115 protein-coding genes (2 of these 115 running past the window's edge) are annotated in these 113,863 nt (G+C 59.6%); 57 read left to right on the plus strand and 58 right to left on the minus strand.

The genetic code is table 11. The annotated features are described in order from the left end of the window. The 9 genes from ERD78_RS13900 to petA all read right to left on the minus strand — a co-directional run. On the minus strand, nt 1–786 hold the 5' portion of the coding sequence (locus ERD78_RS13900) for an amino acid ABC transporter permease (protein ID WP_129969919.1). Its footprint begins 372 nt before the window's first position; 786 of the gene's 1,158 nt are visible here — the first part of the coding sequence; the start codon lies at nt 784–786; its stop codon lies off the left edge, out of view. A 1-nt stretch (nt 787) separates the two neighbouring features. Continuing rightward, nucleotides 788–1,831 (minus strand): amino acid ABC transporter substrate-binding protein, encoded by a 1,044-nt coding sequence (locus ERD78_RS13905; protein WP_129969920.1) that lies wholly within the window; start codon nt 1,829–1,831, stop codon nt 788–790. Nucleotides 1,832–1,870: 39 nt separating this feature from the next. After that, nucleotides 1,871–3,202, minus strand: coding sequence for a serine hydroxymethyltransferase (locus ERD78_RS13910; RefSeq protein WP_129969921.1), 1,332 nt, complete (start codon nt 3,200–3,202; stop codon nt 1,871–1,873). Nucleotides 3,203–3,309: 107 nt separating this feature from the next. Next, complete coding sequence (locus ERD78_RS13915) at nt 3,310–4,221, minus strand: LysR family transcriptional regulator (protein WP_129969922.1); 912 nt, start codon at nt 4,219–4,221, stop codon at nt 3,310–3,312. Between the two features lie 33 nt (nt 4,222–4,254). Then, the gene (locus ERD78_RS13920; RefSeq protein ID WP_129969923.1) at nt 4,255–4,719 is read right to left on the minus strand and encodes a ClpXP protease specificity-enhancing factor; all 465 of its coding nucleotides are present in this window, start codon (nt 4,717–4,719) and stop codon (nt 4,255–4,257) included. Between the two features lie 6 nt (nt 4,720–4,725). Next, entirely contained in the window at nt 4,726–5,334 is a 609-nt protein-coding gene (locus ERD78_RS13925) for a glutathione S-transferase N-terminal domain-containing protein (protein WP_129969924.1), read from the minus strand. Nucleotides 5,335–5,482: 148 nt separating this feature from the next. Then, complete coding sequence (locus tag ERD78_RS13930) at nt 5,483–6,331, minus strand: cytochrome c1 (protein WP_129969925.1); 849 nt, start codon at nt 6,329–6,331, stop codon at nt 5,483–5,485. 26 nt (nt 6,332–6,357) lie between these two features. After that, the gene (locus ERD78_RS13935; RefSeq protein WP_129969926.1) at nt 6,358–7,746 is read right to left on the minus strand and encodes a cytochrome b; all 1,389 of its coding nucleotides are present in this window, start codon (nt 7,744–7,746) and stop codon (nt 6,358–6,360) included. Nucleotides 7,747–7,823: 77 nt separating this feature from the next. Then, nucleotides 7,824–8,462, minus strand: a complete 639-nt coding sequence (gene petA / locus ERD78_RS13940) for a ubiquinol-cytochrome c reductase iron-sulfur subunit (RefSeq protein ID WP_129969927.1) — start codon at nt 8,460–8,462, stop codon at nt 7,824–7,826. Between the two features lie 135 nt (nt 8,463–8,597). Between petA and mscL the strand changes: the two genes are divergently transcribed. After that, nucleotides 8,598–9,059: a large conductance mechanosensitive channel protein MscL gene (gene mscL, locus ERD78_RS13945; protein WP_129969928.1), complete on the plus strand. Its 462-nt coding sequence runs from the start codon at nt 8,598–8,600 to the stop codon at nt 9,057–9,059. A 39-nt stretch (nt 9,060–9,098) separates the two neighbouring features. On the opposite strand, the gene ERD78_RS13950 is transcribed toward mscL, so the two are convergent. Then, the gene (locus ERD78_RS13950) at nt 9,099–9,875 is read right to left on the minus strand and encodes a Nif3-like dinuclear metal center hexameric protein (protein WP_129969929.1); all 777 of its coding nucleotides are present in this window, start codon (nt 9,873–9,875) and stop codon (nt 9,099–9,101) included. A 16-nt stretch (nt 9,876–9,891) separates the two neighbouring features. On the opposite strand from ERD78_RS13950, the gene ERD78_RS13955 reads away from it, so the two are divergent. Beyond that, nucleotides 9,892–11,055, plus strand: coding sequence for a S1C family serine protease (locus ERD78_RS13955; protein WP_129969930.1), 1,164 nt, complete (start codon nt 9,892–9,894; stop codon nt 11,053–11,055). 127 nt (nt 11,056–11,182) lie between these two features. On the opposite strand, the gene tatC is transcribed toward ERD78_RS13955, so the two are convergent. From tatC to ERD78_RS14060, 21 genes are all read right to left on the minus strand, one after another. Beyond that, nucleotides 11,183–11,965, minus strand: coding sequence for a twin-arginine translocase subunit TatC (gene tatC / locus ERD78_RS13960; RefSeq protein ID WP_371734597.1), 783 nt, complete (start codon nt 11,963–11,965; stop codon nt 11,183–11,185). After that, a complete protein-coding gene (gene tatB, locus ERD78_RS13965; RefSeq protein ID WP_129969932.1) occupies nt 11,962–12,558 on the minus strand; it encodes a Sec-independent protein translocase protein TatB in 597 nt (198 codons plus the stop codon). The genes tatC and tatB overlap by 4 nt, the downstream gene beginning before the upstream one ends. A gap of 50 nt (nt 12,559–12,608) precedes the next feature. Then, nucleotides 12,609–12,848 (minus strand): Sec-independent protein translocase subunit TatA, encoded by a 240-nt coding sequence (tatA, locus tag ERD78_RS13970; RefSeq protein WP_129969933.1) that lies wholly within the window; start codon nt 12,846–12,848, stop codon nt 12,609–12,611. Nucleotides 12,849–12,862: 14 nt separating this feature from the next. Further along, complete coding sequence (locus ERD78_RS13975; RefSeq protein ID WP_129969934.1) at nt 12,863–13,231, minus strand: histidine triad nucleotide-binding protein; 369 nt, start codon at nt 13,229–13,231, stop codon at nt 12,863–12,865. Between the two features lie 9 nt (nt 13,232–13,240). Continuing rightward, on the minus strand, nt 13,241–13,585 hold the full coding sequence (locus tag ERD78_RS13980) for a phosphoribosyl-ATP diphosphatase (protein WP_129969935.1): 345 nt from the start codon (nt 13,583–13,585) through the stop codon (nt 13,241–13,243). After that, nucleotides 13,582–13,986: a phosphoribosyl-AMP cyclohydrolase gene (hisI, locus tag ERD78_RS13985; protein WP_129969936.1), complete on the minus strand. Its 405-nt coding sequence runs from the start codon at nt 13,984–13,986 to the stop codon at nt 13,582–13,584. The genes ERD78_RS13980 and hisI overlap by 4 nt, the downstream gene beginning before the upstream one ends. Further along, a complete protein-coding gene (gene hisF / locus ERD78_RS13990; RefSeq protein WP_129969937.1) occupies nt 13,983–14,792 on the minus strand; it encodes an imidazole glycerol phosphate synthase subunit HisF in 810 nt (269 codons plus the stop codon). The genes hisI and hisF overlap by 4 nt, the downstream gene beginning before the upstream one ends. Continuing rightward, entirely contained in the window at nt 14,789–15,532 is a 744-nt protein-coding gene (gene hisA / locus ERD78_RS13995; protein WP_129969938.1) for a 1-(5-phosphoribosyl)-5-[(5-phosphoribosylamino)methylideneamino]imidazole-4-carboxamide isomerase, read from the minus strand. Before hisA ends, hisF begins: the two co-directional genes overlap by 4 nt. Before the next feature lie 3 nt (nt 15,533–15,535). After that, the gene (gene hisH, locus ERD78_RS14000; RefSeq protein ID WP_129969939.1) at nt 15,536–16,210 is read right to left on the minus strand and encodes an imidazole glycerol phosphate synthase subunit HisH; all 675 of its coding nucleotides are present in this window, start codon (nt 16,208–16,210) and stop codon (nt 15,536–15,538) included. A gap of 48 nt (nt 16,211–16,258) precedes the next feature. After that, nucleotides 16,259–16,846, minus strand: a complete 588-nt coding sequence (gene hisB, locus ERD78_RS14005; RefSeq protein ID WP_129970135.1) for an imidazoleglycerol-phosphate dehydratase HisB — start codon at nt 16,844–16,846, stop codon at nt 16,259–16,261. 6 nt (nt 16,847–16,852) lie between these two features. After that, nucleotides 16,853–18,166: a histidinol dehydrogenase gene (gene hisD / locus ERD78_RS14010; RefSeq protein ID WP_129969940.1), complete on the minus strand. Its 1,314-nt coding sequence runs from the start codon at nt 18,164–18,166 to the stop codon at nt 16,853–16,855. An 88-nt stretch (nt 18,167–18,254) separates the two neighbouring features. Further along, nucleotides 18,255–18,938 carry an ATP phosphoribosyltransferase gene (gene hisG / locus ERD78_RS14015; protein WP_129969941.1) on the minus strand — a complete coding sequence of 228 codons (684 nt, stop codon included), beginning with the start codon at nt 18,936–18,938 and terminating at the stop codon, nt 18,255–18,257. Then, nucleotides 18,935–20,203, minus strand: a complete 1,269-nt coding sequence (gene murA, locus ERD78_RS14020) for a UDP-N-acetylglucosamine 1-carboxyvinyltransferase (protein WP_129969942.1) — start codon at nt 20,201–20,203, stop codon at nt 18,935–18,937. Before murA ends, hisG begins: the two co-directional genes overlap by 4 nt. Continuing rightward, nucleotides 20,196–20,444: a BolA family protein gene (locus tag ERD78_RS14025; protein ID WP_129969943.1), complete on the minus strand. Its 249-nt coding sequence runs from the start codon at nt 20,442–20,444 to the stop codon at nt 20,196–20,198. Before ERD78_RS14025 ends, murA begins: the two co-directional genes overlap by 8 nt. Nucleotides 20,445–20,449: 5 nt before the next feature. Next, nucleotides 20,450–21,244, minus strand: a complete 795-nt coding sequence (locus ERD78_RS14030) for an ABC transporter permease (RefSeq protein WP_129969944.1) — start codon at nt 21,242–21,244, stop codon at nt 20,450–20,452. After that, the gene (locus ERD78_RS14035) at nt 21,241–22,032 is read right to left on the minus strand and encodes an ABC transporter ATP-binding protein (protein ID WP_129969945.1); all 792 of its coding nucleotides are present in this window, start codon (nt 22,030–22,032) and stop codon (nt 21,241–21,243) included. The genes ERD78_RS14030 and ERD78_RS14035 overlap by 4 nt, the downstream gene beginning before the upstream one ends. Before the next feature lie 200 nt (nt 22,033–22,232). Then, complete coding sequence (locus ERD78_RS14040; RefSeq protein WP_129969946.1) at nt 22,233–22,889, minus strand: MlaC/ttg2D family ABC transporter substrate-binding protein; 657 nt, start codon at nt 22,887–22,889, stop codon at nt 22,233–22,235. 15 nt (nt 22,890–22,904) lie between these two features. Beyond that, complete coding sequence (locus ERD78_RS14045) at nt 22,905–23,831, minus strand: MlaA family lipoprotein (RefSeq protein ID WP_129969947.1); 927 nt, start codon at nt 23,829–23,831, stop codon at nt 22,905–22,907. 79 nt (nt 23,832–23,910) lie between these two features. Then, complete coding sequence (gene mlaD / locus ERD78_RS14050) at nt 23,911–24,381, minus strand: outer membrane lipid asymmetry maintenance protein MlaD (RefSeq protein ID WP_129969948.1); 471 nt, start codon at nt 24,379–24,381, stop codon at nt 23,911–23,913. A gap of 59 nt (nt 24,382–24,440) precedes the next feature. Beyond that, a complete protein-coding gene (gene mlaE / locus ERD78_RS14055; protein ID WP_167668939.1) occupies nt 24,441–25,229 on the minus strand; it encodes a lipid asymmetry maintenance ABC transporter permease subunit MlaE in 789 nt (262 codons plus the stop codon). After that, entirely contained in the window at nt 25,226–26,059 is an 834-nt protein-coding gene (locus ERD78_RS14060) for an ABC transporter ATP-binding protein (RefSeq protein WP_129969949.1), read from the minus strand. Before ERD78_RS14060 ends, mlaE begins: the two co-directional genes overlap by 4 nt. Nucleotides 26,060–26,461: 402 nt before the next feature. Between ERD78_RS14060 and ERD78_RS14065 the strand changes: the two genes are divergently transcribed. Both ERD78_RS14065 and ERD78_RS14070 read left to right on the plus strand, forming a co-directional pair. Next, a complete protein-coding gene (locus ERD78_RS14065; RefSeq protein ID WP_129969950.1) occupies nt 26,462–31,237 on the plus strand; it encodes a glutamate synthase-related protein in 4,776 nt (1,591 codons plus the stop codon). Nucleotides 31,238–31,247: 10 nt separating this feature from the next. After that, the gene (locus tag ERD78_RS14070) at nt 31,248–32,711 is read left to right on the plus strand and encodes a glutamate synthase subunit beta (protein ID WP_129969951.1); all 1,464 of its coding nucleotides are present in this window, start codon (nt 31,248–31,250) and stop codon (nt 32,709–32,711) included. Between the two features lie 14 nt (nt 32,712–32,725). Here ERD78_RS14070 and ERD78_RS14075 read toward each other — a convergent pair whose 3' ends face one another. After that, nucleotides 32,726–33,448: a hypothetical protein gene (locus tag ERD78_RS14075; RefSeq protein ID WP_129969952.1), complete on the minus strand. Its 723-nt coding sequence runs from the start codon at nt 33,446–33,448 to the stop codon at nt 32,726–32,728. A 96-nt stretch (nt 33,449–33,544) separates the two neighbouring features. Here ERD78_RS14075 and ERD78_RS14080 point away from each other — a divergent pair, with 96 nt between their 5' ends. Next, entirely contained in the window at nt 33,545–35,986 is a 2,442-nt protein-coding gene (locus tag ERD78_RS14080; RefSeq protein ID WP_129969953.1) for a 3-hydroxyacyl-CoA dehydrogenase/enoyl-CoA hydratase family protein, read from the plus strand. A gap of 26 nt (nt 35,987–36,012) precedes the next feature. Continuing rightward, complete coding sequence (locus tag ERD78_RS14085) at nt 36,013–37,227, plus strand: acetyl-CoA C-acyltransferase (protein ID WP_129969954.1); 1,215 nt, start codon at nt 36,013–36,015, stop codon at nt 37,225–37,227. Between the two features lie 39 nt (nt 37,228–37,266). Here the strand turns inward: ERD78_RS14085 and ERD78_RS14090 are convergent, their stop codons facing one another. From ERD78_RS14090 to infA, 3 genes are all read right to left on the minus strand, one after another. After that, complete coding sequence (locus tag ERD78_RS14090) at nt 37,267–38,397, minus strand: zinc-dependent alcohol dehydrogenase family protein (protein ID WP_129969955.1); 1,131 nt, start codon at nt 38,395–38,397, stop codon at nt 37,267–37,269. A gap of 68 nt (nt 38,398–38,465) precedes the next feature. Beyond that, nucleotides 38,466–40,061 (minus strand): glucose-6-phosphate isomerase, encoded by a 1,596-nt coding sequence (gene pgi / locus ERD78_RS14095; protein ID WP_245152479.1) that lies wholly within the window; start codon nt 40,059–40,061, stop codon nt 38,466–38,468. A gap of 90 nt (nt 40,062–40,151) precedes the next feature. Then, nucleotides 40,152–40,406: a translation initiation factor IF-1 gene (gene infA, locus ERD78_RS14100; RefSeq protein WP_129969956.1), complete on the minus strand. Its 255-nt coding sequence runs from the start codon at nt 40,404–40,406 to the stop codon at nt 40,152–40,154. 433 nt (nt 40,407–40,839) lie between these two features. On the opposite strand from infA, the gene ERD78_RS14105 reads away from it, so the two are divergent. From ERD78_RS14105 to ERD78_RS14225, 25 genes are all read left to right on the plus strand, one after another. Next, nucleotides 40,840–41,283: an acyl-CoA thioesterase gene (locus tag ERD78_RS14105; protein WP_129969957.1), complete on the plus strand. Its 444-nt coding sequence runs from the start codon at nt 40,840–40,842 to the stop codon at nt 41,281–41,283. Between the two features lie 130 nt (nt 41,284–41,413). Further along, complete coding sequence (locus ERD78_RS14110) at nt 41,414–42,709, plus strand: O-antigen ligase family protein (protein ID WP_129969958.1); 1,296 nt, start codon at nt 41,414–41,416, stop codon at nt 42,707–42,709. Nucleotides 42,710–42,723: 14 nt separating this feature from the next. Further along, a complete protein-coding gene (gene galE / locus ERD78_RS14115; protein ID WP_129969959.1) occupies nt 42,724–43,740 on the plus strand; it encodes a UDP-glucose 4-epimerase GalE in 1,017 nt (338 codons plus the stop codon). Between the two features lie 386 nt (nt 43,741–44,126). After that, complete coding sequence (gene pseB, locus ERD78_RS14120; protein WP_129969960.1) at nt 44,127–45,125, plus strand: UDP-N-acetylglucosamine 4,6-dehydratase (inverting); 999 nt, start codon at nt 44,127–44,129, stop codon at nt 45,123–45,125. Between the two features lies 1 nt (nt 45,126). Next, nucleotides 45,127–46,287 (plus strand): UDP-4-amino-4,6-dideoxy-N-acetyl-beta-L-altrosamine transaminase, encoded by a 1,161-nt coding sequence (gene pseC, locus ERD78_RS14125; RefSeq protein WP_129969961.1) that lies wholly within the window; start codon nt 45,127–45,129, stop codon nt 46,285–46,287. Beyond that, a complete protein-coding gene (gene pseF / locus ERD78_RS14130) occupies nt 46,284–46,988 on the plus strand; it encodes a pseudaminic acid cytidylyltransferase (RefSeq protein WP_129969962.1) in 705 nt (234 codons plus the stop codon). Before pseC ends, pseF begins: the two co-directional genes overlap by 4 nt. A 12-nt stretch (nt 46,989–47,000) precedes the next feature. Further along, a complete protein-coding gene (gene pseG / locus ERD78_RS14135) occupies nt 47,001–48,101 on the plus strand; it encodes a UDP-2,4-diacetamido-2,4,6-trideoxy-beta-L-altropyranose hydrolase (RefSeq protein ID WP_129969963.1) in 1,101 nt (366 codons plus the stop codon). 75 nt (nt 48,102–48,176) lie between these two features. Then, nucleotides 48,177–49,223, plus strand: coding sequence for a pseudaminic acid synthase (pseI, locus tag ERD78_RS14140; RefSeq protein ID WP_129969964.1), 1,047 nt, complete (start codon nt 48,177–48,179; stop codon nt 49,221–49,223). Nucleotides 49,224–49,234: 11 nt separating this feature from the next. Further along, entirely contained in the window at nt 49,235–49,846 is a 612-nt protein-coding gene (pseH, locus tag ERD78_RS14145; RefSeq protein WP_129969965.1) for a UDP-4-amino-4,6-dideoxy-N-acetyl-beta-L-altrosamine N-acetyltransferase, read from the plus strand. 689 nt (nt 49,847–50,535) lie between these two features. Then, on the plus strand, nt 50,536–51,777 hold the full coding sequence (locus ERD78_RS14150; RefSeq protein WP_167668940.1) for an exopolysaccharide biosynthesis polyprenyl glycosylphosphotransferase: 1,242 nt from the start codon (nt 50,536–50,538) through the stop codon (nt 51,775–51,777). Nucleotides 51,778–51,802: 25 nt separating this feature from the next. Continuing rightward, nucleotides 51,803–53,218 carry a UDP-glucose dehydrogenase family protein gene (locus ERD78_RS14155; RefSeq protein ID WP_129970138.1) on the plus strand — a complete coding sequence of 472 codons (1,416 nt, stop codon included), beginning with the start codon at nt 51,803–51,805 and terminating at the stop codon, nt 53,216–53,218. Next, entirely contained in the window at nt 53,215–54,153 is a 939-nt protein-coding gene (locus tag ERD78_RS14160) for a UDP-glucuronic acid decarboxylase family protein (protein WP_129969967.1), read from the plus strand. The genes ERD78_RS14155 and ERD78_RS14160 overlap by 4 nt, the downstream gene beginning before the upstream one ends. 27 nt (nt 54,154–54,180) lie before the next feature. Beyond that, a complete protein-coding gene (locus tag ERD78_RS14165; RefSeq protein WP_129969968.1) occupies nt 54,181–55,401 on the plus strand; it encodes a hypothetical protein in 1,221 nt (406 codons plus the stop codon). After that, on the plus strand, nt 55,398–56,957 hold the full coding sequence (locus ERD78_RS14170; RefSeq protein WP_129969969.1) for a capsule biosynthesis protein: 1,560 nt from the start codon (nt 55,398–55,400) through the stop codon (nt 56,955–56,957). Before ERD78_RS14165 ends, ERD78_RS14170 begins: the two co-directional genes overlap by 4 nt. Next, complete coding sequence (locus ERD78_RS14175; protein WP_129969970.1) at nt 56,954–57,748, plus strand: glycosyltransferase family 2 protein; 795 nt, start codon at nt 56,954–56,956, stop codon at nt 57,746–57,748. Before ERD78_RS14170 ends, ERD78_RS14175 begins: the two co-directional genes overlap by 4 nt. 44 nt (nt 57,749–57,792) lie before the next feature. Next, nucleotides 57,793–58,713: a phytanoyl-CoA dioxygenase family protein gene (locus ERD78_RS14180; RefSeq protein WP_129969971.1), complete on the plus strand. Its 921-nt coding sequence runs from the start codon at nt 57,793–57,795 to the stop codon at nt 58,711–58,713. Between the two features lie 37 nt (nt 58,714–58,750). Then, the gene (locus tag ERD78_RS14185) at nt 58,751–60,013 is read left to right on the plus strand and encodes a polysaccharide biosynthesis protein (RefSeq protein ID WP_129969972.1); all 1,263 of its coding nucleotides are present in this window, start codon (nt 58,751–58,753) and stop codon (nt 60,011–60,013) included. 11 nt (nt 60,014–60,024) lie between these two features. Continuing rightward, the gene (locus ERD78_RS20120; protein ID WP_280634118.1) at nt 60,025–60,657 is read left to right on the plus strand and encodes an acyltransferase; all 633 of its coding nucleotides are present in this window, start codon (nt 60,025–60,027) and stop codon (nt 60,655–60,657) included. A 514-nt stretch (nt 60,658–61,171) separates the two neighbouring features. Then, on the plus strand, nt 61,172–62,116 hold the full coding sequence (locus tag ERD78_RS14195) for a Gfo/Idh/MocA family protein (protein WP_129970139.1): 945 nt from the start codon (nt 61,172–61,174) through the stop codon (nt 62,114–62,116). Further along, nucleotides 62,113–62,712, plus strand: a complete 600-nt coding sequence (locus tag ERD78_RS14200) for an acyltransferase (RefSeq protein ID WP_129969974.1) — start codon at nt 62,113–62,115, stop codon at nt 62,710–62,712. The genes ERD78_RS14195 and ERD78_RS14200 overlap by 4 nt, the downstream gene beginning before the upstream one ends. After that, entirely contained in the window at nt 62,696–63,808 is a 1,113-nt protein-coding gene (locus tag ERD78_RS14205; protein ID WP_129969975.1) for a DegT/DnrJ/EryC1/StrS family aminotransferase, read from the plus strand. The genes ERD78_RS14200 and ERD78_RS14205 overlap by 17 nt, the downstream gene beginning before the upstream one ends. Before the next feature lie 72 nt (nt 63,809–63,880). Continuing rightward, nucleotides 63,881–64,477, plus strand: a complete 597-nt coding sequence (locus ERD78_RS14210; RefSeq protein ID WP_129970140.1) for a sugar transferase — start codon at nt 63,881–63,883, stop codon at nt 64,475–64,477. Further along, the gene (locus ERD78_RS14215; RefSeq protein ID WP_129969976.1) at nt 64,474–65,106 is read left to right on the plus strand and encodes an acetyltransferase; all 633 of its coding nucleotides are present in this window, start codon (nt 64,474–64,476) and stop codon (nt 65,104–65,106) included. Before ERD78_RS14210 ends, ERD78_RS14215 begins: the two co-directional genes overlap by 4 nt. Further along, the gene (locus ERD78_RS14220; RefSeq protein WP_129969977.1) at nt 65,099–66,274 is read left to right on the plus strand and encodes a DegT/DnrJ/EryC1/StrS family aminotransferase; all 1,176 of its coding nucleotides are present in this window, start codon (nt 65,099–65,101) and stop codon (nt 66,272–66,274) included. The genes ERD78_RS14215 and ERD78_RS14220 overlap by 8 nt, the downstream gene beginning before the upstream one ends. Nucleotides 66,275–66,343: 69 nt before the next feature. Beyond that, nucleotides 66,344–68,263: a polysaccharide biosynthesis protein gene (locus tag ERD78_RS14225; RefSeq protein WP_129969978.1), complete on the plus strand. Its 1,920-nt coding sequence runs from the start codon at nt 66,344–66,346 to the stop codon at nt 68,261–68,263. 43 nt (nt 68,264–68,306) lie between these two features. On the opposite strand, the gene ERD78_RS14230 is transcribed toward ERD78_RS14225, so the two are convergent. Then, on the minus strand, nt 68,307–69,383 hold the full coding sequence (locus ERD78_RS14230) for a Wzz/FepE/Etk N-terminal domain-containing protein (protein ID WP_129969979.1): 1,077 nt from the start codon (nt 69,381–69,383) through the stop codon (nt 68,307–68,309). 319 nt (nt 69,384–69,702) lie between these two features. On the opposite strand from ERD78_RS14230, the gene ERD78_RS14235 reads away from it, so the two are divergent. The 4 genes from ERD78_RS14235 (at nt 69,703) to ERD78_RS14250 (ending at nt 73,650) form a co-directional block, all read left to right on the plus strand. Continuing rightward, nucleotides 69,703–70,233, plus strand: a complete 531-nt coding sequence (locus ERD78_RS14235) for a gamma carbonic anhydrase family protein (protein ID WP_129969980.1) — start codon at nt 69,703–69,705, stop codon at nt 70,231–70,233. 81 nt (nt 70,234–70,314) lie between these two features. After that, complete coding sequence (locus ERD78_RS14240; RefSeq protein WP_129970141.1) at nt 70,315–71,184, plus strand: DMT family transporter; 870 nt, start codon at nt 70,315–70,317, stop codon at nt 71,182–71,184. 7 nt (nt 71,185–71,191) lie between these two features. Then, nucleotides 71,192–72,190: a lipopolysaccharide heptosyltransferase I gene (waaC, locus tag ERD78_RS14245; RefSeq protein WP_129969981.1), complete on the plus strand. Its 999-nt coding sequence runs from the start codon at nt 71,192–71,194 to the stop codon at nt 72,188–72,190. A gap of 116 nt (nt 72,191–72,306) precedes the next feature. Next, the gene (locus ERD78_RS14250; RefSeq protein WP_129969982.1) at nt 72,307–73,650 is read left to right on the plus strand and encodes a 3-deoxy-D-manno-octulosonic acid transferase; all 1,344 of its coding nucleotides are present in this window, start codon (nt 72,307–72,309) and stop codon (nt 73,648–73,650) included. Between the two features lie 87 nt (nt 73,651–73,737). Here the strand turns inward: ERD78_RS14250 and lipA are convergent, their stop codons facing one another. From lipA to ERD78_RS14285, 7 genes are all read right to left on the minus strand, one after another. Next, nucleotides 73,738–74,736: a lipoyl synthase gene (gene lipA, locus ERD78_RS14255; protein WP_129969983.1), complete on the minus strand. Its 999-nt coding sequence runs from the start codon at nt 74,734–74,736 to the stop codon at nt 73,738–73,740. Between the two features lie 195 nt (nt 74,737–74,931). Beyond that, a complete protein-coding gene (locus tag ERD78_RS14260) occupies nt 74,932–75,741 on the minus strand; it encodes an enoyl-CoA hydratase (protein ID WP_129969984.1) in 810 nt (269 codons plus the stop codon). Continuing rightward, on the minus strand, nt 75,701–76,399 hold the full coding sequence (gene lipB / locus ERD78_RS14265; protein WP_129969985.1) for a lipoyl(octanoyl) transferase LipB: 699 nt from the start codon (nt 76,397–76,399) through the stop codon (nt 75,701–75,703). The genes ERD78_RS14260 and lipB overlap by 41 nt, the downstream gene beginning before the upstream one ends. Nucleotides 76,400–76,451: 52 nt before the next feature. Then, complete coding sequence (locus ERD78_RS14270) at nt 76,452–76,727, minus strand: DUF493 family protein (RefSeq protein WP_129969986.1); 276 nt, start codon at nt 76,725–76,727, stop codon at nt 76,452–76,454. Nucleotides 76,728–76,738: 11 nt separating this feature from the next. Next, complete coding sequence (locus ERD78_RS14275; protein ID WP_129969987.1) at nt 76,739–77,602, minus strand: D-amino acid aminotransferase; 864 nt, start codon at nt 77,600–77,602, stop codon at nt 76,739–76,741. 74 nt (nt 77,603–77,676) lie between these two features. Then, complete coding sequence (locus ERD78_RS14280) at nt 77,677–78,921, minus strand: D-alanyl-D-alanine carboxypeptidase family protein (protein WP_129969988.1); 1,245 nt, start codon at nt 78,919–78,921, stop codon at nt 77,677–77,679. 28 nt (nt 78,922–78,949) lie between these two features. After that, a complete protein-coding gene (locus tag ERD78_RS14285; RefSeq protein WP_129969989.1) occupies nt 78,950–79,594 on the minus strand; it encodes an alpha/beta hydrolase in 645 nt (214 codons plus the stop codon). Nucleotides 79,595–79,668: 74 nt separating this feature from the next. On the opposite strand from ERD78_RS14285, the gene ERD78_RS14290 reads away from it, so the two are divergent. Beyond that, entirely contained in the window at nt 79,669–80,544 is an 876-nt protein-coding gene (locus ERD78_RS14290; RefSeq protein WP_129969990.1) for a biotin--[acetyl-CoA-carboxylase] ligase, read from the plus strand. Further along, the gene (locus tag ERD78_RS14295) at nt 80,544–81,365 is read left to right on the plus strand and encodes a type III pantothenate kinase (RefSeq protein ID WP_129970142.1); all 822 of its coding nucleotides are present in this window, start codon (nt 80,544–80,546) and stop codon (nt 81,363–81,365) included. The genes ERD78_RS14290 and ERD78_RS14295 overlap by 1 nt, the downstream gene beginning before the upstream one ends. 40 nt (nt 81,366–81,405) lie before the next feature. On the opposite strand, the gene ERD78_RS19785 is transcribed toward ERD78_RS14295, so the two are convergent. Continuing rightward, nucleotides 81,406–81,582 carry a hypothetical protein gene (locus tag ERD78_RS19785; RefSeq protein ID WP_167668932.1) on the minus strand — a complete coding sequence of 59 codons (177 nt, stop codon included), beginning with the start codon at nt 81,580–81,582 and terminating at the stop codon, nt 81,406–81,408. Between the two features lie 207 nt (nt 81,583–81,789). Here ERD78_RS19785 and galU point away from each other — a divergent pair, with 207 nt between their 5' ends. Next, nucleotides 81,790–82,626, plus strand: coding sequence for a UTP--glucose-1-phosphate uridylyltransferase GalU (gene galU / locus ERD78_RS14300; RefSeq protein ID WP_129969991.1), 837 nt, complete (start codon nt 81,790–81,792; stop codon nt 82,624–82,626). Between the two features lie 85 nt (nt 82,627–82,711). Here galU and ERD78_RS14305 read toward each other — a convergent pair whose 3' ends face one another. Further along, nucleotides 82,712–83,404: a GntR family transcriptional regulator gene (locus ERD78_RS14305; RefSeq protein ID WP_129969992.1), complete on the minus strand. Its 693-nt coding sequence runs from the start codon at nt 83,402–83,404 to the stop codon at nt 82,712–82,714. 133 nt (nt 83,405–83,537) lie between these two features. Between ERD78_RS14305 and ERD78_RS14310 the strand changes: the two genes are divergently transcribed. From ERD78_RS14310 to ERD78_RS14360, 11 genes are all read left to right on the plus strand, one after another. Beyond that, nucleotides 83,538–84,659 (plus strand): TauD/TfdA family dioxygenase, encoded by a 1,122-nt coding sequence (locus tag ERD78_RS14310; protein WP_129969993.1) that lies wholly within the window; start codon nt 83,538–83,540, stop codon nt 84,657–84,659. Continuing rightward, a complete protein-coding gene (locus ERD78_RS14315; protein WP_129969994.1) occupies nt 84,656–85,645 on the plus strand; it encodes a Bug family tripartite tricarboxylate transporter substrate binding protein in 990 nt (329 codons plus the stop codon). Before ERD78_RS14310 ends, ERD78_RS14315 begins: the two co-directional genes overlap by 4 nt. Before the next feature lie 14 nt (nt 85,646–85,659). Then, nucleotides 85,660–86,544, plus strand: coding sequence for an isocitrate lyase/PEP mutase family protein (locus ERD78_RS14320; RefSeq protein WP_245152480.1), 885 nt, complete (start codon nt 85,660–85,662; stop codon nt 86,542–86,544). Continuing rightward, nucleotides 86,541–87,965: a 3-isopropylmalate dehydratase large subunit gene (leuC, locus tag ERD78_RS14325; RefSeq protein ID WP_129969995.1), complete on the plus strand. Its 1,425-nt coding sequence runs from the start codon at nt 86,541–86,543 to the stop codon at nt 87,963–87,965. Before ERD78_RS14320 ends, leuC begins: the two co-directional genes overlap by 4 nt. Continuing rightward, nucleotides 87,962–88,573, plus strand: a complete 612-nt coding sequence (gene leuD / locus ERD78_RS14330; protein WP_129969996.1) for a 3-isopropylmalate dehydratase small subunit — start codon at nt 87,962–87,964, stop codon at nt 88,571–88,573. Before leuC ends, leuD begins: the two co-directional genes overlap by 4 nt. 241 nt (nt 88,574–88,814) lie before the next feature. Next, nucleotides 88,815–90,347 (plus strand): ABC transporter substrate-binding protein, encoded by a 1,533-nt coding sequence (locus ERD78_RS14335; RefSeq protein WP_245152490.1) that lies wholly within the window; start codon nt 88,815–88,817, stop codon nt 90,345–90,347. A gap of 14 nt (nt 90,348–90,361) precedes the next feature. After that, on the plus strand, nt 90,362–91,333 hold the full coding sequence (locus ERD78_RS14340; protein WP_129969998.1) for an ABC transporter permease: 972 nt from the start codon (nt 90,362–90,364) through the stop codon (nt 91,331–91,333). A gap of 116 nt (nt 91,334–91,449) precedes the next feature. Further along, nucleotides 91,450–92,361, plus strand: a complete 912-nt coding sequence (locus ERD78_RS14345; RefSeq protein ID WP_129970144.1) for an ABC transporter permease — start codon at nt 91,450–91,452, stop codon at nt 92,359–92,361. Nucleotides 92,362–92,368: 7 nt separating this feature from the next. Beyond that, nucleotides 92,369–93,424 carry an ABC transporter ATP-binding protein gene (locus ERD78_RS14350; RefSeq protein WP_129969999.1) on the plus strand — a complete coding sequence of 352 codons (1,056 nt, stop codon included), beginning with the start codon at nt 92,369–92,371 and terminating at the stop codon, nt 93,422–93,424. Then, on the plus strand, nt 93,421–94,458 hold the full coding sequence (locus ERD78_RS14355; protein WP_129970000.1) for an ABC transporter ATP-binding protein: 1,038 nt from the start codon (nt 93,421–93,423) through the stop codon (nt 94,456–94,458). The genes ERD78_RS14350 and ERD78_RS14355 overlap by 4 nt, the downstream gene beginning before the upstream one ends. A gap of 30 nt (nt 94,459–94,488) precedes the next feature. Further along, complete coding sequence (locus ERD78_RS14360; RefSeq protein ID WP_129970001.1) at nt 94,489–95,349, plus strand: N-formylglutamate amidohydrolase; 861 nt, start codon at nt 94,489–94,491, stop codon at nt 95,347–95,349. A 13-nt stretch (nt 95,350–95,362) separates the two neighbouring features. Here ERD78_RS14360 and ERD78_RS14365 read toward each other — a convergent pair whose 3' ends face one another. Both ERD78_RS14365 and ERD78_RS14370 read right to left on the minus strand, forming a co-directional pair. Further along, entirely contained in the window at nt 95,363–96,379 is a 1,017-nt protein-coding gene (locus ERD78_RS14365; RefSeq protein ID WP_245152481.1) for a C45 family autoproteolytic acyltransferase/hydrolase, read from the minus strand. Nucleotides 96,380–96,479: 100 nt separating this feature from the next. After that, the gene (locus tag ERD78_RS14370) at nt 96,480–97,376 is read right to left on the minus strand and encodes a MurR/RpiR family transcriptional regulator (protein WP_129970003.1); all 897 of its coding nucleotides are present in this window, start codon (nt 97,374–97,376) and stop codon (nt 96,480–96,482) included. A gap of 125 nt (nt 97,377–97,501) precedes the next feature. Between ERD78_RS14370 and ERD78_RS14375 the strand changes: the two genes are divergently transcribed. Together ERD78_RS14375 and ERD78_RS14380 are read left to right on the plus strand one after the other, a co-directional pair. After that, nucleotides 97,502–98,830, plus strand: coding sequence for an aspartate aminotransferase family protein (locus ERD78_RS14375; RefSeq protein ID WP_129970004.1), 1,329 nt, complete (start codon nt 97,502–97,504; stop codon nt 98,828–98,830). A 15-nt stretch (nt 98,831–98,845) separates the two neighbouring features. Further along, the gene (locus tag ERD78_RS14380; protein WP_129970005.1) at nt 98,846–99,373 is read left to right on the plus strand and encodes a carboxymuconolactone decarboxylase family protein; all 528 of its coding nucleotides are present in this window, start codon (nt 98,846–98,848) and stop codon (nt 99,371–99,373) included. An 81-nt stretch (nt 99,374–99,454) separates the two neighbouring features. On the opposite strand, the gene ERD78_RS14385 is transcribed toward ERD78_RS14380, so the two are convergent. Further along, nucleotides 99,455–99,994, minus strand: coding sequence for a cob(I)yrinic acid a,c-diamide adenosyltransferase (locus ERD78_RS14385; protein ID WP_129970006.1), 540 nt, complete (start codon nt 99,992–99,994; stop codon nt 99,455–99,457). 211 nt (nt 99,995–100,205) lie between these two features. Here ERD78_RS14385 and ERD78_RS14390 point away from each other — a divergent pair, with 211 nt between their 5' ends. Continuing rightward, nucleotides 100,206–100,508, plus strand: coding sequence for a copper-binding protein (locus tag ERD78_RS14390; RefSeq protein ID WP_129970007.1), 303 nt, complete (start codon nt 100,206–100,208; stop codon nt 100,506–100,508). Between the two features lie 54 nt (nt 100,509–100,562). On the opposite strand, the gene hslU is transcribed toward ERD78_RS14390, so the two are convergent. From hslU to ERD78_RS14415, 5 genes are all read right to left on the minus strand, one after another. Next, on the minus strand, nt 100,563–101,894 hold the full coding sequence (hslU, locus tag ERD78_RS14395; protein WP_129970008.1) for an ATP-dependent protease ATPase subunit HslU: 1,332 nt from the start codon (nt 101,892–101,894) through the stop codon (nt 100,563–100,565). A gap of 60 nt (nt 101,895–101,954) precedes the next feature. Further along, complete coding sequence (gene hslV / locus ERD78_RS14400; protein ID WP_129970009.1) at nt 101,955–102,488, minus strand: ATP-dependent protease subunit HslV; 534 nt, start codon at nt 102,486–102,488, stop codon at nt 101,955–101,957. Nucleotides 102,489–102,600: 112 nt separating this feature from the next. After that, complete coding sequence (gene dksA, locus ERD78_RS14405; protein ID WP_129970010.1) at nt 102,601–103,044, minus strand: RNA polymerase-binding protein DksA; 444 nt, start codon at nt 103,042–103,044, stop codon at nt 102,601–102,603. 80 nt (nt 103,045–103,124) lie between these two features. Further along, nucleotides 103,125–104,231, minus strand: a complete 1,107-nt coding sequence (locus ERD78_RS14410; protein WP_129970011.1) for a CobW family GTP-binding protein — start codon at nt 104,229–104,231, stop codon at nt 103,125–103,127. A 233-nt stretch (nt 104,232–104,464) separates the two neighbouring features. Next, on the minus strand, nt 104,465–104,956 hold the full coding sequence (locus ERD78_RS14415) for a Fur family transcriptional regulator (protein WP_129970145.1): 492 nt from the start codon (nt 104,954–104,956) through the stop codon (nt 104,465–104,467). Between the two features lie 144 nt (nt 104,957–105,100). On the opposite strand from ERD78_RS14415, the gene ERD78_RS19790 reads away from it, so the two are divergent. The 4 genes from ERD78_RS19790 to ERD78_RS14430 are packed head-to-tail and all read left to right on the plus strand — an operon-like array spanning nt 105,101 to nt 107,925. Beyond that, the gene (locus ERD78_RS19790; RefSeq protein WP_167668942.1) at nt 105,101–105,253 is read left to right on the plus strand and encodes a hypothetical protein; all 153 of its coding nucleotides are present in this window, start codon (nt 105,101–105,103) and stop codon (nt 105,251–105,253) included. After that, nucleotides 105,250–105,966: a metal ABC transporter ATP-binding protein gene (locus ERD78_RS14420; protein WP_129970012.1), complete on the plus strand. Its 717-nt coding sequence runs from the start codon at nt 105,250–105,252 to the stop codon at nt 105,964–105,966. Before ERD78_RS19790 ends, ERD78_RS14420 begins: the two co-directional genes overlap by 4 nt. Before the next feature lie 47 nt (nt 105,967–106,013). Continuing rightward, complete coding sequence (locus ERD78_RS14425; RefSeq protein ID WP_129970146.1) at nt 106,014–106,859, plus strand: metal ABC transporter permease; 846 nt, start codon at nt 106,014–106,016, stop codon at nt 106,857–106,859. A gap of 40 nt (nt 106,860–106,899) precedes the next feature. Beyond that, nucleotides 106,900–107,925 (plus strand): metal ABC transporter solute-binding protein, Zn/Mn family, encoded by a 1,026-nt coding sequence (locus ERD78_RS14430; protein WP_371734604.1) that lies wholly within the window; start codon nt 106,900–106,902, stop codon nt 107,923–107,925. A gap of 89 nt (nt 107,926–108,014) precedes the next feature. Here ERD78_RS14430 and xerC read toward each other — a convergent pair whose 3' ends face one another. From xerC to ERD78_RS14455, 5 genes are read right to left on the minus strand one after another with little or no spacing between them, the layout of a single operon-like run. Then, nucleotides 108,015–108,962 carry a tyrosine recombinase XerC gene (gene xerC, locus ERD78_RS14435; RefSeq protein WP_129970013.1) on the minus strand — a complete coding sequence of 316 codons (948 nt, stop codon included), beginning with the start codon at nt 108,960–108,962 and terminating at the stop codon, nt 108,015–108,017. A gap of 17 nt (nt 108,963–108,979) precedes the next feature. Next, entirely contained in the window at nt 108,980–109,654 is a 675-nt protein-coding gene (locus ERD78_RS14440; RefSeq protein ID WP_129970014.1) for a DUF484 family protein, read from the minus strand. Beyond that, entirely contained in the window at nt 109,651–110,562 is a 912-nt protein-coding gene (dapF, locus tag ERD78_RS14445; RefSeq protein ID WP_129970015.1) for a diaminopimelate epimerase, read from the minus strand. Before dapF ends, ERD78_RS14440 begins: the two co-directional genes overlap by 4 nt. Nucleotides 110,563–110,589: 27 nt before the next feature. Further along, nucleotides 110,590–111,480, minus strand: coding sequence for a lysophospholipid acyltransferase family protein (locus tag ERD78_RS14450; protein ID WP_129970016.1), 891 nt, complete (start codon nt 111,478–111,480; stop codon nt 110,590–110,592). Further along, nucleotides 111,477–112,466 carry a lysophospholipid acyltransferase family protein gene (locus ERD78_RS14455; RefSeq protein ID WP_129970017.1) on the minus strand — a complete coding sequence of 330 codons (990 nt, stop codon included), beginning with the start codon at nt 112,464–112,466 and terminating at the stop codon, nt 111,477–111,479. Before ERD78_RS14455 ends, ERD78_RS14450 begins: the two co-directional genes overlap by 4 nt. A 242-nt stretch (nt 112,467–112,708) precedes the next feature. On the opposite strand from ERD78_RS14455, the gene metK reads away from it, so the two are divergent. Beyond that, nucleotides 112,709–113,863: the 5' portion of a methionine adenosyltransferase gene (gene metK / locus ERD78_RS14460; RefSeq protein ID WP_129970018.1), read on the plus strand. Its footprint extends 9 nt past the window's final position; the window shows 1,155 of its 1,164 coding nt (coding positions 1–1,155); the start codon lies at nt 112,709–112,711; its stop codon lies beyond the right edge, outside the window.

Consider the following 113,863-nt stretch of genomic DNA (forward strand, 5'->3'; position numbering starts at 1 on the left):
TACGACGAGCGCCAGCAGGATGGCGGCGAACTCAGGCGTGAAGGCCAGTCCGCCGCTGGCCCGGAAACGCGATGCCACTGGCATGTCCAACTGCAGCGGCGAGCCCTTCCAGGCCATGGTGGCGATCCAGGCCGCGATAAGTGCGCCGAGCAGGATGCCGCGCCGGGCGGGACGGCCTCTTGTGACCAGAACAATAGCGCCGGCCAGGATCAAGCTGGCAAGCACCAGCCATTCGCCGCCGGGCCAGGCGGACTGCGGCGACGGAAAATAAATACCCTGCTGGCTGGCAATGACGCCATACAGATGCGCGGCTTCCCGCATGGGCGGCAGACGCAGCACCACGGCAAAATACCAGAAAAACAACTGTATGAGCAGCGGCGTGTTGCGTATGAGCTCGACGAAAGCCAGCGAGAACCGGCTTACCGCCCAATTGCGCGATACGCGGCCGGCACCCACCACGAGGCCCAGCATCGTGCTGAGGATGATGCCGACGAGGGCGACTTTGAGAGTGTTGTACAGGCCCAGCAATAACGCCTGTAGATTGCTGTCTCCCGACTCGTACGGAACCAGGGCCACACCGTCCGTCCAGTCCAGCGTTAGGCCCTCGGTCAGGTGCAGCCCGGATTTCTGCCACAGGAAATCGAAGCTGACGCCGATGTTGTGCGCCGCCAGGCCGCTGTAGATGCCATAGGCCAGGCCGGCCACGAGCGCGACAGCCCCCAGCACGACCAGCGCCTGCAACAGATGGTCGGCCAGGGAAAGGCGCGAAGTGCCGCCGCGCTGCATCTTAGCGGAACGGTGGCGAATACATCAGGCCGCCGCGCGTCCACAGGTCGTTCTGACTACCGTCGCGGGCAATGCCGTACGGCGTATCGGGCCCGATGTTGCGGTCATAGATTTCACCGTAGTTGCCAACGGCCTTGATGACTGTCTTGGCAAAGTCCGGCGCGAGACCCAGGCTTTTGCCCACGTCGCCGTTCACACCCAGGAATCGTTGGATATCCGGATTCTGGCTTTTCGTCATTTCGTCCGCATTCTTGGCGGTAATCCCGAACTCCTCCGCCTGGACCAGTGCATATGCGATCCAGGTGAGCGCGGTGCGCCATTGATTGTCATCCTGACGCACGAAACCGGCAAGCGGCTCCTTGGAGATGGTTTCGGCCAGGACATCGAAATCGTCGGGATTGGGCGCGTTGCCTTTCCATCCCACCAGCGCGGACTTGTCTGTGGTCATAGCATTACAGCGGCCCGTATTGAGGGCGGCAAACAGCTTGTCCAGATCCTGGTAGGTCAGCACCTGTGTTGCGGGGTCCCATTTGTGACCCTTGATATAGTCGGCCCACACAGCTTCCGTGGTGGAGCCCTGCGTGGTGCAGATGGTGCCGCCATTCAGGTCGTCGATCTTGCCGATTTTGTCCGCCTTCTTCACCAGTACGCCGGTACCGTCATAGAAATTCACCGGCAGGAACGCCGCGCCGACCACGGTAGCACGTGTCGCGGTGATGGTCGTATGGAAAAAAACGACATCTACTTCGCCATTTTGCAAGGCATTGAAGCGGTTCTTGTCGGTGAGCGCCACCATCTTGACCTTGGATGGGTCGCCCAGCACGCCGGCTGCCACGGCATGGCAATAATCCACGTCGAAGCCTTCGAGTTTGCCTGTCTTGGGATTCAGATAGCCGAAGCCGGGTTTAGTGTTGTCGGTGCCGCAGATCAGTTGCCCGCGCTTGACGACCGTGTCCAGTTTCGAGGACTGCGCGTGCGCCGGCATGACGGCCAACCCTCCGACCAGGATGCCTGCAGCGCCCGCCTTGATGATATGGGTATGCATGATGTCTCCTCCTTGGCGGGGCGAGCCCGCGGTTCTGTTTCAACTTCGTATAAAGTGCAGCTCCGTAAAGTTATGGCGCCAGGCGCTGACATCGCGGGCTATGGCGGCCAGCGCACCGTCCCCGTCGGCATTCAGCCCGGCCGCGATATAGCCTGCGAGTCTGGGCATGTCCTCGGGACGCATGCCGAAGCGCACGATCTCGGGCGTGCCCAGCCTCAGCCCGTTGACGTCACCGTCGACGGGGGCAACAGGCAGGCCGATGCCGCAGCTCAGGATATTGGCCTGGCGCAGCTTGCGCGCTGCAGCCTGTCCACCGCCGTATCGGGCCGCTTCGACGGCGAATTGATGGGAGCGGGTAAAACCCTGCTCCGCGGCGAAGACCGGCACGCCACATTCATACAGCGACTCTGCCAGCGCCTTGGCCGTGGCTGCCATCATGGCCGCATACGAGCGTCCATAGACTCTCCAGTCCAGCAGGCCTATTGCCAGCGCCGCAGTCTTGCCCGCATCGAAATTCGCGGTCAGGCCGGGATACGCGACGCTGTCCAGTTGCCGCGCCAGTTCCGGATCGCTGGTGACGATGAGCCCGCCCGCCGGGCCGCCCAGGCTTTTGTAGGTGCTCATGGTCATCAGATGTGCGCCTTCTTCCAGAGGCTGCTGCCAGGCATGTCCGGCAATCATGCCCGACATATGGGCTGCGTCGAACAGGACCCGCGCGCCCACTTCGTCCGCGATCTGACGTATTTCACGTATGGGATGCGGAAAAAGGTTGAGACTGCCGCCTATGGTGATCAGCGCGGGACGCAGGCGCCGCGCATCCTCCCTCAGGCGGTCGATGTCGACGGTATAGTCCTTCGCATTGATGGGTGCCGGCTCGGTGCGTACGCCATACAGCCCTGCGGCCCCCTGCTTGTGGTGAGTAATGTGGCCGCCTATGGCGGCGGGAGGGGCGATGATGATGTCGCCCGGCTTGCAGATCGCCATGAAGGCGTACAGGTTGGCCAGCGCGCCCGAGCCCACCCGTACCTCTGCATAGCGGGCGCCGAAGACCTCACAGGCCAGTTCGGTTGCAATGACCTCAATTTCTTCAATCGCCTCCAGCCCCATTTCGTACTTATCGCCGGGATAGCCCAGGGATGGGCGCGAACCAAGGCCCTGGCTCAGTGCGGCCTCTGCGCGGGGGTTGACGACATTGGTGGCTGGATTCAGGTTAAAGCAGTCGGTTTCGTGTATCTGCCGGTTGCGTGCGATCAGCTCGCCGATGCGGGTATCAATGTCATCAATGGACGACGCGGCTGCCTTGCTGGCCAAGCCCTCGATATAACGCTCGACGGGTTCTGGTACCCAGGATCGTTGCTGTAGTGCGCTCATTGCCGCGGTTCCCATGTGCGTGGCCGTTGCGGCCATGTTGCGACCATGGTAGGCAGGCAGCTGCCCGTGCTGCAAACGATTTATTCTTCGGGCCAGCCGTAGAAAAACTAGGCCTGGGTGGCCGGCTGCCCGGCCAATGCCTGGAGTCGGGACACCAGGGGCCGGAATTGCGCGGAAGACGGCGCACTGTCGGGCAGCAGGATGCTCAGCTCGTCCGGCGCCGGTACGCGCAGTTCGGACACCGGCACCAGCAGGCCATGCTGTAGCGCATCGTCAATCAGGCTCGATCGCCCCATGAGCACCCCCGCACCGTCTATGGCGGCCTGGCGCGCCATGCTGTAGAGGGAAAATTCGGCGCCGGTGGCCGGCTGCACGCCGGGCACGCGCGCCTCGTCGAGCCAAAGCTGCCAGTAGTTGCGCCAGATGGTGTCGTGCAACAGCCGCAAGCTGCTCCAGTGTTGGCCGTTGGACTGGGCCTGGGCCAGCAGGCGCGGCGCGCATACAGGGAAAAGCTCGTCGCGCCCCAAGCCTATACGAACCATGCCCTCGGGCGCGTCCCTTACATAGAATACCGCCAGATCGTAGGGCTCGCGCCGGAAGTTGGGTGGCTGCTCCATGGCCGTGACGGAGAAATAATGTTCGGGAAATGCTGAGGACAGCGCAGGCAGTCGGGGCGAGAGCCAGAGCAGCGCCACCGAGGGCAGCGCGGCAATGGAAATTTCGGTTGGTGTATTGACCTGCCGCAGGTGGCTGACCGCAGCGCTCAGTTGATCAAAGGCTGCGCTGAGCGGCGGTAATGCCTGTTGGGCCTCGGGCGTCAGCTTGATGCCCTGGGCGCTGCGCTGGAACAGTGGGCAGCCCAGCCAGTCTTCCAGCAGCTTGATCTGCTGCGCAATGGCGCCCGCGGTGACATGGAGCTCCTGCGCTGCCTTGGTAAAGCTCTGGTGGCGCGCCGCCGCTTCGAATGCTTTGAGCGCATTGAGCGAAGGAAATTTCGGGCGGGATGTATAGGCCGGCATGTCGTGATTACATGTGCGAGCCGCGGCCCGCCCCTATTTCACGATCGTCAGCCGCGGTGGCTTGGGATCGTCGGGCCCATCGCTCTCGTGCGCCGGCGAGCGGGTGCCATTGTCGGCGACGACTTTGGGTCCGCCGGCATCCTGCTGCGCGGGCTGGGTCTCGCCAAGTCCCGGATGCGGTTGCGACTCCACGACGTCAAAACCCATGCCTGCGCCCGTTTCGCGCGCGTAAATGGCCGACACGGCGGCTACCGGGACGTAGATCTGCTCGGTGACGCCACCGAAACGTGTCTGGAATTCGATGTACTCGTTACCCAGTGTCAGGCGGTTGGTGGCCAGTGTGCCGATGTTCAGCGTGATCTGGCCGTCCCGGATATGCGCCGGCGGCACAACGGTATTGGCGTCCACCGTGACAACGATGTGGGGCGTATAGCCGTTGTCGGTGCACCATTCGTGCAGCGCGCGTATCAGATAGGGTTTGGTCGAGGACTCTTGCATAATGATCTAGCGACGCATGACCTTTTCCGAAGGTGTCAGCGCCTCGATGTAGGCAGGCCGCGAAAAGATGCGTTCGGCATATTTCTGCAGCGGCGCGGCATTCTTGGGCAGCTCGATGCCGTAGTGATCCAGGCGCCACAGCAACGGCGCAATGGCTACGTCCAGCATGGAGAATTCTTCACCGAGCATGTACTTGTTCTTCAGCAGCAGCGGAGCCAGCTGGGCCAGGCGGTCGCGGACGGCATGGCGTGCCTGATCCTGCGCCTTGGCGTCGGTGCAGCTGCGGTCTTCGAGCACGGACACATGCACGAAGAGCTCCTTCTCGAAGTTATACAGGAAAAGCCGTGTGCGCGCACGCATGACCGGATCGGCCGGCATGAGCTGCGGATGGGGGAAGCGCTCGTCGATGTACTCGTTGATGATGTTGGATTCGTACAAGACCAGATCCCGCTCTACCAGAATGGGCACCTGGCCGTACGGGTTCATGACCGAGATATCTTCCGGTTTGTTGTACAGGTCGATGTCACGGATCTCGAAATCCATGCCTTTTTCAAACAACACGAACCGGCAGCGTTGGGAGAAAGGGCAGGTCGTTCCAGAATAGAGCACCATCATGTCGCGAATTCCAATCGTAGAAGTGGGGGGCGGGCATCAAAAACGCCACGCCGAAAAGGGAAATAGGCGTAATCGACTACGCCTATTTCCAGATCAATAGTTTAAACGTTAAGTGAACTATTGATATTAATTACTATTTATACAGTATTTACTTGACGTGCTTCCAGTAGGAAGCGTTCAGGCGCCAGGCAACGACCAGGAACAAAGCCAGGAAGAGCAGAATCCATACGCCCATTTGCTTGCGCTGCTGCTGCATGGGCTCGGACATCCAATCGAGGAAGTTTGCCAGATCGGCCACGTTGTTGTCGAATACTGCCGCCTGCCGGGCATCGGCTGGCGTCAGCACGGACTTGTTTACGGCCTTGCCTTCGTAATCCTTGAGGGCTTCGGTCTTGATGACGGAGAACCCGTCGGCATCGTACTTGGATACAGTACGTTCCCATGCTTCGCTGCCGTCCTGCTGCTCGACCTTATGGATGACCGTCCGGTCCAGTGTAACTGGTCCCTGCAGCTGCCAGAGAATATTGGGCATGGCGATGTTCGGGAACACCAGGTTGTTCCAGCCGCTGGCCTTGGACGTGTCGCGGTAGAACGAGCGCATGAGGGTGTAGACATAATCGGTGCCCGAGGCGCCCAGATTGTGCGATTTGGCGCGTGCAATGACCGACAGGTCGGGCGGCGTGGTGCCGAACCACTTCTTGGCGTCTTCAGGCCGCATGGCGATATGCATGAGCTCGCCCACTTTGTCAGCCGTGAACAATAGGTTTTTTTCTATCATTTCCTCTGTCAGGCCAATATCGGTGAGCTTGTTGTATCTCATCGAATTGGCGCTGTGACAGCCCATGCAATAGTTCACGAACAGCTTGGCGCCGTTCTGCAGTGACGCCATGTCATTCAGGCGGTCGGGCGCGTGATCCAGGGGGTGGCCGCCTTCGGCCGCCATGGCAACCGTGCAGCTCAATGATAAGGCGATGACGCCGAGCAACTTTTTGATCATGATCTTTCCGTAACGTATGGGTTGCCTTAGTGAGCGTGGAACGTGATGCGTTCAGGAACCGGTTTGAATCTGCCCAGGCGGCTCCATACCGGCATCAGCAGGAAGAAACCCAGATAGATCACGGTGCCGATCTGGCTCAGCATATTGAAAGTCGGATTGGGCGGTTGGGTGCCCAGGAAGCCCAACATCAGGAAGTTGACGATGAAGATGGCGTACAGGTATTTGTGCCAGGTTGGACGGTAGCGTATGGACTTGACCGGAGAGTGGTCGAGCCAGGGCAGGAAGAACAGGATGACCACGGCGCCGCCCATGGCCACGACGCCCCAGAACTTGGCGTCGATGACTTGCAGCAGGAATGCAATGACCAGCAGGATGACCGGCACGGCGAGACGCCATATGCCTCTGAGGTTGCCCTTGATGAATAGCGCGATGGCACCGATCACGGCAAACACGGTGAGCACCACAGTGAAATCCGATGTGGTGGCGCGCAGCATCGAGTAGAAGGGTGTGAAATACCAGACGGGCGCGATATGGGGCGGCGTCTTCAGGGGATCGGCCGGTATGAAGTTGTTGTACTCCAGAAAGTAGCCGCCCATTTCAGGCGCAAAGAAGATGATGGCCGCGAAAACAATGAGGAAGCCGGCAACACCCATGATGTCGTGCACGGTGTAGTACGGATGGAAAGGAATGCCGTCTACAGGGCGGCCGTATCTGTCCTTGGGTCCTTGCTTGATTTCGACGCCGTCCGGGTTGTTCGAACCCACTTCGTGCAGCGCAATGATGTGCGCCACGACCAGGCCGATGAGCACCAGTGGGATGGCGATGACATGGAAGGCAAAGAAGCGGTTCAGCGTGGCATCGGACACGACGTAGTCGCCGCGGATCCAGATGGCCAGATCGGGGCCGATGAAGGGAATGGCCGAGAACAGGTTGACGATGACTTGGGCACCCCAGTAAGACATCTGGCCCCAGGGCAGCAGATAGCCGAAGAATGCCTCGGCCATCAGGCAGAGGAAAATGGCAACGCCAAAAATCCATACCAGCTCGCGCGGCTTGCGGTAGGAGCCGTAGAACAGCCCGCGCAGCATGTGCAGGTAGACCACGACAAAGAACATGGAGGCGCCGGTCGAGTGCATATAGCGGATCAGCCACCCCCAGGGCACTTCGCGCATGATGTACTCGACCGATTCGAAGGCCAGCTTCGCGTCGGGCTTGTAGTTCATGACCAGGAATATGCCGGTGACGATCTGGATGGCCAGCACCAGCATCGCCAGGGATCCGAAGAAATACCAGAAGTTGAAATTCTTGGGCGCGTAGTACTCCGACATGTGCTCCTTGACCATGACGGACAGCGGGAAGCGCCTGTCTATCCACCCCAAAAGTCCTGTCGTATCGACGGTTTTCTCGCCAGCCATGAAACGGCTCCTTTATGTTCTATCTAGGCGTAATACGGTTTTGGCTCGTGTGGCGCGCGGCGAATGCCGCATGCCCATCAGGCCTTTTTCTTGTCCTCGACACCGATGGTGACCTTGGTGCCGTCCTCGGAAAACACATAGGGCGGAACTTCCAGGTTGTCGGGTGCGGGCTTGTTCTTGTAGACGCGTCCGGCCAGATCGAACATGGAGCCGTGGCAGGGGCACAGAAAGCCGCCTTTCCAGTCGGCCGGCAGGCCGGGGCCGCCTGTAAACTCGGGCGTGGGAGAACAGCCCAAGTGTGTACAGATGCCTACACAGATGAACAGATCGGGCTTGCGTGACCGGTATTCGTTTTCAGCGAAATCGGGCGTGAAGCCCGGACGCTCTGAGTGAGGGTCTGCGAGTTCGGGATCCAGCGTCTTGAGGTCGCTGATCTGCTGCTTGGTGCGGTGTAGTATCCAGACCGGCTTGCCACGCCACTCGACGGTCATCATCTGACCGGGAGCAAGGCCGGATACATCGACTTCGACAGGTGCGCCAGCGGCCTTGGCCTTTTCGGAGGGCGCAAAGGAGCTGACGAACGGCACGGCCGTGGCAACCCCGGCAACACCACTCACCGCACAGGCGGTGGTCACCCAGAAACGGCGCGACGGATCCGGTGGGAGGTTGGGATCGACCGCTCCGGAATCGTCGAGCTGTGTCGTAGTCTCACTCATTCTAGTATCCTTTCTGAGCCCGGGCCGGGCAAATGGAGTTCACTATTTTTTGCTGTATGCCATCTATTCAACCGCGTATTATAGCGTTAGCCCGGGTATGGGGCATGTGAAGCACATCATAAGGAAGAAACGACCATGAGCAAAGCCAGCGGTTTCCTGAGCGAGTTTCGCGAGTTCGCCGTCAAGGGCAACATGATAGATCTGGCCGTCGGCGTCATCATCGGCGCTGCCTTTGGGAAAATCATCACCTCACTGGTGAACGACATCATCATGCCTCTCATCAATTTCGTGCTTGGTGGCGAGGTCGATTTCTCCAACAAGTTTCTGCTGCTGCGCATGCCGGAAGGGTACGCCGGGCCGCAAACCTATGATGCACTCAACAAGGCGGGCGCTGTCGTCCTGTCATGGGGCAACTTTCTCACCGTGCTCATCAACTTCATTCTCATGGCCTTTGTGGTGTTCTGCCTCGTCAAGGCAGTGAACGCCTCGCGCAAGCGTTTCGAGCGCGAACAGGCTGCCGAGGAGGCGGCGCCCGCAGCGCCTGCCGAGGATGTCGTCGTGCTGCGCGAAATCCGCGATTTGCTTCAGCGCAAATAACCCTTGTCCGAGGCCGAGGCTGCGGCACGGCGGGGCCGATCAAACCGGATTGTCGATATCCACAAATTCCACCTTGATGCCGAACTGCGCGGCGACGGCGTCGCCCAGGGCCTGTATGCCGTAGCGCTCGGTGGCATGATGGCCGGCGCCGATGAAGCCCGTGCCGGTTTCCCGCGCCAGATGCGTGGTGGGTTCGGAGGCTTCGCCGGTGATATAGACATGTGCCCCGGCGTCGACGGCGGCTTCCATCATGCCTTGCGCCGCCCCGGTGCACCATGCCACCCGGCCTGTTTTTTGTTGTGGATCGCCCACAATCAACGGAACACGTTGTAAGGCCTTGTAAATTTTTTCGCGCAGATCCCCCAGCGTGTTCGCCCCGGGACAGCTGCCCAACCATATCAGTCCCTCGGGACCGCAGGTGACGGGATTGCCGTCGGCATCCCGGTCGGGCTCCAGTCCCAGCACTCGGGCCAGTTGGGCATTGTTCCCTAGTGTGGGATGCGCATCCAGGGGGAGGTGATAACCGAATACATTCAAGTCGCTGCCCAGCGCCGTGGCCAGGCGCTGGCGCCTCGGGCCTCGAACCACGGGGCTTTCGCCTTTCCAGAACCAGCCGTGATGCACCAGCACAGCGTCGGCGCCCCGGCTTATGGCGGTCTCGAGCAGCGCCTGCGAGGCCGTGACGCCCGTGATAATGTGGCCTATCGTTGCCTTGCCTTCCACCTGCAAACCGTTGGGGCAATAATCCCGAAAGCGCTCCGCCTGCAGCGTATTGTCCAGCCAGGTGGCCAGTTGTCGTGTAGAAACCTGATCCATGGGATACTCTCGCCTTATGCGTCGATTGTGGTTGCTGTTTGCACAGACCGTTACGGTCTGTCTTGGTATTTTATTCATCGTGGCCACATTGAGGCCCGAATGGCTGCCGGGCCGCCAACCCGGGCCAGTTGCCACGCCGGCCGCTGCCCAGCCTCCGGCGGCTGCCGCGCCCGGGACGGCGCTGGCGCGGCTGTCATTTGCGGATGCGGTGGCGCAGGCCACGCCCTCGGTGGTCAATGTCTACACACGCAAGCATGTCAACGTGCCATTGCTGCCGCTGCCGCCCAACCCCGAACTTGAGCGGCTGTTCAAGGAAATTCCCGGCTTTAGCCGCCGCCGCGAGTTTACCAACCTGGGTTCGGGCGTCATTGTGCGCGATGATGGCTACATTCTGACCAACTTCCATGTCATCGAGGCTGCGGATTCCATAGAAGTGGCACTGAGCGACGGGCGCGAGGCCAAGGCAACGCTGGTTGGCGCGGATCCTGAAAGCGATCTGGCTGTCCTCAAGATCGATCTGCCCGGGCTGAAGGCCATTGCCTTCAATCAAGGCGCCGTGGCGCGCACAGGCGACATCGTGCTGGCCATCGGCAATCCGTTCGGCGTGGGCCAGACCACCACCATGGGCATCGTGTCGGCCGTGGGCCGCAACCGCCTTGGCATCAATATTTACGAAAACTTCATTCAGACGGATGCGGCCATCAATCCAGGCAATTCTGGCGGCGCGCTCATCGACACCTCCGGCAATCTGGTCGGTATCAATACCGCGATCTATTCCGAAACCGGCGGGTCGCTGGGCATAGGGTTCGCCATTCCCGCACGCACTGCCCACACCATTATGGCGCAGATCATCAAGACGGGAACGGTGACGCGCGGGTGGCTGGGTATCGAGCCGCAGGACATGACGCCAGATCTGGCACGCGCCTTTGGTCTCAAGCAGGATCACGGCGTCATCATTGCCAGCATTCTGCGCGATGGGCCGGCCGCGCGCGCAGGCTTGAGAGTGGGCGATATCGTGTTGGCCATCGAAGGAGAACCGGTGCAGGACTCCATCGGCCTGCTCAATCAGATTGCGCCCCTGGGCCCCGGCAAGACGGCGGCGCTTCTCATATTGCGCGACGGCAAGCAGCGCAAGGTTCAGGTAGAGGTGGGAACGCGTCCGCCCATTCGGCGCCGGTAATACGCAAAGGGGTCTTTCGGCGGCTCCGATGAGCCTGCCGCGCAGTGCTGGCGGGCTCATCCATCTGCCGTGCCTGCATGGCCACCCGGCCACGGCTGATGGGCGGGGCCGCCCTTAAGCCGTCTGCTTATTCCGTTTCTTGCGTGCCGGCGTCATCGGCCGTCTGGCTATCATCGGCCGATTTGCGCTCCAGCAATGAAGCCACGAATATGCCCAGTTCAAACAGCAGACACAGGGGAAGCGCCAGCATGAACTGACTGACGACGTCGGGGGGCGTGATGACCGCGGCAATGATGAATGCACTGACAACCACGTATCCGCGCACAGCACGTAGCTTCTTAACCGACACAATACCGGTCTTGACCAGCAGAATGACGGCCACCGGCACCTCGAATGTGATGCCGAAGGCAACGAACATGGTCATGACGAACCCCAGGTAGGCCTCGATGTCCGGTGCGGGCGTGATGGACTCTGGCGCAAAATGCGCGATGAACTGGAATACGGTGCGGAATACGACGAAATAGCAAAAGGCCATGCCAAGCAGGAACAACAGCGTGCTGGAGGCGATCAGCGGCAAGGCCAGGCGCTGCTCGTGCTTGTATAGCCCCGGCGCGATGAATGCCCAGGCTTGATACAGGACAATGGGCAGCGAAACGATGAAAGACGCCAGGAGCGTGACCTTGATGGGCACCATGAACGGCGTTATCACGCCCGTGGCGATCATCCGCGTGCCCTGGGGCAGCGACGCGAGCATGGGCTGAGCCAGAATGTCGTAGATAGCGGATGGACCGGGGTAGAGAAATAGGATTACGAAGACAGCCAGCACCGCCATGGCGGCGCGCAGCAGGCGCGTGCGTAACTCGACCAGGTGGGAGATGAAGGTGTCCTGGGTGTCGTCCGGCTGTGTCACGATTGCTTCTCTGGTGATGGCTTTGCGGCTGTGCCGGTTTCGAATCCGGGCAGGGGCAGCGAGTCCGGATCGGAGTCGGTGGACGGCGCCGGTTCGGAGCCCGAGTCCGGCGCGCCGGCGTCTGCCTGGGGCGCGAATTCGTCCGGCGTCTCGTAAGAATGGGCCGGCGCCAGCGTGCCCAGCGGGTCGGGTGTAACGTCCGCCGGCGCTGTCTTGGCGGCTGCGTGCTCGTCGTGGGCATCAGACGCGGTTTCCGCATCGCTTTCCGCGGCCTTGGTCAGGCTGTCAATGGAGTCCGATGCGTCCGCCAGTGCCTTGCGCGCCTCATCCATGGGTTCGCGCAAGGATTCGGAGGCATCCTGCATGGACGACTTCACCGACTTGGCAGCCTCCTCCATCTGGCCCTTGAGGCTGTTCAGTTCCTCCAGGTCCATCTCCCGCTGGATATCGCTTTTGACATCGCTGACGTAGCGCTGGGCGCGGCCAACCAGATGGCCGATGGTGCGTGCCACTTTGGGCAGGCGTTCGGGCCCGATGACGATCAGCGCAATTACGCCGATCAGCATTAGCTCGCTGAAACTGACATCAAACATGGTGGGACCGTGCGCCTGATCGGTTAAGGGGAAGACTGGATTTGCGCACGTCAGGCGTCGGTTTTTTCCTTGGCCTGGACGTCGATGGTGTCGTCTGTCTGGGTACGCTGCTGCGTGACGGCTTCGGGGGTTTTCTGGTCCGCTTCCTCGTTGGCATCGCGCATGCCTTTCTTGAAGCCCTTGACGGCGCCGCCAAGGTCCTCGCCCATATTGCGCAACTTCTTGGTGCCGAACACCAGTGCGACAATGACCAGGACAATCAGCCAGTGCCAGATACTGAAACTACCCATGATAAGTCTCCGAATTAAGCGGCGGGTGCCGCACGTTTGTCCCAGGGGCGCGGGCCCCCGATAATATGCATGTGCAGGTGGGCGACTTCCTGCCCGCCCTCGACGCCGGTGTTGACCACCAGCCGGAAACCGCCTTCAGGCCCCGGCGTGCAGCCGTTTTCAGCGGCCAGCTTGGGGGCGAGCGTCATCATGCGGCCCAGCCATTGCGCATCCTGCGGTCCGATTTCCTGCATCGACGGTACATGATGCTTGGGAATGACAAGCAAATGCACCGGCGCGGCCGGATTTATATCATGAAAGACGTAGAAGTTTTCGTCTTCGTACACTTTCTTCGACGGGATTTCGCCCGCGGCAATTTTGCAGAATAGACAGTTGTTGTTCATTACGCGATCCTATTGCTTGGTCCTGGCGGCCTTTTCCGCCAGGCCCGAAACCCCTTCACGGCGGGCCAGTTCGGCCATGACCTGCTCTGGCCTCAGGCCGTAGTGAGCCAGGGCAACCATGCAATGAAACCACAAGTCCGCTGTTTCGGCCACGATGCGGTCGGGCTTCCCGTCCTTGGCGGCCATGACCAGTTCGGTGGCCTCCTCGCCGATTTTCTTCAGAAAGGCATCGGGGCCGCGCGCCAACAGCTTGGCCGTATAAGATGCGTCCGGGTTGCCGCCGTTGGCCGGAAGGCGTGTTTCCAGTGTGTCGGCCAGCCGTGCCAGCACGGTGGCGGTGTCCTGCGTCGTCATTTGTATATGAGCTCTGGGTCTTTCAAGACGGGGTCCACAGCCGACCAGGATGCCTGGTTGGCCGTGCCATCCAGACGCCGGAAAAAGCAGCTTTCCCGGCCCGTGTGGCAGGCGATGCCGCCCTCCTGCTTGACCTTGAGCAGGATGACGTCGCCGTCGCAGTCCAGCCGGATTTCATGCACGATCTGCACATGGCCGGATTCCTCGCCCTTGCGCCATAAACGCTGGCGCGAACGCGACCAGTACACCGCGCGGCCCGTGGACACGGTTTCGTCCAGTGCCTCGGCATTCATCCAGGCGACCATGAGCACCAGACCAGTATCCACGTCCTGCGCGATGGCGGGGAGCAGTCCCTGGTCGTCGAATTGAATGGCATCCAGCCAGTTGCTTTCGTCTGTCATACAGGTAATCGTACCCTAATACCTTGCCGGGCCATGAATTGCTTTGCCTCCTGCACGGTGTGCTCGCCGTAGTGGAAGATGCTTGCTGCCAGCACGGCGCTCGCCCGGCCCTCGGTGACGCCGTCGGCCAGATGCTGCAGAGAGCCCACGCCGCCGGACGCGATAACCGGTACAGGCACTGCATCGGATACCTGCCGCGTCAGGGCCAGATCAAAGCCCGACTTGGTGCCGTCGCGGTCCATGCTGGTGAGCAGCAGCTCCCCGGCGCCATTGGCCGCCATTTTTCTTGCCCATTCGACGGCATCCAGGCCGGTAGCCTTGCGCCCGCCGTGGGTGAACACCTCCCACTTGGGCGGCTCGTCGTCGGCCGAGGTGCGCCGGGCATCGATGGCCACCACAATGCACTGGGAGCCATGATAGCCGGCCGCATCGCTCACCAGCTGGGGGTTGGCCACGGCCGCACTGTTGATCGAGACCTTGTCGGCGCCGGCATTGAGCAGGCGTTGTATGTCCGATACCTTGCGCACGCCTCCGCCGACCGTCAGAGGGATGAACACCTGCCTGGCCACGGATTCTATGATGGGCAGTATGAGATCGCGGTCGTCGCTGGTTGCCGTAATATCAAGGAAGGTGAGCTCGTCGGCGCCTTGCTCATCGTAGCGCCGCGCGATCTCGACGGGATCTCCCGCGTCGATCAGGTTGACGAAATTAACGCCCTTGACCACCCGGCCCGCCGTGACGTCGAGGCAGGGGATGATGCGCCGGGTAAGGCCTGTGTCGATGGTGTCGGGCGAGGTATGTGTCATGCTGCGCCGAGCTCGTCGGCTCGATCCTGTGCTGCGGCAAAGTCCAGCGTGCCTTCGTAAAGGCTGCGGCCCAGAATCGCACCCTCCACGCCTTCGTCCTCGACCGCGCACAGCGCCTCGATGTCGCGCAGATCGGTGACGCCGCCCGATGCGAAAATGGGAATGTTGACGCGGCGGGCCAGCTTGACCGTCGCGTCGATATTGACCCCCGACAGCATGCCGTCACGGCCGATGTCGGTATAGATAATGGCCTCGCAGCCGTAGTCTTCGAACTTGGCCGCCATGTCGAGCACGTCGTGGCGCGTCAGCTTGCTCCAGCCGTCGGTGGCCACCTTGCCGTCACGTGCATCCAGGCCGACGATGATATTGCCAGGGAAGGCGCTGCAGGCATCGCGCAGGAAGCCGGGATCCTTCACGGCGGCGGTGCCGATAATGACGTACGACAGGCCCGCATCCAGATACTGTTCGATGGTGTCGAGGTCGCGTATGCCTCCGCCGATCTGGACCGGCATGTCATCGGCCACCGCATCAAGAATGGCGCGAATGGCGCCGCTGTTGCGCGGTTTGCCGGCCACCGCGCCGTTCAGGTCGACCAGGTGCAGGCGGCGCGCGCCGGCATCCAGCCATTGGGTTGCCATGGCGGCCGGGTCGTCGGAAAACACGGTGGCGTCGTCCAGGTCGCCCTGGCGGAGGCGCACACAACGCCCGTCTTTAAGGTCGATGGCAGGGATGAGTAGCATGATCTAAGGATTCCAGTCTACGAAATTCCGGTACAGCCGCAGGCCATGCCCTGCGCTCTTCTCGGGGTGGAACTGTACCGCGAAAATGTTAGCGTCTGCGATGGCACAGGTAAAGCGCAGGCCGTAATGGCTTTCCCCAACGGTAAGGGATGGCTGTTCCGGTTGAGCATAATAGCTGTGCACGAAATAAAAATGGGTTTCATCGGGTATGCCGTCCCATAGCGGATGCGCACGGATCTGCGTCACGCGGTTCCAGCCCATGTGAGGCACTTTCAGCCGCTCCGGCCTGTCGCCGGCCTGTCCGGCATTGCAAGGCGCATCATCCCGGCTTGCAAACTGCGTGCCCGAGAAGCGCCTAACCACGCCCGGAAAGAGATCCAGGCAGGGCACATCGCCCTCCTCGCTGCGTGTGAACAGCATCTGTTCGCCCACGCACACGCCCAGCAGCGGTCTGCTGCGGGCTGCCCGCATTACGGCGTCCCGCAGGCCCGATTGTTCAAGCGTGCGCATGCAATCAGGCATGGCGCCTTGTCCGGGAAACACCACGCGGCTGGCGCGGTCGATTCCGGCGGCCTCGCGGCAGACGCGTATGTCGGCATCGGGCGCGGCGGCATGCAGGGCGCGCGCCACCGAGTGGAAGTTGCCCATGCCATAGTCAACGATGGCGATCGTATTCACGATAGATGGAAAAGTAAGAGTGATTCGGTATGGCTTCCCGAGGGAGTGTCAGAGCACGCCTTTGGTGGACGGTACCACGCCCGCGCTGCGCGGGTCGATCTCCGTTGCCATGCGCAAGGCACGGCCAAAGGCCTTGAAGACTGTCTCGCACTGATGGTGCGAATTCTCGCCGCGCAGATTGTCGATGTGCAGCGTGACCAGTGCATGGTTGACGAAGCCTTGGAAAAACTCGCGCGTCAGGTCGACGTCGAAGCGGCCGATATGCGAGCGCGTAAATGGAATGTGATAGTACAGGCCCGGCCGCCCGGAAAAGTCGACGACCACGCGCGAAAGCGCTTCGTCCAGCGGCACATAGGCGTGGCCATAGCGGCGCAGTCCAGCCTTGTCGCCGACAGCCGCTGCAAACGCTTGTCCGAGCGTGATGCCTACATCCTCCACCGTGTGGTGGTCGTCGATGTGCGTGTCGCCGTCGCATTGGATGTCCAGATCGACCAGCCCATGGCGGGCGATCTGATCCAGCATATGGTCCAGAAAGGGGACGCCTGTGTTGATGGATTGTTTGCCCGTGCCATCGAGGTTGATGGCCACGCGCACTCGGGTTTCGTTGGTGTTCCGGGTAATGTCGGCTGTACGCATGGTCATTCAGGTTTTTTCGGTGGATGGAAGCCGGTATTCGGCGCTGGCGGCATGGGCCTGCAGGCCCTCGCCGTAGGCCAGGCAGGCGGCGATGCGGCCCAATGTCTGGGCGCCATCCCGCGATACCTGGATGAGACTGCTTCGTTTCTGGAAATCGTAGACGCCCAGCGGCGAGGAAAAGCGGGCGGTGCGCGATGTGGGCAATACGTGGTTGGGCCCCGCGCAGTAGTCGCCCAACGCCTCGGAGCTGTAGCGGCCCAGGAATAGGGCGCCGGCATGGCGGATGAGATCCGCCCAGCGTTGAGGCTCGTCGGCGGAGATTTCAAGATGCTCGGGGGCGATATCGTTGGCAATTTCACAGGCTTCTTCCATGTCGCGCACCTGGATCAGCCCGCCGCGGTTGGCCAGGCTTGTGCGGATAATGTCCGCGCGCGGCATGCCTGGCAGCAGGCGGTCCATGGCCTGGGCGACCTGATCCAGGTAGCCCGCGTCGGGGCATAGCAGAATGGCCTGTGCCAGTTCGTCGTGTTCGGCCTGGGAGAACAGATCCATGGCCACCCAGTCTGCCGGCGTGGTGCCGTCCGCAACGATGAGGATTTCGCTGGGGCCCGCGATCATGTCTATGCCGACCACGCCGAATACGCGGCGTTTGGCCGCCGCGACATATGCATTGCCGGGTCCTACGATCTTGTCCACGGGGGCGATGGTGTCGGTGCCGAATGCGAGCGCAGCTACGGCTTGTGCACCGCCGATGGCCCAGGCGCGGTCGACACCCCCGAGCGCGGCGGCCGCGAGTACGATGGGGTTGCGCAAGCCGTCGGGCGTGGGCGTAACCATGACCACCTCGCCAACGCCCGCAACCTTGGCCGGTATGGCGTTCATGAGAACTGACGAAGGGTATGCGGCCTTGCCGCCCGGCACATACAGGCCGACGCGATCCAGCGGCGTGATCTTCTGGCCCAGCATTGTGCCGTCGTCTTCTGTGTAGGTCCAGGTTTCGGCGCGCTGTCTTTCGTGGTAGCGTCGTACGCGGTCTGCGGCGGCTTCCAGTGCCTGACGCTGCGCTGCATCCAGGCTGTCCAGCGCTGCGGCCAGCGCCGCGGGCGTGATTTCCAGCTCGGCCACGGATGCAGCAGTTACGCGGTCGAAACGGCGCGTGTAGTCAAGCAGCGCGGCATCGCCATGCTGCCTTACCCCTTTCAGGATATCGGTTACGGCGTTTTCTATGGAGTCGTCCTGCGTGGCATCGAAAGCCAGCAGGGCACGAAGACTGGCCTTGAACCCGTCGTCCCGGGTGTTGAGGCGTTTGATCGAGAGCATGGTACAAGCCAATGAGTGCGTTCTGTTTGTCCCAGTTTATACCGGAAGTGGTCGCCTTGCCCGCGAAAGGCCGGCTGCGAGTGGCCTCTCAGCGGGCCGTGCCGCCCGCCGAGGCGCGCGCAAAAGCGTCGATCAATGGTTGCAGGCCGCTGCCGCGCATTTTGAGCGAGGCCTTGTTGACGATGAGGCGCGAGGAGATCGCCGTGATTTCCTCGACCTCCATCAGATTGTTGGCCTTAAGCGTGCCGCCCGTAGACACCAGGTCGACGATGGCGTCGGCCAGCCCGACCAGCGGCGCCAGTTCCATGGAACCGTAAAGCTTGATCAGATCGACGTAGACCCCCTTGCGGGCAAAATGCTCTCGCGCGGCGCGTACGTACTTCGTGGCGACGCGAAGCCGTGAGCCTTGACGCACAGCGGCTTCGTAGTCGAAACCCGTGCGTACGGCCACACACAGGCGGCACCGCGCAATGTTCAGGTCTATGGGCTGGTAGAGGGCGCCAGGATGGGCGGCGGCATGCTCGTACAGGACGTCGGCGCCTGCGATGCCGAAATCAGCCGCACCGTACTGCACATAAGTGGGCACGTCCGAGGCGCGCACGATGATCAACTGCAGGCCGGCACTGCTGGTGCGCAGAATCAGCTTGCGCGAGGTTTCGGGATTCTCGGTCACGCTGATGCCCGCGGCGGCCAGCAGCGGCATGGTTTCCTCGAAAATCCGGCCCTTGGATAGAGCAAGGGTCAGGGGCTTGTCCAGGCTTGCGGGGCTCATTGGGGCGTTCCGGTTATGCGCTGGATATCCGCGCCGAGCGCACGCAGTTTTTCTTCCATGCGCTCATAGCCGCGGTCCAGGTGATAGATACGTTCGACGGTGGTCTGGCCGCATGCGGCCAGACCGGCGATGACCAGGCTGGCCGATGCGCGCAGATCGGTGGCCATGACGGTGGCTCCCGACAGCCTTTCGACGCCGGACACGATGGCCGTGTGGCCGTCGATGTCGATGACGGCGCCCATGCGCACCAGTTCCTGCACGTGCATGAAGCGGTTTTCGAAGATGTTCTCAACGATGACTGAGGTGCCGTCGGCAATCGTGTTCAGGGCCATCAACTGTGCCTGCATGTCGGTTGGGAATCCTGGATGCTCGCTGGTTCGAAAGCCCGTGGCTCGGGGGCGCTGTTTCATCGTGGCGCGGATCCAGTCCTCCCCGCACTCGATCTGCATGCCGGCTTCAGTCAGCTTGTCGAGTGTGGCACCCATGGTCCCGGGTGCGGCGTTGCGCAGCGTGATGTCGCCGCCCGTGGCGCCCACCGCGCAAAGAAAGGTGCCCGCCTCGATGCGGTCGGCGATGACGCGATGCTCGGCGCCATGCAGCTTCTCCACGCCGTCGATCACTATGCGGTCTGTGCCGTGGCCTTGAATACGCGCGCCCATTCGGTTGAGCAACTCCGCCAGGTCACCGATTTCCGGTTCGCGGGCCGCATTTTCCAGGGTGGTGCGGCCCTCTGCAAGCGTGGCCGCCATCATCAGGTTCTCGGTGCCCGTTACCGTGACCATGTCCGTGCGGATCGAGGCGCCCTTGAGCCGGCGTGCGCGCGCAACGACATAGCCATGCTCGATGCTGATTTCCGCGCCCATGGCTTCCAGCCCCTTGATGTGCTGATCGACGGGACGTTGGCCAATGGCGCATCCACCCGGGAGACTGACGCGCGCCTCACCGAAGCGAGCCAACAGCGGCCCAAGCACGAGAATGGACGCCCGCATGGTCTTGACGAGATCATAGGGCGCTTCAAGCCGGTCCACGCCAGTCGCATTCAACATCACCGTGCCGGCCTGCCGGTCGCGGTCCGCCTGCACGCCCATTTGCCCCAGCAGGCGCAGTGTGGTGCCGATATCGTTGAGGCCGGGCACATTGCTGAGCGAGAGCGTATCGCCTGTCAGCAGCGAGGCGCATAGAATGGGGAGCGCGGCATTCTTGGCGCCTGACACCGCAACGTCCCCCTGAAGCTGCCGGCCGCCCGTGATGCGAAGCTTATCCATTCGGGTTCGCCTCGTATTCGGCCGGCGTTAATGTGCGCATGGACAGGGCGTGGATCTCGGCTTTCATGCGGTCGCCAAGCGCTGCATAGACCAGTTGGTGGCGCGCGATGAGACGCTTGCCCTCGAAGGCGGGGCTGACGATGACGGCGTCGAAATGCGAGCCGTCGCCTTGCACCTCGATATGCCGGCAGTCCAGGTTGGCGGCAATGTAATCGCGTACTTGTTCGGGAGTCGGCAACATGGTTTTCAATTCCTGAGTTTATAGCCGCTGGCGACCAGGCGCAGGGCGAGAAGACCGAGCATGGCAGCCACCACGGCAACGACGACCAGGCTGTGCCACGGGGAGACGTCAGAAACCCCAAAGAAGCCGTAGCGCATGCCATCTATGGTGTAGAACAGCGGATTCCACCGCGAAACGGCCTGCCAGAAGGGGGGCAGGCTGTGAATGGAGTAGAACACGCCGGACAGAAACGTGGCCGGCATGATGAGAAAATTCTGGAATGCCGCCAATTGGTCGAATTTCTCGGACCACAGGCCCGCGATCAGGCCAAGCGTGCCCATGATGCCACAGGACAGGATCGCAAACACGAGCACCCACAGCAGGTTCGCGGGCGGTAAAGGTACGAAGAACAGCGCGACAAGCCATATACAGGCCCCCACGCACAGGCCCCGGGCAATGGCCGATAGCAGGTATGCGGCAAATATTTCCACATGGGAAAGCGGCGGCAGCAGAATGAATACAAGATTGCCCGTGATACGGCTTTGAATCAGCGATGACGAGGGGTTGGCAAACGCGTTCTGCAGCATGCTCATCATCATGAGGCCGGGGATCAGAAACGCGGTGTAGGGTACCGTGCCATAAACGTGAACCCGGCCTTCCAGCACATGGGCGAAGATCAGCAGGTAGAGCAGGGCTGTGACGACCGGCGCCGCAATGGTCTGGAAAGCCACTTTCCAGAAGCGCATGAGCTCCTTCTTGAGCAGGGTCGGAAAGCCGGATCCCAGCCCGTCACGCGGCTGCAACAAGGGGCGGGTGCTCATGCCGTCACTCCCAGGAATTCGTCGTCGTGCATGATGCGCACGAATGCATCCTCCAGATCGGCGCCGCCCACCCTGGCCATCAGCGCTTGCGTGGTGTCGAGTGCGGCAATGCGCCCCTGCTTGAGCATGGCCACGCGGCGGCAGAGCGCCTCGGCTTCTTCCAGGTAGTGAGTAGTGAGCAGAATGGTATGCCCTTCCTTGTTCAGGCGGGAAATGAAAGCCCAGAGCGTGCGGCGCAGGTCGACGTCCACGCCGGCGGTGGGTTCGTCCAGAATGATAACCGGCGGTCGGTGTACCAGCGCCTGTGCAACCAGAACCCGGCGCTTCATCCCGCCGGAGAGTGCCCGCATATTGGACTCGGCCTTGTCGGACAGGCCGAGATTGAACAGAATTTCGTCTATCCAGTCGTCGTTGTTGCGCAGGCCGAAGTAGCCAGACTGTATGCGCAGGGTTTCCCTGACGGTGAAGAATGGATCATAGACCAGCTCCTGGGGTACGACACCCAGCGCCCTTCGTGACTGCCGGAAATCAGTTTGCACGTCGTAGCCGCATACGCGCGCGCGGCCGGAGGAGGCGCTTGCGAGCCCGGCCAGTATGGATATGAGCGTGGTCTTACCTGCGCCGTTGGGGCCCAGCAGCCCGAAGAACTCGCCATGTTCGACCGTGAAACTGACATTGGACAGCGCCTGATGGCCTGGCTGCGGAGGCTGGCGCCGCAGCCGTGCCCCCAGACTGATGGGCGCAGGCGCGTATATCTTGGAAATATTCTCTAGATTGATGGCGGACATGGACAAAAATAAAAAGCCCGGCTCCGAAGGAGCCAAGCCAAGCATTATAGTCGGTGGTGGCGCGTTGGCGGGTCCGCTCGCCTGCGCCGCCCAGCGGAGCGCTGGAGGGAGGCTTCCTGCGCAGTCCGCCGCGCCGGCCGTGGCCCGCCTGTGCATGCTGCTGCAAAGCGGGCTGTTCGGGCCAGGCGTCCTGCCGGCGTCTATTTTGTGGCGTCGCGTTTCAGTGCGGCGATGAGTCCATCGATCCCGTTCTGCGAGATCTGCTGTGCAAACTGATTGCGGTAGTTCTGGATAAGCCAGATGTTTTCGACATTCAGATCGTAGATTTTCCAGCCCTCGGGGGTTTTCTCGAGGCGGTAGCCTATGGCTACGGCGGGGCCGTTGGTCTGCGTCAGCGTGGAGCGGACCGCCACGTCTTTAGCGTTGGGGTCGCCGCGGAAAGGCTCCATCTTGATGCCGGACACTTTGTCCACATTGGCCAGGGCGCCGCTGTAGGTGCGCACCAGCGTGCCGCGAAAGGCATCGACCAGGTCGTGCTGCTGCTGCGGTGTGGCCTGGCGCCAGTAGCGGCCCGCGGCCAAGCGGGTCGTCTTCTCGAAATCGACATAGGGCAGTATGTACTGGTCGACCAGTTCGTTGATACGGGCGAGATTGCCCGCCTTGGCCTGTTCGTCGCTCTTCACCGCCTCAAGCGCATTGGTGGCGGCCGCAAGCACGAAGTCGTTGGGCGACGCATTGGGATCGACCTTTTCGCCAGCCTTGGCCGCCGTGGCGGACAGCGCAAGCGCGATGCCCAGGCATGCCGCGGCAAAGAGCCGCTGCAGCAGGGATGTGGAACGCAGAAATGCAAGAATCATTGATGCAAGCCTCCTTTATTGGCTAGTCGTCGGCGACGGCGCCGCTGGCTGCACGGTGCTGGCTGCGCCGGAAGACTGCGGCGCCCCAGGGTCGGGTCCGTAGTCGGGCAGATTCTGGTCGGCACCGGGATCTTCGCCGTAGTCGGGCAAGTCCGGATCCTCGTAGGACGGCAGGCGGCTGTCCTGGGTCTGGTCAGGTGCCGCACGGCCCTGGCGGCGGCTTTCCACCAGCGCCTTGCGGCGTTGCAGATAGGCGTCGCGGATGAAGCTGTACCGATCCAGGGCGATGTCATCGACCAGCTTGTCAGCCTCCAGCAGATTGGCCCGAGTATCGACAATATATAGACCCAGGATGCTGTTGCGGACCGGCACATCGTCGATCTGCATGACCGGGGTCATAGGCGAGAAGCCGGTGGCAAGCGTGCCGGCAAGCGCGCTGCTGTCGCGCAGCGTACTGGACCCCAGGAACGGCAGCACCACATAGGGGCCGGCGTCCAGGCCCCACACGCCCAGCGTGACGCCGAAGTCGTTGACGATGCGCTTGGAGCCATTCATGGACGCCACGTCGATACAGCCGCCCAGCCCCATGGTGGAGTTGAACAGTACTCTGCCCAATGTATTGATGAAATCCACGCCCCGGCCCTGCAGAAAGCTATTCACGGCGGACCAGACATCGCCCACGTTGTTGAAGATGTTGTGGATGCACGTTTGCGCCGGATCGGGCATCAGCTTGTCGTAGCCGGTGGCGATGGGCTTGAGCACAGCCTTGTCGACGGTGTCATTGAACGCATACATGCTGCGGTTGTAGCTCTCCCAGGGGTCTTGGGGAGTCGGGTGCGTCACGGTGGCGCATCCTGCGACCAGCGCGGTGGTGCCCAGAAGCGAGGCCAGCGTGAGGGAGCGCAGTGCGCGCTGGGGCGCGGATGTGTCAGGATCTGTCATTATTCAGCTATTGTCAGTTATACCGCAGTTCACGGATTGTAAACTCACATGGGAGGCCAGTGCAGCCCGGCACGGATTCCTATTTGGCACTCCCTCCGTCGTTAGCTGAGTTGTATAGGAACTTGCTGATCAGCTCCTCGAGCACCACGGCGCTCTGCGTGTATTTGATTTCGCCGTCCTGCGCCAGCATTTTATCGCTGCCGCCCGGCGTGATGCCGACATACTGTTCGCCGAGCAGGCCCGAAGTCAGTATGGAGGCCGAGGAATCGTCGGGAAATTGGTATTTTTCCTCGATGTCCAGCGTGGCAACCGCCTGGTAACGCGTGTTATCGAAGCCGATGCTGGCCACGCGGCCCACGACCACGCCGCTGCTTTTGACGGGTGCCCGCGTTTTCAGGCCGCCCAGATTATCGAAACGGGCTGTGACCTGGTACGTGGGGGCAAAGGAAAACGAGCTCATGTTGCCTGCCCTGAGGGCAAGGAATGCCAGCGCGATAATGCCCAGCAGTACGAACAGCCCTACCCAGAAATCGGTTCTTTCGTGCTTCATAGAAAATCCGTTGTCCAAATTGCGTTTGTCTCGCTGGCGCGCCGTGTCGGCCGCGCCCCTCAGGTGCTGAACATCAGTGCGGTCAGGAGGAAATCCAGCCCCAGTACCACGAGGGAGCCTGTTACCACCGTGCGCGTGGTGGCGCGCGACACGCCCTCCGGCGTGGCCTTGGCCGTCCAGCCGGCATGCAGTGCGATCAAGGTGACAGCCGTGCCGAAGACCAGGCTCTTGATGACGCCGTTGAGCACATCGTTGACCACATCCACGCCGCCCTGCATTTGCGACCAAAACGCGCCGGCGTCGATGCCTATGAGCAGCACGCCTACAATCCAGCCGCCTATGATGCCGACCATGGAAAACACGGCGGCCAGGATCGGCATGGCAATGAACCCGCCCCAGAATCGAGGCGTGAGCACGCGCCGGATGGGATCCACCGCCATAACCTCCATAGCGGAAATCTGCTCTCCCGCTTTCATGAGGCCGATTTCCGCTGTCAGCGACGTGCCCGCCCGGCCGGCGAAAAGCAGCGCGGTAACCACCGGGCCCAGCTCGCGCGTAAGAGAGAGCGCCACCAGCAGTCCCAGTGCTTCTTCGGAGCCGTAGCGGTTCAGGGTGTAGTAGCCCTGCAGCCCGAGCACGAAGCCCACGAACAATCCCGAAACGGCAATGATGAGCAGGGAATAATTGCCGATGAAATGTATTTGCTGAATGATCAAGCCGGGGCGGCGCAGGGCCACGGCGCTGCGCGCCAGGATGCCTGCGGAAAGCCGCACAAAGGCGCCCAGGCCGGAGATGTTCCGTCTGACCCGGGCGCCGAGGTGCGCAATACGTTGAACGGGAGAGATCATGGGCGTCCGGATTGCTGTTCGAGCCAGGCCGTGAAGGCGGGCGTTATGGGGTAATGGAAGGCGATCGGGCCATCGGGCTCGCCATTGAGAAACTGCTTTACGTAGGGGTCTTGCGAGCCGCTCAGCGCCTGTGGCGTGCCCGAAGCCAGGAGCTTGCCCTGGCCCACGACGTATACCTGGTCGGCGATTGCGAAAGACTCCGGCACGTCGTGGGTGATGAGTACGGATGCGCAATGCAGACGGTCGGTGAGGTCGCGGATGAGTTGCGCCGTGATGCCCAGCGAGATGGGGTCCAGTCCGGCAAAGGGCTCGTCGTACAGGATGAGTTCAGGCTCCATCACGATGGCGCGGGCCAGCGCCACCCGGCGGGCCATGCCGCCGGATATCTCCGAGATGCCCAGATGCGCTGCAGCGCGCAGACCCACGGCGTCGAGCTTGTCGAGCACACGTTCTGTCAGGGCCTGTTCAGTCATGGTGGTGTGTTCGCGCAAGGGGAAGGCCACGTTCTCGAACACATTGAGGTCGGTGAAAAGCGCGCCTTGCTGAAAAAGCACGCCCATGCGTTGGCGTACCTGGCGTAGCCTCTCGCCTGAAAGCGATGCCAGGTCCTGGCCGAACACCGCGATGGTGCCTCGTTGAGGCCGTATTTGTGCAGTGGTTGCCCGCAGCAATGTCGTCTTGCCGGAGCCCGAGCCGCCCATCATGGCCACCACTTGGCCACGGGCCACCCTCAGGTCGACTTCTTTCAGCACAGTGAAGTCGCCGTATCCCAGGTCGACGGCCGAGAACAGTACAACGGGATCGGTCGCGTCGGAGGTAATCATGGACATAAAGAAAGCCACGCCACGCTGACAATAAGCTTTGCATTGTAGCGTCTCATGGCGCTGGGAACGGCAACGCGGCCAGTCTGCCGACGCCGGTAGCCATTCGTGCACGGATGCGCAGTGTGGGTTGCGGCATACATTTTGCGCGTGATTTTTCAGGAAAATCAGCGGATGAAAACAGGAAACCCAGCCTGAATGCATGCTTTTCCGAAAATTTAAATTAATAAATTTCCTTTATTATCAAATTTGTAGTTTTGTCCCCAATAATAATGTATCCATTTTGGTGCGATATATTATAGGGACGCACCCTATTATTTTATAGTTGTGCGGGGCAGCAAACGGCGGTAAGGTTGCCATTCCCGCAGCTGCGTGTGCATTGCCGCAGCCCCTCCCCCGGAGTTTTCAGTTATGTCACAGTCCGTCTCCTCCGCACCCGCGGCGCAGACCGGCGGCTTGTCCGCCGGGCATTCTGCGCCCGAAGCCGCTACCCGGCGTGTGCCCCGTGTGCGCCCGCGCCATGCCGCGCCCCGTGCGCAGGGCCTGTATAGGCCTGAAAATGAACACGACGCCTGTGGCGTGGGCTTCGTGGCCCACATAAAAGGCCGCAAGAGTCACGCCATCATCCAGCAAGGGCTGAAGATCCTCGAAAACCTGGATCATCGTGGCGCCGTGGGGGCCGACGAGCTCATGGGCGATGGCGCGGGCATTCTTATCCAGATTCCCGATGCCCTATATCGCGCCGAGATGGCCGAGCAGGGTGTCTCGCTGCCGCCCCCCGATGAATATGGCGTGGCCATGGTATTCCTGCCCAAGGAAACCGCTTCCCGGCTGGCCTGTCAGCAAGAGCTCGAGCGAGCGGTGCGGGACGAAGGTCAGGTGGTGCTTGGCTGGCGCGACGTGCCGGTCGACCGCGACATGCCCATGTCGCCCACCGTTCAGGCCTGTGAGCCCGTCATTCGGCAGCTCTTTATCGGTCGCGGCCCCGATATCATGGTGCCCGATGCGCTGGAGCGCAAACTTTACGTCATCCGCAAGACGGCCAGCCACGCCATCCAGAAAATGGAACTGGCGCATGGCCAGGAGTATTTCGTGCCGTCGATTTCAGTGCGCACGGTGGTGTACAAGGGCCTGCTCCTGGCCAACCAAGTGGGCCGCTATTACCGCGATCTTGCCGACAGCCGCACCACGTCCGCCCTGGCACTGGTTCACCAGCGTTTTTCCACCAACACATTCCCCGCATGGCCGCTGGCGCATCCTTATCGCATGATTGCGCACAATGGTGAAATCAATACGGTGCAGGGCAATTTCAATTGGCTGCGCGCCCGTGAGGGGGTCATGGAGTCGGCCGTCTTGGGCGAGGACCTGCCCAAGCTGTATCCGATTGTCTACGAGGGCCAATCAGATACCGCCACGTTCGACAACTGCCTGGAACTGCTGGTGATGTCCGGCTATTCTCTGGCCCATGCGATGATGATGATGATTCCCGAGGCCTGGGAGCAGCACGCAGACATGGACGCGAACCGTCGCGCCTTCTACGAGTATCACGCTGCGATGATGGAGCCGTGGGACGGGCCCGCTGCCGTGGCCTTCACCGACGGCCGCCAGATCGGCGCCACGCTCGATCGCAACGGCCTACGCCCGGCGCGCTATCTCGTTACCGATGACGACATGGTCATCATGGCGTCCGAGGCCGGTACCTTGCAGGTTCCCGAGCACCGCATCGTCAAGAAATGGCGCCTGCAGCCAGGCAAGATGTTCCTGATCGACCTGCAGCAGGGCCGCATCATCGACGATGTCGAGATCAAGTCTCAACTGGCCAACATGCATCCCTATCGCCAGTGGATCGAACGGCTGCGCCTGAAGCTCGAATCCTTGCCTGCGCAGACCCAAGACGACGCGTCGCCGGGCATTTCCCTGCTTCACCGTCAGCAGGCATTTGGCTGGACGCAGGAAGACTTCAAGTTCATTCTTGAGCCCATGGCCAGCGAAGGCCAGGAGGTCACCGGATCGATGGGCAACGACGCGCCCCTGGCGGTATTGTCCAGCCGGGCCAAGCCCTTCTACAACTATTTCCGCCAGAAGTTTGCGCAGGTGACCAATCCGCCCATCGATCCCATTCGCGAGCAACTGGTCATGTCGCTTGTGTCTTTCATCGGACCCAAGCCCAATCTGCTGGACATCAACAACGTCAATCCGCCGCTGCGTCTGGAGGTTGCGCAACCGGTGCTCGACGTGGCCGCCATGGCGCAGATCCGCAATATTGCGCAGATCACAGCCGACAAGTTCCGTAGTCTTGAGCTGGACATTACCTATCCCGTTGCATGGGGCCGCGAAGGAATAGAAGCCTGTCTCGCGGGCCTTTGCGCCAATGCCGCGGATGCTGTGCGCAGCGGCTATAACGTCCTGATCATCACCGATCGCAAGGTGGACAGCGAGCGCGTGGCCATCCCTGCGCTGCTTGCCACGTCGGCCATTCATCAGCACCTGATACGAAAGGGTCTGCGCACGCGCACAGGCCTTGTCGTGGAAACCGGGTCGGTTCGCGAAGTACACCATTTCGCCCTGCTGGGCGGCTATGGCGCGGAAGCCATTCATCCCTATCTTGCGCTGGAATCCCTGGCTGCGATGCCCAAGCCCGAGGATGCGGTACGGAATTACATAAAAGCCGTCGGCAAGGGGCTGAACAAGGTGATGTCCAAGATGGGGATATCCACCTACATGTCGTATACCGGCGCCCAGATATTCGAGGCGGTTGGCCTGAGCGGCAGCCTGGTCGATAAGTATTTCTCGGGCACCCCAAGCCATATCGGCGGCCTTGGCATTTTCGAGGTGGCCGAGGAAGCCCTTCGCGTACACCGCGCCGCCTTCAGCGACGATCCTGTACTTGCGGACCAACTGGATGCGGGCGGCGACTACGCATGGCGCATACGCGGCGAAGACCACATGTGGACACCCGACTCCATCGCCAAGCTGCAGCATTCGACGCGCGCCAACAGCTATGGCACGTACAAGGAATACGCCCAGCTCATCAACGACCAGTCACGTCGCCACATGACGCTGCGCGGCCTGTTCGAGTTCCGGCTCGATCCGGCAAAGGCGATACCGCTGAATGAAGTGGAGCCGGCCAAGGAAATCGTCAAGCGGTTTGCCACGGGCGCCATGTCGCTGGGCTCGATTTCCACCGAGGCGCACACAGTGCTGGCTGTGGCTATGAACCGCATCGGCGGCAAATCAAACACCGGCGAAGGCGGTGAAGACGAACTGCGATATCGCAGCGAGCTGCGCACCGGCAAGCCGCCCGTCAAAAAGGGTGACACGCTGGCCTCCGTCCTGGGTTCGGAGCGCATCGAAGCCGACGTTCCACTGGCAGCCGGCGACTCGCTGCGCTCGCGCATCAAGCAGGTGGCTTCGGGGCGCTTTGGCGTCTCGGCCGAATATCTGAGCAGCGCCGACCAGATCCAGATCAAGATGGCGCAGGGCGCCAAGCCAGGCGAAGGCGGACAGCTGCCCGGCCACAAGGTGTCCGAGTACATCGCCAAGCTGCGCTATTCGGTGCCAGGCGTGGGGCTTATTTCGCCACCGCCCCATCATGATATCTATTCCATCGAGGACCTTGCCCAGCTCATTCATGACCTGAAGAACGTCAATCCGCGCGCATCCATATCCGTAAAGCTGGTGTCTGAAGTGGGCGTGGGTACGGTGGCCACGGGCGTTGCCAAGGCCAAGGCCGATCATGTCGTCATTGCTGGACATGATGGCGGCACAGGTGCTTCTCCCGTCTCCTCCATCAAACATGCCGGCACGCCGTGGGAGCTGGGGCTTGCCGAGACGCAGCAGACGCTGTTGCTGAACAACCTGCGCAGCCGCATCCGTGTGCAGGCCGACGGCCAGATGAAGACAGGCCGCGACGTGGTGATCGGCGCGCTGCTGGGCGCCGATGAGTTCGGGTTTGCCACCGCGCCGCTGGTGGTCGAAGGCTGCATCATGATGCGCAAATGCCATCTGAACACATGCCCGGTCGGCGTGGCCACGCAGGATCCCGTGCTGAGGAAGAAGTTTCAGGGCAAGCCCGAGCATGTCGTCAACTTCTTCTTCTTCGTGGCCGAGGAAATGCGGGAGATCATGGCGCAGTTGGGCATACGCACAGTCGACGAGCTGATTGGCCGCGTCGACCTGCTGGACATGCGCAAGGGCATAGAGCACTGGAAGGCGCAGGGACTGGATTTCAGCCGCATCTTCCATGCCGTTTCCACCGAGGGGACGCTGCACCAGACCGAGGAGCAGGATCATGCGCTCGACCATGCGCTCGATCTGCAATTGATCGAGCGCAGCAAGCCGGCGATAGAGCGCGGCGACAAAGTGTCCTTCATTACGCCGGTGCGCAATCGAAACCGCACCATAGGCGCCATGCTCTCGGGCGTGGTCGCCGCAGCACATGGGCACGAGGGGCTGCCCGACGACACCATTCATATCCAGTGCAACGGCACGGCGGGCCAGAGCTTCGGCGCCTTCCTGGCCCACGGCATTACGCTGGATCTCGTGGGCGAAGCCAACGATTATGTCGGCAAGGGCCTTTCGGGCGGCCGCATCATTGTGCGCTCGCCCAACGATTTCCGAGGGTTTGGCCCCGACCACATCATTGCCGGCAATACTGTTCTGTATGGTGCGCTTTCAGGCGAGGCCTATTTCAATGGCGTGGCCGGCGAGCGGTTTGCGGTGCGCAATTCGGGCGCCGCCACCGTCGTTGAAGGCACCGGCGACCACGGATGCGAATACATGACGGGCGGTACGGTCGTTGTGCTGGGGCCGACGGGTCGCAACTTTGCCGCGGGCATGTCCGGCGGCGTGGCCTATGTATGGGATCCGCACGGCACATTCCGCCAGAATTGCAATCTGTCCATGGTGGAACTGGAGCACGTCGCGTCTCACGACGAGCAGTTGGAACTGGGCCGGCAGGAAACCTGGCACAGTGTTGCGCGCGGCTGCGAGCGCGAGACGGACGAAACCATACTGCGCAGGCTGATCGAAGATCACTACCGCTACACCGGCAGTTTCCGCGCCCGGGACGTCCTGGACGACTGGAGCCGCAACCGCCTTACCTTCGTCAAGGTCATGCCCGTCGAGTACCGGCGCGCGCTTGGAGATCTGTGGCGAGAGGCCAACCCCCAACAAATTGCCGCCTGAGGACTAGAACATGGGCAAGATTACCGGTTTCCTGGAATACGAACGGGTCAAAGAGGCCTATGAGGCGCCCCAGGCCCGCTTGGGCCATTGGCGCGAATTCGTCGCCACGCTGACCGATGCCGAAGCAAAAAAACAGGGGGCGCGCTGCATGGATTGCGGCATTCCGTTCTGCAGCAACGGATGCCCGGTCAACAATGTCATTCCCGACTTCAATGACCTGGTCTATAAGCAGGACTGGCGGCGTGCGCTCGACGTCCTGCAGTCGACCAACAACTTTCCCGAGTTCACCGGCCGGGTGTGCCCGGCGCCATGTGAGGCCGCCTGTACACTGAATATCAACGATGATGCGGTCGGCATCAAGTCCATTGAGCATGCCATCATCGACAAGGGCTGGTCCGAGGGTTGGGTGACGCCCCAGCCGCCGCAGCGCAAGACGGGCAAACGCGTGGCCGTCGTGGGCTCCGGCCCCGCTGGCCTGGCCTGCGCCCAGCAGCTTGCGCGCGCCGGACATTTCGTATCCGTATTCGAGAAGAGCAATCGAATCGGCGGCCTGCTTCGCTACGGCATTCCCGATTTCAAGCTGGAGAAGTCGCATATAGATCGCCGCCTGGCGCAGATGGAAGCCGAAGGCGTGGAGTTCTATCCTTCCACTTATGTGGGCAATCCGGAAGACGCCCAGGAGGGCTTGACCGTGCGTACGCCGGAATCGCTGCGCGCGGAGTTCGACGCGGTCGTGCTTAGCGGTGGCGCCGAGACGCCGCGCGATCTGCCGGTGGCGGGGCGCGAACTGCAGGGCATACACTTTGCCATGGACTTCCTGCGTCAGCAGAACAAGCTCAACAATGGCGATCGGCTGCGCGGCCAGATCAGTGCCAAGGGCAAGCATGTCATCGTCATTGGCGGCGGGGATACGGGATCGGACTGTGTGGGAACCAGCAATCGTCAAGGTGCGGTGTCCGTCACGCAATTCGAGCTGATGTCTCGCCTCCCGGAAGTGGAAAACAAACCGCTGACCTGGCCGTATTGGCCGGCCAAGCTGCGCTCCTCGTCTTCCCATGAGGAAGGCTGCGAGCGCGACTGGGCGGTGTCCACCAAGTGCTTTGAAGGCAAGGACGGCAAGGTCCAGAAGCTGGTTGCGGTGCGTGTTGAGTGGGTCAAGGACAAGGCCACCGGGCAGCTCAAGATGCGTGAGGTCGAAGGATCGCAGTTTGATCTGCCGGCGGATCTCGTCCTCCTGGCCATGGGTTTCGTGCATCCGGTGCGCAAGGTGCTGGATGCGTTTGGCGTGGATGTCGATGGACGCGGCAACGCCGCAGCCGACACCGACAGCTACAGAACCAGCGTTGACAATGTGTTTGCCGCAGGCGACATGCGGCGCGGCCAGTCGCTGGTGGTGTGGGCAATACGCGAGGGCCGCCAGTGCGCGCGCTCGGTGGACGAATACCTCATGGGTACGACGACGCTGCCGCGCTGACACGCACCGCCGGCCTACGCCAGTGTGCGTGCAGGCGTGTCGGGCTCGGCAGCCGCTTTGCGCGGCCGGCCGCGTGGTGCGGGCGCCACACGCCGGCTGGCCCGAGTCTTGATCCATTCCAGGAAGTCGGCATCGCCCAGAACCCACTGCCCGAAAAGGGCATCCTGAATGCGGCGGCCTTGCGGCTGGGTCAGCCCGCGCCCGATGAGCGCTTGATAGCTTGCCTGCCTTGCGAAGGGCGTATTGCCGATGTGCCAGTAATCGGCATGATCGGTGGCGAGGTCTGCATGGCTGGATGCAATGCCTGCGTGCCCGGCGGCGGACGACCACGGCCAGTGCGCCGGCTCGTCCACGTATCTGCCCTGCACGGGTAGCGATTCCAGCCATATCTGCGCCGGCAGCACCCACATACCGGGTTGGACCAGCGCACCCCGGTAGCGTCCTTTGTAGACACGTCCATGTCGCATACCGGCCGCCATGCGCCGTCCCAGGGCCTGCATGAGACGCGATATGCCGCGCTCGTCAGGTGGCGTGGCCAGCAGGGTAATTCTGTCGTTCAATATGAGCCATGCATGCAGTGCGACACGATACTCGCGTGCGTCCGTACGCAGCCATGCCATCAGTTGATCGAGCTGCTGCACAGGTGTGGGGTCGGATGCGGCGGCCAGAGGCTGTGCGAACTCCGCCTGCACCAGCTGCGGGATATCGGGAGCATAAAGGCGGGGAAGGCGGGCCATGGCGGCAGCATGAAAACAGGGACGGAATGGTTCATTCTAACTCGCCCCGACTAAGCTAAGATGTATGCATAGAACAATTTCAGTGGAGATTCGTCTATGCAGTCCAGCAACTCCCAGGCAGCGGCACCCGATTCCTTCCGCGTACGCAAGGTGGCCGTCTGCGGTGCCGGCGTCATGGGCGCGCAGATCGCCGCGCATTGCATCAATGCAGGCGTGCCCGTCATACTGTTCGATCTGCCCGACACAAAAGAAGGACAGACAGACAAGAACGCCATCGTCAATCGCGCTATTGTCCAGCTCAGGAAACTGAACCCTGCGCCGCTGGGTGTGCCAGAATTGGCTTCCCTGATCACGCCAGCAAATTACGACGACGACCTCGGATTGCTGGCCGACTGCGATCTAGTCATTGAGGCCATTGCCGAACGCCTGGACTGGAAGCGTGATCTCTACCACAAGCTGGCCCCAGCGCTGCCCGCGCATGCCGCCATTGCCAGCAACACGTCCGGCCTGTCCATCACCAGCCTGGCGGAGGCGTTGCCGGAAACGCTGCGAGCGCGGTTTTGCGGTGTTCATTTCTTCAATCCGCCGCGCTATATGCATCTGGTCGAGCTCATCCCTACGGCGCAAACCGGGCCCGAATTGCTGGACGCACTGGAAACCTTCCTGGTCACGGGGCTGGGCAAGGGCGTGGTGCGCGCCAAGGATACGCCCAACTTCATTGGCAACCGCATCGGGGTGTTCGGCATACTGTCCGTGTTTGTCCAGGCGGCCGCGCAAGGACTCACCTACGAACTGGTTGATGAGCTCACCGGCACGCGCCTGGGCCGTGCCAAGTCGGGCACATTCCGCACGGCGGACGTGGTCGGCCTGGATACGTTGGCCCATGTCATAGATACCATGCGCGACCAGTTGCCCGACGATCCCTTTCACACCCATTTCGTCAAGCCCGCCGCACTCGCCAGCCTGGTTGAGCAAGGCGCGCTGGGTCAAAAGAGCGGTGCGGGTTTTTACCGCAAGGAAGGCAAGCAGATACTGCGGCTGGATCCGGATACAGGCAAGTATGTACCCGCCGATGCGCATATCGATGATGCCGTTGCCGCCATGCTGGCCGAGCGCGATCCGGTCACGCGACTTCAGGCGCTGCACGATTCCGATCACCCACAGGCACGCTTTCTCTGGGCTATCTTGCGGGACAGCTTCCATTACAGCGCCGTGCATCTCGCCGACATTGCCGACACCGCGGCGCAGGTAGACCTGGCTATGAAGTGGGGCTTCGGCCACGCCCAGGGGCCTTTTGAAATCTGGCAGGCCGCGGGTTGGCGCCGCGTTGCCGGATGGATACAGGAGGACATCAAGGCCGGCCTGGCCTTGTCCGGTGCGCCGTTACCGGACTGGGTCACGCAGGGGCCGGTGTGGGACAACGAAGGTGTTCACACGCCGCAGGGGTCGTGGAATGCGCGCGCGCAACGCTACGAGGGACGCAATACCTTGGCGGGCTATCGACGCCAGATCGGTGCGCCGCGCCTTGTGGGCGAAGCCGATACGCTGGTCAGGAACATCGTGTTCGAGAACGACGACGCATGCTGCTGGACGCTGCCCGCGCCTCATCCGCAGGACGTGCTGCTGCTGTCCTTCAAGACCAAAATGCACACGCTCAGCCCCGGCGTCGTGGCCAGCATCGTCCAAGCCGTTGATATGGCGGAGGCCGATTACCGGGCTCTGGTCATAGGACACCCGGACGATCCCTTCTCGGCGGGCGCGGACCTGAAGTCGCTGCTGCCCATTTTCGAGCAGGGCGGTGCTGCTGCCATAGAGCCCGTGGAAAAGGCCATGCAGGACATGGTCATGCGCCTGCGTTATGCGCAAGTTCCTGTCGTGGCGGCACTGGCCGGCATGGCACTGGGCGGCGGCTGCGAGCTTTCGGTGCATTGCGCTGCTCGCGTAGCCCATTTTGAAACCTACATTGGTCTTGTTGAGGCCGGCATAGGCCTGGTGCCAGGCGCGGGCGGTCTCACCTACGCAGCGCGGCATGCCGCCGCGCTGCAGGCGCAGGGCGCCCCCGATGCGCCGCTGCTGGCCTACCTGAAGCGCTTCGCGTTCAACATTGCCACCGCCAAGGTGTCCCGTTCCGCGCTTGATGCGCGTGATCTGGGCTATCTGCTGCCCTCCGATCCCATCGTTATGAACCGCTACGAGGTGCTCTATGTTGCCACCCGCTTGGCGCACGCCATGGCTGAAAGCGGATGGCGGCCACCGTTGCCGCGACAGTTTCCTGTCGCTGGTCGCGACGGCACTGCTACGCTCAAGGTGCAATTGGTCAACATGCTGGTGGGCGGGTATATCTCCGACCATGATTTCCAAGTTGCAAGCCATGTGGCACAGGTATTGTGCGGCGGCGACGTCGATCCTGGTTCCATGGTGGACGAAACCTGGATGCTCAAGTTGGAGCGTGAGGCATTCCTGACGTTGTTGGCGCATCCCAAGACGCTGGAGCGTGTCACTTCGCTGCTGAAAACCGGCAAACCCGTACGCAACTGACGCACGCATCAAGAAAGGAAAGCCACATGACTACACTGCAGCAAGCATATATCGTCGCCGCCAAGCGCAGCCCCATCGGCAAGGCGCCGCGCGGCATGCTGTCGCATACGCGTCCCGACGACCTGCTGGCGACGGTCATACGCGGCGCGCTGGCCCAGACGCCCACGCTGGATCCCGCCGCGATCGAGGATGCCATCGTGGGGTGCGCCATTCCCGAAGGGCCGCAGGGCCTGAATGTGGCGCGAAAAGGCGTATTGCTGGCCGGCCTGCCCGACTCCGTGGCGGGCGTTACCGTGAATCGCTTTTGCGCCTCCAGTCTCACCACCATCGCCATGGCTGCGGACCGCATCCGCGTCGGCGAGGCCGATGTGCTCTTGGCAGCGGGCACCGAATCCATGAGTCTCGTTCCCACCATGGGGGTGAGCACCAGTTTCAGCCCAGCGATATTCGATGGCGACGAAAATCTGGGCATCGCCTACGGCATGGGCCTGACGGCCGAACAAGTGGCGACCCGCTGGAAAGTTTCGCGCGAAGACCAAGACGCCTTTGCCCTGCGTTCCCACCAGCGCGCTGTTGCTGCGCAAGATGCCGGCGAGTTCTCCGACGAGATACTGCCTGTGGAAGTCACGCGCCGTTTGCCCGACCTAGCCGCCGCTGCCCAGAGCGGGGCCGCCGACGTTCTTGTAGCGCAGCGCCGTTTCACGCTGGATGAGGGGCCGCGACGCGATACCAATGCCGAGGCGCTCGCAAAGCTGAAGCCTGTGTTTGCGATGCGCGGTAGCGTTACGGCGGGAAACAGTTCTCAAACCTCGGATGGCGCCGGCGCCTTGCTGGTTGTGTCGGAAAGAGCGCTCAAGACGCACAACCTGACGCCATTGGCTCGCTTTGTGTCGTTTGCGGTCAAGGGCGTGCCGCCTGAAATCATGGGCATAGGCCCCAAGGAAGCCATTCCCCATGCGCTCAAGTTGGCCGGCCTGACGCTCGACCAGATGGGGTGGATCGAACTGAATGAAGCCTTTGCCGCGCAGTCGCTGGCTGTCATTCGCGAGCTGGGATTGAACGAGGATATTGTCAACCCCTTGGGAGGTGCCATTGCGCTGGGCCATCCGCTGGGAGCCACAGGCGCCATTCGCGCAGCCACGGTGATTCATGGCATCCGGCGCCGCAATCTGCAGTACGGCATGCTTACCATGTGTGTAGGGACGGGCATGGGCGCCGCCGGTATTTTCGAGCGCATGTAGCGCGCCGAGGATGGAGCCGGCGCGTTCGCCGGCTCCGAATCAATCCGCAAGAACAATGGCGTCGCGCAGCCCATTGCCCGAGGCCAGATGATCAAAGCCTTCATTCACTTGGTCCAGCATGAATGTCTGGCCCATCAGCCGGTTCACGGGCAGGCGGCCGGCCTTGTAGAGATCGATGTAGCGTGTGATATCCACCGTCGGCTGTCCCGAGCCGAGATAGCTGCCTTTGATTTCGCGCTCCTCCCCTACCATTTGGGAAAGCGGAAGCTTGAATGCATGGCTTGGGTTGGGCAGGCCTGATGTAATAGTGGTACCCCCCCTGTCGGTCAATGCATAAGCGGCCTCGAAGGCGGGGACTGCGCCCGCCATGTCGAACGCATGATCCACGCGCCCGCCTGCGGCATCCAGCAGATCGCTGGTGTTGGCCGTGTCGCGGGGGTTTATCAGATGCGTAGCGCCGAGTTCGCGCGCCAGCGCCAGCTTTTCATCGCTCAGGTCCACGGCCACGACACGCCGGGCGCCGTTGGCGACGCAGGCCATCAGGGCACTCAGCCCTACGCCGCCCAGGCCCACTACGGCTGTCGTATCGCCTGCACGTACCCTGGCGCGATTGATGACGGCGCCGGCGCCGGTCAGGACGGCGCAGCCGAACAAGGCCGCTTCGCGGTGCGTGAGATCCGTCATGATCTTGACGCAGGAGCGTCGGGAGATAACAGCGTATTCGGCAAAACACGATACGCCGATATGATGGTTCAGGGCCTCGCCGTCCAGGTGCAGCCGGTGTTCACCCGATAGCAGCGTACCCTGCGCATTGGCTGCGGCGCCTGGTTCGCAGAGCGCCGGCCGGCCCCGCATGCAGGGTGCGCAGCAGCCGCAACTGGGTACAAAGACCGTCACCACGTGATCGCCGGGCCTGAGATCGTTAACGCCGGGGCCAGCCTCCACGACTTCCGCCGAGGACTCATGTCCCAGCACCATGGGAAGGCCGCGGGGGCGGTCTCCGGTAATGACAGACAGATCCGAGTGGCAAAGACCCGCCACCTTGATCCTCACCAGCACCTCCCCGGGTCCGGGCGGATCGAGCTCCACCTCCGTGATTTCCAGAGGACGGCTTTGCGCGTAAGGCGCTGGATGCGCCATGCTGCGCAGTACGGCGGCTTTTATCTTCATGCTTGCCTCACTCCTTGTTGTTCTTTTGATATTGCGCGGCTCATCCGAGAGCTTGCAGAAACGGCCCTTCAGACGTTGTCCTCGCCCGATCCCAGCAGGGATACCCAGTGTGCCGTGGATGCATCATGATTGGGATCCTGCGCTCGTGTGCCATCCAGTTCACCGACGATGCCCTTGGCCAGTACCTTGCCGTATTCCACGCCCCATTGATCGAAGGCATTGATGCCCCAGACCAGACCCTGCACGAAAACTTTATGCTCATACAGCGCCAGCAGCGCGCCGAGCGAGTAGGGCGAAAGGCGGGGCAGCACAATTAGATTGGAGGGCCTTCCTCCCACATGGGTTTTGTGATGAGCCAGCCACTCGGCACGGTCGCGTTCCATACCCGCGTCCAGAAGGTCCTGCAAAGCCTGGTCATAGGATTTCCCTTTCAGCAGGGCCTCGCGTTGCGCCAGGCAATTGGCGATCAGGCTGCGATGATGCTCGGGCCATCCATGGTCGGCCTGCCGGCACACAATGAAATCGACCGGAGAGCCGTCGCTGCCCTGGTGCAACCACTGGAAGAACGTATGTTGGGCATCTGTGCCCGGCATGCCCCACACGGTGGGGCCCGTGGGTACCCCCACCGGATTGCCGGCCAGATCCACCGATTTGCCTAGCGACTCCATTTCCAGTTGCTGTATGTAGGGTACCAGTTCGGCCAGCCTGAAGTCATAGGGTGCGATGTTCAACGAGCCATAGCCCAGTACGCTGCGGTTGACGAGGCCCGACATGGCTATCTGGACCGGCGCATTCTCCTGGATGGGTGCCTGGGAAAAGTGCAGATCCATGGCCGCAGCCCCGGCCTGCATGCCCGCCACGACGTCGAGATTCACCGCCAACGCCGTCGTCAGGCTGACGGCCGACCAGACGGAAAACCGTCCGCCTACCCAGTCCCACAGCTTGAAGATGTGTTTGCCAGATACCCCCCATTTTTTGGCCGCCTCAGGCCGCGCCGTGACCGCGACAACGTGGCTGTATGGGTCCTGGATGCCGGCGGCCCGCAGCCATTCGACGGCACGCTGGCCATTCTGCAGTGTTTCGGCGGTGCTGAACGACTTGGAGGCCATCACGACAAGGGTGTCGTGCGGGTCGATGCCCGCGAGCCCTCCTTGTATGGCATGCCCATCAATATTGGCAACAAAATGAACATTGCGCCAGGAGCCCGCGTAGCCGAATGCATTGACAGCCAGCCTGACGCCCCAATCGCTCCCGCCTATGCCGATATGAACGATGTTGCGCCATTTGCGCTCGGAGTCGGCCTGCCGCACGAACTCCGTCATGCGCGCGCGCTCCAGGGCGACCTCTTCGATGGGATCGGGGGCACGCAAGGCCGTGTGCCATGCCGCGCGGTCTTCTGTGACGTTGATGTGGCCGCCCTCGAGCAGCTGGCTGCGCATGGCCTCGAAATGGCGCGCCTCGAGCAGGGCCTGGGTTGCCTGCGTCAGTGCGGGAGAGGTGCCTTGACTGCTGACATCCACATCCAGACCGGCCGCCGTGATGATGTGCAGGGAATGAGTCTGTATGGAGGATTGCGCCGCCGCGGTTTCAAACGCCTTCCACTCGGATAGCTCGCGCAGCGGGACAAAGGGAGGATTACCAGGAATAGGCAACAAACTGGTCACAGGTGCTCCTTGTTGGCATGACTGAGTGGAAAGTCATTGTAATGCCGTCGAACACTGTGCCCAGAATGCCTGGGTGTTCCAGCGCCGCTATCAGCGGCGGCGCGTACTGGCGCCGGAGGGGCGGCCTGCAATATGACGATAGGTGATGCGGCCCTTGCTCAGGTCGTAGGGCGACATTTCCAGCGACACCTTGTCGCCGGCGAGGATGCGGATATGGTGCTTGCGCATTTTGCCGCCGGTATAGGCGACGATGGGGTGCCCATTGTCCAGCGTGACGCGGAACCGGGAGTCGGGCAGCACTTCGGTGACGAGTCCGCCCATTTCGATCAATTCTTCTTTGGCCATAGAGTACTCCTGTAAAAAACCATGAACTTGCGCCTCTCGCCAGGATCTGGAAGATCGACCGGCTTGCGGCGCTGCAATTCTGCAACCGCGGCAGCGGGAGGATTGCTTCGTAAGCGCCAAAGGCGGCGCTGGATGCTGCGCTTTCCAGGGAAAGCGTGTACTGGAAATACCCAAGCAGTGTGCAGGACCAGTGGATTTGCCTTGCCACAGGGGAGAAGAAGTGTGTGCTTAAGACAGCGCACGTTAGGCGGGAGGGGTGGCACACCCGGGGGGCGCAACCCGAAGTGAAAAGGGTCTTGACGTACTGCTTTTGGCTAAGCGACTGAACCACTTAGCATAAAGATTGTAACATGATAAGGAGGCCTTGAAAAGCCTTGCCTGATGTCCGAGGCGATAATACGGGAAATGAGCTCGCCTTCGGGAGTAAATAAGCATGAGCAAACCGCAGCCCGCCCATCGCAGCGCCTTCGGTGTATTCCGTTCCATAACGACCCGGTGGATGGACAACGACGTATATGGTCATGTCAATAATGTGACCTATTACTCATATTTCGACACGGCAGTGAACGGTTTTCTGATTGACCAGGGGCTGCTGGATATCGGATGCGGCAAGGCTATCGGTCTGGTTGTGGATACAGGCTGCAGCTACTTTGCGTCGATCGCCTTTCCTGACGAAATCGAGATTGGATTCAAGGTTGCCAGATTGGGCAACAGCAGTGTGCGCTATGAACTGGGCGTGTTCAGAAAGGGAGAGGATATTGCGGTTGCACAAGGGCACTTTGTCCATGTCTACGTGGACAGGGAAACGCGACAGCCCATTGGCTTGGAGAAGCGCGCGCGAGCGATATTGGAAGCCGTCAGCCCGGCGGCCGGTTAATGCCTGCCTGCTGCTGGGCAATGCCGACCAGACGGGCTTATGGATGCGCGCATTGCCGATGCACGCTGCTCCGAACCTGCGTCGTAGCCGTACAGTGTCTGAATAATTATGTTACATAGTACATGTTTTGATGAAATTGTATTTGATGCGATCCTTCGTAACACGTTTATCAGCAATGATGGATAACAGGGCACTGTCCTTGGTTGTCTCACTCGCCTGTTTTCAATTTTTCGCCGCGATTATCTCGATACCACGAGCCTATGCCGTGGGAACGGCGGTCCTGCTTCTCTGTAGTCTGCTGCACCTTGCGAAAGGGCGGCATGCACCCTTATGCAAGTGGGACAAGGCGCTGATAGGCGTCCTCATGTTCATATTTTTCACGGGACTCTTCACCTGGGCGTATCACGGGAACTCCTGGGCCAGCTTCGACCTAACAACTCGCTACTTGCTGGCGATCCCGATCTTTCTCATGCTAATGGCTGTTCCCCCCAAGCAGGCGTGGATTTGGGGCGGATTTGTTGCCGGCAGTGTTTCTGGCTTGGCTGTTGCCTTATGGGAAACGCAAATACTCGATATCCGGCGTGCTGATGGCTTCACCGGTGGCATTCAGTTCGGCGACTTGGGCCTTATGATGGCGGTCTTTTGCGCAGCGGGCCTTTCCTGGGCTCGCTCATTGCCCAGGCACTCCACGGGCTGGGTCGTAGCTTTGGCGATCGGCATCGCCTCCGGCGCGGGGAGTTCCATCATGTCGGGCACCAGGGGGGGGTGGGTAGCCTTGCCCGCGATAGTCCTGGTTTTTCTGGCCGCTTATATCAGGCGCGATAACCTGCTGAAGCTCGTGGCGGTGCTGGCGGTGCTTGTCGCAGGTATGGCCATACTGGCGGTTTCGGTGCCCATGGTGCAGACCAGGTACGAACATGCCTTGGTGGATATTCGAAAGTTTGAGCATGGCAATCCGAATTCGTCTTTGGGCGCGCGTTTTGCCATGTGGGAATCGCTCATGATAATAATTCCGCAAAAACCACTGCTTGGCTGGAGCGACGAAGCCTACAAGGACGAACAGCAGCGCCTGATTGCCGAAGGCACAGTTCCTCCCATTGTGGGTAAGCTGGCCAACACCCATAATACTTTTCTGGAACTGTGGGTTCATTATGGATTGCTGGGACTGCTTTCAGTTATCGCCTTGTTTGTCGTGAGTTTCTTCATGTTTGCAGGAAAACTAAGAGACGATAGCGCGGCTGTGCGGGCAAGCGCTATTGCAGGAATGCAACTGACATTATGCTATGCGATTTTTTCCCAGACCCAAATAATGCTGGGGCGAAATAATACCTTGCTATTTTTTATTTTGGCCTTGCTTATATTCTGGGTAATGCTGCGTTCTGGCTCCGCTGCGGATGGCAGGCATCCGCTGGGCATTAATAGTTGATGTCGAGGTAATAATTGCAAAATAATAAAACGGTTCTTGTTACCGGAGGCACGGGCTATATAGGAAGCCATGCTGTTGTCGAATTAATTGAATCCGGCTACAGGGTAATAGTGCTTGATAACCTGTCCAACAGCCGTGATACGGTTATTGATTCTATTTTCACGATTACCGGAGTTGTTCCCGAATTCATTCTTGGAGATATTAGAAACGGCGCTCTGCTGGATTCTGTGTTCAAGTCCCATTCGATTGATGCGGTTATGCATTTTGCCGGGTTAAAGGCTGTTGGCGAATCAACTGAAATCCCTCTGGCCTATTACGATAACAATGTAAATGGAACGATTCAGATTTTGAACGCGATGAAGGCGGCGGGTGTTCGCAGTTTCATCTTTTCATCCTCGGCCACGGTGTATGGGCATCCGGAGTGGCTACCTCTGACCGAGAGCCATCCTCGCCGGGCAACCAACCCATATGGGAACACCAAACTGATGGTGGAAGGAATTCTGGAAGACCTGGCAGCATGTGATAATGAATGGCGTATCGCCTGCCTACGTTACTTCAACCCCGTGGGAGCCCATGGTACCGGCCTGATTGGCGAGTCGCCTGCAGGGTTGCCGAATAATCTGATGCCTTATGTGGCGCAGGTTGCGTCGGGGCGGCGACCGACGCTGTATGTTTTTGGCAACGACTATGATACGGCCGATGGTACCGGCGTACGAGATTACGTGCATGTTGTGGATTTGGCGAAAGGCCATGTCAATGCATTGGCGTATTGTGAACGCAACGCGGGACGGATGCTGGCTGTCAACCTTGGCACCGGCGTCGGCTATTCCGTCCTTGAAATGATACAGGCCTTCGAGCAAGTCAGCGGGAAACCAGTTCCATATAAAGTGGTCTCCCGCCGAGAGGGCGATGTGGCGGCTTGCTGGGCCGACGTGGCCTTGGCTGAAAGCCTGTTGAAGTGGAAAGCAGAGAGAGGGGTTCGACAGATGTGCGAAGATGCCTGGCGATGGGAAAGGAATTTTGAAAACTAGGACATTCTATCTACGCCTTGCATGCCGCCCGATTTATTGCCGGAGATTCTCGTTGATTAATTGATGGGCCTGGCCGTTATGTCCGGCTTTTAATCCGACTTCTGGCGTAATTATTTTATCGGCTAGGCGGCAGGCATATTCGTATATTTATCCGCCATGTGTTTGTAAGAGAGTGAAAGCATTATGGTGCGGATGGCCCGATTTTGGCCTGGATGAATCATAAGGTAACAATGGCGTCGCTTTGCAGTCGAAGGGTCATGTGCAGGGGTTCTATCGTTAAAATGTAGGGTTTGGATCGCTCCTCTTGGTGGCAAGCGGAGCTTGGAATATCGGTGCCGAGATGGATGCGGCATTCTGGAAAGATGAAGAATTGAAGGAAGCTTTTAATGCTCACAGGTAAAACACTGCTGATAACCGGCGGAACAGGATCATTTGGAAACACATTCGTTCCCATGACCTTGGCCAAATACAACCCGAAGAAGATCATCATTCTTTCCAGGGATGAAATGAAGCAGTGGGAAATGGCTAAAAAATACAGCAACGATGCACGCGTTCGTTTTTTCATCGGCGATGTGCGCGACAGGGATCGGCTGTATCGTGCGCTGGATGGAGTCGATTATGTGGTGCATGCCGCGGCAACAAAAATTGTGCCGACTGCGGAATACAATCCCTTCGAATGCGTAAAAACCAATATAAATGGCGCAATGAATCTGATCGACGCCTGCATCGACAAAAAAGTAAAGCGGGTCGTGGCACTATCCACCGACAAGGCCAGCAGCCCGATCAATCTGTATGGCGCCACCAAGCTGGCATCCGACAAGCTGTTTGTTGCCGGGAACGCCTATTCCGGGGAACATGGCACGCGGTTCTCGGTGGTGCGCTACGGAAATGTGATGGGATCGCGGGGTTCCGTGATTCCCTTTTTCATGTCGGTCAAGAATACTGGGGTGCTTCCCATTACCGACCCGCGCATGACCCGGTTCATGATTTCTCTGGAACAAGGCGTGGAACTGGTGTGGCATGCGTTCGAGGACATGGTTGGCGGCGAAATTTACGTGAAAAAGATCCCCTCCATGAAAGTAACGGATCTGGCGCGGGTCGTGGCCCCAGAAGCCCGGCAAGACGTCGTTGGCATCCGACCAGGCGAGAAGCTGCACGAGCAGATGATAGGGGCTGAGGATGCTTACTATACATACGAATATGACGAGCATTACAAGATACTGCCGGCCATCAATGGATGGTGCGATTCTGCTGAACGAATCAAGGAGGGCCGCAAGGTGCCTGAGTCTTTTGTCTATTCGAGCGACAACAACCCGGAATGGATGACGGATACGCAATTACAGGACTGGATTGACGCCAACATCGAGAAGATAGGAAACATCTAAAATGATTCCGTATGGACGCCAGGACATCACGCAAGATGACATTGACGCCGTGGTTAAGGTCCTGCAATCGGATTTCCTCACCCAAGGGCCGGAAGTCCCTCGTTTTGAGCAAAGCCTTGCCGGTCTGGTCGGTGCCCGCCATGCCGTTGCGGTAAACAGTGCTACTTCCGCGTTGCACATTGCCTGCCTCGCCTTGGGCCTGGGCGAGGGAGACTGGCTCTGGACCACGCCGATCACATTTGTCGCTTCTGCAAATTGCGGGTTGTATTGTGGCGCCAAGGTCGACTTTGTTGATATCGATCCTCGCTCATATAACATTTGTCCCGTTGCGCTGGAACGCAAGCTTAAAGCCGCTGAGGAATCCGGCAACTTGCCGAAAGTTGTTGTCGCCGTGCACCTGTGCGGGCAGCCTTGCGACCTTGAGGCAATTCATGCGCTCTCCCGGCGCTATGGATTCAAGCTCATTGAAGACGCGTCGCATGCGGTAGGTGGGAAATATCGGGACGAATATATTGGAAACTGCCGTTACAGCGATGTCACAATTTTCAGCTTTCATCCGGTAAAGATAATAACGACCGCGGAAGGGGGCATGGCTCTGACCAACGATGATCAGTTGGCCGCAAGCATGGACAGGCTGAGAAGCCATGGTATCACCCGGGATGCGGGTGCAATGACGCATGCGCCGGACGGCCCATGGTACTACCAGCAAATTGGGCTCGGTTTTAACTATCGGATGACGGAGTTGCAGGCCGCGTTGGGCAGTGCCCAGTTGGCTCGTCTTGATAAGTATGTCGCGGCAAGGCATGCGCTGGCGGACCGTTATAACAGTCTTCTTGCGTCATTGCCGTTGACGCTTCCGTGGCAGCATCCCGATTCATATTCGGGCATGCATTTGTATGTCATTCGCCTGAAGCTTGAGAAAATAAAGTCATCTCATCTTCAGGTTTTCGAATCCTTGCGCCGCCAAGGAATCGGGGTCAATCTCCATTACATTCCGGTGCATACCCAGCCCTATTACCAGCGCCATAGTCCGGCGAGCGGCGCCCTACCCGAAGCCGAAGCATATTATGCGGAAGCAATCAGCCTGCCCTTGTTCGCTACGATGACCCACGCGCAGCAGGACGAGGTGGTCGCTGCCTTGACATCGGCCTTGCACCAATGAACCTGGCTGTTATTCCGGCACGCGGTGGAAGCAAGAGAATTTCCCGGAAGAACATCAGGGAATTCTGTGGCAAGCCTATGATTGCGTGGTCCATAGAGGCCGCGCAATCCAGCGGCTGCTTCGACAGGGTCGTCATATCGACCGATGATGAGGAAATCGCTGAAGTGGCGTCCAGCTTGGGTGCGGAAGTGCCTTTTATGCGCCCGGATGCACTGTCGGACGATCAAACAGGCACGCTTCCCGTGATTGCGCATGCCATAGAACAGAGCTGCCTGGGAGGAAGCCTGCCCGAGTTTGTTTGCTGCATCTACGCAACTGCGCCATTCATTCAGGGCGAGGATGTCTTGCGGGGCTTGAACATGTTGCGGGAGCAGGATGCCGAGTATGTTTTCTCCGCCACAAGCTATGAGTTTCCGATATGGCGTGCGATCAAGCTATCCAAAAAAGGGAATGTTGAGATGTTCTATCCGGAACACTTCAACACCAGGTCACAGGATCTGGAGGAAGCCTATCATGATGCCGGACAGTTTTATTGGGGGCGAACCAGTGCATGGCTGGCGCAGCGCCAGTTGTTCACCCCGCGCTCGTTGGCCATTACGCTGCCGAGGAGCAGGGTTCAGGATATTGATACTTCCGAGGACTGGGAGCGCGCGGAAGCGATGTTCAGGGCGCTCGCCAGCGTGCGTCGCGCTGACGGCTAGCGCTGATCACCTATGAGGATTGCGTTTAGAGTAGATGCGTCGGTCGAGATCGGCACCGGCCATGTTATGAGATGCCTGACCCTGGCAGATGCGTTGAGAAGCCATGGCGTCGAGTCTGAGTTCATCTGCCGTCCTCATCGCGGACACTTGGGTGCCCTCGTGCAAAGCAGAGGGCATTGCTTGCGCTGGTTGCCACAGGCGAGCACCGCCAGTTCGGAGGGCGAGGAGGGCGAAGTTCTTGCGCATTCCTCATGGCTTGGCTGTTCATGGCGCCAGGATGCGGAGGATACGCTGGCGGTCTTGAAACAGAGGCGTCCGGACTGGCTAATCATCGATCATTATGCGATTGATATCCGCTGGGAGCGTATGGCGCGGCCATTATGTGGCAGCCTCATGGTGATCGACGATCTGGCAGATCGCCATCACGATGCGGATGTCTTGCTTGATCAGAACTGGCATGGGGATGCGCAGGCGTGCAGGTATAGGGCTTTGGTGCCTGGCCGGTGCCGGACTTTGCTGGGGCCCCGCTACGCTCTGCTGTCCTCAGAGTATCAGTTGCTGAGAAACTTGATGCCTCCGCGCGATGGCGTGGTCAAGCGGGTGTTATTGTTCTTTGGAGGCGGCGATCCCAGCAATGTCACCGGGAAAGTTCTGGACGCCCTTTGCCGCCCCGAGTTCGGGCATCTGGCGCTGGATATCGTTTTGGGCGTCAACCATCCGTGTCCTGATACGATACGCGTACAGGCGGCGCATAGGGGCGAGGCTGTTGTCCACCAGGGTTTGCCGTCACTTGCCGGACTGATGTGCAGGGCGGATCTCATGATCAGCGCGGGAGGCTCGACATCATGGGAACGCATGTGTCTGGGGCTGCCGGGCGTGGTAATTGCTGTTGCTGATAATCAGGTGGGGGCTAACGAAGCCTTGTCGTGGGCCGGATACATCAGTTTTCTTGGGCATCTGGATGATCTGCAGATGCAGGTCTTGATGCAGTCCGTGATGGAGGCCATCAAGTCCGGCGAGCGGTTGAGGGAGCAGTCCAGGCGCTGCCAGGCGCTCGTTCCTGGCGACGGGGCGGAGCGCGTGTTTTGCGCTTTGCTGAATGCCGACTCCTAGATCAAGGTGGTACGGGCGGGCGCGGCAGCGGACAGGTCCGTGATACCGATGAAATAGTACGTAAAGGAATAATGGGTGACTTTTAAAATCGAAGGCAGCAGTATCGGGGTGGGGCATCCTCCATACATCATTGCCGAGCTTTCCGCCAATCACAACGGCTCGCTTGATCGCGCTCTGGCGACCATAGACGCCGCGAAGGCAGCGGGCGCCAATGCCATAAAGCTTCAAACCTACTCCGCCGACACAATGACCATAGATTGTGACCGGGAGGATTTCAAAATCAAGGGCGGCCTCTGGGATGGCTATACCCTGTACGATCTATATAAATGGGCGGAAACGCCGTTCGAGTGGCATCTTGAAATGTTCGCCCATGCTCGCCGGGCCGGAATCACGGTGTTTTCCACGCCATTCGATGAAACTGCGGTGGATTTGCTGGAAGATCTGAATAGTCCCGCATATAAGATCGCCTCCTTTGAGATCGTCGATATTCCGTTAATTCGGTATGTGGCAAGCACCGGCAAACCGATGATCATGTCCACAGGAATGGCGACGGAGGAAGAGATTGCGGAGGCCGTTGATGCGGCGCGCGGGGCAGGTTGCAAGGACTTGGTGCTGCTGCATTGCATTAGCAGTTACCCTGCGCCAATCGATCAGGCCAACCTGGCGCAGATGCCGGCATTGGCAGCCAGGTTCAAGACCATCCCGGGACTTTCGGATCACACCATGGGAACCACCGCCTCAGTGGCCGCGGTTGCGTTGGGGGCGTGTGTCATTGAAAAGCATTTCACGCTGAGCAGAAAGGATAAAGGGCCTGACAGCGAATTTTCATTGGAGCCGTCCGAGCTGAAGACGCTGTGCGAGGATGCCTACGCTGCCTGGCAATCGGTGGGGAATGCGGGTTTCAGCCGGCCGTCTGCAGAGCAGAGCAACAAGTCGTTCCGGCGTTCCATTGTCTTTGTCCGGGATGTGCCCGCCGGCAGCACGGTCGGCGAGGCGGACATAAAGCGCATTCGGCCTGGCATAGGACTCGCGCCCAAATTCTATGACGCGCTGATCGGTCGGCGGCTGAAAAGAGCTGTCGCTCGCGGCGAGCCAGCCAGTTGGGATTTGTTCGAGGATTAGGACAGCTAACAATGAACCCAGGAAAAGAGAGTGACGCGCGGCGGCAGATAGTGCTTAAAAGGCTCGTATTATGTGATGCAACGCAGCAAAGTCATGTCAGGCATATTCGGAATCAGCATGCGGTGCGCAAGGCAATGTACACGGATCACATCATTTCGGAAAAAGAGCATCGTAATTGGCTTGACGGTCTAAATACTGATGCGAGGCAGATTGTATTTGCGGTATTGGGTGGCGACCCCATGCCGATTGGTATTGTGAGTATTACCGCCCTTGACACCTTGCATCGAAAATCCGATTGGGCATTTTATCTGGATGAAAAGGAGCGGGGAGGTTTGGGGGCGGCTCTTGAATATGCGCTGATTGAATACGCATTTAATGATTTGAGTCTTGAGAAACTGAATTGTGAAGTGCTTGAGATAAATGACGTAGTAGTCAAGATGCACAAGAAGTTTGCTTTTGAGGAAGAGGGCCTGAGGCGCTCAAATATCGAGAAGGATGGGCGGCGTGTTGGTGTGGTGCTTCTGGGATTGACGCGGGAAGACTGGCTCGCCAATAGGCAGAAAGTACGGAGCAAATATGACGCAATATTGAATAGATTTTCCGTAAGTATTGTGACGTCATAAATAATTCAACCGTGCCAGCCTGCCGTGGGCATCGCCGAGCCTCGGCCAAGCGCTTTGGGGCCGGTTCACAATCCGCGCTATGCCATTCCATCCCCTCTCTTCCCTTTGTAATGCCGTAGTCAACCTGCGTGCCGCCTCGGGATTAAGGTATCCATAGGCTGTTGTGAGGTGCCGGGTTGTGTGCCGGCTTTGCTCATGCCTGATGAGTCTGGCGCTCGCTCGGCCCTCTCATCATGCCTTCCCTGGTGGTTTGAAAACAACACCGTACAGCGCAGATCTTGAATTTTCGTAAGTATGAGCGGCGCACGAAGCACTTCTTAACATCAGTTGCGCGCCTGCGGCGATTTTGTAACCCGCTTTTCGTATAATGTTGGGTAACCGCTGAAGGCGCATAGATGCTGTCTTCGGGCATCACTGACACTTCACTGGAGCATATGTGGATGGCGTGCGGCAGGACGACTTCGGCGTAGACGAAACAAGCCTGCTGGACCTTATGTTGGCTGTTTGGGGGGTTACGCAGTGGCCGTAACGGACGCATTATTGGACTGATCCCCGATACTATTTTCCGTCCTGGCCGCCGTCTTACAGCGCAGCGCAACGAGGCAACACCGCGTTGAGGTTGCCAGCCGCAAATTCATCCGCCTTCCCTTCCATCAATGAGCGCTTTACCTAATAGACGTTTTCACCGCTTGTACGAACAGATACTGCTGTCGCCGTGGTTCTCACTGACGCTCGGGTGGTTGGTTTCGGTGGCGCTTCCAATCAGCATCTATTCGGGATGGGTCGGTGGCGAGACATTCTTCAATAGCGGCCAGAAAAGCGCCACTGTGGTCACGACAATTGCATTCCTGATCTCTCACTCGGCTGTACGCAGATTGCGTGCAACCTATCCCGGCGGGCGCTCAGGCTACTTCATTGCGCCGCAGGTTATTGCGATTTTTGTGTTCCTATCGCTGATCGCCTTGCTGCTTCGCATCGACATTTCCCGCCTCATCCTTGTTTCCTGTGGCTTCATGGCCCTGCTATGGTTCCATTGCGAATATCTGGCCACATTCAAATACCGACGCTTGAAAATCGCTCTGATTCCAGGAGGTGAGGCTGATCAGTTGAGGAGCCTGCCCGACATCGATGCGCGGGAGATAGAGAACGAAGAATTGGGAGGCAAGCGCTTTGATGCAGTTGTAGCGGATTTTGAGGCGTTGGATGACGATACCGAGCGTTTTCTGACGCAGTGTGCGCTGAATCGCATAGCCGTTTACGATGCCAGAGCGGTGTATGAGTCGGTGACCGGCCGTGTTCGAATAAATCGCATGTCGGAGAACAGCATAGGCTCGCTGTTGCCTGGTCCAATGTATGAACGGGTAAAGCTGATCATGGATTTGCTGATTGTTTTCCTGTCACTGCCCATTGTTCTACCCATATGCCTCGCCACGGCAATGCTGATAAAAATGGAAAGCCCTGGCCCCGTCATATTCAAGCAGGCGCGCATCGGGCGTGGAAACCGTGAATTCGTGATCTATAAGTTCCGCAGCATGAGGGTGGATGATAAATGCCACCCCCAATTTGCCGGGGAGAATGACCCAAGAATTACGAAGGTAGGCAGGTTGATTCGAAAGCTGAGAATAGATGAGTTGCCGCAGTTCATGAACATCTTAAAAGGTGACATGAGTCTGGTCGGGCCTCGGCCGGAACAGCCATTGTTTGTCGAAGAGTTCAACCGGAAAATTCCATTCTATAGCTACCGGCATGTCGTCAAGCCCGGAATAACAGGTTGGGCTCAAGTGCGGCACGGCTACGCGGCAAATGCGGATGAAACGCAGATAAAAATAGAGCACGATTTCTACTATATAAAGCATTGCTCACTATATCTTGACATGCTTGTTTTACTTCTGACTATCAAAACTATGTTGACAGGGTTTGGCGCACGTTAAAGGCGCTGCAGACCGGGAGAGTTCATTGAATATAACCTTAATCGGCTCAGGCTACGTGGGACTAGTTACCGGCACATGCTTTGCTGAGCTGGGAAATCAAGTGGTGTGCCTTGACGTCGATAAGCGGAAAATTGACCTGCTTAATTCGGGTGGTGTGCCTATCTATGAGCCGGGCCTCCAGGAACTAATTGCTCGCAACGCCGCGGCTGGGAGGTTGCGCTTTACTACTGATGTGCAGGATGCAGTGGCGCATGGCGACGTGTTGTTTATTGCCGTCGGCACGCCTCCCGATGAAGATGGATCGGCCGACCTGAAGCATGTGTTGGCAGTGGCTCGCGATATCGGCCGCTGGATGCAAGGCTTCAAGATCGTTGTGAATAAATCGACGGTTCCCGTGGGCACTGCGGATAAGGTGGCGCAGGCCATTTCAGCCGAGCTTGAAGCGCGCGGCCATTCTCCAAATCAGGCTGGACCGCAGGACGGGAATATTCCAAGCTTTGCCGTGGTTTCCAACCCCGAATTCTTGAAGGAAGGGGCAGCGGTGGAGGATTTCATGCGTCCGGACCGCATTGTGATTGGGGTGCCCGGCTCCGAAGCGGGAAACAGGGCCCGCGAGGCCATGCGGGTGCTCTATGCGCCGTTCAATCGCAATCATGATCGGACCTATTTCATGGATGTCCGGTCAGCGGAATTTACCAAATACGCAGCCAACTCCATGCTTGCCAGCCGTATCAGTTTTATGAATGAACTGGCGAATCTAGCGGAGCAGGTTGGCGCGGATATCGAGATGGTCAGGCACGGAATAGGCTCGGATCCCAGAATCGGGTTTAACTTTCTGTATGCCGGCGTAGGTTTTGGAGGTTCATGCTTTCCCAAGGATATACAGGCCTTGATCAAGATTGGCCAGGAGCACAACAGCCGCCTGCGGATTCTTGAGGCGGTAAATGAGGTCAACGACAGGCAAAAGCTCGTCCTCACAGACAAGATTATCAGGCGCTTCGGTGATTCGCTTAAAGGGCGGCATTTTGCGCTCTGGGGCTTGGCATTCAAGCCAAATACCGACGATATGCGTGAAGCGCCAAGCCGCGCCATTATCAAGGCCTTGGTCGAGCGCGGCGCAACGATATGCGCCTATGACCCGATAGCCACTGAGGTGGCCAAACAATGCCTGGCGCAGGACTTCGCTGCAGCCCCCGAGCTCCTCAAGGCCATCACATACAGCGATTCGCACTTCGAGGCGCTGAACAGCGCGGATGCGCTCGTGATAGTTACAGACTGGAAATCATTCAAAAGCCCGGATTTCTCAGAGGTTAAAGCCAGACTTTCCGAGCCATTGCTTTTCGATGGTCGGAACTTATATGAGCCTGAAGCGATGGCAGAGCTTGGTATTGAATATTATGGCATTGGACGGTCGAATGGCCATCAGGAGTCTTTGACATGAAAAAAATTCTAGTCACGGGGGGCGCGGGTTTTCTCGGCTCGCATCTATGCGAGCGCTTGCTGGCGCAGGGGCACGATGTGCTTTGCGTGGACAATTACTATACAGGCAGCAAGCAGAATATCCAGCATTTACTACCGAATCCTCGTTTTGAGATCATGCGGCACGATGTCACGTTTCCTCTGTATGTAGAGGTCGACGAAATATACAATCTCGCATGCCCCGCGTCGCCGGTACATTATCAGCACGATCCAGTTCAGACCACCAAGACCAGTGTTCACGGAGCAATCAACATGCTGGGCTTGGCAAAGAGAGTGGGTGCGAGGATTTTGCAGGCATCAACCAGTGAAGTGTATGGCGACCCAGAAATTCATCCGCAACAGGAAACCTATTGGGGCAAGGTAAATCCTATTGGCATCCGAAGCTGCTACGATGAAGGAAAGCGCTGCGCGGAGACGTTGTTCTTCGATTATCAGCGGCAACATGACCTGGCTATCAAGGTTGTTCGCATTTTTAATACCTATGGTCCTCGCATGCATCCCAATGATGGGCGGGTGGTCTCAAATTTCATTGTTCAGGCCTTGGAGGGCCGCGATATCACCATCTACGGAGATGGATCGCAGACAAGAAGCTTTTGCTATGTGGACGATCTGGTTGAGGCTATTATCAGAATGATGGATACCCCCAGAGATTTCCATGGCCCGGTGAATATCGGGAACCCTCACGAGTTCACGATCCGGGAACTGGCTGAGGCTGTGCTTAGAAAGGTTGGCTCTTCAAGCAAGATGATCTTCCTCGATCTTCCCCAAGACGATCCAAAACAACGTCGGCCTGACATATCCTTGGCCAAGCAAAAACTGGATAACTGGGGCCCCACCATCGAGCTGGATGAAGGGCTGGATCGCACGATCGAGTACTTTCGGCAGCTACGTACGTAGTCCATCCCAAACAGGCTACTGTTTTCGATGCATACGGATACTACCTGTCAATCGCCGGACGCCGATCGGGTCGGAGTATTGCCGCGGCTTGGAATCTTTCTTTCATCCCTGTTGGTGCTAGGGAATTACTATTATCTTTACTTCGTTCCGTTTGATCAGGGTTCCACAAACGAGCCCTGGACATACAGCCTCCTCAAGCCGGTAGGCATTATGCTTCTGTATTGCTTTCTGCTTTCCTCAAAGCTAAAGCATAACTATCGCTTTCATCAGGTTCTATTTCTTCTTTTCTTCTTCTATTCATTTTGCGCCATATTATTGAAACGATTTGCCTGGGATAGTGGTGGGCTGATGTTTTTTAATATGGTGATCTGCGCATTGCCTCTGTTTGTTCTTGTTCCCAGAAAACAAGCGATAATTTCATTCTTTGAGACCTGCTTGTTGATAATTTCGGCTCAGGTAATTATAGATTATGCGATATATATCAATGGATATTCTCTGTGGAATAACAAGGCATTCATAGGCGGCCTAGGAAATCCTTCCAGCTTTGGTTTTGTATGCGATGTTTTAATTGCATATATTCTGCATTATAGAAAATATAAAACAAGTTCATTGATTTTTTTTCTGATTCTGTCATATGGCGTCATAAAATCAAATGCAATGCTCGCCGTCCTGGTTTATGCTGCGCTTATGATCAGTTGGGGCACAAAGCGCCTCGGATTGGGTTTTCTGTTTTTATGCGCGATTATTGGCACCAGTTTGGCGATATTCAGCCACGATATCCTCAGCCGGCATCTTATTTACAAGCTGGACTCTGTCCTCGCTTTGTTTGACGACAATATTTCCGCATCATCGATATCTGTTTCCTTGCGCGTGCAGATGCATATGTATCTATTGGAGCAGCTGCGCGATAATTTTTTCAGTGTTCTTTTTTTTGGCTACCCAGAAAGATATTACTACGCGGCAGACAGCCAATATTTGACTTATATAGGAAGCTTTGGATTAATGGCATCCATGATTTTTTTTCTGGCCACTGCGCTTGCGCTTGCCCACAGTTATGTTCATCGCCGCGAGTTGAGCAGTTTCTCCTGGGTGGCCATAATTATGTTCATGCTGGTTTTCTTCACAAACAGGCTGCTCGATTATTATCCGGTGGCACTCTTTCTTTTCCTGGCGATGGCTGTGGGTACCACTTCCACGAAGTCCCGGCGGCCGGTTCCCGTGCTTAGCACCCAGCCGAGGCCTGCATGAAAATCGGACTTACGAATATCTATTCGTTCCGCCCGCATGTGGAGCACCTGTATTATCTGTCACTGCTTCTGCGCCAAGCGGGGCACGAGGTGGCCTACCTGACATGCGACTCAAGCGTGGCAACTTGCTATCCAAGAATTCTGAAGAATACGGGCAGAGCGAGGGAATGCAGCAAATGTATGCTTGGCGGGGTTCGCAGCTATCCTGCGCGGGATATTACCTCTCTGTCTTCATCGCCACGAGGAAGCAGCCTGCCTCATGATGTTTTGCAGCAGCTGGCGCATTCCAGCGCCGCAACACTCACCCGTACCGAGTCTGCGCAGGACTATCATTTGCCCGAAGTCGCGAAAATCCGCGCGGAGCTTGAGGAACCCATCAATCAGGCATATCAGGCTGCCATGGCCTGGATAGAGCGCAAACAGCTTGATGCCGTGATTTGCTTTAACGGAAGAATGGATCTCACGCGTGGCATTACCTTTGCGTGCGAAAAGGCGGGTATTCCCTTCTTGACGCACGAGCGCACATGGTTTGGGGACGGATTGAGACTGATCCCGAATGAGAATTGCCTGTCGGTTCGTGCATTGAGCGAACTGGCGCGGGAATTTGATAATCGGCCACTGACCAGCCGGCAAGCCCGCATCGCCGGAAAGCTGATTGGCGACCGGTTTTTACAACGCAACTCCTTGGAATGGCGCCTGTACAACCGAAACCCCTTGCCCGCCGAGTGGCCGCTTCCCGACGCTGGTGCGCGGGTGCTTGTACTGCCAAGCAGCAAGAATGAGTTTGCGGGGCACCCCGAATGGGTATCGGATTGGGCAGACAATACACATGCTCTGGATGACTTTTTTGACGCCTTTGGCATCGGCCCACGGCAAGTCGTGCTGCGCTGTCATCCCAATTGGGGAGAGGCCATAGGAAAGGTAACAGGCGAGCGATCCAAGGCGCATTATTACAAATGGGCGTCGGACCGCGGCATACATTGCATCCGCAGTGAAGACAAAGCCAGTACTTACGATCTCATTCAGCAGGCCGATATCGTTGTCATGAATGGCGGCAGTTCCGCTGTGGAGGCGGGGGCCTGTGGAAAGCAGGTATTCTGTTTGGGGCCGGCAAGCTACCAGGCGGCCGGATTTCTGAAAACCATCATGACGCGGGAAGATCTTGCGCTGCCCGAGTTTCATGAGCCTTTGGATCGGGAAGACGTCCTGCGGAAAACCCTGCGCTATGTATATCTCAGGTACGGCAGATTTGCCCAGTATGTTGAGTATGTCAGGGCCGAGAGTACAACGAAGTATGCTTATTATCGTGGCGCTGATCCGGATAGGCTGCTGTCGATGATGCAATCCAATAGAATTTATGCGGACGACCCGGTATTTGCTGATTCTCTGGACGATGAGACCGAGGTTGTGTCTATGCTCAACGACAAGAACTGGGCTGCTCTTGCCGCGTATGTAAATCAGCGCCCTGATCTGGAGCCGCTGTATGTCGGCCGGCGCAAGGGATTGCGCTGGATCGACGATTTTCGCGCAAAGCTGCCGCGAGGAGACCGGTCATGAATCAAGATGACAGGCCACTCGTTTCCATCGTCATGCCGGCGTATAACGCCGAGGACTTGATAGAACGCACGATCGATTCTGTGGTGAGTCAGTCCTACGGCAATTGGGAGTTGCTCGTTGTCGATGACTGTTCGAAGGATGGCACCAGAAGCGTGGTCGAACGCCTTGCCCAAAGCGATGGCCGCATACGGCTGGTTCCCCTGGAGCATAATAATGGCGCTCCCGCCGCACCGAGAAACATTGGAGTGAGTCTGGCGCGAGGGGAGTTTGTTGCGTTGTTGGACGCCGATGATCTGTGGCATCCGCGCAAGCTCGAGCTTCAGGTTCCAATACTGCGGGGCAGTTCGGCTCCCCTGTGCTGCACACAGATGACCGATTTTGTCGACGACAGCGATGTTGTTTATGCAGAGCCAGGCAGCGTCAGTACGGAACGCATCACCTTTGAAAAGCAACGGCTCAAGAGCCGTATTCCAAATTCCAGTGTCCTGGCGCGACGAGATGTACTTGTCGCGGTTCCATTCAACGAGTCGCCGGCGTACAAGGCAGTAGAGGACTACGACTGTTCCCTCAGGATACTCAAGAGCTTTGGTGATGCGATAAAGATCAAATATCCGCTGCTTCGATACCGGAAGGTGGAAGGGCAGATTTCCGGTTCAAAATTAAAAATGCTCAGGCGGGTGTTCATGGTGCACAGAAACCTGCCTGAGAGCAATATTATTCTATCTTGCTTTTTTCTATTCACTTATGTCGTGGGAAGCCTGTACTTCCGTCTCTGGAAGAAAAGCCTTTAACAGGGAATTGATCGCTGTCATCAGCCCGTTGTCTGGAATCAATTATGGCCATTTCGCACATCATTCGTAATTTCCGCAAGCACCCTCGCTATACATTGATGCGCGCCGTAGCGCGCTTCGAGAACGTGCGCCAGCTCGTTACAGGTGCCCGCAGCCGCTTTCATGCAGGCGGCACTCGCCGGCTTTTGGCGGATTGTGAACAACGTATGGAGAAATCCATTTTCAAGGATGCCGATCTGCATCGGATAGTCGCCGATCTTCAGCAGAACGGTGTGGCATTTGGTCTTCGATTGCCGGATGCCATGGTGGAGGATTTATGCGATTTCGCGCGCAATGAACCATGCTATGCGTTCAGAAATCCCGATGCGGGCTTTTATCTGGCCGATCGAGAGAATGCGGAGGAAAGGCTGAACAAGCCTATCCTGCTGGCGCAGTACTTCAATACCTCGGCTCGGAGCAGCGCCGTTGCCAGTTTGCGAGACGATCCTGCGCTTTTGTGGATAGCGGCGTCTTTTCTTGGCTCGATTCCCCGGTTTGTTGGGGCGAACATGTGGTGGACTTTCCCCGTAAATGCGTCTGATGAGGATCGCCACAAGCATGCACATTTTTTTCACCGCGACGTGGATGATTTTCGATTCTTCAAGTTTTTTTTCTATCTCACAGACGTGCCCGCGGGAGATGGCGGACATGTATGTGTCGCGACATCTCATAATGCACAGGAACTCGATATGAAACGCCTGCGGCGTTTCAGTGATGCAGAAGTGCTGGAGAGTTACGGTACGCAGAACGTCATCGAAATATCGGGCAAGGCTGGTACGGGGTTTGCCGAGAACACCTTGTGCATACACAAGGGTAGAACACCCACCGATAGACCTCGCCTGCTGCTACAGCTTCAGTACGCGCTGTTCGATTACGGTGTCATGAACGACGAAAAGAACCAGCGCTCATTGAGAATGATCACGTGACCGTCCCGCCTTCCAGATGCGACTAGGATCAACCAAGTTGAACCTGGAGCGCGCAAAGCGCCTGGGTTATGCCCCATTGCTGGCAATGGCGATGGGGTTCATGATGCTGCGCACACTCATTGTGGCGCACTTTCTCCCGCTAAATGAGTTTGCGAACTACAGCACAGGGCTTCTGATATCCGGCTCCTTTTGCATGTTGGCCTGCCTGGGCCTTCAGCCTCTTTTGCAGCGGGAAATGCCTGTCATGATGGTCCGTGGCCGCTTCAAAAGCTCCGCTGCGCTGTTGGCTCAGTGCATAGTCGTTGCCTCGGGTTGCGCCGCGCTTGCACTTGTACTTGCTTTCGCTGGAGTCAGGGCACCAAGTTTTCCGGTCCACGTTACCCTGCTTGGGCTGATGCATGGCCTGTCGCAGCAGTGCTTCATAATCGCGACCATCGAAAGCCGGAGCCGATGGGAAACCATGCGCTACGCCTACCAGAATCTTGCCCGAGGCTTGGCTGTCGTCATGATCAGTACGCTGCTGGCGGATTTCACCAGAGCGGCATATCCCATACTGGTGGCTGAGATTATTATCACGCTGTCGCTTGCCCAACTGATTCTGTGGAAGGCCTTCCGGAGAATCGGCTTTCGCTATATTTCAGCAATCCGGCTGGCTCTGAATCGCTTCAGGCGTGTGCAATGGAAGGCGGCAGCCACGCTTTTGCTGATCAGTGTCATTACATTTGCGTTGCTGAACGTGGACCGGTGGGCAGCCAACCAGTTCCTGAGCTCAACCCGGTTTGCCTTATATTCATTCGCCGCTATCATACTTGTGATCAGTGGCGCTACTCAGGTACTTATCAATGCGTCGGCATATCCAATGCTGGCCAGAAGGTTTGCGGCCAATGGAGCCATGGCGGCGTTCAGAGTCAGCTGGAAGCTATCCGTAGGTTTGGGCGTTGCCGGTATCGTGGCATATGGGCCCGCCTACCTGGCATTGACGGCTGGCACTCGCCTGCTGTATCCCCAATACGCTGAATCCGCTGGGCTGATGGCAATTTTTCTTGTGGTCGGGATACTGCGTATATCCGATTTCTGGTCCAGCTTTCTGGTCATCACGGGTCAGGAGTCCCGCTTGTTGTTGTTGAATGTACTTTCGGTGATCCTGGGCTTGACGACGTGGGTGGTATGGGCACAGCCATGGCGTGATTCACCAAGCCCGATTGACGTGGCCATGCTCGCCCTGGTGCTGAATGTGTTCAGCTATCTGCTGGTTTCGACCACCGCATTCCGGTTTTGTCGTGGCAAAAACAAGGGCTGACGATGCAAATTTTGAGACGTTTCTTTTTATGGCGCTGGCTTGTGACGCTGGCTGGCATTGTTCGCTTTGGTGCGCGCATACACCCGACGGCTGTGCTGCTGGGGAAATTCGGCCTGTACAAGATAGACCGCGGAGTCAAACTTGGGGCGAGGCTGGCCGCTTCCGTCAGCGGCAATGGATGTATTCATTTTGGCGAGAGAGTCTGGATTGCCGCAGATGTGGAAATCAATACATCGACCGCTGTTTCCATCGGCCCGCAAACAACTGTACAACGCCACTGCACCCTTAATGGAACCGTGGACATCGGCGAGCAGTGCCTGCTTGCCCCGAATGTCTTTATTTCGTCTGGAACCCATATCTTCCAAGCCTGGCCCGAGCTTACCATTCGGGAACAGGAGGCCAGGTATCGTTCCATGTCGCCTGGAGAACGGCCTCCGGGCTATGACGACAAGCCAGTTCGCATAGGCAGAGATTGCTGGCTGGGAGCCAATGCTGTAATACTGCCCGGCGTCTCGCTGGGTGAGGCCTGTGTGGTGGGCGCGAATAGTGTTGTCACAAAGTCCTTTCCGAGGGGTTCTGTGATCGCTGGAATACCCGCGAAGGTGATATCCAATCGCTTTCCCGATCTGAACGGCAACCTCTAGGCTGTATGGTCGGTGATTCATCCACCATTCGTCCTACTTCTCCGGCGCATTAATACTCCAGACCTTCTCCTAATGGGTCGCCGTTTTAGGCGGGCCATTGCTGATCATAGTTGATTGATATCCATGAGAAAAGAGGGTAGCCATTCCGGCAGTCACCGGCACGTGTGCCGGCCATAATTGCGCTGGAGCGGCAGGATTCAGGCTTTTGTCCGATGACAAAATGCCTGATAGGCGGTCCGTCATGGCCCATGCTAGAGTCCCCTCACTTAATAAACAGTGATTACCGAGCGGTTGATGCACATAGTCTGAAATTGCTGCGTTTTTCAAGGCAAGATGCTTGGAAGCGCAGGCTGGTTTGGCGTACCCAATTGGCATTGGCTTAGGCAGAATTAATTATCGTTTCAGAATGCCTGAGCCGAAGCTAACCGAGGCATGCCTTGGACCAGCCGTAAAAAGCACGCCTATGCCTGTCAACTGGATTCCTTGTCACGGCGAATTCGGTGGGTGTTTCAAAATGAAGAACTTTGCTCTCATTGGCGCTGCTGGGTATATTGCGCCCCGTCATATGCAAGCCATCAAGGCGACTGGCAACGCGTTGGTTGCCGCGCTGGACCCCAATGATTCAGTCGGGATCATAGACAGCCATTTTCCGGGCGCAGAATTTTTTACTGAATTCGAGCGATTCGACAGGCATCTGGACAAGATGCGCCGAAAGGCGGGTGGAAGGCGTGTGGACTATGTTTCCATCTGCTCTCCCAACTATCTGCACGATTCCCATATGCGCTTTGCCTTGCGATCGGATGCAGACGCGGTGTGCGAGAAGCCGCTGGTTCTGAATCCCTGGAATATTGACGGCCTGCTCGACATAGAACGGGACACCGGCCACAGGGTCAATACCATTCTTCAATTGCGTGTGCATCCGTCCATCGTGGCCATGCGCAAAAGTCTGCAATGCAAGAAGCGTGACACCAAACATGACGTTGACCTCGCCTACATTACATCTCGCGGCCGCTGGTATCTGCAATCCTGGAAGGGGGACGCCAGGAAATCCGGTGGCATCGCGACCAATATTGGCGTGCACTTCTTTGACATGCTGCATTACATATTTGGCGATCTCCAGCAGAATATTGTGCATCATGCGTCGGAAACCAAGGCGGCCGGCTATCTTGAGTATGAGCATGCGCGAGTGCGCTGGTTTCTGTCGGTGGATATCGAAGACGTGCCGGCGCCAGTGCGCGCCAAAGGACAATGTACTTTTCGCTCCATTACTGTTGACGACGAGGAGATTGAGTTTTCAGGTGGCTTCGCCGACCTGCATACGCGTAGCTACGAGGAAATTCTGGCTGGGCGCGGGTTTGGCCTCGAAGACAGCCGTGAGGCCATTACAACAGTAGCGGCAATTCGCAACGCCAGCATTGCGCCATTATTGGGTGACTATCACCCATTCTTGAAAAAATGACCTATTACCAGCATGAAAGCGCCATCGTTGACGATGGCGCCCGGATCGGCAGTGGTTCGCGCATATGGCATTTTGCTCATGTTTGTGCAGGCGCCCGGATAGGGAACGGCGTTTCGCTGGGGCAGAACGTATTCATAGGAAATCGTGTGGTGATCGGCGATGACTGCAAGATCCAGAACAACGTGTCGGTGTATGACAACGTCACGCTGGAGCGCGGTGTCTTTTGCGGCCCCAGCATGGTGTTCACCAATGTGTACAACCCGCGAGCCCTCATAGAACGCAAAGAGGAATACAAGGACACGCTGATCCGGGAAGGTGCCACGCTGGGGGCCAACTGCACCATTGTGTGCGGCGTGACCATAGGCCGTTACGCCTTTGTGGGTGCCGGGGCGGTTGTGACCAGGGAGGTGCCCGACTATGCGCTTGTGGTTGGTGTGCCCGCACGGCAGGTTGGCTGGGTGAGTGAATTTGGCGAGCAGCTCGCATTACCCCTGTCCGGTGACGCTCGGATTCGTTGCCAGCACACGCATTCCCTGTATGTATTGCAAGGCAGTCGGCTCCAAAAACAGGATGGTGACAATGATGGACTTCATTGACTTGAAAGCGCAACAGGCCAGGATCAAAGACAAAATAGATGCCGGCATCCGACAGGTACTGACCCATGGCAAATACATTCTCGGCCCCGAGGTTTACGAGCTGGAGGAAAGGCTCGCGGCATACACCGGCGCGAGGTTCTGCATAAGCTGCGCCAATGGCACGGATGCGCTGCAGATTGCACAGATGGCGCTTGGCGTGGGCCCAGGTGACGAAGTGATCACACCCGGGTTCACCTATATCGCTACGGCGGAAAGCGCCGCCTTACTGGGAGCAAGGCCGGTTTATGTGGATATCGATCCCCTTAGCTACAACCTGGATCCAGGCTTGTTGGAAGCGGCGATTACGCCACGCACCAAGGCCATTATTTCGGTTTCTCTGTTTGGCCAGTGCGCCGATTTTGATGCGATCAATGAGGTTGCCATGCGCCATCATATCGCTGTCATCGAGGACGGTGCACAGAGTTTTGGCGCTTCATACAAAGGGCGTAAGTCGTGCAACCTAAGCACCATCGCCACCACCAGCTTTTTTCCCAGCAAACCGCTTGGCTGCTACGGCGACGGCGGTGCGATTTTCACCAATGACGAAGAGTTGGCCAGAGTGCTGCGGCAGATAGCACGGCACGGGCAGAGCAGGCGCTATCACCATGTCCGGGTTGGTGTAAACAGCCGCCTGGATACCTTGCAGGCGGCCATACTTCTACCCAAGCTGGAAATCCTTGACGACGAAATTGAGCGGCGACAAAGTGTGGCGCAGGCTTATGCACGACTGTTGCGCGATCAGGACGCGATTGTGACACCGCACATAAACGCGAACAATATCAGCGTCTTCGCCCAATACTCCCTTCAGATGGATGACAGAGACCACGTGCAGCAACGGCTTCACGAGGCTGGCATACCAACGGCGGTTCATTATCCTGTTCCATTGAATCAGCAGCCCGCGGTCGCGTCGGCCATCCATTTGCCGGTTGGTGATGCTGTGGCGCAAAGAATAATAAGCTTGCCCATGCATCCGTACTTGCAAGAGGCGGATCAGGCACTGATTGCAGAACATGTCCTGTCAGGCCTATTTCTTGAAACCGCCAGTCGAGGGGATTGAAAAACAAGTCCGCCGGCGACATGCAGAACTTGCTTGCAGGTATGGGCGAGGCAAAGGTCAAGGTTCGTCATGATGATAAAACGCCTTTTTGATGTGCTCATGGCATCAGTGCTTCTGGTGATATTGAGTCCCGTCATGGCCATCGTGGCGGTTTGCATCCGCTGCAGCATCGGTTCGCCAATACTGTTCATGCAGGTTCGGCCTGGAAAGGATAGTCGTCCATTCAAGATGGTTAAGTTTCGCACCATGCGTATCTGCCACGACAGGAATGGCCAGCTTTTGCCGGACGATGAAAGGATGACTTCCGTCGGCGAGATGCTTCGCGCTGCCAGCCTCGATGAATTGCCTGAGTTGTGGAATGTGCTGAAGGGAGAGATGAGCCTTGTCGGGCCGCGGCCGTTGCTCATGGAATATCTTCCACTGTACGACGCAGCACAGGCCCGGCGTCACGAAGTAAGGCCTGGCATAACGGGCTGGGCTCAGGTCAATGGGCGTAATGCGTTGGGGTGGGAAGATAAGTTTCGCCTGGATGTATGGTACGTCGACAACAGAAGTATGTGGCTGGATCTGAAAATCTGTGTCATGACAGTGATCAAGGTGATCAGCCGGTGCGAAGTCAATCAGCCAGGCCAAGCGACGATGTCGAGGTTCACAGGGAAAAGCTCATGAAGCAACTTGCCATCCTGGGAGCGAGCGGGCACGGAAAGGTGGTCGCTGACACAGCGGAGCTTGCTGGATGGGAGCGTTGCGTGTTCTTTGATGATCAATGGCCAGGCAAAGTGCTCAATGGCGCTTGGCCGGTCATGGGCAACACGGAAAGCCTGGTTCGGGCATTGGACCGGTACGACGGCATTGTCGTGGCTGTTGGCGACAATGCGATCCGCAAGAGACTTATTGACCGGCTGATGCAATGCGGCGCCAGGATGGCTACCGTCATCCATCCGCATGCAATGGTCAGCCGCCATGCGAGCGTTGGATCTGGAACTGTAATTTTCGCGCTCGCCGTCGTGAACTGCGGCGCTGATCTGGGAATCGGTGTCATTTTGAATACGGCATGCTCGGTAGACCATGATTGCATCCTGGCTGACTGCGTGCACGTCAGTCCCGGTGCGCGCCTTGCGGGGAGTGTCACTATCGGAGAGGGAAGCTGGGTCGGTATTGGCGCCAGTCTCAAGCAGGGTGTTGCCGTGGGACGCAGATCCGTCATAGCCGCGGGGGCGGTGGTAATTGGTGATGTCGGTGACGATTCGTGTGTTGCGGGTGTACCTGCGCGAAATTTAGGAATCGAGAATGCTTAATACAGGATTTTCCCCGTGGCCTTCCTTTACGGCTGAAGAGGCCGATGCGGTGCGGGAAGTGCTTCTGTCAAATAGAGTCAGTTACTGGACGGGACAGGTAAGCAGGGCGTTCGAACGAGAGTATGCATCCTGGGCTGGAGCCGATTATGCCGTTGCATTGAGCAATGGCACCGTGGCTATTGATGCTGCATTGTGTGCCCTGCGCATCGGTCAGGGTGACGAGGTCATCGTCACCTCCCGAACTTTTCTCGCCTCGGCATCCTGCATCGTCAACAGCGGTGCAACGCCTGTGTTTGTGGACGTTGACAGGAACAGCCAGAACATTTCCGCGGAGACCATCGAGCCTGCCATCACGCCTAAAACCAAAGCAATTCTGGCTGTGCACCTTGCCGGCTGGCCTTGTGAAATGGATGACATGATGGCACTGGCTCAACAGCACAATCTGGCAATAATTGAAGACTGTGCTCAGGCTCACGGCGCGTTATACAAAGGTCGGCCGGTCGGTGGCTTCGGCCAGATCGGCGCTTGGTCTTTCTGTCAGGACAAGATCATGACGACAGGCGGTGAAGGGGGGATGGTCACGACCAATGATGAGGCGTTATGGCGTGCGATGTGGGCCTACAAAGATCATGGAAAATCATGGGCTGCCGTCTATGAGACGGAGCATGGGCCGGGCTTCCGATGGTTGCACGAGACGTTCGGCACCAATGGGCGCATGATCGAGATGCAGGCTGCTATTGGCCGCATACAACTCAGGCGGATGCCTGAATGGCACAGGGTCAGGCTGATGAATGCCAATAGCATATGGGCCGCCGCACGCGCGCTGACGGGTTTGCGCGTACCCGATATACCTTCTCACGTAGAGCACGCGGCGTACAAGTGCTATGTGTTCGTTCGCCCTTCTCGGCTGAAAGACGGATGGACGAGGGACAGAGTGATGGCTGAAACTAATGCTGCGGGCGTTCCAGTCTATTCGGGTTCGTGTTCCGAGGTCTATCTGGAAAAAGCCTTTGCGCATACACCATACAGGCCCCCCGAGCCGCTGCCTGTCGCGCGTGAGTTGGGTGAAACCAGCCTGATGTTTCTGGTGCATCCGACATTATCGACCGAGGAGATATCGCGCACATGCTCGGTACTGACCGATGTCATGAAGAGGGCGACGGCCTGACCATGCGTTCCCGTATGGGCTGACGCCGGCAGTTAAATGCAAATGACGCTCAACAGGAAGTAGGTCGCTATGTTTGTCAGTAAAGCTTTTCGTCTCCTGCTGGTCTTTGCATTTGACCTGCTCGCGGTGCTCGTGGCCTGGATCGGCGGCTTCGTCATACGGTTCAACTTCGAATGGCCCCGTGACTATGCGCACGAGATGCTGTACGGCTCCCTGGCTCTGCTGGTGGTCCAGTTTCTGGCTTGCCAGTGGGCGGGGCTTTATCGCGGCATGTGGCGTTTTGCCAGTTTGCCTGACCTCAAGCGCGTGCTTATGGCCGTTGTTGTCTCTGCGGCTGCGGCGCTTCTCCTGGTGGTTTTCTCCCGGCCGTATCTGACAGTTCCTCGCGCATTATTTGCTCTCTACCCCATGCTGCTACTGCTCGTCATGGCGGGCGGGCGCATTGCATGGAGGATGCTAAAGGAGCAGGTGCTGTATGGCAAAAGCAGCAGGGATGGAAAGCCAGTGGTGGTCATCGGAGCGGGATCGGCCAGTGCAATGTTGGTGCGTGAACTCGCGCGCAGCACAGAATGGAACGTAGTGGCGCTGGTCGATGATGATCGGGCCAAATGGGGGCTGGAGCTGTCCGGCCGCCGGGTCGAGGGCGGGACCGCGTCGCTGGTCACCATCATGCGCCGATACGCGGCCAATTGCGCGATATTGGCCATGCCGTCGGCCAAAGCGGAGGCGCTGCAGCGCATCACCCGTATCGTCACGGCGGCGGGAGCCAATCTATTTATTGTGCCAGGCCTGGGCGAATTCATGAGCGGCCGGGTAGCGGTCAACATGATGAGGCCCGTGAAGGTGGAGGATTTGCTGGGCCGAAAATCCGTTCAAATCGATGACCACAATGTAGGCGCGATGCTGTCGCGAAAACGTATCCTCGTCACCGGAGCCGGGGGATCGATCGGCGGTGAGCTTTGCAGGCAACTGGCCCGGTTTGACCCTGAATATATCGTTCTTTTGGAAGCAAGCGAGTATGCGCTCTATGCTGCGGAGCAGTGGTTCCATGTGCACCGCCCTCGCATCAGAATCATTCCGCTTGCAGGGGATGTAAAGGACAAGCAGCATATGAATGATATTTTCGCCCGATGGTCTCCAGATATTGTATTTCACGCGGCGGCCTATAAGCATGTCCCATTGATGGAGATTCACAATGCATGGCAGGCCGTACGCAACAATGTGTTGGGCACATTGAATGCTGCCTTGTGTTCGCGCGAGTTTGGCGCCGAGCGCTTTGTGCTTATTTCCACCGACAAGGCTGTGAATCCCACCAATGTGATGGGGGCGACCAAGCGCGTGGCTGAAATGCTGTGCGAAGTGCTGCATCAGGAAGGCGGCGCCACCTGTTACCAGATGGTGCGCTTTGGCAATGTGCTCGGCAGCACAGGCAGCGTGATCCCCAAGTTTAAATCCCAGATCGAAAGTGGCGGACCGGTGACGGTGACTCACCCCGAGATCACGCGCTATTTCATGTCTATTCCCGAGGCAGCGCAACTGGTGCTCCAGGCTGCTTCAATGGGACGCGGTGGAGAAATATTCGTGCTGGATATGGGAGAGCCGGTAAAGATCATTGATCTGGCGAGAAACATGATACGCCTGTCGGGTTTTTCGGAAGAGGAAATTCCCATTGAGTTCTCCGGACTCAGGCCTGGCGAAAAGCTTTATGAAGAGCTGTTGGCTGATACAGAGGAAACCCTGGAGACGCCGCATGAAAAGCTGCGTATTGCACAGTCTCGGTCTGTGCCGGAAGGATTTCTGCATCAGGTGCAGGCGTGGCTTTCGATGGAAAACCAATTGAGCGATGATGACGTCCGGGCAGCACTGAAGCAATGGGTACCAGAGTACCAATTCGCGTTGCAGGTTCCTCACGATATTTCCGAGCCGCGCCTCGCCGATCTCGCCGCCGAGGAGGCAGCCATACCTTACGGCGTCAGGCGGATGGCTTGACCTGTATCGCTTGAGTCGCGTGCAGGATGGAAGATGCGCCCGGTTAACGCCTGGTCTTTATCATCACTCGGATCAGGACAATACAACCAGACAAGAGAAGTCCGACAAGCAGGCCCACGGCAATGATCAGCGCCTTTCTTGGCTTAATGGGATCTTCGGGCGCAATGGCTAGTGCGTCAACTCTGGCTACCGCCAGATCAGGCGACAGATCTATTTTTTCCAATAACGTTTTTTTCTTAAGCAGATCGGACAGCTCAGGGATATACGCGTCATCGTTAGTGCGCTTTTCAAGCAGTTCCAGTTCGGACTGAATAGACTTTGCGCCGCGAAGATAGGTGAGATCGCCGTTGGAGAGAACAGCATCATTGTTTCCGATGGATATGAGCGGGCCAGCAGGTGCCGGAGATTCAAGCCCGATTTCCTTGGCGACGGCGAGCGCGTTTTTCAGCCGGGTGATGCGTGCTTCCCGGCTGGTCTTTGCAACCGTGCGCAACGTGGCGATCTGATCTTCGACACCCTTCCTGCGTACTTGGACTTCCCCGTTCAAATTGTCCAGCAGTTGCTTCTTCGTGGCGTCCATTGCCAGTTGCACGTAAAGATTCGCCCATTCTGCAATTTGCTCAGGGCTCTCGCCTTCTATCGTCACGCTTGCAGCATACTCATTGGGGTCAGGAAGCTTCACTTGAAGATTTCCTTCCAGCTTTCTCCATAATTGTTGGCGGTTTACCTCGGCCTGTTTTGACTTGGCGGGCAAATAGTAGTCATCAAAAAACTGTTGCCGCTGCGCCATGGATCGCAGCCGGCTAAGAAAGGCCGCATAAGCCTGTTCAGGCGTCAGTTCGTCAATGCCGCCGCTGGACGCGGTATCCAATACGCCGCTGATGGCCGTGCCCGTTAGCTGGCTTGCGGCGTTGTAACTCGCGAGGTCGCTTGCCGTGGGAGGAGCGATCTGGGTGCGTGCTTCGTATTCCGGCGTGGCAAGAAAGGCATAAGCCGCAGCACAGGCGACTACCACAATGGTGACTAGAAAGATCAGCAACTTGGCATCCCATATGGCCAATATCAGCTCACGCAGGTCTATTTCAGTTGTGTCAGTCTGGTATGGCCTGGGATCGTTCACTCATGCTCCAAGAAACGAGAAGATGCCCGGGACTAAGCTGGGCACCCCTCAGGATATCTGCTTGATCGTATTATACGTTTATGTTGTTACAGTTTCTCCAATGAATTGACAGCGTGTGTTAGCAAGTGCTTCTTTTTAAAGAGCAAATCATCGGAGCGTTGTTTCGTCTCATGTCGCAGCGCATGGATTTGGACTCGCCGCTGCACGTTATATCGGGCAGCCGGTTTCAGAGCCATGGGCGGGCCGCCAGCCGAGCCAATGTCCGCACACCCTCGTGTATCATCACCTTCACACTTCCGCCACAACAGACCAATACCTTATGACCTGCTACAAACTCGGCGACGATGCCCCTCAAATCCATGATTCCGCCTTTATTGCTGCAGAAGCCACGCTGATCGGCAAGGTGGTGCTCGCAGCGAACACCAGCGTCTGGCCTGGCGCCGTCATTCGGGGGGATAACGAGCCCATCGTGTTGGCAGAGGGCTCCAACGTCCAGGAAGGCGCCGTTCTGCATACCGATCCGGGCTGTCCCTTGCGTGTCGGCCGCGATGTAACAATTGGCCACCAGGCCATGTTGCACGGTTGCACTGTGGGTGAGGGCTCGCTCATTGGCATACAGGCTGTCGTGCTGAACAACGCGGTCATCGGAAAGGACTGTCTGGTGGGGGCGGGCGCTGTCGTTACCGAAGGAAAAGTATTTCCCGACCGCTCCCTCATCCTTGGTGCGCCGGCGAAGGTTGCACGTACGCTTTCCGACGAACAGGTTGCAGGCCTCAGGCGCAATGCGCAAACCTATGCTGAACGCGCGGCGCGTTATAAAAAGGAACTGGTTGCTCTTCCCTCCAGTTGATTTGACGCAGTGGGGTACCGTGTGAAGCCGCTCGTCCGTCCTGGCGCCAGAGGCGCTGTCGCCCACGAGATCATCAAGCCGATGCCTGGCATCATTGTGCTGGTGCTTTCCACCTGGGCGCTATCGGGTCTGGATGCCAGCGGCAAAGTGGTCATGGGCGCAGGTGTGCCGCTGCTTGTGCTGTGCTGGTTCCGATACGTGATTCATCTGCTGCTGGTGCTGGGTCTGGTCGTGCCGGCAAAAGGCTGGGGCGTACTGCGCAGCCGCCGTCCCAGGGCACAGATTGCACGGGGCGCCTGCATGTTGCTGGCCACCATGTCGTTTTTCACTACTCTGCACTATCTGCCCCAGGCCCAGGCCACAGCCATCAATTTTCTCGCACCGCTCCTGATGCTGTCTGTTGCGCCATGGGTGCTTAAAGAGCGTGCGCGCGCATCGCGCTGGGTTGCCGCTGCAGTGGGCTTTCTTGGCGTGGTGATCGTCATCAGGCCCGCCGCCGGCCTGGGCGCCACGGGTGTTCTCTTCGGGTTGCTGACGGCTTGCCTCTTTGCCATACAATACATCGTCACTCGGCGCGTAGCGGTGGATGACGCGCTCACCACGCTGATCTGGAGCGGCGGCGTAGGCAGCGTCTGCATGACGCTTGCCTTGCCCATGATCTGGCCGGATGTGGTCGGGGTTGCCCGTTCGCTCAGCGCAGGGCATTGGCTCGTGCTATTGGGAACGGGGTTCTGGGGCGCACTCGGCCATTTGCTGCAGATACAGGCCTACCGGTTTGCGCCGGCATCGCTGCTGGCGCCGTTCCTCTACCTCCAGATTGTCAGCGCCGCAGGACTTGGCTGGCTTATCTGGGGCCAGTTCCCTGATCCCCTGTCCTGGCTGGGCATTGCAATTATTTGCATAAGTGGCATCACGATAGGCGTGGTGGAGTGGCGGGGCCGTAACATATAATCCGCCCATGACGAAACGAATCCTGATTGTCCGCACGTCGTCCCTTGGCGACCTCGTGCACATGCTGCCGGCGGTCTCGGATATTGCCGCCCATGTGCCGGATGCGAGCATAGACTGGGTGGTCGAAGAGGGGTTTGCCGAAATCCCCTCATGGCATCCGGCCGTGCACGAAGTGATTCCGGTGGCGCATCGCCGCTGGCGCAAGCACTGGTGGTCGGCCGATACCCGGGCCGAGCGTGCGGCGCTGCGTCGCAAGCTGGGAGAGCGTGAGTACGACATGGTGCTCGACATGCAGGCGCTTATGAAATCGGTATGGCTGGTGCGCCAGGCGCGCGGTCCCCGCCATGGCCTGGACCTCCGGTCGGCGCGCGAGCCCCTGGCCTCCTTCTTCTACGATGTCAAACATAAGGTCAAGTTCTGGCAACCCGCCGTGACGCGCCAGCGTGAGCTGGCGGCGGCCGCGCTGGGTTATACCTATGAGGGTGAACCAGATTTCGGTCTGGAGAGTATTACTGATGGCGTGGAGATCGAGCCCTACTCGGTGATCATGCCGTCGGCTAGCCGAGACGACAAACTCTGGCCCGAGGAAGATTGGCAGCGTGTTTTTGCCCATCTGAATAAGCATGGGCTGGAACTGCGGCTGCTTTCGGGCAATCCGGCAGAAACCGCCAGGGCGCATGCGCTGGTCGCCGGCAACGCCCGCGCCCATGTTCTGCCGCGCATGAGCCTTACCGAAGTGGCCCGGGTGCTGGCGGGCGCTCGCATCATGGTCGGGCTGGATAGCGGGTTGACGCATCTCTCCGCGGGACTGGGGCGGCCCACCATCGGCATCTACAAGGCATCCACGCCAGTGCGAACCCCGCTCGAAGGGCCCGCCTACACAGCAAGCCTGGGCGAGCGCGGCAATGCGCCGTCTGCCGAAACCGTGCTTAGCGCCATCGAACAGGCGCTTGATTTCGACGACACGGCGCATGCCGATTTGGCCGGCGGCAATCTGGCCAACTGACGCATCAGGCGGATCACGGCTCAGAGCCGGCTTTACCACTGTGTAAAAAAACATGTCAGCGTCGTCCGCGCATGGCTTAATATAGGGATTTCCCGGTATCTGATGATTTTTCGCCTTTGAACCGCTTTCTCTACACTTCTCTGGTACGCTTGCTTTCCCCAGGCCTCTTGGCCTGGATGGGCTTGCGCGCCCACCGCGCGGGGGGAAACTGGGGCGTCATCTCGGGAGCGCGGTTTGGCCGCTATGCCACGTCCAGTCCTGTGCACAGTCCGATCTGGGTGCATGCCGTAAGCCTTGGCGAGACGCGCGCGGCCCAGCCGCTCGTTCAGGCGCTGCTCGATCAGGGCGAGCATGTGCTGCTCACGCATATGACAGTAACCGGGCGCGAAGAAGGCGCACGGGCATTCCAGGACGCCATTGCATCGCGGCAACTGGTACAGCAGTGGCTGCCTTACGATTTTCCCGGTGCCACGCGCCGCTTTCTCGCGCACTACGAACCCCAGGCGGGCGTACTTATCGAGCGCGAAGTCTGGCCAAACCTGCTGGCCTCGGCGCAGGCGGCGGGAGTGCCCATGGTTCTCGCCAGCGCCCGGTTCTCGGATCATGCACTGCGCCAGGCGCTGCGCCTCGGACGCGTCATGAAGCATGCCTATGCCAGCTTTGCGGCAGTCTATGCGCAAAGTCTCGAGGATGCGCAGCGGTTGGAGCAGGCCGGCGCAGCGGCCGCGCGCGTTTCGGGCAACTTCAAGTTCGACATTACGCTGTCCCAGGACAAGCTGCGGCGCGGCCGTGAGTTTGCCTCTCATCTCAAGCGCAAGGTCATTGTCATCGCCAGCACACGCGAGGGCGAAGACGAGCTGTTCATCCAGGCCATGGGCAAGCATCTCAAGCGCGCCCGTACGCAGGGAGGCAATCTATCTGAAAGGGTGCTGTTCTGCCTGGTGCCGCGCCATCCCCAGCGCTTCGATACCGCCGCGCAACTGCTGGAGCAGGCCGGCCTGCCTTTTGTACGGCGCTCGCAGCTTATCGAGGCGGGCGATTGCAGCTCATCGGCTGTACAGGCTTGCAAAGCTGCCACCGTCCTGCTGGGTGATTCCCTGGGAGAAATGCACTGGTACTACGCGTTATCCCGCGTGGCAGTGGTGGCGGGAAGCTTTCAACCCCTGGGCGGCCAAAACATGATGGAAGCAAGCGCTGTCGGCGTGCCGGTGATCGTCGGGCCGCATACGCGCAATTTTGAGCAATCCGTGGCTGACGCACTGGCCGAGGGGGCCGCATTACGTGCCGCCGACGCCGATTCTGCCCTGCATCTGGCCTTGCAACTGGTGGATGACGCGGTCCGCATGTCGCGCATGGGCCAGGCGGGCGCTCATTGGGTGCAAAAGCATACCGGAGCAGTGGCGCGTGTCGTGGGCGGGCTGAACGAAATTCTGGCGCGCGCCGAGCAAGACGGGCTCTGAGAGCCGCCGCAGTTCGGTCAGGACCGCATTATCGAGTTGCCATGGGCGTCCCCGTCTGGGGGAATATCCATGGCTGCATGGCCTTGTTCAGGCGACCCCCGCCAAGTGGGCTTGTTCATCGGCATGGTATGAAGACCGTACCATGGCGCCTACGGCGGCGTGGGTGAAGCCCATGGCATAGGCCTCGCGCTCCAGCATCTTGAACGTGTCCGGATGGGCATAGCGCATCACCGGCAAGTGGTGCTCTGACGGTTGCAGGTATTGTCCTATGGTCAGCATGTCCACATTGTGAGTGCGCAGATCACGCATGACATCCAGGATTTCTTCATCCGATTCGCCCAGCCCCAGCATCAAGCCGGATTTGGTGGGGACATCGGGATGCAGCAGCTTGAACTCGGAGAGCAGCTTCAGGGAGTGCTGGTAGTCGGAGCCCGGACGAGCCTGCTTGTATAGCCGCGGCACGGTTTCCAGGTTGTGGTTCATGACATCGGGAGGGCCTTCGTTCAGGATACCCAGCGCGCGGTCTAGCCTGCCGCGAAAGTCGGGCACCAGCACTTCGATCCGGGTGCTGGGAGAAAGCTCACGCACCTTGCGTATGCATTCCACGAAATGCGCGGCGCCGCCGTCGCGCAGGTCGTCCCGGTCGACGGATGTGATGACCACATAGGAAAGCTTCATGGCTGCAATGCTGCGGGCCAGGTTGACCGGCTCGTCTGCATCCAGCGGGTCGGGCCGACCGTGACCGACATCACAGAACGGGCATCTGCGGGTACATTTGTCGCCCATGATCATGAAGGTGGCCGTACCCTTGCCGAAGCACTCGCCGATATTGGGGCAGGATGCTTCTTCACAGACCGTGTGCAGATTGTGTTCGCGCAGAATGCGCTTGATGTCGTAGAAACGCGACCCGGGCGCCGCGGCGCGCACCCGTATCCATTCCGGCTTTTTCAGGCGCTCGGCCTGCACGACCTTGATGGGAATGCGAGAAGTCTTGTCTGCCGACTTCTGCTTTTGTGTCGGGTCGTATGCCGGCACACGAGGGCGCACCGTGGGTTGTTGTATCGCTGGGTCGACGGAGTTGGTCATTCGTTTCTTCCTGCGCGAAGGCCATCAGCCTTCCGCTTTGGGCCGGCGTGTTTCACGCCGGTGCCGTGGTGGTGAAAACAGTCAAGCTCGGGCGCGGGGCAACCCCGCTGATCCTGTAGTGTAACGCTAAGGGAAAACCCTTGTCGCGTGACGAGATGCCCAACCCCCGGGCGGCAGGCGCGCGGCCCTTCCGGCTCAGCGTCCTTTCCATACCGGATGGCGCTTCTGCATGAACGCGTCGATGCCTTCGGCCACGTCTTCCGCCATCATGTTGCCCGCCATGACCTGGGCCGCATAATCGTACGCCTCGGAGAGACCCATACCGTGCTGGCGCCTGTACATGGTTTTTCCTGTGCGCACAGCCACCGGGCTCTTGCCGCATATGGTCTGCGTCAGCGCCTGTACGGCCTGGTCCAGCTTGTCCAGGGGCACGGCGTGATTTATCAGTCCGCTTTCCACGGCGTCTTCGGCACTGATGAACTCGCCGGTAATCAGCATCTCGAAAGCCTTCTTCATGGGTACATTGCGTGTTAGCGCCACAGAGGGCGTGGCGCAGAACAGGCCCACGTTGATGCCGGATACGGCGAACTTCGCGTTTTCGGACGCGATTGCCAGGTCGCAACTGGCCACCAGCTGGCAGCCCGCCGCGGTCGCGGTGCCATGCACGCGGGCAATGACGGGCACCGGCAGATTGACTATGCTTTGCATGACACGTCCGCAACCGTCGAACAGTGCCTGGTAATAAGCTTTTTCGGGCTTGGCGCGCATCTGCTTGAGATCGTGGCCGGCGCAGAAGGCGCGGCCCGTGGCGCCCAGCACGACACAGCGTGCGCTGTCGTCCTGGGCGATATCGGCCAGGGCTTGCTCCAGCGCAGCCAGCATTTCCTCTGAGAGCGCGTTGAACTGGTCGGGGCGATTGAGGGTCAGGGTGACGACACCGTCGGTATTGTCGACCAGCAGTATGTCACTGTCTGGCGCCGTCTCCTGTTTGGTTTGAGCGGTCATCTGCGGACTCCGTGTTTTGCCCGGTCCTGGTCCGGGCGGCAAAGGCCTCAGCCAGGCGCTGGCCCAGCTCCAAGCCGACATCTTGTACGTTAGCCTGTACGCCGCAGCTAAGCAAATCGACGGTTTCCAGGCCTTCGTACCCGCAAGGGTTGATGCCTAAGAACGGGGCCAGGTCCATGTCGACATTGAGTGCGAGCCCGTGGTAGGTGCTGCCATTGCGTACTTTGATGCCCAGCGCGGCGATCTTGGCCAGTTGGCCGCTGGCGCGCGGCACATAGACGCCAGGCGCGCCGGGCTTGCGACAGGCGTCGGCGATGCCGAGACTGGCAAGAAAATCGATCAGCACGTCCTCAAGCAGCGCCACGTACTCCTTGACGAACAGGCCATGACGGCGCAGTTCGATGAGGCAGTATGCCAGAACCTGTCCTGGCCCATGATAGGTGACCTGTCCGCCTCTGTCGGTACGTACGATCGGGATGGCGCCAGGATTGAGTATGTGTTCGGGCTTGCCGGCCTGCCCCAGCGTGTAGACGGGAGGATGCTCGGCCAGCCAGATGCAGTCGTCCGTGCTGCTGCTTCGGGATTCGGTGAATTGGCGCATGCGCTCCCAAGTTTCGACATAGGGGGCGGGGCGCGCGAGCCATTCGGGTGTGATCATGGTTTTGGCGGGCGCGCTGCGCGAACGGCGCCGGCGCGCGCGAGACGCTGGGTTACAGGACGACGGCCACCATGTCGTGTGCGTGCAGGGCACGATAGAGTGCATCGAGCTGTTCGCGCGATGTGGCATGCACGGTAAAGGTGAGGCCGATGTAATTGCCTTTGCTGCTGGGGCGCATTTCAACCGTGGCCGGGTCGAAGCCGGGATCGAACTGGCGCACCACTTCGGTCAGTGTTTGCGCCAGGTCGGGATGTGCCTTGCCCATAACCTTGATGGGAAAATGGCTCGGATACTCGATCAGGGATTCTTCGGGTGGGATTGGGCGCATGGGATGTTCCGTCAGAGTGCGTCGATGGCGCGGTCGTAGGCGGCGCGCAGTGCGGCATAGACTGGGCCGGGGCGACCGGAGCCCACGGGCTTGCCGTTGTACTGCGTGATGGGCAACACCTCTTTGGACGCGGAAGTAACCAGCAGCTCGTCCGCTGCAGCCACTTCGTCCTGCGTGATAGGACGGGCCTGGAACGGGGTGCCGGTTTCCTGCGCCAGTTCTTCCATGAGGCCATAGCGTATGCCTTCAAGAATCAGGTTGCTGCGCGGCGGTGCGTACATCTTTCCTTCTTTGATCACCCAGATATTGCTGGACGAGCCTTCAGACAGGTAGCCGTCGCGGAATTGCAGGACCTCATCGGCGCCGGCATCGGTGGCATGCTGCTTGGCGAGCACATTGCCCAGCAGGGAAATAGACTTGATTTCGCAATGCAGCCAACGTTCATCGGGCATGCCCACCGCCGTCATGCCCTGGCTGCGCTGCTGGGCGCCGGGACGCCGGAACGGCGACACCATGGCGAAGAGTGTGGGACTCACGTTGTCGGGGAAGCCATGCTCGCGTTTTGCCACACCGCGCGTTACCTGCAGGTATACCAGGCTGTCTTCCAATCCCGAACGCTTGACCAGATCGCGGACCAGCGCGTCCCATTCTTGCGTATCGGGCGCGCCTTCGATGCGGATGGCAGCCAGGCTACGTTTGAGCCGGGCCAAGTGTCCGTCCATGCGGAAGGGTTTGCCGCGATAGAACGGCACCACCTCGTAGATGCCGTCTCCGAAAATGAAGCCGCGATCCAGTACGGAAATCTTGGCGTCACCCAGGCGAACGAACTCGCCATTCAGGTAAACAATGCTGTCGTTATCGACGTTGGGAATCATGGATGTCTCTGCTCGAGCAATAAGGCCGGCGGTCATTGCCGGCCCGGTGGGTCATGCTATGGGTAAGTGGATGATTATTGAAGCATCAGCCGTATCTTGTCGTAGATGCGGCCAAAGAAGCCGGCCTGCGGCACGTCTTGCAGAATGTACAAAGGTTCCTGGCGCAAGAGCTTGCCGTCCAGCGACAGCGATACCGTACCGACCTTTGCGCCCTTGGACAACGGTGCGATCAAAGGTTGAGTGTACTGCGCAACAGTCTTGATATCGCCCGATTTACCGCGCGGCACTGTGACCCAGGTGGCCTTGGGTGTACCCAGGCCGACGGTTTCCGCTTCGCCTTCCCAGACGCGTGCCGTTACCGCGGGCTTGTCGCTGTCCATGACTTTGACGGTATCGAAGTTCTGGAAACTCCAGTTGAGCAGCTTCAGGCTCATTTCGGTACGGGCGGCGTCGCTGGCAGCGCCAACCAGCACAGAGATCACGCGGCGTCCATCGCGCAGTGCGGTGGAGATAAGGCAATAGCCCGCGGACTGGGTATGGCCGGTCTTGAGCCCGTCGACGGTCGGGTCTGTCCAGAGAAGCCGGTTGCGGTTGTGCTGCTTTATATTGTTGTAGGTGTACTCTTTTTGGCTGTAGTAGTGCATGTACTGGGGAAAGCGCACAATGAGATTGCGCGCCATGATGGCCAGGTCGTGCACGGTGGTGAGGTGCGTGGGAGCGGGCAGGCCGGTGGAGTTGTCGAAATGCGTGTCCTCAAGCCCCTGGCGTGCTGCCTCTTCATTCATGAGCGCCGTGAAGGCCGCTTCATTGCCCGCCACGGCCTCGGCCAGCGCCACGGTGGCGTCGTTGCCAGACTGCACGATAAAGCCTTGCAGCAGGTCATCGACCTTGACTTGCGTATTAGGCTTGATGAACATGCGCGACCCTTCCGTTTTCCAGGCCTTTTCCGACACATTCACTTTCTGGTCGAGAGACAGGCGCCCGCTTTCCAGCGCCTCGAAAATGACGTAGGCCGCCATGATCTTCGTGAGCGAGGCCGGCTCTATCTTCTCGTTGGGGTTTTGCGTTGCAATGGTCTGCCCGCTGGTGACATCGAGCGTGGTCCAGGCCTTGACGGCTAGCTGGGGCGCGGGCACGGTGGATAACTGGCCCACATTGACGGGCGTGGCGGTGGTGGAGACCGCCTGAACGCCTTGTTGGCTTGCCGCCGGTGTTTCCTGGGCTCCCGCGGGCGCAAGGGCCAGCGCGGCGCTTGCGGCGGCGCCGGCAGCCAGTTGCATCAGGCGTGAATGAGGCGTACGGAGGAAATGAAAGGTCATCGGCATTGTTCTTGATAAAGGGTGAATGTCAGAGGGCCAGCAGCCGGACAGCCAGCAGGTTCTTGAGCAGAATGAGCTTGCCATGGAAGAAGTGGCTGGCGTCAGGCACCACGACCATGGGCAACTCGTGCGCACGGGCGAAGTCCATGGCTTCGGACAGTGGCACGACCTCATCGGCTTCGCCGTGAACCAGCAGGGTGTGGTCGGGTACGCGCACTTCGCGAAACCTGAAACGCTCCACGGCAGAACCCAGCAATAATAGCGCATCGGGCACTTTAAGCGCCTGTTCAGCACGCGTTGAGCACACCTGCGCCGCGACCGATGTGCCGAAGGAAAACCCTGCCAGCACCCACTTGCCCGCGGCTGCTTCGGGGAATTCGACTTCGAATTGCCGTATCAGTTCCAGCATGTCGGCGGTTTCTCCCACGGCGGCATCGAACTGGCCTGCCGAGGCGCCTACACCGCGAAAGTTGGGCCGCACAGTCATCAGGCCTCGCTGGACACAGGCCCGGGCTATGGTTGTGACCACCTTGTTTTCCCGGGCGCCTCCGTGCAGCGGATGGGGGTGCAGCACCAGCGCCCAGCCGGCGGGTGTGTCGTCGGGCAGGTCGATGATGCAGTCGATGTCGCCGGCCTGGCCCTGGAAAACCATTTTTTGGGTGCGAAGAGGCATAATGACCCGTTGGCGTGTTCAGTGTTAATGTGTGCCCGCGCCATTTTACGCCAGCCCGACTTGCTTCTCTCCCCATGAGCTATCCCAAACTCCCCAGCCTGCCTGAGCCGGCTGCGCTTGAAGATGAAATTACCCACGCCCTGCCCAGATTCCGGCAGGTTCGATGGGTGGCCAGCACGCAGTCCACGAATGCTGATCTCATGCACATGGCGCGCGCCGAAGGCGGCCCGCTTGCGCGGCCGTGGCTGCTGGGCGCACATCTGCAGGAACGTGGACGCGGCCGGGCGGGTCGCAGCTGGCAGAACCGCGCGGGGGCGAATCTCATGTTTTCATGCGCATTCGATGTTTTCCTGCCTGTCGCGCAGCTGCCCACTTTGTCTCCGCTTGCCGGGTTGGCAGCCTGTGAGGCGCTTCGAACGTTGCTGGGTGATGCTTGTCGGGACAGACTGAGCATGAAATGGCCCAACGACATCCAGTGGGAGGAAGCCAAGCTGGCAGGAATCCTAGTGGAAACGACGCGCGCGCGGGCCTCGCGGCTCGCCGCGGATCATTATGTTGCTGTCATAGGCATGGGCATCAATCTTGACGACGCGCGTGCCCTCAGCCAGTCCTTGAATCGCCGTATCGCCGACTGGTCGGAGATTGCCCGTGCAGACGGCCACGCCGGTGCCGCAACGCATGCGGCCATTGTGGCGCGCATCGCGCAGTCCTGGTACGACAGCCTCAATGACGCCACGGCTTTCGGCTTTGACGCACTTCCCAGGCGTTATGCGGCGGTCGATGCCCTGGCTGGGCGTCACATTCATGTTCTCGACAACGGGCGCCTGGTCCAGGCTGGCGTTGCGTGCGGCGTCAATACGGCGGGGCAGTTGCTGCTGCGTACGCCCGAAGGCGAGGCGCCAGTGCATGTGGGCGAGGTGTCGGTGCGGCCCCGGCAGGAGATTGCGTGATGATCATCCTAATTGATGCGGGAAACACACGCATAAAGTGTGGATGGGTGGCGCCCGTCACGGGCGAGCGGGAACAGGAGGCGATGGCTGTCGGCCATGCTGACCTGAACCAGCTCGAGGCTTGGCTGTCGGGGCTGGCCGGTTCTGGTGCCAAGGTGCAATCTGCATTGGGCACCAATGTCGCCGGTGAGCGTATGGCCACGCGTCTTGCGGCGCTGGTTCAGCGCTGCTGCGCGGTGGGTATTTCCTGGGTGGCCGGAACCCCCGAGGCGCAAGGTGTGCATAACAGTTATCTGGATCCCGCCCAGCTTGGGCCTGACCGCTGGGTGTCCATGGTGGGATTGTCGCGGCATATGCCGGTGCATGACAGTCCGCCGCTGATGCTGGCCGGTTTTGGTACGACCACCACCATAGACACGTTGGCGCGCGAGGACGATGGCAAGCTCGTATTCTCGGGCGGCCTTATCCTGCCGGGGCCGCAGCTCATGGCATCCAGCCTGAATGGCGGCACGGCCATGCTGCCGCTGGCGGATAGCTCCGCCGCCCTGTTTCCCCGTCATACGCATGAGGCCATAGGCAGTGGTATTGCCGCCGCGCAAACGGGAGCCTTGTTGAGGCAGTGGCGGGAAGGGCTGGAACGCTACGGCCGTGCGCCGCGGGTGTACAGCAGCGGTGGCGGCTGGCCCATGATGGCAGCCGAGGCGCAACGCACATTGGCGCGCATGCAGGACGATCTGGGCCTGCCCAGGCAGGGTATTCAATGGTTGGCGACGCCGGTGCTGGACGGGCTCGCGTGCTTGGCGTCGGCACGCGCAACCTGAACAGCTGAATCAGCGCCGCAGGGTGAATCAGTGCGGCGGGCTAAGGCGATTGACGCAGGGGCAGCGGCGTGCCCAGATCGATGGCGTGTTGATGACGCTGAGACAGCTGCCGGGGCTCGCGGCCCTGTTCGCTTGGAGGCGGTCCGAATATGCCTTGCCCCAGGGCAAGCACGCCCAGGTTGAGGACCAGCAGTATCAGAAACAGGGAACGCATCATGGTTGTATGCAAACGGGATGTACACGGACATGTCAGTGTAAACCACGACGTCTATCATCATCATGGCTGTATACCACTTGTCACATACATACAAGCAGTACGCCGGGATTCACGGCATTGCCTGCTTTAAAATGCCGCCATCCCGCTGGCCGTCGACGGCGGCATTAGAATCCAAATAGATAACAGCATATTAATACGATAAATATCATGAAACCTATCCGTAAAGCCGTCTTTCCTGTCGCCGGCATGGGCACGCGTTTTCTTCCCGCAACCAAGGCCATGCCCAAGGAAATGCTGCCCATCGTGGACAAGCCCTTGATCCAATATGCGGTTGAGGAAGCCATTGCGGCCGGCATCACCGATCTGATTTTCGTTACCGGGCGCAACAAGCGCGCCATCGAGGACCATTTCGACAACGTGCCCGAACTTGAAGCCGAGCTCGAGGCAAAAAACAAGACCAAGCTGCTGGAAATCGTGCGCAATGTCATACCGGCGCATGTCAACTGCATCTATACGCGCCAGCCCGCACCGCTCGGACTCGGCCATGCCGTGCTGTGCGCGGCGCCCATCGTCGGCAATGAGCCCTTTGCCGTGCTGCTCGCTGACGATCTTATCGATGCGGATACATCGGTTACGCGGCAACTGATTGATGCGGCGCATCAGCAGAACGGCAGCGTGCTGGCCATACAGGATGTAGATCGCGAGAATACGGAGAAGTACGGAATCATCTCTGGCGACAAGGTCAATGGCAACACCACGCGCCTTTCGGGCATCATTGAAAAGCCCAGCCCCGCGGATGCACCGAGCACCCTGGCGGTTGTGGGCCGTTACGTGCTCGAGCCGCAGGTGTTCGAGCATCTGCGCCAGACACAGGCGGGTGTGGGCGGGGAAGTCCAGTTGACGGACGCCATTGCCAGCCTGCTCAAGGCCAAGGGCGTATTCGGCCTCGAGTACGCGGGCACCCGTTACGACTGCGGCAACAAGGCGGGCTTCTTCCAGGCCACCATTGCGCTTGGACGCAAGTACCACGGCCTGGAAGCTTGAGCCTTGCACCAGGGCGGCGCGCGCGTGCCTTGGTCGCTGGTTGAACCGGGATGATCAACCGGTAGCGCCGCAGGCGCCCGTTACTTCACAATGACTGGGTTCGAAATATAGGCGAGCCCTCGAAAATTCTTTGGGCCGCATTCCGCAGATGCTGCCGCATGGCCATCTCCGCGGCATCCGGATCTGGCTGAATAACTGCCTCGTACACGGCATGATGTTCACGGCGTGACTCGTTTCTGTAGTCTTCATCCAGCGCCGCGCGCACCTGAAACCGAATGACCGGCAATTGCAGGCGTTTCATCAATAATGATAGCTGTGCGTTATCCGCATATTGGAGAATGAGGTCGTGAAATGCCCTGTTTTCCTCGCGGAAGACGATTGCAGGCTCACCCTCTTGTTCCGCAATGGCAGCATAGCCTCGGCTGAATTCGGCCTGCTGACCCGTTTTTCCGATTTGCTCGGCTGCGAGCCTCGCCGCGAGGCCTTCCACTGATTCACGTATCCGGAACAGATCGATCAACTCTTCGCGCGAAAACGCCTTGACGATGGCCCCGCGATTAGGCACCAGCTCTACCGTCCCTTCCATGCCGAGCCGCCGCAGCGCCTCGCGCAGCGGCCCTCGCGTCACTGAAAAGGCTTCCATAAGATCCGCTTCGATCAAACGCTGTCCGGGCGCAAATTGACCGCTCTGTATCGCTGTTCGCAGTCTTTCCAGCGTTATTTCGCTGGCATTGCCAGGACGCTTCCTGCGACGGTCTGAGGTGGGTAGGGTAGTCATGTGCCGCGCATTTTCTCTTACGGAGTCAAATATTCCAGAAGTGTAAACAAAATTGCATGCCTATTGAAATGTAATACAATTCAATTTACAGTTTTGACTATCAATAATGATGACAATGAACTAAGGATTGTCGATGAAAATAGCGGAGACCTGCGACGTTGTGGTTGATGCACCCAACAGTTGGCGGAGAATTGACGCTGAAAGCGATGACTCATGGGTGCAGAGGCTCACAGAGGAAGAGGTATCGGGTTTCGATATGGCGTTGATTCATGCCCGCGACGCGAATAAACCTATGTTGCATATGACGCCGGAGGATTTCCCTCTGCCCGAGGCCTCGGTTGCTGCATTGCAGCGAGCAATGAAAGCCACGCAGACGGGTTGGGGATTCTGTCTGATAAAGGGTTTTCCTGTCGACAGGTGGTCCGAAGAGGAAGCGCGCATCGCGTATTGGGGCATGGGTCTGCATATGGGTGTCGCCCGGCCGCAGAATAAAGCCAGCGAATTCCTGAATGACGTGCGTAACGCTGGCGGCTCGTACTTCGGCAAGGATGCGCGCGGTTACAACACAAATGCCTCCCTGGACTTCCACATCGACTTTGGCGATGTGGTGAGTCTGTTATGCCGCAGAACAGCCAAAGAGGGTGGTCGTAGTTTGATCGCGAGTTCGCGCGCCATTTACGATGAAGTGGCGCGTGCGCATTCGGCGTTGCTGCCTGCGCTTCATGAACCCATTTATTTCAGCTGGCAAGGGGCCATGGGTCATAACGACATGCCTTATTATGCCTGTCCAATCGCTGGATTCAAGAACGGCCACTTCGCTTTCCGCTTCAATCGAAAGAACGTCATGGCGGCACAGCGCGATTTCCCCGACGTGCCCCGCCTGACTGACAGGCAAAATGCCTTGATCGACGTTCTGGAGTCGCTATTTCGCGACCCGCGCTTTTGCTACGCGATGCAGTTGGACGAAGGCGATATGCAACTGCTGAACAACTACACCACGATCCATTCACGCACTGGCTTTCAGGACTATGACGAGCCTGATCGCAGGCGCCATCTGCTGCGCCTGTGGCTGGGGGTGCCGGGAGCACAGCCGTTGCCGGATGCATGGCGGGAACCCTACAAAAGCACGCGAGGCAACAGTGTGCGCGGTGGGCTGCGTGGCCAGGGCATAACAGATGAGTTTTTAAAGTTCGAAGCGCGTATGGCCAGCTACCACAAAATGAATAACCATTACTACGAGGAGACTCCACGATGAGACAAACAATACGGCGACTTGCGTTCCTGTGCTTGGCCATGGTCAGCCTGGGGGCAATAAGCATGCAATCCGCGCAGGCAGCCGCCACGGATAAATTTCCGATGCGGCCCATTACCATCGTGGTGCCATATAGCGCGGGCGGCGGCACGGATACGTTGGCCAGAAATCTCGCCCGTGTGTGGCAGGAACATTGGGGGCAGCCTGTTGTGGTTATAAACCGCACGGGTGCTGACGGAATCATCGGCAGTGAATATGTCAAGAATCAGCCCGCGGACGGCTATACCGTGCTGATTCAGGTCAATCAGGCCTTGTTTTATCCCTATACAGTACCGTCGGCCAATCTCGATATCCTGCGCGACTTCCAGATGGTATCCAAGTTGCAACAGAATGCCATGATATTCGGGGTGGCCAGCAACTCGCCAGACAAGACATTTGGTGATTTCATAGCGCGATGCAAGAAATCGTCGAACCCATGCTCGTTTGGCGCAGCGACACGGCATGGCGAAATCATGGCCCGCCAGATTGGAGATCTGACGGGGCTGAGCAACATGGTTGTTGCCAATTACAAAGGAACATCGCCGATGATGGTCGATGCGCTGGGCGGGCACATAAGCATGGGCATGCCCTCGCTCGTGGTGGCGCTGCCTCAAGTCAAGGGCGGCGAGTTTCGTGCCCTGGCGACGGGCGCAACGGCGCGTCTGCCCGAGTTGCCCGATGTTCCCACCTTGAAAGAAGAAGGTTTGAACATGAGTGCCATGACCTGGTATGGAATCATGGTGCGCAAGGGTACTCCTGAAAGTGTTGTGAACGCCTTGTCTGACGCGGTGCGATTGGCCTCGGACGACAAAAAGCTTCGCACATCGATGGAAACGGAAGGCGCCATACCTGTGTTCAGCAGCCCTGCGGATTTCGACGCGGATGTGCATGCCGAGGCAGCCGCGGTTCGCCCTCTGCTGGAAAAGTATTTGACCCCGGTTGGAAAATAATAGGATGTATCGACATGAAGCGAAGTTCTCAGTTGCGTGTGTTGCTGCAGCAGCCTGGCATGCACATTGCGCCTGGCGCATACGACGGGATTACGGCCCGTATCATTGAGCAGGCGGGATTTCCGCTGGTTTATATGACCGGAGCCGGAACATCGGCGTCGCTTGGCTACCCGGACTACGGCCTGATCACGATGACCGAAATGGTGGAGAATGCGGGTGTTCTCGCCAGGTCAGTTTCAATACCCTTAATATCGGATGCAGATACGGGTTATGGGAATGAGCTGAACGTAACCCGTGCGGTGCGTGAATTCGAATCGCGCGGCGTGGCTGGAATTCATATTGAAGACCAAGCCAGCCCCAAACGATGCGGTCACCTTGACGGCAAGGAAATCGAGCCTCTTGAACGCTACCTGAGCAAGATTCGCGCGGCTTGCGCAGCTCGCAGCGATCCTGATTTTGTAATCATTGCGCGAACGGATTGCCGTGCTTCAATGGGCTTCGAGGAAGCGGTGGTGCGTGCCAACGCGGCGCTGTCCGAGGGGGCGGATGTCGCTTTTATAGAGGCGCCACAGACGATGTCTGAGGTGGCAAGCATTCCAGAGCGGGTGGAAGGACCATGTCTTCTGAACATTGTGCAGGGAGGAAAAACGCCTGTCATAGATCTGAGAGACGCGGAGAAAATGGGATACAAACTTGCGATACTGCCGGGCGTGCTGCTGCGCGCGGCCGTGAAGGCATTTGATGCCGTGCTTGAATCGGTGAAGGCACAGCATCTTGTGCCTGACGAATTGAATCGCTCGTCGCCTCACCAGAGTTTCCAACGCTTTGGCGCGGACGAATGGGATGAAATCCGGGCGAGGTTTGCGGTCGGCGAGAAGCCGACGGTTCAGCAGCTATGAGCCAGCAAGCCACACGCGAGCGCATCCAGAAGAGGTCTCTATTTGACAAGATATGGGATCGTCACGTGGTCGCAAGGCGAAGCACTGGGCCGCAGCTGATTTACGTCGACCGCCATTTTCTGCACGATGGCTCATTCCACGCTTTCCGGCAGATGCGCGATCGTGGCTTGACGATCCGCCGTCCTGATCGGGTTTTTGCGGTGCCTGATCACTATGTTCCCACGCTCGGGCGTACGTTGGAGTACGCGGCGAACGCAGAAACCGCCAACATGATGGTCCGTTTTGATGAGAACATGCGCTGGGGCGGCATATCTCACTTTCCCTTGCAGGATACGCGCCAGGGTATTGTTCATGTGGTGTGCCCGGAGCAAGGGCTTAGCCTGCCCGGCATGATTATTGTCTGTACTGACAGCCATACATCCACACACGGCGCAATGGGTGCGATCGCATTCGGGATAGGTCAGTCAGAAAGTGTATTGGTCCTTAGCTCGCAGACCATTTGGCAGAACAAGCCACACACAATGCGGATACATGTTGATGGTATCCGGGGGCAACGGGTAAGTGCCAAAGACATTGTGTTGGCCGTCATTGCACAAATCGGTGCCGATGGGGCGGTGGGTTATGCCATCGAGTTCGATGGGCCGGTAATACGCGCCATGGAAATGGAGGAGCGCCTCACAGTATGCAACATGGCCATAGAGGCTGGGGCGCGATGTGGCATGATCTCGCCGGATGACATTACTTTTCAGTATCTCCATGGCCGGCCTTATGCGCCGACGGGCGCTGAATGGGACGAGGCGTTGCGAGAATGGCAAGGCCTGCCGAGCGATCCCGGCGCGGTATTCGATCGGGATATCAAGATAGACATTACAAATGGCGCACCCATGGTGACTTGGGGGACTAGTCCTGATACGGGTATCGCCATTGATGCGGTGATTCCCGATCCCGCGCTTGAACGTGACGAGTCTGTAAGATCCGCCATGGAGGCGGCTTTGGTATATATGGATCTGAAACCGGGCACACCAATGCTCGGTGTGCCCATTGATCGCGTCTTCATAGGGTCCTGTACAAACAGTCGGCTGTCCGACCTGCGGGAGGCGGCGAAGATGTTACGGGGGCGGCGTGCATGCGTTCCTGGTCTTGTTGTTCCAGGATCCGGTGAAGTTAAGCGGGCCGCGGAGCGCGAAGGACTGGACCGCGTGTTCAAGGAGGCCGGTCTGGAGTGGCGGGAGGCGGGCTGTTCGATGTGTGTGGCTATGAATGGGGATGCGGGAAGGCCCGGAGAGCGTATTGCATCCACGACAAACCGCAATTTTGTGGGCAGGCAGGGAAGCGGTGTTCGCACGCATTTGATGAGTCCCGTCATGGCAGCGGCTGCCGCGGTAACAGGAAAGCTTTGTGATGTGAGGCACATGCGATGACGCCCATCACATGTTTCGTTGGCCAGCCAGCGGCGCTAAGGGCGCGGGATGTTGATACTGACCAGATCATTCCGGCGAGATTCCTGAAGAAAGATCGTGGTCTCCCCGGCGGCTACGGCAACTACTTGTTTCATGATATTGCGTCACCCATTGCATTTGAGGGCGCCAATATTCTTGTTGCGGGGAAAAATTTCGGGTGTGGATCGTCGCGCGAGGGCGCGGTGTATGCATTGGCTGACCGCGGTTTTCGCGCACTCATCGCGCCGAGCTTTGGAGATATCTTCTACAACAATTGCCTGAAGAACGGCGTGCTTCCAATAAGACTTGATGCCTCTGTCGTTGAAGCCCTGCTTATGCAAATTGAGCAGGGTAGCCTGAAACGTATAGAAGTGGATCTGAACGGACAGTCTGTCCGTCCCCTGGGAAAGGGGCCAGAGGCTGCGCAGGGCTTTCAGATTGATCCGTTCTGGCGAGAGTGCCTCGTTACAGGAAAGGATGAAGTGGCATTGACCCTTTCGCATATCGCTGAGATTCGGGCGTTCGAATTGGCATATGAGCAGACACCGGCGGGACGTATGCACACCAGGCCACGCCGGGAAGGCGCATGACGAACTGCCCCGTTTTTGTGGCTATAAGGAAAGTGCAACAACGCATACCTCTTCCGGGAAAACACTGATCTTTTAATCCCCGTCCGGTCTGTACACTCGCTCCATGCTCCCGGCATGGAGCTTTTTTTTTCGAAGCAATATCCGTTATCCGACTCACATACCACTCATACACAAGAGGACGGCAATGACTTTGAAACTGACAGGCAGGGCGGCTCTGGCCTCGGCCCTCGCTGCGGTGTGCATGGCATCCGCAGGCTTTGTCCAGGCGCGCGACCTGACCATAGGCCTGCGCACGGAGCCCAGCTCCATGGACCCCCAATTCCACTCGCTCACACCCAACACGCAACTGTCTGAAACGCTGTTCGACCCCCTGGTGCGCACGGACAAGAACGCCAAGCCCGTGGCATGCCTGGCCGAGTCATGGACGGTGGACGGCAATGTGTGGACATTCAAGCTGCGTAAGGACGCGAAGTTCTCGGATGGCACGCCGCTGACCGCGGACGATGTGCTCTTTACCTACGATCGCGTGCCCAAGGTGCCAAACAGCCCGTCCTCCTACGCCCTGTACCTGAGCACAGTGGACAAGGTCGAGGCTGTCGATCCGCATACGGTGCGCATCACCACCAAGGGGCCCTCGCCGGTGCTGCTGGCCAACCTGTCGCTCGTGCCTATCATGTCCAAGAAGGCTGCATCAGGTCCCGCCCCGGAAGGCAAGACAACCACCGAGCTGAATCGTGGCGATGGCCTTGTGGGCTCGGGTCCCTACAAATTCGTATCATGGAAGCGGGGCGCTGAAATCGTGTTCGCCCGCAACGAGCATTACTGGGGCGAGAAACCCGATTGGGACAAGATCATCTACAGGCCCATCACCAATTCCGCCGCCCGTGTTGCGGCATTGCTGGCCGGCGATGTGGACGTGATCGAGGATCCTCCCACTGACGACCTGGCGCGGCTGAAGAGCGATGCCAATCTGCACATTCAGGAAACGCCCTCCGTGCGCGTCATCTATCTTGCCCTGAACCAGGGGGACGAGCCGCCTAAGGGCATGTCGGGTACCGATGGCAAGAACCCTCTTCAGGACAAGCGCGTGCGCGAGGCGCTGTCCCTGGCCATCGACCGCGACGCCATCGTCAAGCGCATCATGGATGGCGTGGGCCTGCCTGCCGGCAACCTCCTTCCTTATCCGGCCTTTGGCACATCCAAGGAACACGCGAAAGCTGAGCCGTCGGATGTTGAAAAGGCAAAGAAGCTTTTGGCGGATGCCGGCTATGCCAAGGGATTCACGCTGTCACTCGGATCACCCGATGGCCGCTATACCAACGACAAGCGCATTGCGCAGGCGGTTGCGGCCATGTGGGCGCGCATCGGCATCAAGGCCAATGTGGAGACCATGGCGCCATCGGTGTTCTTCAAGAAGCGCAATACCTACGAGTTCAGTACGTATCTTGCGGGGTGGTCGGCTTCCTCGGGCGAGATGATCAATCCCCTCAAGTCGCTGGTGGTGACCAAGGATCCCGAGGCGGGGCTGGGCACGACAAACTGGAGCAAGTACAGCAATCCGGATATGGACAAGCTGGTGCTGGAGGCATCGCAGACATTGGATGACGACAAGCGCTCCGAACTGCTCCAGAAGGCTAGCGGATTGGTCATGGACGACTACGGCATCCTGCCCCTGCAGTTCGAGCTGTCCGTGTGGGCAATGAAGAAAGACCTGCGCTATGAGGGCCGTGCTGATCAAATGACACTGGCCCAGGACATCACGCTCGCCAAGTGACGGAGCAATAAAGCGTGTTGTCGACCATCATACGGCGCCTGCTGCAGACCCTGGTGGTGGTGCTGGTGATGTCGGCGCTGGTCTTTGCAGGGCTGTATGTCATCGGCGATCCCGTGCTGATGCTGGCCAGCCCGGAGGCCACCGCGGCCGAGCGCGAGGCGATACGCCAGGCGCTCGGCCTGAATCTGCCCTTATGGCATCAGTATGCGATCTTTCTGGGCAAGGCCATACATCTGGATTTTGGACACAGCTTCCTGAATGGCGAGCCCGCCATGCAGCTTATCCTGGAACGCATGCCTGCCACGCTTGAACTGGCCACACTGGCCATGTTCATTTCGGTGGTGGTGGGCGTGCCGCTGGGCGTCTATGCGGGGCTCAAGCCACGCAGCGCCAGCGCGCGCGGCATTATGACCGGGTCTTTGCTGGGATTCTCGCTGCCCAATTTCTGGGTGGGGCTGATGTTCATCATGCTGTTTGCGGTCATGCTGGGGTGGCTGCCCGCGGGCGGGCGAGGACCGGTGGAGAGCTTTGGCCCCATCCAGCTCAGCGTTTTCAATTGGGAGGGATTCAAGAGCCTGTTGCTGCCCGCCTGTACGATCGCAACCTCCAAATGCGCACTGATCATACGCGTTACGCGCGCAGCCACGCGCGAATGTCTGCCGCAAGACTACATCAAGTTCGCCCGCGCCAAGGGCGTGCGCGAGAAACGCATACTTGGCGTGCATCTGCTCAAGAACATCATGATTCCCATCGTTACGATAGGCGGACTGGAGTACGGCCAGGTGTTTGCCTTTGCGGTGGTCACCGAAACCATATTCTCGTGGCCGGGCATGGGCAAGCTGCTCATCGATTCCATCATCACGCTCGACAGGCCGGTGGTGGTTGCCTACCTGATGTTGACGGTTGTATTCCTGGCGACGCTGAATCTTGTGGTGGATGTGGCCTACACAATACTCGATCCACGCGTCAGACTGGAGGCGGCATGAGGGCAAGGCAAGCACTATGGCCTCGACGAGGGCCGAGGGCGCCCGCGGCCACGGCGGCGCCAAGTGCGGGTGCGAGCACGGCCAGCGGTCTTGAGGGCGGGGCGCCGCCCGGCGGCATGCCGCCTGACACGGACGATCTGCCGCTGCCGGCGCATGCCAGCCTGTGGCGCGTCTTCGTGGCCCAGTTCCGCAGTAGCAAGCTGGCAATGTGCGGGCTTGTGGTGCTGCTGATTTTTCTCGGTCTTGCCATTTTTGCGCCATGGATCGCACCGCAGAATCCGTTCGACCTTGCCTCGCTCGACATATTTGATTCCAAGCTGCCGCCGGGCAGCGCCAATATGGATGGCAGCATGACCTACTGGCTGGGAACTGACGGCCAGTCGCGCGATGTTCTGTCCGCCATTCTCTATGGCCTGCGCATCAGTCTCTTTGTCGGCTTTGTGTCAGTGTCCTCCGCCTTTCTCATCGGCACGGCAGTCGGCTTGACGGGTGCCTACTTCGGCAGGCGCGTGGATGCGGTCTTGATGCGTATTGTCGACATTCAATTGTCCTTCCCCTCCATTCTTGTGGCGCTGGTGCTGTTGGCCATGTTGGGCAAGGGTGTGGACAAGGTGATCTACGCCCTGATCGCAGTGCAATGGGCCTACTTTGCCCGCGCGGCGCGCGGCGCCGCCATTGTTGAGCGCAATCGCGAGTACGTTGAGGCGGCGCGCAGCATGGCCCTTCCTTGGCATCGCATACTCTGGCGACATGTCTTTCCGAACTGTGTGCCGCCCTTGATGGTGATTGCCACCATAGATCTGGCTCATGCCATTGCGCTGGAAGCCACGTTGTCCTTCCTGGGTGTCGGCGTGCCGGTCACCGAACCCTCGCTGGGCATGCTGATATCAAACGGCTTCGAGTTTCTTTTGTCGGGGAGCTACTGGATCACATTCTTTCCGGGCCTCGCGCTGGCGATTGTGGTCATCGCCATCAACCTGGTGGGCGACCATCTGCGCGACATTCTCAATCCTCGCAACGAGATCTAGGCGTCGCATGCAAACCATCAACGACCTCCGCAGCACGCAGACCGACGCCTCGGTAGCGCAGCCGGACGTTGCGCCTGGATCATCCCGGGAATCCGCAGACTTGCTGCTTGATATTCAAGGCCTGCGCACCGGCTTTCATACGCGCGAGGGTGTGGTCAAGGCGGTCGATGGCGTATCGCTGCAGTTGCGCCATGGCGAGATTCTGGGCCTGGTCGGCGAATCGGGCTCGGGCAAGAGCATCACGGGCTTCTCCCTGATGCGGCTGGTGGATCCGCCAGGGCGTATCGAGGCCGATCGCATGCATTTCGATGGACGGGATCTGCTGTCGATGTCGCCCGAGGAATGTCGTCATATGCGTGGGCGCGACATGGCCATGATTTTCCAGGATCCCATGATGACGCTCAATCCGACGCTGCGGGTGGATACGCAGATGATCGAGGCGCTCCAGGCCCACGAGCGTATTTCCTCGAAAGCGGCGCGGCAGCGATGTGTCGAGGTGCTGGAGAAGGTGGGCATTCCCTCTCCGGCGGAGCGACTGCTCGTCTATCCGCATCACCTGTCCGGCGGCATGCGTCAGCGCATCGCAATAGCCATTGCGCTGCTCAATGCGCCGCGCCTCATTATCGCCGATGAGCCCACGACGGCACTCGATGTCACGATACAGGGCCAGATTCTGTATGAGGTGCAGAAGCTGTGCCGTGAAACCGGCACGGCATTGATATGGATCACGCACGATCTTGCCGTGGTGTCTGGCCTTGCGGACCGGCTGGCGGTCATGTATGCAGGGCGCATCGTGGAAACGGGGCTTACCGAAGACATCATTGCGCGCGCGCAGCACCCGTACACCCACGGCCTTATTGCTTCGATTCCATCAATCGAGACCCGTGGCGCCGAACTCTTCCAGATACCGGGCTCGACGCCTTCGCTGCTGAATCTTCCACCGGGATGCCCATTTCAGGCGCGCTGCTACCGTGCCGACGGTGCTTGCGTGGAAGATCCGCCCATGGAGGACGTGGCGCCCGGACATGCCGCGCGCTGCTGGCACAGAGGAGTTCAGGCATGACGGGGCCGCCCATCCTGAGCCTGCGGGCGTTGCGACGTGATTACGTGCAGCCAGCCGATCTGATTGCGCGCATAGGGCGCATGCTCAAGCGTGCGGGGCCACCGCCCGTGGTGCAGGCTGTGGCGGAGGTCGACCTGGATATCGCCGAAGGCGAAGTGGTGGGCATCGTGGGCGAGTCGGGCTGCGGCAAGTCGACACTGGGGCGCATGCTGTCAGGCATTCTGCCGCCAACCGGCGGGGAGATTCTGTACAAGGGGCAGCCTGTTGCCGGCCTGGACGCCTCATCCCGGCATCGCTATGCGCTGGATGTTCAGATGATTTTCCAGGATCCGTTCTCCTCGCTGAATCCACGCATGCGGGTGGTGGACATTATTGGCGAGGCGCCGGTCGTCCATGGCCTCGTGCCACGCGCGCGCAAGGAAGCCTATGTTGCGGGGCTGATGCGAAAAGTGGGCCTGGATCCGGCCTATCGGTTTCGTTATTCGCATCAGTTTTCAGGCGGCCAGCGCCAGCGCATCGGCGTGGCGCGCGCACTGGCGCTGAACCCGACGGTTATCGTCTGCGATGAGGCGGTGGCCGCACTGGATGTGTCCATACAGGCCCAGGTATTGAATCTTTTCATGCGGTTGCGCAAGGAGCTTGGCCTTACCTATTTCTTCATCAGCCACAATCTGGGCGTGGTAAGCCACATCTCGGATCGCGTGGCCATCATGTACCTGGGGCGCATAGTCGAAATTGCGGATACGGACACCATATTTTCCCGTGCACATCACCCGTACACCCAGGCGTTGCTCGCGGAGCTGCCGTCGCTGCGCACAGACCGGCGCAGCTTTGTACCCATACGTGGCGAACTGCCCTCGCCACTGGATCCGCCCTCGGGATGTCCCTTTCATCCGAGATGTCCCCACGTCATGCCACGCTGCAAGACGCAGCGCCCTGAACTGCGCATACGGCCGGGCGGGGAACAGCGCTTGCTACCCGAGGGGCAGGCGGGCGAGCAGCCTGCGCACATGAGCGCCTGCCATTTGCCTTGATGATCGAAAGACGTTACGGAGACATTAGCAATGAGATTTGCAGATTCGGATTTCGACCCCTACACATTGAGCCTGCCCACCGCCTCCCCCATACCGCTGGTGTGTGATTCGCCTCACAGCGGCACGACCTATCCCGCTGACTTTCAGCCCGCCTTGGCGGTGCACATACTGCGCACCGGAGAAGACACTTATGTCGACGAGCTGTGGCAGTCCATACCCAGCGTGGGCGGCACGCTGCTCGCGGCAAACTTTCCGCGCAGTTATATCGATCCGAACCGCGAGCCGGATGATATCGACCCGAACCTGCTCGCCGAGCCGTGGACCACTGCCCTGCACCCGAGCGAGAAGACCAGGCTGGGCCATGGATTGATCTGGGCGAGCGCCAGGAACCAGCCCATCTATGATCGCAAGCTCTGGGTGGGCGAGGTGGAGAACCGGATCGGCACTTACTACCAGCCCTACCACGATGCGCTGCGCAAACATGTGGATGGGGCGCATGCGCGGCATGGCGTGGTATGGCACCTCAACCTGCATTCCATGCCATCGGACTCCTACGAGATACTGGGCATGGACGTGGACAGGCCGCTGGCCGACTTTGTCCTGGGGGACAGGGATGGCGTAACGTGCGATCCGTCGCTGGTGGGCATCATCGAGGACTTTCTGGTGGACAGGGGCTATACGGTGGCTCGCAATGATCCCTTCAAAGGCGTGGCGCTGATCGCCCGGATAGGCCGCCCCGAGGAGAACCGGCATAGCCTGCAGATCGAAATAAACCGGGCGCTGTATATGGATGAAGCGTCATTCGAGAAGATATCCAACTTCGAGAATGTACAGCGCGACCTGTCCGAACTGTCGGTGCGAATCGCCGATTTCGTGCGTTCCGTCGCCTAGTGCAAGGGCCGCCTCAGGCGGGCTGGGCGTCGATCAGGCTGTACAGCGGCGCGGTGCCGGGTCTGCCGTATACCTGCCAACGGACGTGATCTTCGCCCACATGCATGTCCGCGGTGGCGAGCGTGTTTTCGTCGTCGGGGTCGTTGTCCGCATCGCGGTAGATGGGCAGCAAAGGGTCTGACTGATCGGCCAAAATGGCCAATGGATTGATATCGCGGCTCTGGAGCATGGTGTCGCCGCGCTGCTGGCGATGCCGGGATGAGTCGGTGATGATCTGCGGCCGTTCGCGCATGTCGGCATGGATGGCGTGATTGGCATGCAGGGCGGGCTGCTGCAGCAGACGCACGGAGACCGCGCGCGCATCGAATTCGATGCTGAGCAGATCCATGCGGCCCCGTTGGGCCAGCGTCAGGTGAAAGCCGCCTGAGCGCGGTGTTTCCCGCAATAGGGCAAGGGCGGCGTCGAGGCTGTCCAGATCCAGCAGGGCGCGCGTGAGCACCATGCGCGGCATCCCGGCGGCGATTTGTTGCGCGCGCAAGTTGTTGACCGTCATGGCCAGGCCATGGGCGTTGACCGCAAACGTATGCCCCGGAAGAGAGCCAGGATAGACAAAGGACGCAAAGCGCGGGCCATTGACGGGCGCGAACAGGCCCAGGCCGCAGTGTCCGCGAAACCCGGGGTCGCCGTCTTCGTTGTGCGCGATGCGAGGCCCATTTGCCGACGGTATCTGCACAGTGGTGCAGCCATCGGGGGCAAGTGCCAGGAGATCGCCCCGGCAGTTCCACAGGAAGACGTCTTCGGTATCCAGTTGCAGGCCCTGGGCCAGGCCTTCGATTTCCTCGTTGATGGCCGGAAACTGTCGTTGCACCAGTGTGCGCATGCGATGGGCTGTTTCGGAGCCACGCCATTTGACGATGCGCTTCCAGGCGGATGATTCGATCAGGTGCCTGTGTACGGCGGTTGCGCCGAATACGCCAAGTTGCTTGCCCATTTCGAAGGGGGTACCCGAGGGCTGCAGTAATGAGAGCATGGACATGCCTGCCATAGAAAATAAACGGGTCCGCAGTCGCGCGGATGCCTATTTTGCACCATAACAGGCTCAATAACGAAATCTGCGCGATGTGGAGGCGCTACTTTGGCTCCAGATAGGCGCCCGCGTCCCGAAGCTGCTGCTCAGTGCGCTGAATCTGGTCTATGGCCTTGCGGCCGGCCATGGTTAGCACCTGTTCGACGAGGATCTCCACCAGCGCCATGGCCGCTGTGGTGGAAGGAAAGAAAGACGGCGTCTCGGTGGGAAAGACCAGCACGCAGTCCGCCTTGAGGGCGATCGGCGCCACAACGCTGTCGCAGATGGCGATAAGGCGGCAGCCCGCCTTGCGCGCCGCCTGCGTCACACGCTGCCCTTCCTGCGAATAAGGTGCGAAACCCACAATGACAACCGCGTCGTCCCGCTTTATGGACCGCAGCTCCATTTCCAGCAACCCTGCGTCTCCGCGCAACAGCGTTACCGTGGGGCGAAACAGGCGATACAGATATTGAAGCGCATAGGCGGGCGAGAACGATGCACGAAAACCAGCCACATGGACATGTGCGGCCTCGGCGAGCAGTTTGGCGGCCAGCGGCAGGCGATCCGCGTTCAGATGCGCCAGCAGTTTCATGTTCTCCGCCAGCGTGGCTGCCGATTCGTTCAGCGTGTCGCGTCCCCCGCCGCTGACCACGCGCCGGGCCTGGTCGGCATAGCGTTTGGGCGCGCGCCGCAGCGACTGCACGAAGATGTTTTTCAAGTCTTCCCAGCCGCCGAAGCCCAGCGAGTGGGCCAGGCGCACCATGGTTGCCGGCTGCACGCCCGCCTGGGCGGCAATCCGGCGCATGGACGCCACGGGAATGTCCGCCGGGAAGTCCATCAGGTAGCGCGCGCCCACCTGAAACTGTGGTGGCATGCCCGAAAAGTCACGCTGTATGCGGCGAGTCAGCGCGTCAAGGCTGGTGGGAGGGGATTCCTTGGGCTTATTCATCGCTGGATTCATGGGCCGGTTTCCGTGGCGTTGCCGCCCCATTCCGTCCGGGAAGCGCTGCCGGCAGTTGATTTATTTGTTGATGCGTATATGATAAACGAAACGTTTGTTGAGCACTTCGGGGCCGATACATCATCATGACACACATATTTCACCGAAATCCCAGACAACAGCTGGATTTTGCCGTTCGAGGCGAAGGCATACGGCTCTTCGACCAGCACGGCAAGGCCTATATCGATGCGTCTGGCGGGGCTGCCGTCTCGTGTCTGGGGCATGGACATCCGGATATCATCGAGGCCATCAAGCGGCAACTCGACCAGATCGCCTATGCGCATTCGTCTTTTTTTACCACACAGGCCGCGGAGGAGTTGGCTGATTTCCTGCAGCAGCGCGCCCCCGGCGATCTGAACCACGTGTATTTTGTATCGGGCGGCTCGGAGGCGGTCGAAGCGTCGCTGAAACTGGCGCGCCAGTATTTCGTCGAGGCCGGACAGCCCGAGCGCAGCCTATTTATAGCGCGGCGCCAGAGCTATCACGGCAATACGCTGGGGGCGCTGGCCATTGGCGGCAATGCCTGGCGGCGCGAGAAATTCCTGCCGCTGCTGGTGCCCGCACACCATGTTTCTCCTTGCTATCCCTATCGCGATCAACAGGCCGGGGAGACAGCGGAGCACTACGCGCAGAGGCTGGCCGACGAGCTGGACGCCAAGATCCGCGAACTCGGGCCCGAAAAGGTTGCGGCGTTCTTGGCCGAAACCGTGGTGGGCGCCACGGCAGGCGCCCTGGCGCCGGTTGGCGGCTATCTGCAGCGCATACGCGAGGTCTGCGACCGCCACGGCGTACTGCTCATTCTGGACGAAGTCATGTCCGGCATGGGCCGCACCGGCCATCTTTTTGCATGCGAAGAGGATGGCGTCGCGCCGGATATCATTGCCATAGCCAAGGGGCTGGGCGCGGGCTATCAACCTATTGGCGCGATGATTGCAAGCAGCCGCATCTACGACACGATTGTGGCCGGCAGCGGCTTTTTCCAGCACGGGCACACCTATATGGGTCACGCCACCGCCTGCGCTGCATCGCTGGCCGTGCAGCGTGTCATCGAGCGCGATCAGTTGCTCGACAATGTATTGGCCCGTGGGGAGCAGCTACGCGGCGAGCTGCGCCAGGCCTTGGCCGCGCATCCCAATGTGGGCGATGTCCGGGGTCGCGGGCTGTTTGTCGGTGTGGAGTTCGTCAAGGACAAGGAAAGCAAGGAGGTCCTGGACCCCGCCTTGCAAGTGCATGTCAAGCTTAAGAAGCAGGGCATGGCCAATGGCCTGATGATGTACCCTATGGGGGGAACAATCGATGGCGTGCATGGCAATCATGCCCTGCTTGCGCCGCCTTTCATATCCACGCCCGAGGACATCAGTGAAATCGTGGCGCGGTTCAGCGACGCGGTACGCCAGACCATACCCATTGCCTGAATGGAGCTCCGATAGATGGCCAGAATACCTTATGCAGACTTGAGCGACCCTGAAGCGGGCCCCCTGGTATCCAGGATAGTCGCCGAGCGCGGTGCGGTGCTGCATCTGTATCAGATGTTGCTGCAAAGCCCGCCGGTTGCCAGCGGCTGGCTCAATCACCTGACAGGCATCCGGCAAAAGACGACGCTGTCCGGCGCCTTGCGTGAAATGATCATCATGCGTGTCGCGGTGCTTAACGGCGCGCCCTATGAAGCGGATCAGCATGCGCCGATTGCGCTCAGGGAAGGCATGACGCAGGCGCAGCTGGATGCGCTGGACAATTGGCAGGCATCAGACTTATTTGATGACACTGAGCGCGCGGTGCTGGCCTACACGGACGCCATGACACGCGACGTGCAGGTGAAGGACGAGATATTCGAGGCCATCCGGGCGCGATTCGAGCCACGGCAGATCGTCGAAGTGACCGCCACCATCGCGACATACAACATGGTGTCCCGCTTCCTGGAGGCGCTGCAGATTCATTCGCACGACGAGCGCGGCTGACGGCATCCGCCGCCGCTGGACCGCAGCCTCCGTCGCCGGCAGAGGACATGCCGCCTTTCGGCACTGAGCAGGCGTGCTGACTCAGCGTTGCCAGAATACGTCCGCACGGCCCGCTGCGCGATTGAGTGCGCGAGCCAGCACGAAGCACAGGTCCGAGAGGCGGTTCAGGTATTGCCTGACCGGCGCACGCACTGCTTCGTTGCGTGACAGGGCCACCACAGAGCGCTCGGCGCGGCGGCAAATCGTGCGCGCCATATGGGCGAGTGCGGCAGCCCGCGTACCGCCGGGCAGGATGAACTCCTCGAGCTTGCCCAGCGTCGCGTTGTAGTGCGCCAGCATTTCATCCAGATACAGTACATGCGATGTCTGCACGGCCTCGTGCCCCGGGATGCACAGCTCGCCTCCCAAATCGAACAGATGGTGCTGGATGCGGTCCAGGACGGCATCGATATCGTCGGGCAAGCCTTCCGTCCGCAACAATCCCACTGCGCTGTTGAGCTCGTCGATATCGCCCAATGCGGTGATGCGGGCCGTATCCTTGTCGATGCGGCTGCCGTCGCCCAATCCTGTGGTGCCCTGGTCTCCGGTTCGCGTGGCTATGATGGAAAGGCGGGTCTTCAAAGTGGTGGCTCCTGAAAGCGGTTCTCGCGCGGGTGCTGGATTGCCGATGCGCGAAACCCCGGGGCAGTGTCCGGGAAAGGGAAAAGCATTGAACGTCCGCGCGTTAAGGCAAAAATGCGGGCTGTAGCCGTCTGTAATGCATTTCTTGCCCCTGCTGCGACGCGAGCCTGCAATCGGCGTTATGCTGGATGTACAAGCAAGGAGTTATTGTATGTCCATGGATAACCGACACAGTCTGCAGATTCTTGCGGCCGCTCTGGCCGTGACATCGTTTTATTCCGTGCAGGCGGTGGCGCAGGAAGCCAGCGCTTCGGGCGAAGTCAGGCGGGTGGATGCCAAGGCAGGTAAAGTCACCATCAAGCATGGCGCCATTTCCGATCTGGATCTGCCCGCCATGACACTGGTATATCGATGCGACCCCGCCCTGCTGGCCGGCATCAAGCCTGGCGATAAGGTCAAGTTCAAGGCCAAGCGCGAGAATGGCCAGTATGTGGTGACCGAGATATCAAAATAAAAAGGGGCGCATAGCCGTGCGCTATGCGCCCCTGCGTCATCAGACGTGGCGATGCTACAGGACGTACCGGGCCAGGTCCTGGCTGCCGGCGGCTTCCTCGAGCTTGTCATCCACGTAGGCAGCGTCGATGGTAACGGTTTGCCCGCTGCTGGCGGTCGCTTCGAAGGAAAGATCTTCGAGCAGTTTCTCCATGACCGTGTACAAGCGCCGCGCGCCGATGTTTTCGGTGCGCTCGTTGACTTCGAATGCCAGCTCTGCCAGGCGGTGAATGCCGTCCTGGGTAAAGTCGAGCTTGACGTCTTCCGTCGCGAGCAGCGCGGTGTACTGCTTGGTGAGCGATGCGTCTGTGTCGCACAGAATGCGCACGAAGTCGTTGGCGCTCAGAGAATCGAGTTCGACGCGAATGGGAAAGCGGCCCTGCAGCTCGGGGATGAGATCGGAAGGCCGGGACAGGTGAAAAGCCCCCGACGCAATGAACAGGATATGGTCTGTCTTGACCATGCCGTATTTGGTATTGACCGTGGTGCCCTCGACCAGGGGCAGCAGGTCGCGCTGTACACCCTGGCGCGACACGTCGCCGCCGCCATGTTCCTGGCGTGTGGCGATTTTGTCTATCTCGTCCAGGAAGACGATGCCGTTCTGCTCTGCGTTGGAGACCGCCGTGGTGCGCAGGTCTTCCTCGTTGATGCGCCGGCCCGCTTCTTCTTCGACCAACAGTTTGAAGGCTTCCTTGACCGTCATTTTCTTGGCCTTTTTCTTGTCCTGCCCCAGGCCTGCGAACATGCCGCGTAGCTGTTCGGTCATTTCCTCCATGCCCGGAGGCGCCATGATCTCCATGTGGGGAGCGGCTTGCGCCACTTCGATTTCGATCTGCATGTCGTCGATCTTGCCCTCGCGCAGGCGCTTGCGGAAGACCTGACGCGCGTTGTTGTCTTCACGGTCGGGTTCGCCGCGCGCATCGCGTGCGGGAGGCACAAGGACATCGAGTATGCGGTCTTCCGCCGCGTCTTCGGCCTGTGTGCGAACCCGGCGCATCTCGACATCTCGCGTCTGTTTGACGGAGATCTCGACCAGATCACGGATGATGGTGTCGACGTCGCGGCCAACATAGCCCACCTCGGTGAACTTGGTTGCCTCGATCTTGATGAAGGGTGCATTGGCCAGCTTGGCCAGGCGGCGGGCGATCTCCGTCTTGCCGACGCCGGTCGGGCCGATCATGAGGATATTCTTGGGAACGATTTCGTTGCGCAGCGGCTCGGGCACCTGCTGGCGGCGCCAGCGGTTGCGCAAGGCCACGGCGACAGAGCGCTTTGCGCGGTCCTGGCCGACAATATTCTTGTCGAGTTCGGAGACGATTTCTCCGGGAGTCATGGTGGTAGCGGACATAATTGGATCAGGTCGGATGCCGTTGAAGCTATTCGGACGCTAGGCAGCCCCTTGTGGGGCCTAGAGCGTTTCGATGATGTGGTTCTGGTTGGTGTAGATGCACAGATCGCCGGCGATCTCCAGGGATTTCTTGACGATCTCGGCCGGGGACATGTCGGTGTTCTGCAGCAAGGCGAGGGCGGCTGACTGTGCATATGCGCCCCCCGAGCCTATGGCTGCCAACCCGTGTTCGGGCTCAAGTACATCGCCGTTGCCGGTAAGAACCAGTGTGTGTTCCTTGTCGGCCACGATGAGCATCGCTTCGAGGCGGCGCAGCATGCGGTCTGTGCGCCAGTCTTTGGTGAGCTCGACGGCGGCGCGCATGAGATTGCCCTGATGTTTCTCGAGCTTGGCCTCGAAGCGTTCCTGGAGCGTGAAGGCGTCGGCGGTGGCTCCTGCGAAACCGGCCAGGACCTTGTCGTGATAGAGGCGCCGCAGCTTGCGGGCGGTGCCCTTGATGACAATGTTGCCCAGTGTGACCTGCCCGTCGCCGCCAAGCGCGACATCGTCGCCCCGGCGCACGCAAACGATAGTGGTGGCGTGAAATTGTTGCATATATCTTCCTTATGAATAAGGCATATGGGGGCGCCATGCCATTATTCAAGAGGAAGATCCCAGCCTGCTTTGGCGCCGCCGCGCCGGGAACCGGGGCGGCGGCAGGAGGGGGTCAGTCTCCGTACAGCTTCTGGCGCATTTCCCGCCGCTCCTGGGCTTCGAGCGAAAGGGTGGCTGTGGGCCGGGCCAACAGCCGGGCGATGCCGATCGGTTCTCCGGTTTCCTCGCACCATCCATACTCGCCGGAGTCGATTCGGGTGATGGACTGCTGGACCTTCTTGAGCAGTTTGCGTTCGCGGTCGCGCGTGCGCAATTCGAGAGCGTGTTCTTCCTCGATGGTGGCGCGGTCGGCCGGATCCGGCACGAACTGGGTTTCGCGTAGATTTTCGGTTGTTGCGTCCGCGTTGTTCAGGATTTCCTGCTCAAGTTCCTTGAGGCGGTTGCGGAAGAACGCCAGTTGCGCTGCGTTCATGTAATCCGACTCGGGCATTGCCAACAACTGTTTTTCAGTAAGCAAGGTGCCCTGATTCTTGGAGGCTGCTGATTTGCTTGCCATGATTGTGTCCTTTTGTTTTCGTGTTGGTACGTGGAACCGGTATATTGCGGTTCACCCTCCTTAGGGTGTGCGGTTCGTAATCAGACCAAGCATTGTTCCAGGCCCTTCGTGAAGATTTCCTGGGGAAGTTTACGGCCAATGAAGACCATTCTGGTATTAGGCTTTTCACTGGATAGCCACGGCTTTCCCGGCTCTGCGCCCATCATCATGTGCACGCCCTGAAACAGCATGCGGCGGTTGATGCCCTTTAGGTAGAGTATGCCCTTGTAGCGCAGCAGGTCGGGTCCGTAGACCTGGACGATACCGCCGAGAAATTCCTCGAGACGCTCGGGATCGAAGGCCTTGTTCGAGCGGAATACGAATGCGCCGATCTCGTCGTCGTGATGCGCATGGTGGTGATCGTGATGGTGGTGGCCGCAGGCCGGACCGCAATCACCCTCGTGGTCATGATCATGATCATGGTCGTGGCCATGGTCATGGTCGTGATGGTGGTCGTGCGCGGCGTCCGGATGCTCTTCGGCCAGGAACTCGGGGTCGATGTCCAGGATGGTGTTCAGGTTGAAACCGCTGACATCCAGCAGCGACGGAATGTCGGCCTCGCCAAAATTGACCGGCGTGATCGAGGCGCGCGGATTGATGTGCAACAGCCGGGAGCGCAGCGCCTGATAGTCAGCCTCGTTCACGAGGTCTTTCTTGGAAACCAGAATGCGATCCGCGAACCCGACCTGTTTCTGGGACTCTTCCTGCTTATCCAGGGTTTCCATGCCATGCTTGGCGTCCACAATGGTAATGACGGCGTCAAGCCGGTAGTATGCGGCGATGTCGTCGTCCATGAAGAACGTCTGGCAAACGGGCCCGGGATTGGCCATGCCTGTGGTTTCGATGATGATACGCTCGAAATTGAGCTGGCCGGCCTCGCGCTTTATGCGCAGGTCGTTCAGCGTGCGCATGAGATCGCCGCGAATGGTGCAGCAGACGCAGCCATTGCTGAGCTCGACGATTTCCTCATCGCTGTCCTGCACAAGCAGATCGTTGTCGATACTCTCGGGTCCGAACTCGTTTTCTATGACCGCGATGCGCCGCCCGTGATACTCCGACAGGATGCGCTTGAGCAGGGTTGTTTTTCCGGCTCCCAGGAAGCCGGTGAGAATGGTAACCGGAACCATGGATTCTGGTGCGGTTTGCATAACATGCCTCGCAAGCGCAGTGAATACGCATGCCGCCTGTGCAGCACGGCGGCGATACACATTTGTACCGCGCAAAAAAACTCAACATACGATTACATCACAGCATCCCGATTAGGGCAAATGTGACGGCCAGGCGTGTGCAAAACGCCCGGTTTGGGACGCTCTTCATGAAGCAACGGCGGGGTTTGCCGTCGCGCAGGCCTATTTTTGGCCCGCCAAGGGCGGCCTGGACTTTAATGGGTGTGGCATTCCGCCTGTGGCGCTGTCTTGCGGCAGTCCGCGCACAGGGCGCGCAACTCGGTTTCGTGGCCGGTGAGCGCGAAGCCGGCGGCGGCCACTTTCTGGGCCAGGCGGCGGTTCAGGGCGGGATCGCTGAGTTCGGCAACGGCACCGCACTGGGTGCAGACGACAAGCAGGTCGTGCGGCTGCCCGGCCGCATCGAGACAGGCCGTCCAGGCATTGATGGCGTCCAGCCTGTGCACCAGGCCTTCCTCGACGAGGAAATCGAGCGCCCTGTAGACGGTGGGCGGCGCGGCGCCCGGCTGTACATCCCGGATGAGGGTCAGCAGCTCGTAGGCCTTGACGCTTCGACCCTGCGCGAGCAGGATCTCCAGCACCTTGCGGCGTATGGGCGTGAGCCGCTTGCCGCGCTCGGTGCAGAGCGATTCCGCAGTGCGTAGCTGCTTGGCCAGATTGGCGGCGGGGCGTGGTCGGGTTTCGGGCATGGCAAAACAGTATGCATCGGGCGATGCCGACAGTGTAGTGCGGGAATGCAATAGTGGCATGCCCTGCAGAAAAATCAAGGATGTTATAACATAACACCTCTGTTGGCGCCTTCGCGCCGCTGTTTCGTTTTTTTCCGGATATTCATGTTTCGCAACCAGGCATCCGCGGCGCGCGGCGCGCGGCGCTACCAGGGTTCCGCCCTGCTTGCTTCCAGCATTAGCCGCGTCACGCGGGTTGCGCTGGCCGTCGCGGGCCTGTGGCTGCTCACGGCCTGGGCGTTGGGCTGGCTCTCATGACCGAAGCCGTCATCGAACTCGATCAGGTATCCATAAGCTGGCGCGAGCGCCTGGCGGTGCGCGACATCAGCGGCGCCTTTGTGCGCGGCACGCTTACAGCCATTGTCGGCCCCAATGGGGCGGGCAAGTCCACGCTGGTCAAGGCCATCATGGGCCTGGTCAGCCCGGTGCGGGGCCGCATCCGCATCGCGGGAGGGCAAGGCGCCCACATGGCCTGCCTGCCGCAAATTGTCGAGATCGACCGCAGCTTTCCCGTCACGGTCTATGATCTGGTTGCCATGGGCGCTTGGGGCCGTGTCGGCGCTTGGCGGGCATTCGACCGCCTCGAACACGACCGCATCGAAGCTGCGCTCGAACTCGTGGGCATGGCTGACTTCAGCCGCCGCATCATCGGCACGCTGTCTGGCGGTCAGCTCCAGCGGGCGCTGTTTGCGCGGCTCATGCTCCACGAAGCCGACACCCTGCTGCTCGACGAGCCTTTCGCCGCCGTCGACCGTGCCACCACCGACGATCTCATGGCGCTTATTCACGACTGGCACGACGAAGGCCGTACGGTCATCGCCGTGCTCCACGACCTTGATCTCGTCCGGACGCACTTTCCGCAGACGCTGGTCATGGCGGGCCAGGCCGTGGCGTGGTGCGAGACTGCACAGGCCCTTACGCCCGAGAATCTGCACCTTGCGCGGCATATTTGCGCGGGAGACTACCTGTGAGCTGGCTGTTCGATCTGCTTGCAAGCCCATTCATCGATTACGGCTTCATGCGTCGCGCGCTGGCTGGCGCGCTGGCGCTGGCCTTTGCCGCAGGCCCGCTGGGTGTCTTCCTGGTGTTGCGGCGCATGAGTCTCATGGGCGACGCAATGGCTCACGCCATTCTGCCGGGGGTAGCGGCGGGCTTCCTGGTTGCGGGGCTGTCGCTGGGCGCCATGACGGTGGGTGGCCTGATCACAGGGCTGGTGGTGGCCCTGCTTGCCGGCGCCGTTGCGCGACTCACGCCACAGCGCGAAGATGCCAGCTTTGCTGCGTTCTACCTGGTTTCGCTGGGCCTGGGCGTGTTGCTTGTATCGCTGCGTGGGTCCAATATGGATTTGCTGCATGTGCTGTTCGGCACGGTGCTGGGTCTGGACAATGCGGCCCTGTTGCTGGTTACCAGCTCGTCCAGCATCACGCTGCTCTGCTTGGCAGCCATATTTCGTCCGCTGGTGCTCGAATGCGTCGATCCCCAGTATCTTCGCAGCCGGGGCGCGGCCGGCGCAGCCATACATATGGCTTTTCTGGTGCTCATGGTGCTAACCATGGTGGCCGGGTTCCAGGTACTGGGCACACTGATGGTTGTGGGCATCATGATGCTGCCAGCGACTGCGGCCCGGTTCTGGGCGGGTACGGCGGGCAGGCAGATGATGCTGTCTTCCGTCATAGGCTCGCTCGCTTCCTATCTTGGGTTGCTGGTTTCCTTCCATGCGAATGTTCCCGCGTCACCGGCCATTATTCTGGTGGCCGGTGTATTTTATTTTCTGTCTGTTTGTCTTGGGCCGTACGGCGGATTGGTGCAGGCGGCGCGCAAGGCGCGCGATCGGCGCGAGCGTCTCGGTCGCATTCAGGGGTGACGCTATGCGTAAATCAGGCTTTCCCACCAGTATTTCAATCGTGCGGCGCAGGGTGCTGGCCGCTGGCGCGATGGCGGTGTTGTGCGCATTGGGCCTGGCCGGCCATGCTTCGCAAGCGCTGGCCGCCCAGGCGGCCAGCGAAAAGATCAAGGTCGTGGCGACATTCTCCATTCTTGCCGACATGGCGCGCGAGGTTGGCGGCGGACACGTCGACGTTGCCGCCATTGTGGGTCCCAATAGCGATGCCCATGCCTTTGAGCCCACACCCGCCGATGTGCGGGAGCTCGCCCAGGCCAGGGTGCTCGTGCTGAACGGGCTCGATTTCGAGGGTTGGCTGCCACGCCTTCTGGCTTCATCGGGCTTCAAGGGGCTTCAGGTGCTTGCCTCCGACGGCGTGCATGTGCGGCGCCTTGATGCAGACAATGTGGCGGGCGAGGCCAATGCCGACGATCACGATCATGATCACGCGGGCGAGCATGGACACGGCGAGGCACATGATCACGGCGGGCACCATCACGAGCATGCCGCCGGTGACGTTGATCCGCACGCCTGGCAGGATCTGACCAATGGCGCCATCTATGCGCGCAACATTGCCGAGGGCCTGGCCGCGGCCGACCCGCGCAATGCCTATTACTATCGTCAACGGGCTGAGATGTACATCCAGAAGATGGGCAAGCTGGATGCGGAGATCAAGTCGTCGCTCAAGGACATTCCGCCGCAGCGGCGCGTCGTCATCACTTCCCACGATGCCTTCGGCTATTTTTCCGACGCCTACGGCATACGGTTCATTTCGGTTGCGGGCTTTTCCAGCGCGGCCGAGCCGAGCGCAGCCGATGTTGCTCGCATCATCGATCGCTGCCGGCGCGAACACGTGGCCGCCATTTTTATCGAGAACATGGCCAATACCAAGGTTGTGCAGCAGATAGCGCGGGAAACGGGCGTACCCACGGGCGGCACGCTGTATTCCGACGCCCTGGCGCCTCCGGGCGAGCCCGCTTCCACCTATCTCGGCATGTTTTCATGGAACGCGGGACGCCTCATACGCGTACTCAAGCCCGCGCCCTGATATACGAATCCGCCTGCGCATCGCGAGCCGTGGCATGGGGCGCGGCCGGGCTGGGCTACTCCCGCTGTGTCTGCTGCGAGATTTTCGGATCAGCGCCGCCGTGCGCGTGGGTGCGCCTTGTCGTATGCCTGGGCTAGATGCTGGAAGTCCAGGCGAGTATAGATTTGCGTTGTGGAAATATTCGCATGGCCAAGCAGCTCCTGCACAGCGCGAAGATCCTGAGCCGACTGCAGCATGTGGCTGGCGAAGCTGTGCCGCAGGCTGTGCGGATGGACATGTACCGGCAGCCCGGCCTGCACCGCCAGCTTTGCCAACTGCAATTGCACGACACGCGGGCTAATGCGGCGCCCACGCGCGCCCAGGAACAGCGCGGCGTTGGTGTCGGGATCCCCATGGCCCTTGAGCAGTTGCCCGCGCAGGGCCAGCCACCGTACGGTGGCCGCAATGGCCTTGCTGCCCAGCGGCACGCTGCGTGTCTTGCCGCCTTTGCCGCGTACGATGGCTTCCTTTTCTTCCAACTGTATCCAGCTCTGCGATTCGTAGCCAGCCTGGCGCACAGGCTGCCGGTCAAGGCTCACAAGCTCGGCCAGGCGCAACCCGCTTGAGTACAGAATCTCGAACATGGCCTGATCGCGGCAAGCCACGGGGCCGTCCGGTTCGGGCAGGCCTGGCCGGTCAAGCAGTACCTGTGCCTGCTCGACGGACAAGGCCTTGGGCAAGCTACGCGGCACCTTGGGCGCATGAACGCCCGCCGCCGGGTTTGCTTCCAGCCCGATGCGCGGCGCCCACCATTGATAGAACCCGCGCCACGCGGCCAGGGCGCGTGCGAGGCTGCGCGGCTTGTGGCCCTGGGCATGCAACCTGGCGATGGCCTGCCGGATATGGCTCTCGGTGATGTCCGCCAGATCGGTTGAGGGATGGCAGACGAGCAGATGATGCAGATCCTGCCGGTAGCCTGAGAGCGTATGTGCGGAATAACGGCGGTTGCCCTCCAGGTGCGCCAGCCATGCTTCCATGGCCGGGGGTAGGGCATGCATGACGCGCCTCTCCCTGCTCAGGCGCCCGCAGGCTGTTGCAGGCGCGACAGGCTGGCACTGGCCAATCGGTTGATGGTGTCCAGGAAGACGGTGCCCATGTCCGGTGTGAAACGCTCGGGATCGTCTGAGCCCAGGACCAGCAGGCCGATTGGCTCGTCGGCGGAGCTGCGACGCAGTGCCACGATGGCCAGCGATGCCGGTGGGGTTCCCAGCCAGCCCGCCGCTTCGTGGTCATTTAGCGGACCGCAATAAGGCTCGATGAGATTTCGGGCGTAGGTGCGGATCTCGGGTGTGACGTCCTGGGCGAACTCGCTTTCGCCCAGCCGGGGGAGGTCCCAGAGGCGCAGGGCGATGGCAGGCAGATCGAAGATGTCGCTAAGACTGCGCACGATATGGCCGGGTATCTGGGCCGCATCGTCTTCGGCCAGCATGCGGCCACACCAGTCGGTGAGTGTGCTGCTGATTTTCTCATTGCCACTGGCGTTGTGAACCAGCCCAGATAATCTCCATTCCAGATCCTTGGCGCGCGCGCGCAAGGTCAGGATCTGCCGCTCCCCCAGCGATATGGCGCGCGTCTCGTTCGGGTGGGGAACGCGCAGATTGGCGAACAGATCGGCGTGATCGGTAAAGAACGACGGGTTTTCCTGCAGGAACAGGGCAATATCTTCTGCGGACAGGCTTTCTGCGTTCATCGGTTCAGGGCTACCTTGGAAGAGAGTTGTTCGGTGAGAGCGTCGATATCGACCTGGCCGGAGAAAACCGTGGCGGCGGGTCCGCTCATGCGCAGCACCTCGCCGTCCCAGGCGACGGTCAGTACGCCTCCGTGCGTCTGGACTCGCACCGGGCTCTCGAGCAGGCCGCGCCGGATGCCCGCCGCGACGGCGGCGCAGGCGCCCGTGCCGCATGCGAGTGTTTCGCCCGCGCCGCGTTCGTATACGCGCAGCGCAATATTGTGCCGGTCGACGATCTGCATGAAGCCGGCATTGACGCGATTCGCGAAACGGGGATGGGATTCGATGATGGGGCCCGTGGCTGCGACAGGCGCGGTGCGCACATCGTCCACCACCTGTACGGCGTGGGGATTGGAAATGCCGACCAGGGACAGTACCGCGTCTCCGTGCCCGGCCAGTGGGAGCGTATAGACGGTATCGTTGCCGATCTGCGCGGTTTGCAGGCCGTTGCTGTCGAATGCCACGGCCTGCGGGCCGAAACGGGTCTGGCCCATTTCGGCGGACACGCCGTCGGGATCGGTGCTGTCGAGCGTGATGAGGCCAGTGCTGATTTCCGCGCGCAGCGGGTTGCGTCGCGACAGCCCCTGTTCGTGCACGAATCGCACGAAACAGCGGGCTCCGTTGCCGCAGTGCTCGACTTCGCTGCCGTCCGCGTTGAAAATGCGGTAGCGGAAATCGGCGTCGGGGTGATGCGGCGCCTCGACCAGCAGCAACTGATCGGCACCTACCCCGAAATGACGGTCGGCCAGCGCACGCGCGCGCTCCGGCGTCATTTGAATGTCTTGCCGGACGCCGTCGAGCACCACGAAATCGTTGCCCGCACCGTGCATTTTCACGAAATTCCAGATCATGGCTGCATTATCGCGGATTGGCGTGGATTTGTCCGCCGAGTGTTGTCAATACAGCGATTTTTCGCCTTCGGGGCGCGTCTTGAAGCGCCGGTGCACCCAGTAGTACTGCGCCTCGTCTTCGCGCACCCAGTCTTCTATCAGCCGGTTGACGCGGGCGGTGGCTTCTTCCTGGGTCTGGTCGCCGGGAAAGTCCTCCAGCGGCGGCAGAACACGGACTTGATAGCGGCCCGTTTTTTCATCAAGCCGGCTGACAATCGGCACAATGGCCGCGTCCCAGGCGCGTGCGATCTGGGCTGTGGTGGGGAGCGTGGCGGCCTGCACGCCAAAGAAGGGGACGAAGATTGCCCCCCTGCGGCCGAAGTCCATATCGGGCAGGTAATACACGGGGATGCCGTTGCGCAGGTGGCGTATCAGGCCGCGGACACCCTCCTTGCGGGCCACCAGGTGCACGGTATGGAAGCGGCCGCGGCCTTCACGCACGAGGCGATCGATGTCGGCGTCGCTCTGCGGCGTGTACATGGTGGCCGATTCGGTAAGATGCATCGTCAGCCGGGTGGCCGCGGCATCCAGCCCGATGAAGTGCGGGGCCAGGAGGATAATTCGCTTTTGCGTGGCCAGGAGCTTGTCCAGATGCGCCAGGCCATCGATGGCAACAGTATCGAGGATGGCTTGGCGCGAGCCGAACCAGCACAGGCCGCGGTCGACCACCGACTGCGCGAGTAGATGAAAGTGGCGCCGCAGCAGGCGCTCCCGCGAGGCCTGATCGCGCTCGGGAAAACACAGGGCCAGATTGGTGCGGACAATGTGCGCGCGCGACCGGATGAGTCTCGCGGCAAGCCATCCCAGCGCGCGGCCCGAGCGCAGCCGCATGGATGTGGAGCAGCGCCCGAAATAGCCGAATATACCGCGCAACAGGCCCAACTTGGAGAACGTCATGTGTGCTCCCGCAGATCGTGCTTCTCCGCATCGGGTGCGCAGGCGTCTTCGGCGCGGGCCTGCGCCGCCGCCGGGCCGTTGCCTGGGGCCGCACCCTCGGGCAGCGTTTGAGCCGTTTCGGCGCGCCGCTGGGCCTGTGCCAGTTTCTCGGGACTGGGGGGCGCTCCCTCGGGTGTTTTATAACGGCTGTAGCTCCAGAGATACTGCTCGGGAAATCGCCGTATCAGGGTTTCCATGGCGGTGTTGATGCTGGCGGCCAGCTCAGCCGGTGAGGTGGGCAGCGGTTCGGGAAGACGCAGGTAATGAATGCGCCAGCCCTGGCCGCGCGGCAGGCGTTCTCCCGCCGTCAGAATGACCGCAACGCCGGTCTGGAGCGCGAGCCGGCCGGCAAGCGTCATGGTGTAGGCATGGCGCCCGAAGAAAGGCGCCCAGACGCCCTCGCCGCCGCTGGGCACTTGGTCGGGCAGCATGCCGACGGCCTCGCCGCGCCGCAGCGTACGCACGAATTCGCGCACGCCCTTCATATTGGCCGGCACGGCCTTCAGGCCCGACATGTTGCGCGCCTGCTCCATGACCGGTTCGAGCATGGCCTCGCGAGGCGGCCTGTACATGACCGTAATGGGGCCGTATTGCAACAGATAGCGCGCCGTGATTTCGAAACAGCCCAGGTGGGGCGTAAGATAAAGCACACCCCGGCCTTCGGCCAGCGCTTCGCGCACCACGCTGTCGTCGGCGCTGCAGGTCTGCGCCAGGCACCGGCGGGTACGCAGCCAGACCCTGGGCGTTTCCATGATCATGGCGCCCGTTTCCGCCGCCGCGCGGCGCATGAAACGCGCGTCCGGGTACCCCGCCTGCCGCGCATTGGCCTGCAGGCGCTTTCGGTATCGCCCTGGCCAGGCATAGATTGCCCGGCCCGCGAGCCGCCCGATTCCCTGCAGAAGCGGTAGCGGCACGCGGGCCAGAAAATGAAACAGAGCCAGGAGCATAGGCCGGCAAACCCTTTACGGAATAAGTGAATTACGATGGAGTCGTCTATTTTCGCTTAAAATGGCAAGCATCGCTGAGTTAACCGACAACTTGCGGGGCGATGGCTCCTGCCGCGGGCGGGGCCGAAAATCCGCTAAAGCGTCGCGCCCTGATTTCCCTGCTGCGCAGATGTCCGAGGTGCAACGCGTTCCGTTCAACCTCCTTACTGGCCTTATGCCAGCGTTTTATAGGACGTATCGCTGTGGCAAATAACGATTTTCTGTTTACTTCCGAATCCGTCTCCGAAGGTCACCCCGACAAGGTCGCCGACCAGATTTCCGACGCCATTCTTGACGCCATTTTCACCCAGGACCCCAATGCGCGGGTTGCGGCCGAAACGCTGTGCAACACCGGCTTGGTTGTGCTTGCCGGCGAAATCACCACGACGGCCAGCGTCGATTACATACAGGTTGCGCGCGACACCATCAAGCGCATCGGCTACGACAATACCGAATATGGCATCGATTACAAGGGATGCGCGGTGCTGGTGGCCTATGACAAGCAGTCTCCCGACATTGCGCAGGGCGTGGACCGCAGCAGCGAGGAGCACCTGAATCAGGGCGCCGGGGACCAGGGCCTGATGTTCGGCTACGCCTGCGACGAAACCCCCGACCTCATGCCTGCCCCGATTTGGTATGCCCATCGTCTGGTGCAGCGCCAGAGCGAACTGCGTAAAGACGGCCGTCTGCCATGGCTGCGTCCGGACGCCAAGTCGCAGGTCACGTTCCGCTATATCGACGGGCGGCCCGCTGAGGTCGACACTGTGGTGCTGTCCACCCAGCATGCGCCGGATATCAGCCAGGCCGATATCCGGGAAGCCGTTATCGAGGAGATCATCAAGCCCAGCTTTGCCGATGGCCTGCTCACGCCAAAAACGAAATTCATGGTCAATCCGACCGGGGTGTTTGTCATCGGCGGCCCGCAAGGCGACTGCGGCCTTACCGGCCGCAAAATCATCGTGGATACATACGGCGGTGCATGCCCTCATGGCGGTGGCGCCTTTTCAGGCAAGGATCCTTCCAAGGTCGACCGCTCGGCGGCTTATGCGGCCCGCTACGTGGCCAAGAATATCGTTGCAGCAGGCCTGGCGCGTCAGTGCCAGGTACAGGTCAGCTATGCCATTGGCGTTGCCGAGCCCATCAATATCACGGTTTACACCGAAGGCACTGGCATCATCCCCGACGATCAGATTGCACGCCTGGTGCGTGAAAACTTCGATCTGCGCCCCAAGGGCATCATCAATATGCTGGACCTGCTTCGCCCCATCTATGCCAAGACGGCGGCGTACGGCCATTTTGGCCGCGCGGAGCCTGAATTCAGCTGGGAGGCCGCCGACAAGGTCCAGGTGCTCAAGCAG

It is taken from the genome of Allopusillimonas soli (assembly GCF_004153445.1).
In the GTDB taxonomy this organism is placed as follows: domain Bacteria; phylum Pseudomonadota; class Gammaproteobacteria; order Burkholderiales; family Burkholderiaceae_B; genus Allopusillimonas; species Allopusillimonas soli.

Coding starts and splice junctions, on each gene's coding strand:
- ERD78_RS13925 (WP_129969924.1), bottom strand. CDS start 5,334: ATGATGGTGCTCTATTCTGGAACGACCTGCCCTTTCTCCCAACGCTGC.
- ERD78_RS13910 (WP_129969921.1), bottom strand. CDS start 3,202: ATGAGCGCACTACAGCAACGATCCTGGGTACCAGAACCCGTCGAGCGT.
- mlaE (WP_167668939.1), bottom strand. CDS start 25,229: ATGATCTCTCCCGTTCAACGTATTGCGCACCTCGGCGCCCGGGTCAGA.
- ERD78_RS14085 (WP_129969954.1), top strand. CDS start 36,013: ATGACTACACTGCAGCAAGCATATATCGTCGCCGCCAAGCGCAGCCCC.
- ERD78_RS14420 (WP_129970012.1), top strand. CDS start 105,250: ATGACCGAAGCCGTCATCGAACTCGATCAGGTATCCATAAGCTGGCGC.
- hslU (WP_129970008.1), bottom strand. CDS start 101,894: ATGTCCGCTACCACCATGACTCCCGGAGAAATCGTCTCCGAACTCGAC.
- waaC (WP_129969981.1), top strand. CDS start 71,192: ATGACGAAACGAATCCTGATTGTCCGCACGTCGTCCCTTGGCGACCTC.
- leuC (WP_129969995.1), top strand. CDS start 86,541: ATGAGCCAGCAAGCCACACGCGAGCGCATCCAGAAGAGGTCTCTATTT.
- ERD78_RS14425 (WP_129970146.1), top strand. CDS start 106,014: ATGCGTCGCGCGCTGGCTGGCGCGCTGGCGCTGGCCTTTGCCGCAGGC.
- hisG (WP_129969941.1), bottom strand. CDS start 18,938: ATGAGCCCCGCAAGCCTGGACAAGCCCCTGACCCTTGCTCTATCCAAG.
- ERD78_RS14235 (WP_129969980.1), top strand. CDS start 69,703: ATGACCTGCTACAAACTCGGCGACGATGCCCCTCAAATCCATGATTCC.
- ERD78_RS14440 (WP_129970014.1), bottom strand. CDS start 109,654: ATGAACGCAGAAAGCCTGTCCGCAGAAGATATTGCCCTGTTCCTGCAG.
- ERD78_RS14060 (WP_129969949.1), bottom strand. CDS start 26,059: ATGTCCATGATTACCTCCGACGCGACCGATCCCGTTGTACTGTTCTCG.
- ERD78_RS14165 (WP_129969968.1), top strand. CDS start 54,181: ATGCATACGGATACTACCTGTCAATCGCCGGACGCCGATCGGGTCGGA.
- lipB (WP_129969985.1), bottom strand. CDS start 76,399: ATGATCACACCCGAATGGCTCGCGCGCCCCGCCCCCTATGTCGAAACT.
- ERD78_RS14110 (WP_129969958.1), top strand. CDS start 41,414: ATGAAATTGTATTTGATGCGATCCTTCGTAACACGTTTATCAGCAATG.
- ERD78_RS14455 (WP_129970017.1), bottom strand. CDS start 112,466: ATGCTCCTGGCTCTGTTTCATTTTCTGGCCCGCGTGCCGCTACCGCTT.
- tatB (WP_129969932.1), bottom strand. CDS start 12,558: ATGTTTGATGTCAGTTTCAGCGAGCTAATGCTGATCGGCGTAATTGCG.
- ERD78_RS14415 (WP_129970145.1), bottom strand. CDS start 104,956: ATGCCCGAAACCCGACCACGCCCCGCCGCCAATCTGGCCAAGCAGCTA.
- murA (WP_129969942.1), bottom strand. CDS start 20,203: ATGGATAAGCTTCGCATCACGGGCGGCCGGCAGCTTCAGGGGGACGTT.
- ERD78_RS14450 (WP_129970016.1), bottom strand. CDS start 111,480: ATGACGTTCTCCAAGTTGGGCCTGTTGCGCGGTATATTCGGCTATTTC.
- ERD78_RS14045 (WP_129969947.1), bottom strand. CDS start 23,831: ATGACAGATCCTGACACATCCGCGCCCCAGCGCGCACTGCGCTCCCTC.
- ERD78_RS14215 (WP_129969976.1), top strand. CDS start 64,474: ATGAAGCAACTTGCCATCCTGGGAGCGAGCGGGCACGGAAAGGTGGTC.
- ERD78_RS14025 (WP_129969943.1), bottom strand. CDS start 20,444: ATGTTGCCGACTCCCGAACAAGTACGCGATTACATTGCCGCCAACCTG.
- ERD78_RS14380 (WP_129970005.1), top strand. CDS start 98,846: ATGGCCAGAATACCTTATGCAGACTTGAGCGACCCTGAAGCGGGCCCC.
- ERD78_RS14105 (WP_129969957.1), top strand. CDS start 40,840: ATGAGCAAACCGCAGCCCGCCCATCGCAGCGCCTTCGGTGTATTCCGT.
- xerC (WP_129970013.1), bottom strand. CDS start 108,962: ATGCATGCCCTACCCCCGGCCATGGAAGCATGGCTGGCGCACCTGGAG.
- ERD78_RS14335 (WP_245152490.1), top strand. CDS start 88,815: ATGGCATCCGCAGGCTTTGTCCAGGCGCGCGACCTGACCATAGGCCTG.
- ERD78_RS14180 (WP_129969971.1), top strand. CDS start 57,793: ATGGCCATTTCGCACATCATTCGTAATTTCCGCAAGCACCCTCGCTAT.
- ERD78_RS14075 (WP_129969952.1), bottom strand. CDS start 33,448: ATGGCCCGCCTTCCCCGCCTTTATGCTCCCGATATCCCGCAGCTGGTG.
- ERD78_RS13955 (WP_129969930.1), top strand. CDS start 9,892: ATGCGTCGATTGTGGTTGCTGTTTGCACAGACCGTTACGGTCTGTCTT.
- ERD78_RS19790 (WP_167668942.1), top strand. CDS start 105,101: ATGTTTCGCAACCAGGCATCCGCGGCGCGCGGCGCGCGGCGCTACCAG.
- leuD (WP_129969996.1), top strand. CDS start 87,962: ATGACGCCCATCACATGTTTCGTTGGCCAGCCAGCGGCGCTAAGGGCG.
- ERD78_RS14390 (WP_129970007.1), top strand. CDS start 100,206: ATGTCCATGGATAACCGACACAGTCTGCAGATTCTTGCGGCCGCTCTG.
- hslV (WP_129970009.1), bottom strand. CDS start 102,488: ATGCAACAATTTCACGCCACCACTATCGTTTGCGTGCGCCGGGGCGAC.
- pseC (WP_129969961.1), top strand. CDS start 45,127: ATGATTCCGTATGGACGCCAGGACATCACGCAAGATGACATTGACGCC.
- ERD78_RS14035 (WP_129969945.1), bottom strand. CDS start 22,032: ATGTCCGCCATCAATCTAGAGAATATTTCCAAGATATACGCGCCTGCG.
- mlaD (WP_129969948.1), bottom strand. CDS start 24,381: ATGAAGCACGAAAGAACCGATTTCTGGGTAGGGCTGTTCGTACTGCTG.
- ERD78_RS13905 (WP_129969920.1), bottom strand. CDS start 1,831: ATGCATACCCATATCATCAAGGCGGGCGCTGCAGGCATCCTGGTCGGA.
- ERD78_RS14275 (WP_129969987.1), bottom strand. CDS start 77,602: ATGATTCCCAACGTCGATAACGACAGCATTGTTTACCTGAATGGCGAG.
- ERD78_RS14080 (WP_129969953.1), top strand. CDS start 33,545: ATGCAGTCCAGCAACTCCCAGGCAGCGGCACCCGATTCCTTCCGCGTA.
- ERD78_RS13930 (WP_129969925.1), bottom strand. CDS start 6,331: ATGATCAAAAAGTTGCTCGGCGTCATCGCCTTATCATTGAGCTGCACG.
- hisI (WP_129969936.1), bottom strand. CDS start 13,986: ATGACAGACGAAAGCAACTGGCTGGATGCCATTCAATTCGACGACCAG.
- ERD78_RS14310 (WP_129969993.1), top strand. CDS start 83,538: ATGAAAATAGCGGAGACCTGCGACGTTGTGGTTGATGCACCCAACAGT.
- petA (WP_129969927.1), bottom strand. CDS start 8,462: ATGAGTGAGACTACGACACAGCTCGACGATTCCGGAGCGGTCGATCCC.
- ERD78_RS14285 (WP_129969989.1), bottom strand. CDS start 79,594: ATGCCTCTTCGCACCCAAAAAATGGTTTTCCAGGGCCAGGCCGGCGAC.
- ERD78_RS14065 (WP_129969950.1), top strand. CDS start 26,462: ATGTCACAGTCCGTCTCCTCCGCACCCGCGGCGCAGACCGGCGGCTTG.
- ERD78_RS14030 (WP_129969944.1), bottom strand. CDS start 21,244: ATGAGCACCCGCCCCTTGTTGCAGCCGCGTGACGGGCTGGGATCCGGC.
- ERD78_RS14225 (WP_129969978.1), top strand. CDS start 66,344: ATGTTTGTCAGTAAAGCTTTTCGTCTCCTGCTGGTCTTTGCATTTGAC.
- ERD78_RS13980 (WP_129969935.1), bottom strand. CDS start 13,585: ATGACGACGCAGGACACCGCCACCGTGCTGGCACGGCTGGCCGACACA.
- ERD78_RS14375 (WP_129970004.1), top strand. CDS start 97,502: ATGACACACATATTTCACCGAAATCCCAGACAACAGCTGGATTTTGCC.
- ERD78_RS14175 (WP_129969970.1), top strand. CDS start 56,954: ATGAATCAAGATGACAGGCCACTCGTTTCCATCGTCATGCCGGCGTAT.
- ERD78_RS14170 (WP_129969969.1), top strand. CDS start 55,398: ATGAAAATCGGACTTACGAATATCTATTCGTTCCGCCCGCATGTGGAG.
- mscL (WP_129969928.1), top strand. CDS start 8,598: ATGAGCAAAGCCAGCGGTTTCCTGAGCGAGTTTCGCGAGTTCGCCGTC.
- ERD78_RS14205 (WP_129969975.1), top strand. CDS start 62,696: ATGATGGACTTCATTGACTTGAAAGCGCAACAGGCCAGGATCAAAGAC.
- ERD78_RS19785 (WP_167668932.1), bottom strand. CDS start 81,582: ATGATGCGTTCCCTGTTTCTGATACTGCTGGTCCTCAACCTGGGCGTG.
- hisA (WP_129969938.1), bottom strand. CDS start 15,532: ATGCTACTCATCCCTGCCATCGACCTTAAAGACGGGCGTTGTGTGCGC.
- ERD78_RS14365 (WP_245152481.1), bottom strand. CDS start 96,379: ATGCTCTCATTACTGCAGCCCTCGGGTACCCCCTTCGAAATGGGCAAG.
- ERD78_RS14070 (WP_129969951.1), top strand. CDS start 31,248: ATGGGCAAGATTACCGGTTTCCTGGAATACGAACGGGTCAAAGAGGCC.
- pseH (WP_129969965.1), top strand. CDS start 49,235: ATGAACCCAGGAAAAGAGAGTGACGCGCGGCGGCAGATAGTGCTTAAA.
- hisB (WP_129970135.1), bottom strand. CDS start 16,846: ATGCGTACAGCCGACATTACCCGGAACACCAACGAAACCCGAGTGCGC.
- ERD78_RS14040 (WP_129969946.1), bottom strand. CDS start 22,889: ATGATTCTTGCATTTCTGCGTTCCACATCCCTGCTGCAGCGGCTCTTT.
- galU (WP_129969991.1), top strand. CDS start 81,790: ATGAAACCTATCCGTAAAGCCGTCTTTCCTGTCGCCGGCATGGGCACG.
- ERD78_RS13950 (WP_129969929.1), bottom strand. CDS start 9,875: ATGGATCAGGTTTCTACACGACAACTGGCCACCTGGCTGGACAATACG.
- ERD78_RS13920 (WP_129969923.1), bottom strand. CDS start 4,719: ATGCAAGAGTCCTCGACCAAACCCTATCTGATACGCGCGCTGCACGAA.
- ERD78_RS14410 (WP_129970011.1), bottom strand. CDS start 104,231: ATGCAAACCGCACCAGAATCCATGGTTCCGGTTACCATTCTCACCGGC.
- infA (WP_129969956.1), bottom strand. CDS start 40,406: ATGGCCAAAGAAGAATTGATCGAAATGGGCGGACTCGTCACCGAAGTG.
- ERD78_RS14295 (WP_129970142.1), top strand. CDS start 80,544: ATGATCATCCTAATTGATGCGGGAAACACACGCATAAAGTGTGGATGG.
- tatA (WP_129969933.1), bottom strand. CDS start 12,848: ATGGGTAGTTTCAGTATCTGGCACTGGCTGATTGTCCTGGTCATTGTC.
- dksA (WP_129970010.1), bottom strand. CDS start 103,044: ATGGCAAGCAAATCAGCAGCCTCCAAGAATCAGGGCACCTTGCTTACT.
- ERD78_RS14240 (WP_129970141.1), top strand. CDS start 70,315: ATGCCTGGCATCATTGTGCTGGTGCTTTCCACCTGGGCGCTATCGGGT.
- ERD78_RS14220 (WP_129969977.1), top strand. CDS start 65,099: ATGCTTAATACAGGATTTTCCCCGTGGCCTTCCTTTACGGCTGAAGAG.
- ERD78_RS14090 (WP_129969955.1), bottom strand. CDS start 38,397: ATGAAGATAAAAGCCGCCGTACTGCGCAGCATGGCGCATCCAGCGCCT.
- ERD78_RS13935 (WP_129969926.1), bottom strand. CDS start 7,746: ATGGCTGGCGAGAAAACCGTCGATACGACAGGACTTTTGGGGTGGATA.
- ERD78_RS14320 (WP_245152480.1), top strand. CDS start 85,660: ATGAAGCGAAGTTCTCAGTTGCGTGTGTTGCTGCAGCAGCCTGGCATG.
- ERD78_RS14345 (WP_129970144.1), top strand. CDS start 91,450: ATGCCGCCTGACACGGACGATCTGCCGCTGCCGGCGCATGCCAGCCTG.
- ERD78_RS14280 (WP_129969988.1), bottom strand. CDS start 78,921: ATGACCTTTCATTTCCTCCGTACGCCTCATTCACGCCTGATGCAACTG.
- ERD78_RS14210 (WP_129970140.1), top strand. CDS start 63,881: ATGATAAAACGCCTTTTTGATGTGCTCATGGCATCAGTGCTTCTGGTG.
- ERD78_RS14350 (WP_129969999.1), top strand. CDS start 92,369: ATGCAAACCATCAACGACCTCCGCAGCACGCAGACCGACGCCTCGGTA.
- hisF (WP_129969937.1), bottom strand. CDS start 14,792: ATGACACATACCTCGCCCGACACCATCGACACAGGCCTTACCCGGCGC.
- hisD (WP_129969940.1), bottom strand. CDS start 18,166: ATGCTCTCGATCAAACGCCTCAACACCCGGGACGACGGGTTCAAGGCC.
- pseG (WP_129969963.1), top strand. CDS start 47,001: ATGAGGATTGCGTTTAGAGTAGATGCGTCGGTCGAGATCGGCACCGGC.
- ERD78_RS14355 (WP_129970000.1), top strand. CDS start 93,421: ATGACGGGGCCGCCCATCCTGAGCCTGCGGGCGTTGCGACGTGATTAC.
- pseF (WP_129969962.1), top strand. CDS start 46,284: ATGAACCTGGCTGTTATTCCGGCACGCGGTGGAAGCAAGAGAATTTCC.
- ERD78_RS14370 (WP_129970003.1), bottom strand. CDS start 97,376: ATGAATCCAGCGATGAATAAGCCCAAGGAATCCCCTCCCACCAGCCTT.
- ERD78_RS14160 (WP_129969967.1), top strand. CDS start 53,215: ATGAAAAAAATTCTAGTCACGGGGGGCGCGGGTTTTCTCGGCTCGCAT.
- ERD78_RS14315 (WP_129969994.1), top strand. CDS start 84,656: ATGAGACAAACAATACGGCGACTTGCGTTCCTGTGCTTGGCCATGGTC.
- pseB (WP_129969960.1), top strand. CDS start 44,127: ATGCTCACAGGTAAAACACTGCTGATAACCGGCGGAACAGGATCATTT.
- ERD78_RS14305 (WP_129969992.1), bottom strand. CDS start 83,404: ATGACTACCCTACCCACCTCAGACCGTCGCAGGAAGCGTCCTGGCAAT.
- ERD78_RS14360 (WP_129970001.1), top strand. CDS start 94,489: ATGAGATTTGCAGATTCGGATTTCGACCCCTACACATTGAGCCTGCCC.
- ERD78_RS14270 (WP_129969986.1), bottom strand. CDS start 76,727: ATGCGCCCAATCCCACCCGAAGAATCCCTGATCGAGTATCCGAGCCAT.
- ERD78_RS14290 (WP_129969990.1), top strand. CDS start 79,669: ATGAGCTATCCCAAACTCCCCAGCCTGCCTGAGCCGGCTGCGCTTGAA.
- ERD78_RS13915 (WP_129969922.1), bottom strand. CDS start 4,221: ATGCCGGCCTATACATCCCGCCCGAAATTTCCTTCGCTCAATGCGCTC.
- ERD78_RS14195 (WP_129970139.1), top strand. CDS start 61,172: ATGAAGAACTTTGCTCTCATTGGCGCTGCTGGGTATATTGCGCCCCGT.
- ERD78_RS13975 (WP_129969934.1), bottom strand. CDS start 13,231: ATGAACAACAACTGTCTATTCTGCAAAATTGCCGCGGGCGAAATCCCG.
- ERD78_RS14260 (WP_129969984.1), bottom strand. CDS start 75,741: ATGACCGCTCAAACCAAACAGGAGACGGCGCCAGACAGTGACATACTG.
- ERD78_RS14200 (WP_129969974.1), top strand. CDS start 62,113: ATGACCTATTACCAGCATGAAAGCGCCATCGTTGACGATGGCGCCCGG.
- lipA (WP_129969983.1), bottom strand. CDS start 74,736: ATGACCAACTCCGTCGACCCAGCGATACAACAACCCACGGTGCGCCCT.